Source organism: Exiguobacterium sp. s127, from assembly GCF_018618695.1.
GTDB classification, from domain to species: Bacteria; Bacillota; Bacilli; order Exiguobacteriales; family Exiguobacteriaceae; genus Exiguobacterium_A; species Exiguobacterium_A oxidotolerans.
The window spans coordinates 115,344-226,514 of sequence record NZ_JACSMO010000005.1; the positions used below are offsets into that span (position 1 = coordinate 115,344).

Annotated in this window: 133 protein-coding genes, 1 other RNA gene, 1 pseudogene and 2 riboswitches (2 of these 137 running past the window's edge); of the genes and pseudogenes, 101 read left to right on the forward strand and 34 right to left on the reverse strand. The window is 47.0% G+C overall.

Features of this window, described 5'->3' with window-relative positions; translation table 11 throughout:
- The 6 genes from KNP98_RS08510 to KNP98_RS08535 form a co-directional block, all read left to right on the forward strand.
- Positions 1 to 1,481: the 3' portion of an IucA/IucC family protein gene (locus KNP98_RS08510; RefSeq protein WP_214811117.1), read on the forward strand. 169 nt of this gene lie to the left of the window's left edge; only the last 1,481 of its 1,650 coding nucleotides appear in the window; its start codon lies beyond the left edge, outside the window; the stop codon is at positions 1,479 to 1,481.
- Positions 1,468 to 2,676 carry an AMP-binding protein gene (locus tag KNP98_RS08515; protein WP_214769665.1) on the forward strand — a complete coding sequence of 403 codons (1,209 nt, stop codon included), beginning with the start codon at positions 1,468 to 1,470 and terminating at the stop codon, positions 2,674 to 2,676. The genes KNP98_RS08510 and KNP98_RS08515 overlap by 14 nt, the downstream gene beginning before the upstream one ends.
- Entirely contained in the window at positions 2,673 to 2,927 is a 255-nt protein-coding gene (locus tag KNP98_RS08520; RefSeq protein ID WP_214767498.1) for a phosphopantetheine-binding protein, read from the forward strand. The genes KNP98_RS08515 and KNP98_RS08520 overlap by 4 nt, the downstream gene beginning before the upstream one ends.
- Positions 2,927 to 3,925: a DUF6005 family protein gene (locus KNP98_RS08525; protein WP_214811119.1), complete on the forward strand. Its 999-nt coding sequence runs from the start codon at positions 2,927 to 2,929 to the stop codon at positions 3,923 to 3,925. The genes KNP98_RS08520 and KNP98_RS08525 overlap by 1 nt, the downstream gene beginning before the upstream one ends.
- Complete coding sequence (locus tag KNP98_RS08530) at positions 3,873 to 4,700, forward strand: sugar phosphate isomerase/epimerase family protein (protein WP_214767503.1); 828 nt, start codon at positions 3,873 to 3,875, stop codon at positions 4,698 to 4,700. Before KNP98_RS08525 ends, KNP98_RS08530 begins: the two co-directional genes overlap by 53 nt.
- Positions 4,701 to 4,794: 94 nt before the next feature.
- Entirely contained in the window at positions 4,795 to 5,901 is a 1,107-nt protein-coding gene (locus tag KNP98_RS08535) for a glycerol dehydrogenase (RefSeq protein ID WP_088836825.1), read from the forward strand.
- A gap of 46 nt (positions 5,902 to 5,947) precedes the next feature.
- Here the strand turns inward: KNP98_RS08535 and KNP98_RS08540 are convergent, their stop codons facing one another.
- Together KNP98_RS08540 and KNP98_RS08545 are read right to left on the reverse strand one after the other, a co-directional pair.
- Positions 5,948 to 6,877 carry a peptidoglycan DD-metalloendopeptidase family protein gene (locus tag KNP98_RS08540; protein WP_214811121.1) on the reverse strand — a complete coding sequence of 310 codons (930 nt, stop codon included), beginning with the start codon at positions 6,875 to 6,877 and terminating at the stop codon, positions 5,948 to 5,950.
- Positions 6,878 to 7,287: 410 nt separating this feature from the next.
- On the reverse strand, positions 7,288 to 8,022 hold the full coding sequence (locus tag KNP98_RS08545; RefSeq protein WP_088836827.1) for a peptidoglycan DD-metalloendopeptidase family protein: 735 nt from the start codon (positions 8,020 to 8,022) through the stop codon (positions 7,288 to 7,290).
- 333 nt (positions 8,023 to 8,355) lie between these two features.
- Between KNP98_RS08545 and KNP98_RS08550 the strand changes: the two genes are divergently transcribed.
- The 9 genes from KNP98_RS08550 (at position 8,356) to KNP98_RS08590 (ending at position 16,170) form a co-directional block, all read left to right on the forward strand.
- On the forward strand, positions 8,356 to 8,820 hold the full coding sequence (locus KNP98_RS08550; RefSeq protein WP_214804895.1) for an NUDIX hydrolase: 465 nt from the start codon (positions 8,356 to 8,358) through the stop codon (positions 8,818 to 8,820).
- A 512-nt stretch (positions 8,821 to 9,332) separates the two neighbouring features.
- Complete coding sequence (locus tag KNP98_RS08555; protein ID WP_214767516.1) at positions 9,333 to 10,208, forward strand: SDR family oxidoreductase; 876 nt, start codon at positions 9,333 to 9,335, stop codon at positions 10,206 to 10,208.
- 13 nt (positions 10,209 to 10,221) lie between these two features.
- Complete coding sequence (locus tag KNP98_RS08560; RefSeq protein WP_029333410.1) at positions 10,222 to 10,410, forward strand: hypothetical protein; 189 nt, start codon at positions 10,222 to 10,224, stop codon at positions 10,408 to 10,410.
- Between the two features lie 63 nt (positions 10,411 to 10,473).
- Complete coding sequence (locus tag KNP98_RS08565; protein WP_214811123.1) at positions 10,474 to 12,483, forward strand: catalase; 2,010 nt, start codon at positions 10,474 to 10,476, stop codon at positions 12,481 to 12,483.
- Positions 12,484 to 12,707: 224 nt separating this feature from the next.
- Positions 12,708 to 12,998 carry a hypothetical protein gene (locus KNP98_RS08570; protein ID WP_214811125.1) on the forward strand — a complete coding sequence of 97 codons (291 nt, stop codon included), beginning with the start codon at positions 12,708 to 12,710 and terminating at the stop codon, positions 12,996 to 12,998.
- Positions 12,999 to 13,211: 213 nt separating this feature from the next.
- Positions 13,212 to 13,592: a GntR family transcriptional regulator gene (locus KNP98_RS08575; RefSeq protein ID WP_029333419.1), complete on the forward strand. Its 381-nt coding sequence runs from the start codon at positions 13,212 to 13,214 to the stop codon at positions 13,590 to 13,592.
- Complete coding sequence (locus KNP98_RS08580; RefSeq protein ID WP_159172669.1) at positions 13,585 to 14,265, forward strand: ATP-binding cassette domain-containing protein; 681 nt, start codon at positions 13,585 to 13,587, stop codon at positions 14,263 to 14,265. Before KNP98_RS08575 ends, KNP98_RS08580 begins: the two co-directional genes overlap by 8 nt.
- Positions 14,262 to 15,074, forward strand: a complete 813-nt coding sequence (locus KNP98_RS08585; RefSeq protein ID WP_214804893.1) for a hypothetical protein — start codon at positions 14,262 to 14,264, stop codon at positions 15,072 to 15,074. The genes KNP98_RS08580 and KNP98_RS08585 overlap by 4 nt, the downstream gene beginning before the upstream one ends.
- A 10-nt stretch (positions 15,075 to 15,084) precedes the next feature.
- Entirely contained in the window at positions 15,085 to 16,170 is a 1,086-nt protein-coding gene (locus tag KNP98_RS08590; protein WP_214811128.1) for a hypothetical protein, read from the forward strand.
- A 93-nt stretch (positions 16,171 to 16,263) separates the two neighbouring features.
- Here the strand turns inward: KNP98_RS08590 and KNP98_RS08595 are convergent, their stop codons facing one another.
- Together KNP98_RS08595 and KNP98_RS08600 are read right to left on the reverse strand one after the other, a co-directional pair.
- Positions 16,264 to 16,761, reverse strand: coding sequence for a C40 family peptidase (locus KNP98_RS08595; protein ID WP_214804889.1), 498 nt, complete (start codon positions 16,759 to 16,761; stop codon positions 16,264 to 16,266).
- A gap of 217 nt (positions 16,762 to 16,978) precedes the next feature.
- Complete coding sequence (locus KNP98_RS08600; RefSeq protein ID WP_214811130.1) at positions 16,979 to 18,166, reverse strand: MFS transporter; 1,188 nt, start codon at positions 18,164 to 18,166, stop codon at positions 16,979 to 16,981.
- Positions 18,167 to 18,371: 205 nt separating this feature from the next.
- Here KNP98_RS08600 and KNP98_RS08605 point away from each other — a divergent pair, with 205 nt between their 5' ends.
- From KNP98_RS08605 to KNP98_RS08665, 13 genes are all read left to right on the forward strand, one after another.
- Complete coding sequence (locus KNP98_RS08605; RefSeq protein WP_214811132.1) at positions 18,372 to 18,797, forward strand: OsmC family protein; 426 nt, start codon at positions 18,372 to 18,374, stop codon at positions 18,795 to 18,797.
- Entirely contained in the window at positions 18,794 to 20,026 is a 1,233-nt protein-coding gene (nagZ, locus tag KNP98_RS08610) for a beta-N-acetylhexosaminidase (RefSeq protein WP_214811133.1), read from the forward strand. Before KNP98_RS08605 ends, nagZ begins: the two co-directional genes overlap by 4 nt.
- 66 nt (positions 20,027 to 20,092) lie before the next feature.
- Positions 20,093 to 20,195, forward strand: a riboswitch (TPP riboswitch).
- A gap of 89 nt (positions 20,196 to 20,284) precedes the next feature.
- The gene (locus KNP98_RS08615) at positions 20,285 to 20,875 is read left to right on the forward strand and encodes a thiamine phosphate synthase (protein WP_214811134.1); all 591 of its coding nucleotides are present in this window, start codon (positions 20,285 to 20,287) and stop codon (positions 20,873 to 20,875) included.
- The gene (locus tag KNP98_RS08620) at positions 20,872 to 21,876 is read left to right on the forward strand and encodes an NAD(P)/FAD-dependent oxidoreductase (protein WP_214811135.1); all 1,005 of its coding nucleotides are present in this window, start codon (positions 20,872 to 20,874) and stop codon (positions 21,874 to 21,876) included. Before KNP98_RS08615 ends, KNP98_RS08620 begins: the two co-directional genes overlap by 4 nt.
- A complete protein-coding gene (gene thiS, locus KNP98_RS08625) occupies positions 21,860 to 22,063 on the forward strand; it encodes a sulfur carrier protein ThiS (protein ID WP_159172662.1) in 204 nt (67 codons plus the stop codon). The genes KNP98_RS08620 and thiS overlap by 17 nt, the downstream gene beginning before the upstream one ends.
- Positions 22,064 to 22,065: 2 nt before the next feature.
- A complete protein-coding gene (locus tag KNP98_RS08630; protein WP_214811136.1) occupies positions 22,066 to 22,830 on the forward strand; it encodes a thiazole synthase in 765 nt (254 codons plus the stop codon).
- Entirely contained in the window at positions 22,827 to 23,837 is a 1,011-nt protein-coding gene (locus KNP98_RS08635; protein ID WP_214811138.1) for a ThiF family adenylyltransferase, read from the forward strand. Before KNP98_RS08630 ends, KNP98_RS08635 begins: the two co-directional genes overlap by 4 nt.
- Before the next feature lie 126 nt (positions 23,838 to 23,963).
- Positions 23,964 to 24,326: a hypothetical protein gene (locus KNP98_RS08640; protein WP_214811140.1), complete on the forward strand. Its 363-nt coding sequence runs from the start codon at positions 23,964 to 23,966 to the stop codon at positions 24,324 to 24,326.
- A 179-nt stretch (positions 24,327 to 24,505) separates the two neighbouring features.
- On the forward strand, positions 24,506 to 25,627 hold the full coding sequence (locus tag KNP98_RS08645; protein WP_214811142.1) for an exonuclease SbcCD subunit D: 1,122 nt from the start codon (positions 24,506 to 24,508) through the stop codon (positions 25,625 to 25,627).
- Positions 25,609 to 28,620 carry an AAA family ATPase gene (locus tag KNP98_RS08650; protein ID WP_214811143.1) on the forward strand — a complete coding sequence of 1,004 codons (3,012 nt, stop codon included), beginning with the start codon at positions 25,609 to 25,611 and terminating at the stop codon, positions 28,618 to 28,620. The genes KNP98_RS08645 and KNP98_RS08650 overlap by 19 nt, the downstream gene beginning before the upstream one ends.
- Positions 28,621 to 28,632: 12 nt before the next feature.
- Positions 28,633 to 29,424 (forward strand): AAC(3) family N-acetyltransferase, encoded by a 792-nt coding sequence (locus tag KNP98_RS08655; RefSeq protein WP_214811144.1) that lies wholly within the window; start codon positions 28,633 to 28,635, stop codon positions 29,422 to 29,424.
- A 59-nt stretch (positions 29,425 to 29,483) separates the two neighbouring features.
- Positions 29,484 to 30,221, forward strand: a complete 738-nt coding sequence (locus KNP98_RS08660; protein WP_088836843.1) for a Bax inhibitor-1/YccA family protein — start codon at positions 29,484 to 29,486, stop codon at positions 30,219 to 30,221.
- A 600-nt stretch (positions 30,222 to 30,821) separates the two neighbouring features.
- Positions 30,822 to 31,037 carry a hypothetical protein gene (locus KNP98_RS08665; RefSeq protein ID WP_214767553.1) on the forward strand — a complete coding sequence of 72 codons (216 nt, stop codon included), beginning with the start codon at positions 30,822 to 30,824 and terminating at the stop codon, positions 31,035 to 31,037.
- Positions 31,038 to 31,140: 103 nt separating this feature from the next.
- Here the strand turns inward: KNP98_RS08665 and KNP98_RS08670 are convergent, their stop codons facing one another.
- Entirely contained in the window at positions 31,141 to 31,446 is a 306-nt protein-coding gene (locus KNP98_RS08670; RefSeq protein ID WP_088836850.1) for a hypothetical protein, read from the reverse strand.
- A gap of 132 nt (positions 31,447 to 31,578) precedes the next feature.
- On the opposite strand from KNP98_RS08670, the gene KNP98_RS08675 reads away from it, so the two are divergent.
- The 6 genes from KNP98_RS08675 to KNP98_RS08700 all read left to right on the forward strand — a co-directional run bounded on the left by KNP98_RS08675 (position 31,579) and on the right by KNP98_RS08700 (position 37,032).
- Entirely contained in the window at positions 31,579 to 32,313 is a 735-nt protein-coding gene (locus tag KNP98_RS08675; protein WP_214811145.1) for a nuclease-related domain-containing protein, read from the forward strand.
- A gap of 42 nt (positions 32,314 to 32,355) precedes the next feature.
- Entirely contained in the window at positions 32,356 to 34,011 is a 1,656-nt protein-coding gene (locus KNP98_RS08680) for a M3 family oligoendopeptidase (protein ID WP_214811146.1), read from the forward strand.
- A 28-nt stretch (positions 34,012 to 34,039) separates the two neighbouring features.
- Complete coding sequence (locus KNP98_RS08685; protein WP_214811147.1) at positions 34,040 to 34,792, forward strand: hypothetical protein; 753 nt, start codon at positions 34,040 to 34,042, stop codon at positions 34,790 to 34,792.
- 84 nt (positions 34,793 to 34,876) lie between these two features.
- The gene (locus KNP98_RS08690; RefSeq protein ID WP_214811150.1) at positions 34,877 to 35,449 is read left to right on the forward strand and encodes a VanZ family protein; all 573 of its coding nucleotides are present in this window, start codon (positions 34,877 to 34,879) and stop codon (positions 35,447 to 35,449) included.
- Between the two features lie 65 nt (positions 35,450 to 35,514).
- Positions 35,515 to 35,937: a MarR family winged helix-turn-helix transcriptional regulator gene (locus tag KNP98_RS08695; protein ID WP_088836853.1), complete on the forward strand. Its 423-nt coding sequence runs from the start codon at positions 35,515 to 35,517 to the stop codon at positions 35,935 to 35,937.
- A gap of 72 nt (positions 35,938 to 36,009) precedes the next feature.
- Positions 36,010 to 37,032 (forward strand): ABC transporter permease, encoded by a 1,023-nt coding sequence (locus KNP98_RS08700; protein ID WP_214811152.1) that lies wholly within the window; start codon positions 36,010 to 36,012, stop codon positions 37,030 to 37,032.
- Between the two features lie 57 nt (positions 37,033 to 37,089).
- Here the strand turns inward: KNP98_RS08700 and KNP98_RS08705 are convergent, their stop codons facing one another.
- A complete protein-coding gene (locus KNP98_RS08705) occupies positions 37,090 to 37,533 on the reverse strand; it encodes a hypothetical protein (protein ID WP_214811154.1) in 444 nt (147 codons plus the stop codon).
- 57 nt (positions 37,534 to 37,590) lie between these two features.
- Complete coding sequence (locus KNP98_RS08710) at positions 37,591 to 38,232, reverse strand: SDR family oxidoreductase (RefSeq protein ID WP_088836855.1); 642 nt, start codon at positions 38,230 to 38,232, stop codon at positions 37,591 to 37,593.
- Between the two features lie 207 nt (positions 38,233 to 38,439).
- Between KNP98_RS08710 and KNP98_RS08715 the strand changes: the two genes are divergently transcribed.
- The 3 genes from KNP98_RS08715 to KNP98_RS08725 all read left to right on the forward strand — a co-directional run bounded on the left by KNP98_RS08715 (position 38,440) and on the right by KNP98_RS08725 (position 41,068).
- Positions 38,440 to 39,261 carry a transporter substrate-binding domain-containing protein gene (locus tag KNP98_RS08715; protein WP_214811156.1) on the forward strand — a complete coding sequence of 274 codons (822 nt, stop codon included), beginning with the start codon at positions 38,440 to 38,442 and terminating at the stop codon, positions 39,259 to 39,261.
- Positions 39,262 to 39,375: 114 nt separating this feature from the next.
- Positions 39,376 to 40,299: an ATP-binding cassette domain-containing protein gene (locus tag KNP98_RS08720; RefSeq protein WP_251133043.1), complete on the forward strand. Its 924-nt coding sequence runs from the start codon at positions 39,376 to 39,378 to the stop codon at positions 40,297 to 40,299.
- 1 nt (position 40,300) lies between these two features.
- Entirely contained in the window at positions 40,301 to 41,068 is a 768-nt protein-coding gene (locus tag KNP98_RS08725; protein WP_214811157.1) for an ABC transporter permease, read from the forward strand.
- Positions 41,069 to 41,118: 50 nt separating this feature from the next.
- Here KNP98_RS08725 and KNP98_RS08730 read toward each other — a convergent pair whose 3' ends face one another.
- From KNP98_RS08730 to KNP98_RS08745, 4 genes are all read right to left on the reverse strand, one after another.
- Positions 41,119 to 41,994, reverse strand: coding sequence for a hypothetical protein (locus KNP98_RS08730; RefSeq protein WP_214811158.1), 876 nt, complete (start codon positions 41,992 to 41,994; stop codon positions 41,119 to 41,121).
- 55 nt (positions 41,995 to 42,049) lie between these two features.
- Positions 42,050 to 42,643, reverse strand: coding sequence for an undecaprenyl phosphate transporter UptA (gene uptA / locus KNP98_RS08735; RefSeq protein ID WP_214765590.1), 594 nt, complete (start codon positions 42,641 to 42,643; stop codon positions 42,050 to 42,052).
- Between the two features lie 104 nt (positions 42,644 to 42,747).
- Positions 42,748 to 44,070: a Na+/H+ antiporter family protein gene (locus tag KNP98_RS08740; RefSeq protein WP_214811159.1), complete on the reverse strand. Its 1,323-nt coding sequence runs from the start codon at positions 44,068 to 44,070 to the stop codon at positions 42,748 to 42,750.
- A 142-nt stretch (positions 44,071 to 44,212) separates the two neighbouring features.
- The gene (locus tag KNP98_RS08745) at positions 44,213 to 44,764 is read right to left on the reverse strand and encodes a beta-class carbonic anhydrase (RefSeq protein WP_088836864.1); all 552 of its coding nucleotides are present in this window, start codon (positions 44,762 to 44,764) and stop codon (positions 44,213 to 44,215) included.
- A gap of 332 nt (positions 44,765 to 45,096) precedes the next feature.
- On the opposite strand from KNP98_RS08745, the gene adhE reads away from it, so the two are divergent.
- From adhE to KNP98_RS08810, 13 genes are all read left to right on the forward strand, one after another.
- Positions 45,097 to 47,691, forward strand: a complete 2,595-nt coding sequence (gene adhE, locus KNP98_RS08750; RefSeq protein WP_214811161.1) for a bifunctional acetaldehyde-CoA/alcohol dehydrogenase — start codon at positions 45,097 to 45,099, stop codon at positions 47,689 to 47,691.
- 148 nt (positions 47,692 to 47,839) lie between these two features.
- Positions 47,840 to 47,940: riboswitch (TPP riboswitch) on the forward strand.
- Between the two features lie 119 nt (positions 47,941 to 48,059).
- Positions 48,060 to 48,830: a 3-oxoacyl-ACP reductase gene (locus tag KNP98_RS08755; RefSeq protein ID WP_251131945.1), complete on the forward strand. Its 771-nt coding sequence runs from the start codon at positions 48,060 to 48,062 to the stop codon at positions 48,828 to 48,830.
- Positions 48,831 to 48,867: 37 nt separating this feature from the next.
- Positions 48,868 to 50,205, forward strand: a complete 1,338-nt coding sequence (locus KNP98_RS08760) for an LLM class flavin-dependent oxidoreductase (RefSeq protein ID WP_214811162.1) — start codon at positions 48,868 to 48,870, stop codon at positions 50,203 to 50,205.
- A 149-nt stretch (positions 50,206 to 50,354) separates the two neighbouring features.
- The gene (locus KNP98_RS08765; protein ID WP_214811163.1) at positions 50,355 to 51,770 is read left to right on the forward strand and encodes a hypothetical protein; all 1,416 of its coding nucleotides are present in this window, start codon (positions 50,355 to 50,357) and stop codon (positions 51,768 to 51,770) included.
- A 211-nt stretch (positions 51,771 to 51,981) separates the two neighbouring features.
- Entirely contained in the window at positions 51,982 to 54,699 is a 2,718-nt protein-coding gene (locus KNP98_RS08770) for a bifunctional 2',3'-cyclic-nucleotide 2'-phosphodiesterase/3'-nucleotidase (RefSeq protein WP_214769592.1), read from the forward strand.
- Positions 54,700 to 54,784: 85 nt separating this feature from the next.
- On the forward strand, positions 54,785 to 55,300 hold the full coding sequence (locus tag KNP98_RS08775; RefSeq protein WP_088836870.1) for a GrpB family protein: 516 nt from the start codon (positions 54,785 to 54,787) through the stop codon (positions 55,298 to 55,300).
- Entirely contained in the window at positions 55,293 to 55,739 is a 447-nt protein-coding gene (locus tag KNP98_RS08780; protein WP_214769587.1) for a DinB family protein, read from the forward strand. The genes KNP98_RS08775 and KNP98_RS08780 overlap by 8 nt, the downstream gene beginning before the upstream one ends.
- A gap of 13 nt (positions 55,740 to 55,752) precedes the next feature.
- Positions 55,753 to 56,622, forward strand: a complete 870-nt coding sequence (locus tag KNP98_RS08785; RefSeq protein WP_214807921.1) for an alpha/beta fold hydrolase — start codon at positions 55,753 to 55,755, stop codon at positions 56,620 to 56,622.
- A 110-nt stretch (positions 56,623 to 56,732) separates the two neighbouring features.
- Positions 56,733 to 57,851, forward strand: a complete 1,119-nt coding sequence (locus tag KNP98_RS08790) for a GTP-binding protein (protein ID WP_214811164.1) — start codon at positions 56,733 to 56,735, stop codon at positions 57,849 to 57,851.
- Positions 57,852 to 57,963: 112 nt separating this feature from the next.
- On the forward strand, positions 57,964 to 59,487 hold the full coding sequence (locus KNP98_RS08795; RefSeq protein ID WP_088836874.1) for a cardiolipin synthase: 1,524 nt from the start codon (positions 57,964 to 57,966) through the stop codon (positions 59,485 to 59,487).
- Positions 59,488 to 59,700: 213 nt separating this feature from the next.
- Entirely contained in the window at positions 59,701 to 62,037 is a 2,337-nt protein-coding gene (locus KNP98_RS08800; RefSeq protein WP_251135155.1) for a glycoside hydrolase family 31 protein, read from the forward strand.
- A 277-nt stretch (positions 62,038 to 62,314) separates the two neighbouring features.
- Positions 62,315 to 63,217 (forward strand): acyl-ACP desaturase, encoded by a 903-nt coding sequence (locus KNP98_RS08805; protein WP_088836876.1) that lies wholly within the window; start codon positions 62,315 to 62,317, stop codon positions 63,215 to 63,217.
- 13 nt (positions 63,218 to 63,230) lie between these two features.
- On the forward strand, positions 63,231 to 63,491 hold the full coding sequence (locus tag KNP98_RS08810; protein ID WP_029333470.1) for a hypothetical protein: 261 nt from the start codon (positions 63,231 to 63,233) through the stop codon (positions 63,489 to 63,491).
- A gap of 117 nt (positions 63,492 to 63,608) precedes the next feature.
- Here the strand turns inward: KNP98_RS08810 and KNP98_RS08815 are convergent, their stop codons facing one another.
- A complete protein-coding gene (locus tag KNP98_RS08815; RefSeq protein WP_029333471.1) occupies positions 63,609 to 64,190 on the reverse strand; it encodes a DUF1643 domain-containing protein in 582 nt (193 codons plus the stop codon).
- A gap of 13 nt (positions 64,191 to 64,203) precedes the next feature.
- Complete coding sequence (locus tag KNP98_RS08820; RefSeq protein WP_029333472.1) at positions 64,204 to 64,887, reverse strand: lytic transglycosylase domain-containing protein; 684 nt, start codon at positions 64,885 to 64,887, stop codon at positions 64,204 to 64,206.
- A gap of 315 nt (positions 64,888 to 65,202) precedes the next feature.
- Here KNP98_RS08820 and KNP98_RS08825 point away from each other — a divergent pair, with 315 nt between their 5' ends.
- The gene (locus KNP98_RS08825) at positions 65,203 to 65,625 is read left to right on the forward strand and encodes a hypothetical protein (protein WP_088836877.1); all 423 of its coding nucleotides are present in this window, start codon (positions 65,203 to 65,205) and stop codon (positions 65,623 to 65,625) included.
- A 109-nt stretch (positions 65,626 to 65,734) separates the two neighbouring features.
- Here the strand turns inward: KNP98_RS08825 and KNP98_RS08830 are convergent, their stop codons facing one another.
- The 3 genes from KNP98_RS08830 to KNP98_RS08840 form a co-directional block, all read right to left on the reverse strand.
- Positions 65,735 to 66,634: a hypothetical protein gene (locus KNP98_RS08830; RefSeq protein ID WP_159172632.1), complete on the reverse strand. Its 900-nt coding sequence runs from the start codon at positions 66,632 to 66,634 to the stop codon at positions 65,735 to 65,737.
- Positions 66,635 to 66,726: 92 nt separating this feature from the next.
- Positions 66,727 to 66,933: a DUF2922 domain-containing protein gene (locus KNP98_RS08835; RefSeq protein WP_029333475.1), complete on the reverse strand. Its 207-nt coding sequence runs from the start codon at positions 66,931 to 66,933 to the stop codon at positions 66,727 to 66,729.
- An 18-nt stretch (positions 66,934 to 66,951) separates the two neighbouring features.
- Entirely contained in the window at positions 66,952 to 67,179 is a 228-nt protein-coding gene (locus KNP98_RS08840) for a DUF1659 domain-containing protein (RefSeq protein ID WP_029333476.1), read from the reverse strand.
- Positions 67,180 to 67,249: 70 nt separating this feature from the next.
- Between KNP98_RS08840 and KNP98_RS08845 the strand changes: the two genes are divergently transcribed.
- From KNP98_RS08845 to KNP98_RS08860, 4 genes are all read left to right on the forward strand, one after another.
- On the forward strand, positions 67,250 to 68,245 hold the full coding sequence (locus KNP98_RS08845; RefSeq protein ID WP_214765629.1) for a potassium channel family protein: 996 nt from the start codon (positions 67,250 to 67,252) through the stop codon (positions 68,243 to 68,245).
- 68 nt (positions 68,246 to 68,313) lie between these two features.
- Positions 68,314 to 69,006 (forward strand): hypothetical protein, encoded by a 693-nt coding sequence (locus KNP98_RS08850; RefSeq protein ID WP_159172631.1) that lies wholly within the window; start codon positions 68,314 to 68,316, stop codon positions 69,004 to 69,006.
- A 59-nt stretch (positions 69,007 to 69,065) separates the two neighbouring features.
- Entirely contained in the window at positions 69,066 to 69,479 is a 414-nt protein-coding gene (locus KNP98_RS08855; RefSeq protein WP_088836881.1) for a hypothetical protein, read from the forward strand.
- A 59-nt stretch (positions 69,480 to 69,538) separates the two neighbouring features.
- Positions 69,539 to 70,882, forward strand: coding sequence for a S8 family peptidase (locus KNP98_RS08860; RefSeq protein WP_214811168.1), 1,344 nt, complete (start codon positions 69,539 to 69,541; stop codon positions 70,880 to 70,882).
- A 52-nt stretch (positions 70,883 to 70,934) separates the two neighbouring features.
- Here KNP98_RS08860 and KNP98_RS08865 read toward each other — a convergent pair whose 3' ends face one another.
- Positions 70,935 to 71,387 carry a hypothetical protein gene (locus KNP98_RS08865; RefSeq protein WP_235195231.1) on the reverse strand — a complete coding sequence of 151 codons (453 nt, stop codon included), beginning with the start codon at positions 71,385 to 71,387 and terminating at the stop codon, positions 70,935 to 70,937.
- 135 nt (positions 71,388 to 71,522) lie between these two features.
- Between KNP98_RS08865 and rnpB the strand changes: the two genes are divergently transcribed.
- Positions 71,523 to 71,896: RNase P RNA component class B (gene rnpB / locus KNP98_RS08870), an RNA gene on the forward strand.
- A 109-nt stretch (positions 71,897 to 72,005) separates the two neighbouring features.
- A complete protein-coding gene (locus KNP98_RS08875) occupies positions 72,006 to 73,151 on the forward strand; it encodes a THUMP domain-containing class I SAM-dependent RNA methyltransferase (protein ID WP_088836883.1) in 1,146 nt (381 codons plus the stop codon).
- Positions 73,152 to 73,504: 353 nt separating this feature from the next.
- On the opposite strand, the gene KNP98_RS08880 is transcribed toward KNP98_RS08875, so the two are convergent.
- A complete protein-coding gene (locus KNP98_RS08880) occupies positions 73,505 to 73,750 on the reverse strand; it encodes a hypothetical protein (RefSeq protein WP_214801295.1) in 246 nt (81 codons plus the stop codon).
- 320 nt (positions 73,751 to 74,070) lie between these two features.
- Here KNP98_RS08880 and KNP98_RS08885 point away from each other — a divergent pair, with 320 nt between their 5' ends.
- Positions 74,071 to 74,355, forward strand: coding sequence for a hypothetical protein (locus tag KNP98_RS08885; RefSeq protein ID WP_214801298.1), 285 nt, complete (start codon positions 74,071 to 74,073; stop codon positions 74,353 to 74,355).
- Between the two features lie 52 nt (positions 74,356 to 74,407).
- Here the strand turns inward: KNP98_RS08885 and KNP98_RS08890 are convergent, their stop codons facing one another.
- The gene (locus KNP98_RS08890; protein WP_214769574.1) at positions 74,408 to 74,737 is read right to left on the reverse strand and encodes an ABC transporter permease; all 330 of its coding nucleotides are present in this window, start codon (positions 74,735 to 74,737) and stop codon (positions 74,408 to 74,410) included.
- 167 nt (positions 74,738 to 74,904) lie between these two features.
- Here KNP98_RS08890 and KNP98_RS08895 point away from each other — a divergent pair, with 167 nt between their 5' ends.
- From KNP98_RS08895 to KNP98_RS08910, 4 genes are all read left to right on the forward strand, one after another.
- Positions 74,905 to 75,519, forward strand: coding sequence for an SMI1/KNR4 family protein (locus tag KNP98_RS08895; protein ID WP_214769571.1), 615 nt, complete (start codon positions 74,905 to 74,907; stop codon positions 75,517 to 75,519).
- Between the two features lie 66 nt (positions 75,520 to 75,585).
- Positions 75,586 to 75,873 (forward strand): hypothetical protein, encoded by a 288-nt coding sequence (locus tag KNP98_RS08900; protein ID WP_214769569.1) that lies wholly within the window; start codon positions 75,586 to 75,588, stop codon positions 75,871 to 75,873.
- Positions 75,874 to 75,911: 38 nt separating this feature from the next.
- The gene (locus tag KNP98_RS08905) at positions 75,912 to 76,385 is read left to right on the forward strand and encodes a GNAT family N-acetyltransferase (RefSeq protein ID WP_214811171.1); all 474 of its coding nucleotides are present in this window, start codon (positions 75,912 to 75,914) and stop codon (positions 76,383 to 76,385) included.
- Positions 76,382 to 76,783: a cytidine deaminase gene (locus KNP98_RS08910; RefSeq protein WP_214801305.1), complete on the forward strand. Its 402-nt coding sequence runs from the start codon at positions 76,382 to 76,384 to the stop codon at positions 76,781 to 76,783. The genes KNP98_RS08905 and KNP98_RS08910 overlap by 4 nt, the downstream gene beginning before the upstream one ends.
- A 338-nt stretch (positions 76,784 to 77,121) precedes the next feature.
- Here KNP98_RS08910 and KNP98_RS08915 read toward each other — a convergent pair whose 3' ends face one another.
- From KNP98_RS08915 to KNP98_RS08930, 4 genes are all read right to left on the reverse strand, one after another.
- Entirely contained in the window at positions 77,122 to 77,361 is a 240-nt protein-coding gene (locus KNP98_RS08915) for a hypothetical protein (RefSeq protein WP_214801308.1), read from the reverse strand.
- Between the two features lie 270 nt (positions 77,362 to 77,631).
- A complete protein-coding gene (locus KNP98_RS08920) occupies positions 77,632 to 77,901 on the reverse strand; it encodes a type II toxin-antitoxin system RelE family toxin (RefSeq protein ID WP_214801311.1) in 270 nt (89 codons plus the stop codon).
- Positions 77,898 to 78,122 (reverse strand): type II toxin-antitoxin system RelB family antitoxin, encoded by a 225-nt coding sequence (gene relB / locus KNP98_RS08925; RefSeq protein ID WP_029333494.1) that lies wholly within the window; start codon positions 78,120 to 78,122, stop codon positions 77,898 to 77,900. The genes KNP98_RS08920 and relB overlap by 4 nt, the downstream gene beginning before the upstream one ends.
- Positions 78,123 to 78,586: 464 nt before the next feature.
- On the reverse strand, positions 78,587 to 78,916 hold the full coding sequence (locus KNP98_RS08930; protein ID WP_088836891.1) for a hypothetical protein: 330 nt from the start codon (positions 78,914 to 78,916) through the stop codon (positions 78,587 to 78,589).
- 173 nt (positions 78,917 to 79,089) lie between these two features.
- On the opposite strand from KNP98_RS08930, the gene KNP98_RS08935 reads away from it, so the two are divergent.
- Complete coding sequence (locus KNP98_RS08935) at positions 79,090 to 79,707, forward strand: hypothetical protein (protein WP_088836892.1); 618 nt, start codon at positions 79,090 to 79,092, stop codon at positions 79,705 to 79,707.
- A 108-nt stretch (positions 79,708 to 79,815) separates the two neighbouring features.
- On the opposite strand, the gene KNP98_RS16040 is transcribed toward KNP98_RS08935, so the two are convergent.
- Positions 79,816 to 80,304: a DUF2268 domain-containing putative Zn-dependent protease gene (locus KNP98_RS16040; protein WP_251135157.1), complete on the reverse strand. Its 489-nt coding sequence runs from the start codon at positions 80,302 to 80,304 to the stop codon at positions 79,816 to 79,818.
- The gene (locus KNP98_RS16045) at positions 80,301 to 80,786 is read right to left on the reverse strand and encodes a hypothetical protein (protein ID WP_251135159.1); all 486 of its coding nucleotides are present in this window, start codon (positions 80,784 to 80,786) and stop codon (positions 80,301 to 80,303) included. The genes KNP98_RS16040 and KNP98_RS16045 overlap by 4 nt, the downstream gene beginning before the upstream one ends.
- A 243-nt stretch (positions 80,787 to 81,029) precedes the next feature.
- On the opposite strand from KNP98_RS16045, the gene KNP98_RS08945 reads away from it, so the two are divergent.
- The 3 genes from KNP98_RS08945 to KNP98_RS08955 all read left to right on the forward strand — a co-directional run bounded on the left by KNP98_RS08945 (position 81,030) and on the right by KNP98_RS08955 (position 82,191).
- The gene (locus KNP98_RS08945) at positions 81,030 to 81,329 is read left to right on the forward strand and encodes a hypothetical protein (RefSeq protein WP_214801320.1); all 300 of its coding nucleotides are present in this window, start codon (positions 81,030 to 81,032) and stop codon (positions 81,327 to 81,329) included.
- Between the two features lie 92 nt (positions 81,330 to 81,421).
- Complete coding sequence (locus KNP98_RS08950) at positions 81,422 to 81,640, forward strand: hypothetical protein (protein ID WP_088836894.1); 219 nt, start codon at positions 81,422 to 81,424, stop codon at positions 81,638 to 81,640.
- 74 nt (positions 81,641 to 81,714) lie between these two features.
- Complete coding sequence (locus tag KNP98_RS08955; protein ID WP_214801322.1) at positions 81,715 to 82,191, forward strand: glutathione peroxidase; 477 nt, start codon at positions 81,715 to 81,717, stop codon at positions 82,189 to 82,191.
- An 82-nt stretch (positions 82,192 to 82,273) separates the two neighbouring features.
- Here KNP98_RS08955 and KNP98_RS08960 read toward each other — a convergent pair whose 3' ends face one another.
- Positions 82,274 to 82,738, reverse strand: coding sequence for a hypothetical protein (locus KNP98_RS08960; protein WP_214801326.1), 465 nt, complete (start codon positions 82,736 to 82,738; stop codon positions 82,274 to 82,276).
- A 12-nt stretch (positions 82,739 to 82,750) separates the two neighbouring features.
- Positions 82,751 to 83,656: a DMT family transporter gene (locus KNP98_RS08965; RefSeq protein WP_214811174.1), complete on the reverse strand. Its 906-nt coding sequence runs from the start codon at positions 83,654 to 83,656 to the stop codon at positions 82,751 to 82,753.
- 170 nt (positions 83,657 to 83,826) lie between these two features.
- Here KNP98_RS08965 and KNP98_RS08970 point away from each other — a divergent pair, with 170 nt between their 5' ends.
- The 3 genes from KNP98_RS08970 (at position 83,827) to KNP98_RS08980 (ending at position 85,642) form a co-directional block, all read left to right on the forward strand.
- Positions 83,827 to 84,270, forward strand: a complete 444-nt coding sequence (locus KNP98_RS08970) for an SMI1/KNR4 family protein (protein ID WP_214811176.1) — start codon at positions 83,827 to 83,829, stop codon at positions 84,268 to 84,270.
- A 219-nt stretch (positions 84,271 to 84,489) separates the two neighbouring features.
- Positions 84,490 to 85,347 (forward strand): SDR family oxidoreductase, encoded by an 858-nt coding sequence (locus KNP98_RS08975; protein ID WP_214765671.1) that lies wholly within the window; start codon positions 84,490 to 84,492, stop codon positions 85,345 to 85,347.
- Positions 85,348 to 85,414: 67 nt separating this feature from the next.
- Positions 85,415 to 85,642, forward strand: a complete 228-nt coding sequence (locus KNP98_RS08980) for a DUF2188 domain-containing protein (protein ID WP_214811179.1) — start codon at positions 85,415 to 85,417, stop codon at positions 85,640 to 85,642.
- Positions 85,643 to 85,794: 152 nt separating this feature from the next.
- Here the strand turns inward: KNP98_RS08980 and KNP98_RS08985 are convergent, their stop codons facing one another.
- Complete coding sequence (locus KNP98_RS08985) at positions 85,795 to 85,950, reverse strand: hypothetical protein (protein WP_214811181.1); 156 nt, start codon at positions 85,948 to 85,950, stop codon at positions 85,795 to 85,797.
- Between the two features lie 250 nt (positions 85,951 to 86,200).
- Here KNP98_RS08985 and KNP98_RS08990 point away from each other — a divergent pair.
- From KNP98_RS08990 to KNP98_RS09000, 3 genes and pseudogenes are all read left to right on the forward strand, one after another.
- Positions 86,201 to 86,766, forward strand: a pseudogene (locus tag KNP98_RS08990) (helix-turn-helix domain-containing protein); the annotation flags it as partial.
- A 127-nt stretch (positions 86,767 to 86,893) separates the two neighbouring features.
- Positions 86,894 to 87,418 carry a DUF421 domain-containing protein gene (locus KNP98_RS08995; protein ID WP_214801331.1) on the forward strand — a complete coding sequence of 175 codons (525 nt, stop codon included), beginning with the start codon at positions 86,894 to 86,896 and terminating at the stop codon, positions 87,416 to 87,418.
- 72 nt (positions 87,419 to 87,490) lie between these two features.
- Positions 87,491 to 87,844, forward strand: coding sequence for a helix-turn-helix domain-containing protein (locus tag KNP98_RS09000; RefSeq protein WP_483298138.1), 354 nt, complete (start codon positions 87,491 to 87,493; stop codon positions 87,842 to 87,844).
- Positions 87,845 to 87,983: 139 nt separating this feature from the next.
- Here the strand turns inward: KNP98_RS09000 and KNP98_RS09005 are convergent, their stop codons facing one another.
- Entirely contained in the window at positions 87,984 to 88,631 is a 648-nt protein-coding gene (locus tag KNP98_RS09005) for a DUF3885 domain-containing protein (protein ID WP_214765680.1), read from the reverse strand.
- Positions 88,632 to 88,768: 137 nt separating this feature from the next.
- On the opposite strand from KNP98_RS09005, the gene KNP98_RS09010 reads away from it, so the two are divergent.
- Positions 88,769 to 88,990 (forward strand): DUF2188 domain-containing protein, encoded by a 222-nt coding sequence (locus KNP98_RS09010; protein WP_214765683.1) that lies wholly within the window; start codon positions 88,769 to 88,771, stop codon positions 88,988 to 88,990.
- 16 nt (positions 88,991 to 89,006) lie between these two features.
- On the opposite strand, the gene KNP98_RS09015 is transcribed toward KNP98_RS09010, so the two are convergent.
- Both KNP98_RS09015 and KNP98_RS09020 read right to left on the reverse strand, forming a co-directional pair.
- Positions 89,007 to 89,591, reverse strand: coding sequence for a GNAT family N-acetyltransferase (locus KNP98_RS09015; protein WP_214765686.1), 585 nt, complete (start codon positions 89,589 to 89,591; stop codon positions 89,007 to 89,009).
- A 23-nt stretch (positions 89,592 to 89,614) separates the two neighbouring features.
- Positions 89,615 to 89,968: a hypothetical protein gene (locus KNP98_RS09020; protein ID WP_214765689.1), complete on the reverse strand. Its 354-nt coding sequence runs from the start codon at positions 89,966 to 89,968 to the stop codon at positions 89,615 to 89,617.
- Between the two features lie 170 nt (positions 89,969 to 90,138).
- Here KNP98_RS09020 and KNP98_RS09025 point away from each other — a divergent pair, with 170 nt between their 5' ends.
- From KNP98_RS09025 to KNP98_RS09035, 3 genes are read left to right on the forward strand one after another with little or no spacing between them, the layout of a single operon-like run.
- On the forward strand, positions 90,139 to 92,130 hold the full coding sequence (locus KNP98_RS09025; protein ID WP_214811183.1) for a hypothetical protein: 1,992 nt from the start codon (positions 90,139 to 90,141) through the stop codon (positions 92,128 to 92,130).
- A complete protein-coding gene (locus KNP98_RS09030; protein ID WP_214765695.1) occupies positions 92,123 to 92,983 on the forward strand; it encodes an ATP-binding cassette domain-containing protein in 861 nt (286 codons plus the stop codon). Before KNP98_RS09025 ends, KNP98_RS09030 begins: the two co-directional genes overlap by 8 nt.
- The gene (locus KNP98_RS09035) at positions 92,980 to 93,606 is read left to right on the forward strand and encodes a hypothetical protein (RefSeq protein ID WP_214801344.1); all 627 of its coding nucleotides are present in this window, start codon (positions 92,980 to 92,982) and stop codon (positions 93,604 to 93,606) included. The genes KNP98_RS09030 and KNP98_RS09035 overlap by 4 nt, the downstream gene beginning before the upstream one ends.
- Before the next feature lie 110 nt (positions 93,607 to 93,716).
- Here KNP98_RS09035 and KNP98_RS09040 read toward each other — a convergent pair whose 3' ends face one another.
- Positions 93,717 to 94,295 (reverse strand): histidine phosphatase family protein, encoded by a 579-nt coding sequence (locus KNP98_RS09040; RefSeq protein WP_214765701.1) that lies wholly within the window; start codon positions 94,293 to 94,295, stop codon positions 93,717 to 93,719.
- 231 nt (positions 94,296 to 94,526) lie between these two features.
- On the opposite strand from KNP98_RS09040, the gene KNP98_RS09045 reads away from it, so the two are divergent.
- From KNP98_RS09045 to KNP98_RS09055, 3 genes are all read left to right on the forward strand, one after another.
- A complete protein-coding gene (locus KNP98_RS09045) occupies positions 94,527 to 95,420 on the forward strand; it encodes a Cof-type HAD-IIB family hydrolase (RefSeq protein ID WP_214811185.1) in 894 nt (297 codons plus the stop codon).
- The gene (locus tag KNP98_RS09050; protein WP_214811188.1) at positions 95,404 to 96,375 is read left to right on the forward strand and encodes a LacI family DNA-binding transcriptional regulator; all 972 of its coding nucleotides are present in this window, start codon (positions 95,404 to 95,406) and stop codon (positions 96,373 to 96,375) included. The genes KNP98_RS09045 and KNP98_RS09050 overlap by 17 nt, the downstream gene beginning before the upstream one ends.
- A gap of 86 nt (positions 96,376 to 96,461) precedes the next feature.
- Positions 96,462 to 96,821 carry a cupin gene (locus KNP98_RS09055; RefSeq protein WP_214801353.1) on the forward strand — a complete coding sequence of 120 codons (360 nt, stop codon included), beginning with the start codon at positions 96,462 to 96,464 and terminating at the stop codon, positions 96,819 to 96,821.
- A gap of 188 nt (positions 96,822 to 97,009) precedes the next feature.
- Here the strand turns inward: KNP98_RS09055 and KNP98_RS09060 are convergent, their stop codons facing one another.
- Positions 97,010 to 97,231, reverse strand: coding sequence for a hypothetical protein (locus KNP98_RS09060; RefSeq protein WP_214765713.1), 222 nt, complete (start codon positions 97,229 to 97,231; stop codon positions 97,010 to 97,012).
- A gap of 138 nt (positions 97,232 to 97,369) precedes the next feature.
- Between KNP98_RS09060 and KNP98_RS09065 the strand changes: the two genes are divergently transcribed.
- The 9 genes from KNP98_RS09065 to KNP98_RS09100 all read left to right on the forward strand — a co-directional run bounded on the left by KNP98_RS09065 (position 97,370) and on the right by KNP98_RS09100 (position 103,784).
- Entirely contained in the window at positions 97,370 to 98,059 is a 690-nt protein-coding gene (locus tag KNP98_RS09065; RefSeq protein ID WP_214811190.1) for a hypothetical protein, read from the forward strand.
- A 66-nt stretch (positions 98,060 to 98,125) separates the two neighbouring features.
- Entirely contained in the window at positions 98,126 to 98,809 is a 684-nt protein-coding gene (locus KNP98_RS09070) for a hypothetical protein (protein WP_214811193.1), read from the forward strand.
- A 48-nt stretch (positions 98,810 to 98,857) separates the two neighbouring features.
- The gene (locus KNP98_RS09075; protein ID WP_214765721.1) at positions 98,858 to 99,178 is read left to right on the forward strand and encodes a hypothetical protein; all 321 of its coding nucleotides are present in this window, start codon (positions 98,858 to 98,860) and stop codon (positions 99,176 to 99,178) included.
- Positions 99,179 to 99,224: 46 nt separating this feature from the next.
- Positions 99,225 to 99,500 carry a hypothetical protein gene (locus KNP98_RS09080; protein ID WP_214801362.1) on the forward strand — a complete coding sequence of 92 codons (276 nt, stop codon included), beginning with the start codon at positions 99,225 to 99,227 and terminating at the stop codon, positions 99,498 to 99,500.
- A 26-nt stretch (positions 99,501 to 99,526) separates the two neighbouring features.
- Complete coding sequence (locus KNP98_RS09085) at positions 99,527 to 100,123, forward strand: SMI1/KNR4 family protein (protein WP_353048587.1); 597 nt, start codon at positions 99,527 to 99,529, stop codon at positions 100,121 to 100,123.
- Positions 100,124 to 100,175: 52 nt separating this feature from the next.
- Positions 100,176 to 100,379: a hypothetical protein gene (locus KNP98_RS16050; RefSeq protein WP_251135161.1), complete on the forward strand. Its 204-nt coding sequence runs from the start codon at positions 100,176 to 100,178 to the stop codon at positions 100,377 to 100,379.
- 326 nt (positions 100,380 to 100,705) lie between these two features.
- A complete protein-coding gene (sstT, locus tag KNP98_RS09090) occupies positions 100,706 to 101,977 on the forward strand; it encodes a serine/threonine transporter SstT (protein ID WP_088836909.1) in 1,272 nt (423 codons plus the stop codon).
- Between the two features lie 345 nt (positions 101,978 to 102,322).
- On the forward strand, positions 102,323 to 103,624 hold the full coding sequence (locus KNP98_RS09095) for a suppressor of fused domain protein (RefSeq protein WP_214811196.1): 1,302 nt from the start codon (positions 102,323 to 102,325) through the stop codon (positions 103,622 to 103,624).
- A 16-nt stretch (positions 103,625 to 103,640) separates the two neighbouring features.
- Positions 103,641 to 103,784: a hypothetical protein gene (locus KNP98_RS09100; RefSeq protein ID WP_214811198.1), complete on the forward strand. Its 144-nt coding sequence runs from the start codon at positions 103,641 to 103,643 to the stop codon at positions 103,782 to 103,784.
- Position 103,785: 1 nt separating this feature from the next.
- Here KNP98_RS09100 and KNP98_RS09105 read toward each other — a convergent pair whose 3' ends face one another.
- Entirely contained in the window at positions 103,786 to 104,043 is a 258-nt protein-coding gene (locus KNP98_RS09105) for a hypothetical protein (RefSeq protein WP_214811200.1), read from the reverse strand.
- 167 nt (positions 104,044 to 104,210) lie between these two features.
- On the opposite strand from KNP98_RS09105, the gene KNP98_RS09110 reads away from it, so the two are divergent.
- The 13 genes from KNP98_RS09110 to KNP98_RS09170 all read left to right on the forward strand — a co-directional run.
- On the forward strand, positions 104,211 to 104,933 hold the full coding sequence (locus KNP98_RS09110; RefSeq protein WP_214811203.1) for a DUF2750 domain-containing protein: 723 nt from the start codon (positions 104,211 to 104,213) through the stop codon (positions 104,931 to 104,933).
- Position 104,934: 1 nt separating this feature from the next.
- On the forward strand, positions 104,935 to 105,516 hold the full coding sequence (locus KNP98_RS09115; RefSeq protein WP_214811206.1) for a hypothetical protein: 582 nt from the start codon (positions 104,935 to 104,937) through the stop codon (positions 105,514 to 105,516).
- Positions 105,517 to 105,632: 116 nt separating this feature from the next.
- Entirely contained in the window at positions 105,633 to 106,112 is a 480-nt protein-coding gene (locus KNP98_RS09120; RefSeq protein ID WP_214811209.1) for a hypothetical protein, read from the forward strand.
- 15 nt (positions 106,113 to 106,127) lie between these two features.
- Positions 106,128 to 106,412 carry a hypothetical protein gene (locus KNP98_RS09125; RefSeq protein ID WP_214811210.1) on the forward strand — a complete coding sequence of 95 codons (285 nt, stop codon included), beginning with the start codon at positions 106,128 to 106,130 and terminating at the stop codon, positions 106,410 to 106,412.
- A gap of 188 nt (positions 106,413 to 106,600) precedes the next feature.
- Complete coding sequence (locus KNP98_RS09130; RefSeq protein ID WP_214769490.1) at positions 106,601 to 107,101, forward strand: DUF2691 family protein; 501 nt, start codon at positions 106,601 to 106,603, stop codon at positions 107,099 to 107,101.
- Between the two features lie 138 nt (positions 107,102 to 107,239).
- Complete coding sequence (locus tag KNP98_RS09135; RefSeq protein WP_214811211.1) at positions 107,240 to 107,518, forward strand: hypothetical protein; 279 nt, start codon at positions 107,240 to 107,242, stop codon at positions 107,516 to 107,518.
- Between the two features lie 55 nt (positions 107,519 to 107,573).
- Complete coding sequence (locus tag KNP98_RS09140) at positions 107,574 to 108,008, forward strand: hypothetical protein (protein WP_214811212.1); 435 nt, start codon at positions 107,574 to 107,576, stop codon at positions 108,006 to 108,008.
- Positions 108,009 to 108,058: 50 nt separating this feature from the next.
- Positions 108,059 to 108,316: a hypothetical protein gene (locus KNP98_RS09145; protein WP_214769483.1), complete on the forward strand. Its 258-nt coding sequence runs from the start codon at positions 108,059 to 108,061 to the stop codon at positions 108,314 to 108,316.
- A gap of 66 nt (positions 108,317 to 108,382) precedes the next feature.
- Positions 108,383 to 108,997 carry a hypothetical protein gene (locus KNP98_RS09150; protein ID WP_214811213.1) on the forward strand — a complete coding sequence of 205 codons (615 nt, stop codon included), beginning with the start codon at positions 108,383 to 108,385 and terminating at the stop codon, positions 108,995 to 108,997.
- A gap of 17 nt (positions 108,998 to 109,014) precedes the next feature.
- Positions 109,015 to 109,671: a UbiA prenyltransferase family protein gene (locus KNP98_RS09155; protein ID WP_214811214.1), complete on the forward strand. Its 657-nt coding sequence runs from the start codon at positions 109,015 to 109,017 to the stop codon at positions 109,669 to 109,671.
- A 41-nt stretch (positions 109,672 to 109,712) separates the two neighbouring features.
- On the forward strand, positions 109,713 to 110,477 hold the full coding sequence (locus tag KNP98_RS09160; RefSeq protein ID WP_214811215.1) for an ankyrin repeat domain-containing protein: 765 nt from the start codon (positions 109,713 to 109,715) through the stop codon (positions 110,475 to 110,477).
- 32 nt (positions 110,478 to 110,509) lie between these two features.
- Positions 110,510 to 110,740 (forward strand): hypothetical protein, encoded by a 231-nt coding sequence (locus tag KNP98_RS09165; RefSeq protein ID WP_251135162.1) that lies wholly within the window; start codon positions 110,510 to 110,512, stop codon positions 110,738 to 110,740.
- A gap of 105 nt (positions 110,741 to 110,845) precedes the next feature.
- Positions 110,846 to 111,171 carry the 5' portion of a hypothetical protein gene (locus KNP98_RS09170; protein ID WP_214811218.1) on the forward strand. Its footprint extends 529 nt past the window's final position, so the window shows 326 of its 855 coding nt (coding positions 1–326); it begins with the start codon at positions 110,846 to 110,848; its stop codon lies beyond the right edge, outside the window.

Sequence of the window (111,171 nt, forward strand, 5' to 3'; positions counted from 1 at the left end):
GGATTTGGCTCGAACTTTCTACAGGTGTGCTGACCAAAAACAATCAAGTTCAACCGATGACACTGGCGCAAATCATCGCGTGTTTTCAAATTAAGAATTCGCTCCGGCAAGAGCTCGAGCAAACGGTCGCGCTTGATGAGAGCTGTCCCGTCCCCATCGTTGCACGAACGCAAATGACATACAGTGCTTTAGAGCAGGCGTTAATCGAAGGACATCCGTATCATCCATGCTTCAAGTCCCGCATCGGATTTTCGCGCGCCGATCATTGGCGATATGGACCGGAGTCGGGACAGCGGTTTCGTTTACGGTTCGTCGCACTTCCGGCTACTACTGTCCACATGACACAAATGAATGGCGTGATGGAACAGGCATTCGGTCAAGCGACCCTTGAGTGCTTAAATGCACTTCTAATCCGCGCAACAAATGATTCCGCCGATTATCAAATTGTTCCGGTCCACCCGTGGCAATGGAGATGCGTCGGGATGGATGTCCTCGAGTCGGGCGGCATTGACCTTGGAGAAAGCGGTCCCCTGTTTCAAGCGACTCAATCAATCCGGACTGTTTTCCAACCAGGCGTACCGGATGCTCCGCATATTAAGCTCCCGCTTGATCTCATCCAGACGTCGGCGAGACGGACGTTTGACGTCCCGAGCATTGTTGCGGCACCGGTGTTATCCGATTGGCTGATCAGAAGAGCGGAAAAGCTTCCCGTAACGTTGCTCCGCGAATTCGCCAGTCAGGTCGTCGAGACGAAGGACGGAAAATTATCAGGCCGCATCGGCTGTCTCTATCGCGACAATGTCCTGACGAATGTCACAGCTGAGGAAACAGTCATCCCTTTTACGGCGCTTGCCCTCAACGAAGCGAACGGGGGACTGTTTCTTGACCCGTGGTTCAAGAAATACGGGATGGAACAGTGGGTAAAACAGTTTCTGACCGTTTATTTACAACCGGTCTTCCGTCTCGTCGCCGAAGAAGGGCTTGCTCTCGAAGCACATGCCCAAAATAGTTTACTCGTGTTAAAAGACGGCTGGCCAACGCGACTAATTTTGCGGGATTTTCATGATAGCGTCGAATATGTCGGGAAATTTGTCCGGCATCCGGAGGAGATACCTGATTTTAAGACCATCCATCCCGCTTTTAATTCGCCGGTCGGAACATATTACGAAATGAAAGACGTCGAGGCATTACGCGAGCTCGTCAGCGATACGGTATTTGTATTTCATTTGACGGAATTATCGCATCAGTTGGAGGACAAGTACGGCTTGAAAGAAACAACATTTTTCAAATGGGCTGCCGCGGTACTCGACCGACTCGAGCTGTCGCCGGATCGCTTTGCCGCCTTAGGATTCGGCGAAGCGACCATGTACACGGAGTCCCTCTTCGCGCGTAAATTCGAGACAGGGCAGTGCCGGCATCTTGTTTGCAATACATTATATACAAGGACGCAGAAGGGAAGCGAAACGCATGTTATACATTGAAGAGACGCTTTATACTGAACAAATGCTGACAGATCATCCCGTTTGCCAGTTAAGTTGGCTCGCTGACCCCGGGACTACAGTTGTTGCAGTTTGTACTAAAGACACGGCAGCCTGGATTGCCTTTTGTTTACTTATGAAAAGAACACAAGGAACGGTCGTACCACTTCATCCGGACTTACCGGAAGCCGGTGCACGCGATATGGCGGAACGAGCAGGGTGTGACTTTTTAATTTATGGTGATTTTCAACAACCGGTTCGATTGACGCAGGCAAAACCTCGTCCGGGAGGTCTGATTCAATTCAGCTCCGGTACGACCGGAGAGGCGAAAGTGATTCACCGGACATGGTTGTCGATTGAACAAGAAGTGACAGCATACAATCAATGTTTTCCGTTACCGCATGGAACAGGAACGATTGTCGCCTGTCCGACATCACATTCATTCGGCTTGATTTGCGGTGTCATGGCGACGCTATATCGGGGGGCAGTACCCGTCATTCTCGAACATACGGCACCGCGACATGTATTGCGTGTCTGTCGGGCACATCCGGATGCGATTTTGTATGCGGGACCGGGGCTTGTCTATCTGCTCAGTCAATTTAAGCAGCGGCTATTTGCAGTGATGATTTCCGGTATGACGTTGCCGAATAGTTGGTTTGAAGCGATTCAGGACGTGACCGATCATCTTTTACAGCAATACGGATGCTCAGAAACCGGTTGCATCGCATTACACCCTGATCCGAAAACAGCGCAGGCGATTGGCTATCCGTTACCACATCTTCAAACGGAGGCTGGAACTATAAATCAACCGGCTGAATTGCTAGTCGAATCAGATGGAACCTGGACGGGTACGAAGGATTTGGTCGGAGCGTCGGAAAACGGCGAATTGTTCTTCTTCAGCCGGTTGGACGAAATGATAAATGTATCTGGTCTATCCGTTTATCCAGCAGATGTTGAAGATGTATTACTACGTCGCGCCGACGTCAACGAAGCCGTCGTCTTCAAGAAAAGTGATCGTCTGCAAGGCGAACGAGTCTGTGTCCAGATCGTCAGTTCGGCGACCGAGGAGACATTACGCTCGTTTTGCCATGCGCATCTTGCTCCACATCAATGTCCGACTGACTGGACGTTTGTTACGGAAATAAAAAAACTGCCGAACGGAAAAATCAGTCGAATCCGACTGGGGGTGACGTCATGAGTTCCTTCCTCGACCAGCAGACATTTCATCAAATCGTCGAGGCGCAACTCGATGTCATCTTACCGATGGAAGTGACGGGACAGGAGCGGCTTCGCGATGAACTGCAACTGGATTCGATGCGATTGTTGCAGTTGCTCGTTCATCTGGAGCTTGAATACGGTCTCGTTCTAGCCGACGAGCAACTCGGACAGCTTCCACAGATGACGGTTGAAATGTTCTTAGCTGCGCTAACAAAAAAGGAGGTGCTTTGATGATAAAAGTTCACTGTCTCGTCAGTTGTGTCTGTGAAACAATCAAGCGGTCGCAAGCAGATCATCGTCCGTATTATTTCGGGATTTGGGACGCCGACTTTGGCTTGACGTCCGATTTTGTTTTATCGCATCATGCCCCGGAGATTAATCATGAAGCGATGCTCGAGTGGTACCGGTTACTGTACGGGATCACAGTCCATCAGTGGTATGACCGGACCCTGTCACGGGCTACGAATATCATGAACCTCGAACGACTCATGAAAACGAAACGACCGGAACAATCGATTATCGTCATGCTGGATCTCGCGCAGTTACCGGAGCGGGAAAACAAGTTTCACCATGACGTATTTCCACATTATGTGATGCTTGAACCAACGGATGACGAAGAGACATGGCGGATGATGGACCCGGATTTTAGATATGAAGGTGAAATGGATCGCGTACGGATCATCCAGGCAATCGATCAGCCGACTGTCGCCGGAGGGTTCTGGTTTGACGGGAGTCACGTCAAACTTCCGGATCGGGAAACGGTCGCAGCTTACTTCATGAGTGGTCTCAAGCGGCACCACCCGTTGACGGAAGCAGTCGGAAAAATTGTCTCGCATCATAAGAAAACACCAAATCGCTTACCTTCTGCGCTAAAACAACTTCCGGTCATCGCGATCCGTAAATATGCCTATGAACATGCTTTTGCTTATTTTTATGAACAGTTAGGTCTCGATTTAGGCTCTTCCGATTTCGACGGGTGGTGTGATCGAATCGAACGACTCGTCAATCAATATACTGTCATCCAGCACCGAACAATTAAATACAGTATGACGTGCGATCCAGCTGTTTTGACTGAGATTCAAGCGTTGCTCGCAGATCAGGCGATCTTAGAAGATACGATCAAACAACAGCTCATCGGATTATTTAACGAATACTGCCGGAAAGAAGGGGAAACAGATGAAAATTGCACTGTGTACCATCAGCTATCGCCATCATCTCCGCTCGTTTGACGACTTATTATCCTACGCATTGGCGGAGCAGTTTGATGCGTTAGATGTTTGGGGGGTTCATGCGAAGCATTTACAGGACGATGAAATATTGCGTTTACGCGAGCATGCTATAGAGGTCAGTATGCTGAGTCATTATCTATCGTTTGACGCACCATTATCGGTGTTGCTTGAACAGACGAAAGCGTTATCCCGTTTAGGACAACGAATCGGAACAAGGCGTATTCGGATTTTTGCGGGCAACAAGTCAAGTCAGCAGTTGACCGAACCGGAACGGGTCCGGCTCGTCTATCAGTTGCAGGGCGTTTGTAAGGTTCTAGATCAAAGCAAGCAACTGCTGTTAATTGAAATTCATCCAAATACGGCAGCGGACACGATTGAATCGACGGAACGGTTAGTACGCGAAGTGAACCATCCGGCTTGCCGGCTGAACTTTGATGTGTTGCATGTCGTCGAATCAGGTGCTGATCCGGTCACTGCTTACCGTCGTCTTGAACCAGTCATCGAACATCTTCACTTGAAGTCGATTGCCCGGACGGATCAATTCGAAGTCTTTAATCCGGCAAACGTATATGCGGCAGGTGGAACACGTGACGGTATGGTACCGCTGTTTGATGGAATCATTGATTACGAAAGATTTTTCGAAGAACTGAAGCAAGCGTTAACATTGAAAACGGCCAGTCTTGAATGGTTCGGTGATAGTCCGGATGAACAATTAAAAACAGATTGTCGTAAAGTACGCGATGTATTAGAAAAATCACAACTGCAGTTCATGTAATGGTCATACAGATCAGCGTTTAAGAAGCGGCGCGAACAGGGAAACACTATTGTGTACGTCATTGTTTCGTGTTTTCTCGGAAAGGATGTTGATTATGTCAGAACGTGTCTTCATCAGCCCAAGCAAGTACGTCCAAGGAAAAAACGTCATCGACCGGCTCGGTACATACGTGAGCCCGTTCGGAGATAAAGCTCTGTTGATCGCAGACGATGTCGTCTTTAAAATCGTCGGGCAACGGATTCATGACTCCTTTGAAACAGAAAAAATTGGTATCGAACAAGTCGACTTTAGTGGGGAAGCATCGCGCCATGAAGTCGAACGGATCACGAAGCAGGCGAAAGAAGCGGACGTCCGCTTTGTCGTCGGGGTCGGCGGCGGGAAGACGCTGGATACGGCGAAAGCCGTCTCGGACGAACTGACGGTGCCTGTCGTCATCGTGCCGACGATTGCTTCGACCGATGCACCGACGAGCGCGTTATCAGTCATTTATTCAGACGCCGGGATTTTTGAGAGCTATCGCTTCTATAAAAAGAATCCCGATCTTGTCCTCGTCGATACGAAGCTGATCTCGGAAGCACCGGCGCGATTCTTCGCGTCCGGGATTGCCGACGCGCTCGCGACCTGGGTCGAGGTCAGAAGTGTCATCGCATTCGGCGGGAAGACAATGGCCGGTGGTCGGCCGACGATTGCGGCGGAAGCGATCGCGAAACGCTGTGAGGAAGTGTTGTTCGAACATGGTCGACTCGCGTATGAGTCGGTTCAAGCAAAAGTCGTTACGCCGGCTCTTGAAGCAGTCGTCGAAGCGAATACGTTACTGAGTGGACTTGGTTTCGAAAGTGGGGGACTAGCCGCGGCACACGCGATTCATAACGGCTTCACGGCGCTTGACGGTGACATCCACCACTTGACGCACGGGGAAAAAGTTGCATTCGGGACGCTCGTCCAGCTGGCGCTTGAGCAACACAGTCAAGAAGAAATCGAGCGGTATATCGCATTTTATATGGATCTCGGGTTACCGGTCACGCTCGAAGACGTCAAACTCAAAGATGCCTCGCGCGACGACATCTTGAAAGTCGGGGAAGCGGCGACGGCAGATGGTGAGACAATCCATGATGGATTCGATGTGACGGCGGAAGAAGTGGCTGATGCGATCATCGCCGCGGACCGTTACTCGAAAGCCTATCAAGCAAAATTAAAATGAGTCAGAAAACAAACACCCCCGACCGGATGTGGTCGGGGGTGTTGTCTTATAAGTAATCGAGCGGATTGACACTGCTTGCAGCGGAGGTTGCGCTGTAGACATATGTACCACGATGAAGCTCGAAATGAAGGTGTGCTCCGAAAGCATTCCCTGTTTCGCCGACCGTTCCGATCAGTTGTCCTTGCGAGACCGTTTGACCGACGGAGACGCTCCGGCTATTTAAGTGAGCATAGAGGCTTGTGAAGGAAGATCCGTCAATTGTATGAGTCATCATGATGTAGTTCCCGTACGCGCCGTAGTTTTTAGACGTCGTGACTTTACCGGCAGCTGTCGCATAGACGGGCGTTCCTTTTGCTGCACCATAATCAATGCCGTTATGGAACGTATAACCGTAAACGCCGCTCGCTGCCCCGTAACCTTGTGTAATCGGTCCGCTTGTCGGTGTGACGAAATCTTTTGAGGCTTTACTAGCACCTGAATTCGTTAATTTTAAGACCGCGTATTTTTTTACATAGTCGGCGTGAACATAACGCTTTTCGCCATTATAAAGGAACTTAATCCAGTCGCCTTTTTTGCCGAGGTAGCGGTACGTTTCTCCACTATCGACCGAACCGACCTGCTGGCTGCTTGTCGAAGAACTCGTCCGGACACGAAGGTTATCCGCCATTACCTTGATTTTATAATAACGTGTGACTGAATATTTTTTGACATAAGACGAAGAAACATAAACTTTACTTGATCCGTATAAAATTTTTGTCCAGTTGCCGGTACGCCCGAGATACTTGTAGGTTTCTCCCTTAGCAACACCCGTAATGACGCTTGATGAAGTAGAGGGGCCGGTCCGGACGCGTAAACCGTCATCCATGACTTTAACTTTATAGTAAGTTGTCGCAGCATCGACTTTCGGGACTGCAAATGTTGTCAGTCCAGCTACTGCAATGGCAGATACTGTTAAAGTCGTTAATAATTTGTTCATCTATGTATGTCCTCCTTGAAACTCAACACGATAGGTCAGTTGTTTGTTGAAAATATGTTCTACTAAATTTCATAAATGAGTATAACATTACTTAAAATGTTTAAATATTACATTAACATTTCGGAAATGTTTCAATAGAATATATTTAAGCTATCCAAAAATAACATATTACATTTATTGGTTTTTCTATATATATCAACATGTTTTAGATGTTTAAAAAATGTTTGTATACTGGGGAATTAATAAAAAAGTGTGACAAGTTGAGGTCGTTTAAGATAAAGTTGAAATGGAAATAATAGTATTTTTTAAAATTTGAATTTTTGTAATTTTGATGTTTAAAAAATTTTTTAAGTTTTCAAAATAGGAATCCAAACAAAAAAGACACCTGATTAGAGGTGCCTTTCTTTGGTTTAAAGTAAGTTGAGTGGGTTGACACTACTTGCGGCTGAAGAGCTGCTGTAGACGTAGCTGCCACGATGAAGTTCGAAGTGAAGGTGAGCACCGAACGCATTACCTGTGCTACCGACTGTTCCGATCTTCGTTCCTTTTGCAATCGTTTGACCCGCATAAACTTTACGTGAATTGAGGTGGGCATAAACACTTGTGTAGGTTAAACCGTTCACCTTATGTGACATCATGATGTAGTTTCCGTACGCGCCTTGATATTTTGAGGAGATGACTTTCCCAGTGGCTGTCGCATAGACAGGAGTTCCTGTCTTCGCTCCGAAGTCGACACCGTTATGGAACGTATATCCGTAGCGGCCGCTTGCATTGCCATAGCGTTGCGTCAGAGTCCCGCTTGTCGGGCGAATAAAGCTAGACGAGACGGATGCTTTTTTTGCAGTGCTAGTTTTAGACTTGAGGCTGTACTTTTTAACGTATCCTGAGTATACGTAGCGTTTTTCTCCACCGTAGATGATTTTCGTCCAGTTTCCTTTACGTCCAAGGTACTTAAACGTTTGGCCCGAGTTGACGCCTCCGATGATCCGGTATTTTGTTGAAGGGCCGGTCCGAACGCGAAGTCCGTCTGCCATGACTTTTACTTTATAAGAAGTACCAGCCGCTTCAACCTTACCTGTACCCGTAGCTGCAAATCCTGAAACGACAAGCGCGCTCATCGTCATAGTTGTCAAAATACGTTTCATGTTGTAAATCCTCCTGATGTGAAAACAAAGTGACGGGTTAATGAAAAATGAAATGACTGAGTCATTAAATAGGATGTGTTGTATATAGAGTAGATTGAGTTAGTAGAGTGAGTGGTGCTTTCGAACAAACTGAGTATAGCATTCGGAATTTACAAATCGATATTTCAATTTTATTTCTAAAATATCTTTAGATAATATATATTGTAATCTTCGTTTTGAGATAATTACGCAATCCCTTGAGACGAGGGTTTATCCATGTCATCTGTTTGACTTTTTTATTACAAAGTCAATTATGGGAAATTGTGATATCGTATCGAAACATAACAAAGGAGTGTGGAACAGTTGGATATTAACTTTAAGTTTGAGAAGCAACGATTCAATCACCGGGCGGCTGCCGTGATCGTCAAGGAAGGGTGTCTCTTAATTCATCGGAATATTCGAGATGCTTTTTGGGCATTACCAGGGGGACGGATTCAACTGATGGAGAGTGGGGAGACAGCGGTTGTCCGTGAAATCAAAGAAGAATTAGGATTAGAAGCACAAGTTAAACGTTTTTTGTGCGTTCACGAAAATTTCTTTACATATGAAGACGTCGCTTTTCATGAAGTCGGTTTTTATTACGAAGTCGAGTTGTTAGATGAGATCAATGTGACGACGGAAGATTTTTACGGTGTCGAGGGCGAGGAACTGATTTACCGGTTCGTCCCGATCGACGAATTGCCATCCATCGAATTCTATCCCCTACAGCTAAAAACGATGCTGAAGACAGGTGAGTGGGACCGTCTAATAAAAGAATGAATTCCTGGAGTAAGACTTGTATGCACCTTTTTTTGAAGGAGATTCTGGCTGTAGACAACGTGCGATTGGGAGATCAAGCGTCTTTTTTCGTTGCTTTCCCCGGGCGAGGCGCAAGTCGTTGCTCCTTGATCTTCACGGACAACGAGCAGGGTCTTGCCTGCCTTTGGCAAGTCGCGTTAAATTCCCATAGGAGTCAACGAAACATGGCGCTTTTTAGGTAATACCGTGACAGAACTCTAGGCATGCAGACGGTTTAGCGCGCAATTCGTCTCGAATCGCTTAGAACCGCGAAAAGCAATCGGTCGCGACCTTGCAGCTTTGGAGACGAGGCGAGATAAGGCAGCGCAAACGGATTGCCTCTTTTTATAGCCTGTTCATGTTTCATAAGAGTTTGTCTGTAGTCTGTATCCCCTTTTTGAAGGGGATTTTTTTTATGGAATGACGTTTATTCATACATGGCAAGGGAATGTTAACTAAGGAAGTCAATTATCACAGTAGAGGGGATGAGTGAGATGCGCGAAAAGCAACTGAGGGATATGCATGAAGAAGCAAAAGGGCAAACACAAGATCATCAACCAGGAATTGAGTCCGAAATGAATCCTGAACCGATTTATGACGATCCCGAGTATGTCGGCTCCGGGAAGCTGAAAGGGAAAGTCGCGCTTATCACTGGCGGTGACAGCGGGATTGGTCGCGCCGTCGCGGTCGCTTACGCAAAAGAAGGCGCAAATGTCGCGATCGTTTACTTAAATGAAGGACAGGACGCGGAAAAAACGAAGCAGTTAATTGAAGGGTACGGAGTTAAGGCCCTTGCATTTGCGAAAGACGTCAGCCGGCCGGAAAACGCAAAACCAGTCATTGATCAGGTGCTTCAGGAATTCGGTCAACTGAATATTCTCGTCAACAACGCAGGAAAACAATTTCCGCAAGATGATTTTTTAGACATCACACCGGAACAGTTGCAGGAGACGTTCGAAACGAACATCTTCTCGATGTTTTATTTGACGCAGGCTGCCGTGCCGCATCTGAAAGAAGAAGATACAATCATCAATACGTCGTCCGTGACGGCTTATCGCGGGGCACCGACGTTGATCGATTATTCGGCGACAAAAGGGGCGATTACGACGTTAACACGTTCGCTTGCATCGAGCCTCGTCGAAAAAGGCATTCGTGTCAATGCCGTCGCACCGGGTCCGATTTGGACACCGTTAATTCCGGCGACGTTCTCGAAAGAGAAGGTCGAAGCACATGGGGAAGACACGTTACTGAAGCGTCGGGGACAACCTTCAGAAAATGCTCCAGCTTATGTTTACCTCGCGTCACGCGACTCGAGTTACGTCACGGGACAAACCATCCATATCAATGGCGGCGATTATATTACATCATAAGGAGGTCTTTTTTATGAAGAAGAATCCGAACGAAGTACCGGAGCACGAACCGAATCACGAACCGAATGAAGTGCCGGGAACACCACCGTCGGAAATTCCGGACACGCCGCAAGAAGATCCAATCCGTCAGCCGGAGCCGGATACTTTTCCGGAACCGACAGAAATACCGGATGCACCACAAGAAGATCCGACACCGTATTGATGGTAGCGATGACCTAACTAGCTGATTGACACCGATTGCTTTTACTTATGGGGAGGTAACAGTATGACGAATAAAAAAGAAGAACAAATGAAGGCGCACCAAATCGATAACACGAAAAAAGCGGGACTGACGACGAATCAAGGGTTGAAAATGGCGGAAGATGAATTTTCGCTAAAGGCAGGACTACGGGGACCGACATTGATTGAAGACTTCCACTTTAGAGAGAAAATGACACACTTTGACCATGAACGGATTCCGGAACGAATCGTCCATGCTAGAGGTGTCGGGGCACATGGTGAATTTCAGGTATACGAACCGCTAGCTGAGATTACGAAAGCGGGCTTTTTGAACGATCCCTCGAAAACGACACCGGTCTTCGTCCGTTTTTCGACGGTCCAAGGGTCACGCGGTTCAGGAGATACGGTCCGTGATGTCCGTGGTTTCTCGACGAAGTTTTATACGGATGAAGGCAACTACGATTTAGTCGGGAATAACATTCCGGTATTCTTCATTCAAGATGCCATCAAGTTTCCTGATTTCGTCCATGCTGTCAAACCGGAGCCACATACGGAAGTTCCGCAAGGCGCAAGCGCGCATGATACGTTTTGGGATTTCATCGGTCAAAATCATGAGACTGCACATACGGTCATGTGGGCGATGAGTGACCGTGGAATTCCACGGAGCCTTCGGATGATGGAAGGGTTCGGCGTCCATACATTCCGACTCGTCAACGCACAAGGGAAGGCACACTTTGTTAAGTTCCACTGGAAACCAAAACTTGGTGTTCATTCGCAAGTCTGGGATGAAGCACAAAAAGCACTTGGTAAAAATCCTGATTTCCACCGCGTTGATTTATATGAAGCAATCGATAAAGGGGATTTCCCGGAGTGGGAGCTCGGACTGCAATTGATTGCGGAAGAGGATGAGTTCAAGTTTGATTTTGACATTCTCGATCCGACGAAACTATGGCCGGAGGAAGAAGTACCGGTCCGACTCGTCGGTAAAATGACATTGAACCGCAATGTCGACAATTTCTTTGCGGAAACAGAACAAGTAGCGTTCCACCCAGGACACATCGTTCCGGGAATTGATTTTTCAAATGATCCGTTGTTGCAAGGGCGGTTATTCTCATATACGGACACACAGTTGTCCCGACTCGGAGGACCGAACTTCCATCAAATCCCGATCAATCAGCCGGTTTGTCCGTACCATAACAATCAGCGGGACGGCATGCATCAGATGGCGGTCCATAAAGGACAGACGAGCTATCACAAAAACGGTTTGAATGAAAATCAGCCTGAGCCTGTCCCGGTCGAAGAAGGCGGTTTTGAACATTACCAGGAAAAAGTCGACGGCCATAAAGTGCGTGGCCGGAGTGAAAGTTTCCTCGACTTTTATTCACAGGCGAAGCTCTTTTACAACAGCATGACTGCTGTTGAACAACAACACATTCGTGATGCCTACAGCTTCGAGCTCGGAAAGTGTGAATCTGATGTCGTCAAAGCGAACGCCGTCGATTTGCTGAATCATATCGACCATGCCCTCGCGAAAGAGGTTGCGGAGAACATTGACGTTGCGGTACCGACGACGGATGAAGGGGTTCAATCAGAGAAACGCTCAGATGCCCTCAGTATGGAACATACGATTCGAAAAACGGATACGCGCAGTGTCGCCTTGTTGCTTGCAGGGGACGTGGATGCAAATCAGGTGAAGGCGTGGGTCGAAAAACTGGCGGAGCATAACATCAATTACAGCCTCATTGGTAAAAAAGCCTATACACTAGGTGAAATGAAAGTAAAAGAAACGTATGATACGGTCGATTCAAGTTTGATTGACGCCGCATTCTTAATCAGCGCATCTTCAAAAGTAGCGGACGACGTGCTCGAATTTATCGAGAACACGTATAAACATGCTAAACCGCTGGCGTTACATCTCCATGATGACTCAGTACTCGATAAGTGCCGTGTTGAAACGGATCAGCCGGGTGTCTTCTTATTCAAAGAACATAACTTGGATCATTTTGATTCGTTCATCGAAGGCATCGCCCAAGCACGTTTTTGGGACCGGAAATAAGAATAGTCAAGGACCTCCAGCGTTGACGGGAGGTCCTTTTGACGTCGTCAAAAAAACGTATGCCTTCAATCATTATGTAGATAAGGCTATTTTTTTTGATGCAGACGCTTCAACCCTTCATAAAAGAATCGTGTAAGTCTTTAGTAAATGACAAAATAATCAAAAAAACAGGAACTTTTTAGGTAGGTATCCGTAGAATAGGTTAAACAAAGGGGGAAGTTCAGATGGAAATCATTTTGGGGATCATTGCAGTCGGGGCAGCATTTTGGTTTTTCTTCAGTTATTTACTTGGCTTCAAAAAGAAAAACATCACGATGACGTTTGACGATCGTTTTTATACGCTCGATGAGCATGTCAAAGCAATCGAGCAGAAATTAAAGCAGGACGGAAAATTAGTGGAGTACTTAGGAAATCGTCGCTTTTTAGTGAACGGGAAACGATATCTGTTCGTTGAACGGACGGTTCCGATGTCGGGCGTTCCGATGCAACAAACGATTTTAGAGTTCGAAAAATAAGTAAAAAAGGTGATTCCGACTCAGAAATGAGATCGGCATCACCTTTTTTATGTCGATAGATAATTGAGACTACCGATTCTACGAGACTGGTCAAAAAGAAATAAAATCAATAGATGGGAAATGATTGACAGTCAACTGTACTATCGATATGATACAGAAAGAAAGTGTATTACTGTTTTAATACAACGAACGGTGAAAAGTGGTCGAGGGCACGTGCAATTTGACCAAAGAAGCCCGGTTTATCTTCAAGTCGTCCGCTGGTTCAAGGAACGAATCGCGACAGAAGACTTAAAATGCGGGCAAGAAATTCCATCGCGGCGGGAAACCGCTGCGCAACTCGGAATTAATCCGAATACGGCTCAAAAAGCATACAAAGAAATGGAGGACCAGCAATTGATTACGACAGAACGAAACGTCCCGAGTAAAATCACGATGGATCAAAACATTGTAAAAAAAGTCCGGACGGAGATGTTGGACGAAGCAGTTGCGCAATTCATCGAGGCGGTCCAAGCGATTCAGATACCGCTCGGCGAAGTCGTTACGAAAGTCGAAACCGTTTATCAATCAACGGAACGGAGGAAAATTGATGCTTGAAGTCCATGGATTAAAGAAACGATATGGTCGTAAGAAACCGATTTTAGAAGGGGTTTCCTTTTCAGTTCGCCCAGACAGTATCACCTGCCTGATCGGTTTAAACGGGGAAGGGAAATCGACGATTTTAAAAGCGATTATGGGTCTTGTGCCGATCGACGCCGGAACAGTGCTGGTTGACGGTGAAGTATCGCGTGAAAAAATTGCTTTTGTTCCCGATCTTCAAACGATGCCTTCTTACATGACGATTGGAGATGCTTTGCGTTACATGAGTGATTATTATCCGGACTGGAATCCGAAGGTCGCTGAAGAATTAATGGGGCTGTTGAAGCTGTTATCGACCGACCGGATTTTAGAACTGTCAAAAGGAAATCAGGCGAAGTTCAGTTTGGTGCTCGGTTTTGCACTTGATCGTCCCTATTTGTTGCTTGACGAACCATTCGCAGGAATTGATTTATTTACGAAAGAACAAATTGCCTGGCTATTTTCGAGTCATTTCATGGAAGGACGTGCAATTTTGATGACGACGCATGAAATCGTCGAAGTCGAACATTTGATTGATCGGGTCGTCTTTTTACAGGATGGTCGGATTATCGATGAACACGATACGGAAGAAATGCGGGAAATGTACGGGAAATCAGTCCAAGACCGCATGCGGGAGGTCTATCAACGATGAAACAATATCTGATGCTGACGAATGAAGAGTTAAAACGAAGCTGGAAAATCATCGTATCGTTCATTCTTGCGATTGCGAGTATCGAAATCTTAATTGTTGTCGGACGAATCATTTACCATGAACGCCAAGTCCAAAGTTACATGAAGAGTGCAAAACTGTCTGAAGTCGAAGCGATTCAAGAAATCGGGAAATTATCGTTTGAACAAGCCAGTTCTTATTTCAGTTATATCATTATGATCGGGGTTGCGTTTGTTTTGCTATATGCGATTCAAATCTGGTATCGGGATTGGCTAGGCGAATCCAAGTACATATATCGGTTATTACTACTACCAGGTAGTCGCGCAAAAATCTTTTTCGCAAAATTTACTTCTCTCGTACTCGTGATTGTCAGTTTCCTTGGTTTACAGTGGACGGTGATTCAACTCAGTCATGGGATCTTCAACTGGTTAATTAAAGATGGGTACAGGGAGTCAGGTTCGCTCGGTCTCTCAAGGAGCCTCAATAAATTATACATGATGAACTTAATCGATTTATTTGTGCTGGTTATCTTATCGCTGTTCATCGTCAGTTTCTTGTTCCTGTTCGTTCTGCTTGAACGGTCATACGGGAAGTCAAAAGGAATGCTGTTCATCATCATTGAACTAGTTGCTTTAATAGTTATTTTAGTTAGTATGCAGTATAGCTTAGAAATGATTGACGGGTTGCTTCAAGAAGAATTCGGAGCAATCGTTCTGTCAGTATTTACGTTGTATTTTATTTATACAATTTGGAGAAGTTTGCGTTTGTTAAAATGGAAAATCACAGTTTAAGGAGGAAACCATGCGAAATTTTAAATTTGTACTCATTCTGACTGTCGTCAGTTTCTTGACGATTGGCATTTACGGATGGTTCATTCATTCGATGGATGAATCAGAATTTGTAATCGAGACGGTCAAAGGTGATCCGAAACAACAAGCTGTCCAGTCCATCCACGCTGAAATCTTAGATCGTGGTCTAAAGCCAATGGATTATGAGATCACGCTGAATGGTCGTGTGCAAAAAACAACACATGATTTTGTGGATCAACTCTTCAAAAATCCTTTTGACATCATCGACGCTCCCCGTGCGTTCCGCCGCTTCATTGCCCCTAATTCGGTTAATACGTTAGAGCAAGATGGTATTGTCTATGCGATGCGTCTGCAGAAAGAGGGACGATGGGAACTACAATATTTTAATCAAAAAAAACAACGCCTCTTTAAAAAAATAGTATCAGCACCAGCTGGAATCAAGTACAAAGGGGAAGTGCAATTCAATCCGTTCCAACGTTCTGGTGACAGCCTGTATGTTTATGTCGTAGATGAAGATCCAACGAATGTAGGAAATCATTTCTTTAAGTTCGACTTAAAAGCAGATACGATTCAAACAGTCGATTTACCGAAGACATCAAATGAGTACTTCAATGTTCTTGGGATTAACGGTGAGAAAATCGTTTATCAAACAGAAGGAGATATCAATGGATTGGACGCGACTAAACGAAACACGTACATCAGTGATAGAAAAACGGTTCAATCTCTGACTGCGCTAGATTCAATCGATCTGTATCAATCTGAACTCATCGAGGATGGAACAAAACTTGTTGCGCTTATAGATGCTGATCAGGAACGCTTCAAATGGATTGTATATGATATCGATAGTAAGAAGCTGACTCGTCATTCAAATGATTTTAACAAATGGCAGGGGGCTGACGGCTCAAGTACATATTTCCGACTAGAAAACGGAGTAATCTACACGGGGTTGAATACAGGGACCGGCATCTTCAACGTCCAAGTGATTGATCCATTGTCGGGAAACGTAATTTATGAAGGCAATATCAAAGATCGATTAAAGCGACAAGACATAATATTAAATGAACTCGTTGTAAAATAATTGTGATTAAGGCTGAAAACTTGTTGCATAGAGTTCGAAAAATAAGTAAAAACGCGCGGCTGACTCTGCATTGAAGTCAGCCGCGCGTTTTTGTCATTGGTACGATTTAATGAGGATGTCCTGTTTCGTATAATAACTCCATGTCAGGTCCTGGGCTTCGACCTTCTTCGTCGTCACGGCGACAAACGTGTTTTTGCCCGTATAGATCCCGACGAAGTTCGGTGTCTTTGCTTTTTTCGCCTGGACGAACAACAAGTCACCCGGCATCGCTTTTTTAAGTGTGACGGTTTTCAACGGCATGGCAGCCTGTTTTGCAACCGTCCGCTCCAGCGTCAAGCCGCTTTTTTGATAGACGTATTGCGTGAAGCCTGAAGCATCAAATCCTTTTGTCGTCGTGCCGCCTTCTTTATACGGCGTACCGATCAGTGACGTGGCGAGTTTTGCGATCGCAAGTTTCTTATTCGCGAGTGCTTTTTCGGACAACGGTTTTTTCGTCTCGACTTTTGTTGGTGTTGCGGCAGACGCAACGACTGGACTGACGGAAGCCGTTACAAGTAAGGCCGTTAATGTGATGGCATAATACGGTTTCATGAAAAAAACTCCTTTAATTAAGTTAGGGTGAAAAGCTAGTTTCAGCGTACCATGTAGATTTACAAATAAAGCAACAAGTTGGCAACGAGTCCCTAACAATCTTGTAAGGTTCGGGCTGAGAAACTACTTTTTTGAGGATACAAGGCACAAAAAAAGATTCCCTTCACGTTGCATCCTAGGAAACAAGTGAAGTGAGAATCCTTTAGTTTCAGTTCGTTTATGATGCGCGTCGGTCGAGTCGGAAGCTGACCGCAGTCAACAGTGCAGCGACCAAGGCGACGAGTCCGCCGACGAGCGCCGTGTTCATCATCGGTCCGCTCGCGTAAACAAGTCCACCGAGCGCGGAGCCGAAGGCGATCCCGACGTTACTTGCGACCGGCATCAAGGACGCAGCGAGTCCTTTTGCTTCCGGGTTGAACTTTTCCGCCAAGTCAATCAGATAGATTTGTGTCGATGTCGTCAATAAAATCGACATCAGTGACATCAAAGCGATATTGATCAGTCCGAGCGTGACGGATGACGTCGTGACATATAAGGCCGCCAAGACGAACGCTTGCACGACGAACACAAACCGTAACCGACCGATCGGATTATGACTGGCGATTTTCCCGGCCAGAATGTTACTGAAAATCGAGACGACGCCGTACGCGAGGAGGATTGGACTGATCCAGGCCCGCGGCAGCTCGAGTTCGAGTTCGAGGATCGGTACGAGGTACGTGTAGACGACATAGGTCGCACCAAATCCAAACGACGGGATGAAGAAGGCAATCATGATACGTGGGTTCGCGAGCAGGCGCAGTTGATCCTTAACGGAACTTGACGCCGTCGCCTGTTGCCGCGGGACGACTTTGAAAACGGCGAAAAAAGCAATCAGTCCGAGGGCTGTCGTCAGCCAAAACGTCGCTTCAAAACCGGCGTGTTGCCCGATAAACGTGCCGATCGGGACACCGAAGACGTTCGCGAGCGTAAAGCCGCCGAAGATGAACGACACGGCGACACCGCGTTTCGCGACCGGGACACTGTCACTCGCGACGACCATTGCAAGCGAAATCAGGACACCGGTCAGGACGGCGGTGACGATCCGTGTTGCGAGCAGAAGCGAGTAGGTGTCGGCGATGCTGCTGCAAAAGTTCAAGACGACCCAGACAAAGATCAGGCTGAGCATTAATTTGCGACGCTCGAAGCGTCCCGTGATCGACATCGTGACCGGTGTCCCGATCGCGAAGGCAATCGCAAAGGCGGAAACGAGTGTCCCGGCTTTCGCAATCGTGATTCCGAGGGCCGAAGCGATTTCTGATAAAATCCCGACGATGACGAATTCGCTTGTGCCTAAGACGAACGTCAGTAAGGAGAGGGTGGCGATTAAAAGCCAGTCCGTTTTACGTAAACGGGTAGTAGATGACATATCAATTCCTCAATTCTAGCGCTAAGCAGCGCGAAACTATCGTTTTTCAGAATAGCATGATTCGTGTGTCAGGTGAACGGGAATCGGTTGTCGAAGGAAAAGAAGCATTATTTTGAATAGCATGTCAATTTTCTTCAGGTGAGACTACGCTATAATGAAGGAGAGCGAATCGCACCGAACTAAAAATCGAAAGGTAGTGAGAAAAATGCAAGCGACGATTACATGGAATCACAAGATGGGCTTTAGTGGCATGACGGAGTCCGGACACCAACTGGCAATGGATGCAGCACCTGAAAATAACGGTCAGAACGGAGCACCGCGGCCAACTGAATTGTTGTTGCACGCCGTCGCCGGCTGTACGGGGATGGACATCGTCTCCATTTTAGAAAAAATGCGTTTACCGTTAACCTCGTTTGAGATGGACATTGAGGGAGAACGGGCGACGGAACACCCGCGCCGCTTTACGACGATTTCGATTCATTATCGTCTCGAAGGCGACTTACCGGACGATAAAGTCCGCCGGGCCGTGTCGTTATCAAAAGATAAATACTGTTCTGTCTCGAAATCACTGAATGCTGAAATTGAAGTCTATTATTCAATCAATGGCGTCCGAAACGAGGAACCGCTTTGAAACCGATTTACGTGCTTTTAACGGCTTGCTTTTTGACGGCATGCGCGAGTGAACCAGCAACAGAACCGAAGACGAAACCGGAACCGAAGACGAGTCAGCAACAGCCGGTCGCTGACGAACCGACGGCTGCCGAACAGGCGGAGCAAGACATCAAACGTCAGCTCGCCAAACTCTCGACTGCTGAAAAGGTCGATCAATTGCTGTATATCGGGATCAGCGGGACAACGTTATCGGACGCAGACCGAAGTCTGTTAAGCGATCACGCGCTGGGCGGTGTCCTGTTACTCGGAGGCAATATCACGTCAGACGCCCAGCTAAAAACCTTGACGGCAGCGATTGAGGACGCACAAGCCGCCGAACCGCTCGCGTTCCTCGGTTTCGATGAAGAAGGAGGACGTGTCAGCCGTGTCCCGGATCAAGCGTTTCATTTACCTCCGAGTTTGACGCTCGGTCAGAAAAACAATCCGGCATTGATGCAAAAGACCGGACAGGCATTTGGTGCGATGTCACGGTTTTATGGATTCAATATGGATTTTGCCCCGGTTCTTGATGTCAACAGCAATCCGGCGAACCCGATCATCGGGGACCGGGCACTGAGCGCTGAGCCGGATGATGTCGCCCGGCTCGGTGTCCCGTTAATGCAGGGAATTAAGTCGGAAGACGTCGTGCCGGTCATCAAACATTTTCCTGGACACGGGGATACGACCGTCGATTCGCATGTCGGCTTACCGACCGTGACGAAGACGAAAGCGCAACTCGAGCAACTGGAACTCGTCCCGTTCAAAGCGGCAATCGATGCCGGAGCGGAGATGGTGATGGTCGCACACATTTTATTCCCGGCGCTCGACCCAGACAATCCGTCGTCGTTATCAGAGCCGGTCATGCAACAGCTGTTGCGTGAAGCGTTGAAGTTCGATGGCGTCATCGTGACGGACGACCTCGTAATGGGCGCGATCACGAAACAATATGGTCTCGCCCAAGCTGCGCGCCTCGCCCTCGAACGTGGTGCCGACATGGCGATGTTCTCGCAAGCCGGTGCTTACACGGATGTTCATGCGGCGATCATGCAGGGAATCAAGGACAAGTCGTTATCACGGGCTGACCTCGACGCGAAGGTGACACGTGTCTTACGTCTAAAACAAACGTATGATTTAGCAGACACGAAGCTGATTCCAACGCGTGAACAATTGACGGAACAGGTCAAAACGGTCACGGATCGGCTGAACTGACAAGTCAGACTAGAAATCAAGCGAGCGGTCATGGTAGACTACGAATGAACCAACCAACACTAAATAGTTCTACACTAGGGGAGTCTCGCAGCAGACTGAGACGGAAATATCCGGACCCTTTGAACCTGATCTAGTTCGTACTAGCGGAGGGAAGTGGCTTCTGATTATCATCCTGTCTCAGGTCTTACCTGGACATTCTTCGGACCACTCCATCATGTTCATGGGGTGGTCCTTTTTGTGTAGCAAGGAGGAGAAGGTATGCGTCCGAAGTTACATATTGTGACGACCGGGACAAAAGAGCTGACACATCTTCTAGAAGTCTTGCCGGCTGTTGTGCCTTATGTCGACATGATTCATATCCGGGAACCGGGTTGGTCGGCGGACCGACTCGTCCAATTGATCGAGGCGCTAGTATGCGCCGGTGTTCCACGTGAAAAACTAATCGTCCATGACCGGCTTGATGTCGCCCTCGTGACGAAGGCAAGTGTCCAGTTGACATCACGCAGTATTCCCGTCGCTGTCGTGCGGCGTCAATTCAGCGAGCTACAGATCGGCCGATCAATCCACTCCTTGACGGAAGCGCTTGAGACGGGCAGCGACTTCGTCATGTATGGTCATGTCTTTGCGACGGCGTCAAAACAGGACGTCGCCCCGCGCGGACTAGCGGCACTCGCGCAAATCGTCACGTTTTCAAAAGTCCCCGTCATCGCGATTGGCGGGATTCAGCCGGAGAATGTCGCGGGTGTCCTCGCGACCGGCGTTGCTGGCATCGCTGTGATGTCAGGGATTCTCGGTCAGGCAAATCCGGTCGAAGCAGTCCGGTCGTATCGCGAGGTGCTTGATCAATGAAAGCAAAAGGGACGTTAATCGTCGGCGCAGGCGTAATCGGTTTGACACTCGCCTACGAATTGCTCAAACGAGGACAAGCGGTACGCGTGCTTGAGCAAAGCCGGTGTGGCGAAGGAACGACGCGAGCGGCAGCCGGCATGCTTGCGACGGATCATGAACTGATCCCTGCCTTACATCAACTGGCGGCAGCGAGTCGACAGCTTTATCCCGACCTCGTCCGTGAGCTGTTTAATGAGACCGGCATTGATAGTGGCTATAAAGAAAATCCCTTTCGGTTGATTCGGGGCCATGAGGAAATTCAATTTGCATCCGTCGGTCAAATCGATCCCGTCCAGTTGACGCGTTCGCTCCGTCACGCGATTAAAGTCCGCGGAGGTGTGATTGAAGAACAGACAACGGTCACAGGACTGCTCCGGGCAGGGGCGACCGTCGTCGGCGTTGCGACGAGTAACGGTAAGCGTGAAGCCAGTAACGTCGTGGTCGCAAGCGGTTGGGGATCAGAAGCATTACTCGCGACGAGTGGTGTCGAGATCGCGACGGTACCGGTCAAAGGCGAATGCCTCGCCGTCCGGCTTCCGGGGCATGTCTTGACCGAGACGTTGTTTAGCGACGACGTGTACCTCGTCCCGAAGTTTGACGGACGGATCATCATCGGGGCGACGGAACGGATCGGTGACGAGACGACAGGGGTCAGCGTCAGCGGGATTGAACATCTCCTGCAGGCGGCGGCGCGACTGTTCCCGGCAATCAGAGAAGCGGAAATCGTGGACATCTGGTCCGGGATTCGTCCACAAACAGCGGACGGATTGCCTTATCTCGGGCAGGTCCCGGGAGTCGGGCACCTATTCGTCGCGACCGGGCATCATCGGCACGGGATATTACTCGCCCCGATCACGGCGTCCGTCCTGGCAGACGAGGTAACGGGAATCACGCCGAAATATGAGCTTTGTCCGTTTTCATTACATGAATCGAGGAGGAACACGAATGCAACTCACCATTAATGGTCAACCGTATACGCTTGACGGAACGATTTCGACAATCGACGGATTGATTCATCATCTCAATTTGACGGAAAAAATGGTCATCATCGAACAAAATCGACAGATTGTCGAGCGGACAGCATACCAAAACACACCCATTCAAACAGGCGATTCATTTGAAATCGTCCACTTCGTAGGAGGCGGTTAATCATGTTAACGATTGGTCAAACGACATTTCAGTCGCGGTTATTACTCGGAACGGGCAAATACCCCGACGTGACGACACAGCAGCAAGCAGTCGAGGCATCGGGAGCAGACATTCTGACCTTTTCCGTGCGCCGGATGGATATCTTCGAAGCGAGTCAACCGAACTTTTTAGAGGCGCTTGATTTGAGTCAGTATCATTTATTACCGAACACGGCGGGGGCGAAGACAGCGGAAGAAGCGGTTCGGCTGGCAAAACTCGCCCGCGCGTCCGGACTGTGCGACATGGTCAAAGTCGAAGTCATCGGCTGTGATAAAACGCTGTTACCGGACCCGATTGAAACGTTGCGGGCATCGGAAGAATTATTAAAAGAAGGATTCACCGTCTTACCGTATACGTCAGACGATCTGTTGTTGGCACGAAGACTGGAAGAACTCGGGTGTCACGCCATCATGCCTGCCGCGTCCCCAATCGGATCCGGACAAGGGATTCTTAATCCACTGGCCTTAAGCTTCATCATCGAACAGATGACGGTCCCGGTCATCGTCGACGCAGGAATCGGTTCACCGACCGATGTCGCCTATGCAATGGAACTCGGCGCAGACGCCGTCTTACTTAATTCGGCTGTCGCCCATGCGAAAGACCCGGTCAAGATGGCGCAGGCGATGAAGCTTGCCGTCGAAGCGGGACGACTTGGCTTTGAAGCGGGACGAATCGAAAAGAAACGGTACGCGACGGCGAGCAGTCCCGAGACAGGGATGAGTCGATGACGGATCGTTATTCACGGCAAACCCGGTTTCGTCCGTTCGGTCAGGCGGGACAGGATGAGCTGACAAAAAAACATGTCCTCCTCATCGGTATGGGTGCACTCGGAACGGCAAGTGCCGAACAACTCGTCCGGGCCGGAATCGGCAAGCTGACGATCGTCGACCGCGATTACGTCGAGTGGAGTAATCTCCAGCGGCAGCACCTTTACACGGAGGACGATGCCGCGCAGCATGTCCCGAAAGCAATCGCCGCGGAGCGCCGCTTAAATGCCATCAATCAGGAAGTCGAGATTATAGCCCATGTCACCGATGTCACGCGTTACGAATTACCTCAATTGATTCCTGGTGTCGATTTGATTCTTGACGCTACCGATCACTTCGATATCCGGATGCTGATCAATGATGTGGCAGCGCAACACAAGATTCCGTGGATTTACGGCGGGTGCGTCGGAAGTTACGGCATGACCTATACGGTCCTCCCGGACGAGACCCCGTGCCTGCATTGTTTGCTCGAACATTTACCACGCGGGCAAGCGACGTGCGAAACGGCGGGTGTGATTGGTCCGGCGATTCAACTCGTCGCCGCGTATCAAGTCGCGGAAGCCTTGAAGCTCCTCGTCGGTGCGACGGACGCGTTACGGCAGGAATTGCTCGCGTTCGACGTCTGGACGAATGAACAGAGCCGGATCAATGTCGCGTCTTTGAAGAAGGCATCATGCCCGTCCTGCGGCGAGAACCGGACCTATCCGTATTTGACGCACATGCCGGTGCAGTTTACAACATTGTGTGGACGTGACGCCGTCCAGGTCCGTGGAGATGAGGCGCGTGACTTAGAACGTCTTGAACAGAATCTGAGCCCGGTCGTCAGTATCGTCGCGAAAAATCCGTACTTGCTCAGTTTTAAGACGGAGACGCATCGATTCGTCGCCTTTCGTGACGGACGCGTCCTGATTCATGGGGAACAGGAACTCGTCCGTGCAAAACAGCTCTATCACGCCTTTTTCGGTTAAAAAGTCACAAAAAAATCAAACTAACATTCAAAATATATGTTTTAGATGTTTTGAAAAGAGGTAAATAAGACTTCAAGACACAAAATGGCGTTTTAGGTAGACTGAAAGCGAAGAGGAGTGATTAGGATGAAACAAGAATTCGATAAAACGGTCCAATCATCGGACCAGACGAAGCGGACAGAACAGACAGCTGAACCGGTTCAGCAGGCGAATTGGAATCCAGATCGGTACCGGACGAACTTAAATCCGTTCTATCTGTCACCTTGTAGCGTCGAACGACGGGAAGATGTTGAAGCACATGCCAATCATCTGATCGAAGTTGAACCAGACGCGTCCCCTCTTGCACAAATTTTCGAACAACAACAAACAGCCCATATACCGAACAAACATCAGAGCTCAAAATTCACGACAGGAATTGTAGTCGGTGCTATCATCGGAGGATCCGTCTCCATCATCACTTCTGTCAAGCGGTTGCGGCACAAACATTAAGGAAATGAATGCATGGAATGTAAAGGATAGTAAGGTCCGGTAGCGTCCGGTCTTTACTGTCTTTTTTTTGATTATAGACGCATGCCGGATCGAAGCATATGCGCGGACGAGAGTCGTCATTGCCGTTTCAGACGTGCTAAACTAAACTTAATATATTAGTAAAGTGAGGGTGAGGAAACATGAAGTGGATTCATACAGCGGATTGGCATTTAGGGAAAATCGTCCACGGCGAATCGATGATTGAAAATCAACGCGCCGCGCTCGAAGCATTTTTAGCGTTACTCGACCGGGAACGCCCGGACGCGGTGGTCATTGCGGGCGACTTATATGACCGCGCCGTCCCGCCGACCGAGGCGGTCGAATTGCTCGACGCGACACTCGCCGACATCGTCCTTGACCGCGGGATTCCGGTCATCGCGATCAGTGGCAACCACGATTCGGCGGAGCGGCTCAGCTTCGCAACGACCCTGCTCGAACGGTCGGGTCTTCACCTCGCCGGTAAACTGACGCCGGTGATTGAACCGATTGAGATTAAAGGCGTCCAGTTTTACCCGGTCCCGTTCGCGGACCCGGCGATCGTCCGTTACGTCTATCAGGATGACACGATCCGTAACCATGACGAGGCGATGCGAAAAATCATCAGCGGCTTGACGATCACAGAACCAAGCGTCCTCGTCGGTCATGCCTTCGTCATCGGTGGGCTTGAGACCGACTCGGAGCGTCAACTGTCCGTCGGGACGGCGGGACAGGTCAGTGCCAGTACGTTCGCACCGTTCACCTACACGGCACTCGGTCACCTACATAATCCGCTCGCGATCCGTTCCGAGACGATCCGTTACAGTGGATCGCTGCTGAAATATTCGTTTTCAGAAGCAAATCACGTCAAAGGGGTCGATATCCTGACCCTCAATGCGGCAGGGACGTTTGACCGCCGCTTTGAGCCGATTGTCCCGAGGCGTGATTTACGGGAGCTGACGGGAACGCTTGCCGAACTGATGGATCCGACGTTCGTCGCGACACAGACGACGGACGACTACATCAAAATCAACCTGACGGATGCGGAAGCCTTGATTGATCCGATGGGCAAGCTGAAGAAAATCTATCCGAACATCCTGCATCTCGAGCGGACCGGTTTCACCCGTGAAAGCACACGCTCCGTTCAAGCATCGCGCGACCAGGTCAAGACGGCGACGCTGACCGATTTATTCAGTGAGTTTTATGAAGCAGTCCGGGAAAAACGACCGACGGATGCGATGCAGACCGTCTTAGAGGAGGAAGCGACATGCGGCCAGAACGATTGACCTTACGGGCATTCGGCCCGTTCGCGGAAGAACAGACGATTGACTTCACGGCACTTGCCGGACGGACGATGTTCGTCATCTCCGGTAATACGGGGGCCGGCAAAACGACGATTTTTGATGCCTTGACGTTTGCCCTTTACGGGGAGACGTCAGGCGGCGAACGGGAGATGACGGATTTACGGAGTCATTTTGCGCGAGCTGATGTCAAAACGGAAGTCGAACTGGAATTTTTACTGAAAGGCGAACGCTATCGTGTGATTCGTCAACCGAGCCAACCGCACCCCGTCAACAAGACGGATTATGCGCACGAAGCAGAACTGGCACGGTTCGACGGGACGGCGTGGCAACCGCTCGCCATTAAAATTCCTGAGGTCAAGCAACGGGTTCAAAGTCTGTTGCAACTCGACCACAAACAATTTTCGCAAATCTTGTTGTTACCACAAAATAAATTCCGGGAACTGTTGATGGCGGAGTCAAAAGACAAACTGCAAATCCTGAAGCAACTGTTCAAGACGGAGCAGTACGGTGAGTTCCAGCAACGTTTGCACCGGAAAGCACTCGATCTTGCTGCCGCCATTAAAGAAACAAAAACGAAACAGCTCGCAAAACTGGAGGAGTTGCCGCTGGAAGTCGACTGGGCCAATCAAAACGAGACGACGATCCGGAGCGTGACGGCTGAATTGTTAGCGTCGCTCGATGAAACGATCACTGCCGCCAAAACAGTCGAACAGCAGGCACGTCAAGACGTCAATCAGGTCAGCGAACGCTTCCGCCAGGCGGAACAACTCGAAAAAGCCTTCGTCGAACATGAACGGCTGACGCGACTCGAGCAAGAACTCGCCGTGACGTTACCCGACATCACACGACAAGCGGATCGGTATGCGGCAGCGACACGGGCAGCGGCCATCACGGGACGATACGATGCCTTCCTGTCAGAGCAACAGGCGGTCGTCCGCCTCGAGACGGCGCACGGGCAATTGACGACAGAACTGACGACGTTGCGAGGGCAGCTAGATCAAATCACCGGTCAAGCGGAACAGTTGGCACGTCGCGAACAGGAAATCCGCGACGGGGCACGACGGATCGACCAAATCGAGATTGAACTGAAGCAACTGCGCGAGCAGGAACAACTGCAACAAAAACAAAAAAGTCTCGTGCAGGACGTCGCACGCCTGAACCCGCAAGCGTTGCTGACGGAGCGGGAGGCGAAACGTGGCGAACGGACCCGCGTCCAAGCGGCACTCGCGGCGCTTGCTGATGTCTCGGACACACAACTGACGTTGCAGGAACGGCGCTTCAGCCTCCAGGCGGTCGAACAAAAGCGGCTCGAATGGCAACGGAACGAAACGGAACGGCAACACTTGATTGAACGCGGGACCCGTGTCCGGAAAGAAAAGGATGAAGCGGAAGCGGCCTATGCGGAAGGGCGGCGAAAAGAACGGATGCAACTCGCGTCCGAGCTTGCTGAACATCTGCACGACGGGGAAGCGTGTCCCGTTTGCGGGAGCCGTGAGCACCCGGAACCAGCGGTGAAGACACAGCTGGATGACGTCGAAGCGTTGCATCAGCTGTATTTAAAAGCGCAGACGGCCCACCAGGAATTACAGGCGACGTACCGGACAATCGTCGAACGGAAACGACAACTCGAGCACGATATCGCAATACTCGGGCAAGAACAGACGCTGCCGACGGAACTCGATCTGATTCGGACGGAAATCAGCCGCCTTGTCGAAGCAGAAGCAGAACAAAAACAGCAACAAGATAAAAAACGTCAGCTCGAACAACGCTTGCGGACGCTCGAAACAGAACTTGAGACACTGACGAGTCAAATCGATCAGCAGCTCGCGGCACAAGGGAAACTCGAACTTGAGCTTGCCCGACTTGATGCATTGCTGACGAAAGCAGGCGAGCCGTCAGCGTCGAAAGGGGTTCTCGAACAGGAACAACAGACATTGCAGGCGAAACAGACACAATATGAAACCGACCGGGCGACGGTCGATCAACAAAAAAATCAACTCAATCGGGAAGTCGCAGAACGACAGGGACGCCTTCAACACATTACCGAAGAGGCGACGACACATGTTGCAGCGCGGACGCAAGCGAAGGCTGACTTGGAACAGGCCCTGTCGGAAGAGCATTTTGAGACGTTAGAACAATTCGAACAGGCGCGATTGTCCCGGCAGGAGATGCAACAACTCGCAGCGATGCTTGAAGCGGATCGTGTCAAGCGCCAGGAAGTCGCGACAGGACTCGAACGCTTGAAACAACAAATCAATGCCGCGGCACGTCCGGATCTCGCGCATTTACGGACGCTTGTCGAAACAGCGGAAGGACGCTTGGCGGAAGCGACAGACCAACGTGTCGGTGCCGAGAAGGAACACATCCATGTCAAACAGCTGATTGATGCCTGGGCGACGCTCCAACAAACGATTGAAGTCGAGGACGCCCGGTACGGGATCATCGGGGAGCTGGCACGGGTCGGAGTTGGTGAAAATGCGCAACGGATGACGTTCGAAACCTACGTCCAGACGGCGTACTTCGATGAGATTCTCCAGGCGGCGAACCGCCACTTGACGGAGATGACGTCAGGTCGCTTCCAGCTCGAGCGGAAGACGGAAGCCGGTAAAGGCTTGAAGAAGTATGGCCTTGACCTGAATGTTTTTGATGCTTATACGTCACAGACACGGCATGTCAAAACATTGTCCGGTGGCGAAAGCTTTAAAGCGTCGCTTGCGCTCGCGCTTGGTCTCTCGGAAGTCGTCCAAGAAGCGAGTGGCGGCGTTTCCCTTGAGACGATGTTCATCGATGAAGGATTCGGGACACTCGACCCTGAGTCGCTCGAACAAGCGATCGAGACGTTACTGTCGATTCAAGCGAGCGGACGGATGGTCGGGATCATCAGCCACGTCCAGGAGCTGAAGTCACGGGTTGATGCTAAAATTGAAGTCACGCAAGGAAAAACAGGCTCGACGATACAGCTTGTCGTTGAATAAGGAGTGAGACGGATGGAAGTCAATCAAATGGTAACGAAGTCGGATTTAATCCGCGACCTGAAACAGCTCGGGGTCGAGCCAGGGATGAAAGTGTTCGTGCACAGTGCGATGAAACAGATCGGCTGGGTTCCGGGCGGGGCGCAAGCGGTCATCGAAGCCGTCCAGGAAGTCGTCACCGAGACGGGCTTGATTATGATGGCGACACAAAGTACCGATAACTCGGACCCGAAAAACTGGAGCCGTCCTGCGGTACCGGAGGAGTGGTGGGAGACGGTCCGTCAAGAAATGCCGGCGTACGATAAACGGAAGACGCCGACCCGCAGCGTCGGGAAGGTGCCGGAGTTGTTCCGGACATTTCCGGATGTCGAGCGCAGCGACCACCCGATGTGGTCGGTCGCAGCCTGGGGTAAAGATGCGGCCGGGTTCGTCGCGGGCCACACGATTGAAAACGGGTTCGGTCCCGGATCACCGATTGAACGATTCATCGAGGCGGACGGTCAGATTCTGCATATCGGTTCACCGTGGGATGCGACGACGGTTTGGCATTATGCCGAGTACGGGATTGATCGTCCGGACATTGAGAGCGGGTGTAAAATCAAGCAAGGTGATGACGAAGTATTCGTTCACTATTGGCACCGCTTGATTGATAGCGACCCATTCGGTCCGATTGGCGAAGGCTTCACGGACGAACCGTTCGTGACGAGCGGAAAAATCGGTCGTGCGACGTCACACCTCGTCTCCGCCAAGGAATCGATTCCAGTCGTCATGTTCCAGTTGAGTGCTTTAAATAACTGGTTAAGCTGAAACTTTTTCGGGAACGATTCGTAATAAGACACAGAGAAATTAAAAGGAGTGAACGCAAGATGGCATCACGATTTAAAGTTAACCCAGCGCTGCGCCGAGGTTTTGAGACGGCACGGGCTGGCGAACGGTCGATGACGAAAAGTGGGACGATGAGTAAGATTTTCTTAATGCTCGCCCTCGTCACGGCAGCAGCCGGAGGAACATGGTTCTTTTTAGCCGCGAATCCGCAATTTTTATTCCCGGCTTTGATTGGCGGGATTGTTCTTGGACTGATCCTTGCTCTCGTCATCACCTTTAAACCGGCTACGGCACCTGTTCTTTCACCGGTCTATGCGCTTGTCGAAGGGGTCGCAGTCGGTGCGATTTCCTTGATGTTCGAAAGCATGTACCCAGGCATCGTCGGAAAAGCCGTCGTCGCGACGTTCGTCGTATCGTTCGCGATGTGGTTCGTCTATACGACCGGCATGATTAAAGTAACACAACGGTTCCGTTCCGCTGTCACGGCAGCAATCCTCTCGATTCTCGTCTTGTACGGTGTCAATTTCCTGCTCGCCTTGTTCGGTGTCGACCTCCCGTTCATGACAGGCAGCTCGCCGCTCGCGATCGGGATTCAGTTTGTCATCGTCATTGTCGCCTCGCTGTCACTCGTGATGGACTTCGATTTCATCTCGCGTCAAGTCGAGGCACGGGCACCGAAGTCGATGGAATGGGTCGCTGCGTTCGGTTTAATCGTGACGATCATCTGGCTGTATATCGAGTTACTCGATTTATTGTATCGTTTAGCCGCGCGTGACTAAAACCTGTTTAACGCATCGTTTCCGTTTTGACGGGGACGGTGTTTTTTTATGAAAAGTTGCTGGGTAAATGTTTTTTCTTCCCATGCTTTCCTCCGGCAAGGCGCAAGGTGGCAGGGTTGATCCATAAATTATCCCCAGACAAATCCTTGAAACGGATGTTTCCGCCATCCTCGCTTTCCATGGGCGGAAGGTAAGCCGCGGCATCCCGCATTTCATGCTCGCATGCCGGGTCTTACCTATTCCTGACAGAAGCGCGAACCGCGCTTCTTTTTCCCATAGGAGTCGAGAATGGACGTTTCCATCCCGCTTCAATCGAATAGCCGATGAGCTCACTTTTCACAAGAAGCAAAACGAGCTGCTTTGAATCTTGTTAGGGAATAAGACACGCGCAATTACAAGTTTAAAAAGACTCGTCCTGATTTAACGCAAACATTTATAAGCTTATAAGAATGGTCGGGTTTTGACATATAAGGAAGTCTATCATTTGCTTGGAAAGAATCAATCGCGTTGTCATTTTTGGATATTTTTGTAACAATGGATAGGTTGAAGAAAGTAATCGCTAACGCGTTTGACTGACAAATCGAAGAAGGGAAGAATGACATGGATTTAATCTTCATGATGAAGGAACGGCTCGGTCTATTTGCATTTTTATTCGGATTCCTACTCCTGAACGCCCTGCTCCTCGTGGCAATTTGGAAAGTAAAAGTTCAGCTGCCAAAACCGTTGTTGGTTCTGTTGACAATGTGTTGTACGTTTTTCATCTTTGCGACGATTGGTTTCATCGTCAGCACGTTATCATTTGGTTATAATTCATAATGATGTTTTAAATTATGACAATAATTGAAGTAAAGCAAATAATTTATCCACCGAATTAAACAGGCAAACTTTCCACTCACTTAGGGAAGGTTTGCCTGTCTTTTTAGTTTGATGAATCAAAATGAAGAGAATCGACATACTGCTTAGCTTCGAGTAATGAATAACCAAGTTGATTTCGGACTAGTTTAACAGCCTCCACCATCTGATCCTCTTGAAGAAGGTGTTTAACTTGATGTTGGAGTTTAACCTCATCCGCATCTACTCCCGGCATTCCAAGGTGAATTTGAATACGTTTAATTTCCTTCGTTAATTGCTGTTGCTGGATCCGTTGCTTGGCTAGTTGTTGTGAAATCGATTGCCAGATGATGGCAAGAAACAAGACGGGCAACCATGTGAATAAAGCATCCATCAATGCATCCACCTCCTTTTGTTCACCGTAGCATAGACTGTACCATGTAACAAATAGTGGAAAAGTCATGAGAATACGTTTATTCTTAATAAGTGGTAAATAAAGGTTTTTTAGGTGAAAGGAATGAAAAAAGTGGAAAAAATCATTGTATCGTTAATTCCGTTGTTAGTCCTCATAGGTGGTGTCATGTTCGGTGGTTTCGTCGTGACGCTCTCAAGTCTGTATTACTTACGGCGCCGCTCATTTGAACGAAGTACTTATAAGCAAGTAACACAAGAACGATTCCTCAAAGCGGTCCGTGACAAAGGGCTGTGGGGCGAGTATTTGACGACACGCCAACTAGAAAAGATCGACGGATACGGAAAGTTTGTCATCAATACATATGTACCAAAAGCACGGGGGAAAGGCCTGACGGAAATCGACGTCACGTTCATTCATGAGAGCGGGATTTACGTCCTCGAATCGAAAAACTACAGCGGCTGGATTTTCGGGAAAGAAGCGGACCGCCAGTGGACACAGATGTTCAAGAATCGGTTCAAGCAAAAATTCTACAACCCGATCAAACAAAATGAACAGCACTTGAAGAGTCTTCAAAAGTTTTTGTCTGAAACGGTTGAGGCAGATGTTTTTAAATCACTGATCGTCTTCAGTGAACGGTGCGAACTGAAGAAAATCACGGTCGATTCGAGCCATGTCCATGTCATCAAGCGGAATGAGTTACGCCGGACCATCAATAAACTGGCGACGGTTAGTCGTTTGACACCAGCACAAGTCGATAACGTTTACGAGGAGCTCAAGCAACGGTCACAAGTCGATCAAATGATTAAAGACGCGCATATCGAATCGATAAAATCGTTTACGTCGTAAGTAACTGTATACATTTTAAATGCGTGAGGGGGATTGCTTTTAATGAAAGATGCTTTGAGCACACTTGAAGCTAGTTATACAACATTGATGAGGGAAGACGAGTCGGATTGTTTAGATATTGAAGCCTTTCTTGAACGTCATTCAAAAATCATTGATACATACGAAGAGCTGATTACCCAAAAGTACATTGCTTTTCAACGAGATACTGCAAACCAACTGTATGAAGAAGAACTGGATTTTGTGCAAACTAACATAAAACCGTTGTTATCGAAGTTTAAGCACGAAATGGATCAGAAGACTTTACAGTATATTGGAGATAAACCGGACTACATCAGACTGCGAGAGAAACTGAATAGTAAGCAGAAAAGTTATTCGGAATCTAATACAGCAGTACGTCTAAAAGAAGATCAACTCGTAAATCGATACTTAAAAATTACAGGTGGATTAACTTCACCGTCCAATCAAAACCAGGATCTAAACGACTTATACAGTCTTTTATATGACAAAAATGAAGGCGTTCGAGAGCGTGCATTTTGTAATATAGCACTTGCTTATGGGGGAATTGAACAAGACGTTAACCTGATTTTTGATCAACTCATTAATTTGCGGATAAAAAAAGCTGACAATGTAGGTTTAAATGCTTTTTCTGAATATGCATTTACAGAGCTCGGGCGAACTGATTATACACCAAAAAATTGTAGAGAAATTGCCGGAGCGATTAAACAGTATTTCCTGCCAATCAAAGAGAAGCTACAAAGAGAACAGGAAAATTACTTAGGAAAGAAATATCTTTCACCTTGGGATAGCAAAGTGTCACCTTACTCTGACATAACGAATGTTTACGGTGATTCAGAAGACGTATTGCTAGAAACGGTGGGCAATATCTTAAGAAAAATTGATCCGTATTTTTACACCGTCTTCAACGAGTTACATAGCAAAAGAAACTTTGATTTAAAACCTAGAGCGAATAAAGCACCAGGTGGGTTTTCAGAATTTCTCCCGGCTTCTCATGAATCGTTTATATTTATGAACTTGACGGGGACGTTTGATGATCTTGTTATTTTAATGCATGAAATCGGTCACGCCATCCACCATGACTTAATCAAGGACATTCCGTTCAGTGAAGACAAGCGAATTACGATGGAAGTGGCAGAGTTTGCTGCGATGTCGTTAGAGCTGCTCTCAATGGAACACTGGAATCTCGCAGTCACTGATCAGTTCTCGCTCTACCAAGCTAAAATGGAACACTTCAGATTAATCGTCGAATTTCTTCCTCAAACCATCATCGTTGATCAGTTTCAAGACTGGGTCTATCATCATCCTACTCACAGCCATGAAGAGCGAAGAAAAAAATTCGAGTCGCTCACCGACATGTATGATACGGGTGTCGTCGATTGGGGGACTGTATCAGCATGGAAGGGGCAAGAGTGGATGAGCGTCATCCATATTTTCGAAACGCCGTTTTATTATATAGAGTATGCGATTGCTCAAATTGCTGCGCTCCAGCTGTTTATGAACTACAAAAAAAATCCGATGGAGACGCTTGAACGGTTCAAACGAGCGCTTGCTATGGGCAACAGTCGTTCAGTTACAGAAATTTATGAGCTTGCCGGAGTCAAATTTGATTTTTCTGAAGCGACGTTACATCCTTTGACACAGTTCATTACGAGTGAATTAGAAGCAATTCATCCTGAATGAAAAAAAACGATTCAAAGGGGAATTTAACATGAAACAAGTCTTTGCTTTTAACAACAAAGAAGATTTTGATCGATATCAAGACAAGACTGTCATACTTTATCAGAAACTAGACGTTTATCGATTAGAGTTAGAGAAAAATTTTGGTTTGACAGAATTGCCGAGAGGGATTGTTTGGACGACACACGAATTAGCGACAATGACATTTTCAACTATTCCAATCCCCGCGTTTACAAGTAGAGAACTTATTTTCATGTCACCTGATGTAGTAAGTTGGAGAAAACTATTTTTGGAACAGCTAGAAGGACAAAAAAATGAAAAAATAGAAGCATATTATAAAAATCTGAAAATGGATCACATAGCTACAATTCTTGGACATGAATTAACCCACCACTCTGATTTATTCGTAGATGAATTTGGTGATGAAAGAGAAGATGGGATATGGTTCGAAGAAGGAATGTGTGAATACATACCAAGAAAATTGATGTTAAGTCCACTGGAGTTTAGTGAAATTGTTGAAATTGAATTAGAGCTGATGAAGATGTTTAGAAAGAAATATGGTTCACACTCAATAAATGATTTTGGACAGGGGAGTTATGAAGGGAGTCTGACAAGTATTATGTTTGACTATTGGCGCAGTTTTCTAGCAATAAGATATCTGGTTGAAGAGCAGGCTGGAGGGGATATTATGAGCGTGTTTGGCAAATATCAACAATGGAATCAAGAAGGAAGAAAAGTACCGTTAAGTGAACATTTTAATGTAGAATCGATGTTTTTACTGTAACAGCTAAGTATTTTTTAACGAGCATTCTTATTTAAGAAAGGACTACCTTTTGCATGCTGACCTTCGAACTTCCTTGTTTTTTTGATGATTACGATCTGTTTACTTATTCTTTCTTACCGCGTCACACAAGGTAAAATTTCAGGACGACGCTTTAGTTACTGGATGATACTTTCCGTTTATCTTGCCGGCGTCGTGTCACTTACGTTATTCCCATTACCCGTTCAACGAAGTTTGATTGACGATGTAATTCGTGAACAGCATGGGGAACAGCGTAACTTCCTTCCGTTCAAACTGCTGCTTGATACGGTAAATTCAGGACAAGGCGAAGCTTTTTTGATCCAGGTCATGGGAAATGTCCTTTTGTTTGTACCGTTAGGAATCTTTTTGTTAGTTCTCTATCCGATGATGAAGCGACGGAACGTCATCATGCTGGGCTTTATGATGAGTATAGGCATTGAATCGACTCAAGCGATAATAGGTCTGTTCATCGGCTACAACTACCGTAGTTTTGACGTCGATGATGTGTGGTTGAACACATTAGGAACGGCGTTCGGTGTGCTGATCATATCTGGAATATTGAAAAGGATCCGTGCCGCTAACCAGAAAAATAGAAACACCGACGATTCAAGAAAGGTCATTGACAACTCTTCTTCCTGACCGGTATAGTGAGTAAGTCAAAATAATAAGTAGTGCAACTATTTATCGGAAAGAAGGGGAAGCATGTGAAGGAAGTCGATTGGTCGCTTGGCATGCAGCTGTCGCGTAGCTATCATTCATTCAAACGGGCGGCGACGAAGCGGATGGACGTGCACGGTCTGACACCGGAACAACTCTCTGTCTTAAGTGAATTGCATAAGCAAGAGGGTGTTTCCCAAAAACAGTTAGCGCTCGTGACGGAACGGGATCAAACGACAGTTGGGAAGATTCTTGATAAGCTTGTCAAAAAAGGGTTCGTCATGCGAACGTCTGATCCGAGAGATCGCCGTGCGTTCATTCTTTTGACAACAAAAGAGGGTGTCCACGTGCTTGAATTGCTTGAACCGACGCTTGATGCGTTGCAAGAGCAAGCGTTTCAAGGGCTGACGAAAGCGGAGATTGAACAGTTCATTCGGACGCTTGAAACCATTCACAAAAATGTGACGTGAGTGGTTTTCTTTTTTGATTAAATAGTTGCACATGCTATTATAAGCAATGCATATAAAAAGGGGATACAAAAAATGAAGACAATGAAAGACGTATTTGCAATCACACAAACAAAAGTCGGGCTGATGTTCGCCCTCGTCGTACCGGTTCTCTTCCTCGTCGTCTGGATGACCGGGTACCAGGGTGCGACGGAACGACTGGATCAATTACGCGTCGCGGTCGTAGCGGATCAAGGCTCGGCAGATTTCTATCAACAGTTCAAAGCTGAAAGTCCATTTACCGTCTCGCAAGTCAATTCAACAGAAACCGGACTGAAGCAACTTGACCAGGGCGATGTCGAAATGGTCCTCGTCGCGGATTTGACGAATGAACAGCGTTTGACGTTCCATGTCAACCAAGCCAATGCAGAGTTCGCTAATGGAATCTTGAAACAGGGAGCGGGACAAATCGTCAATCAACTGAATGGAGACGTCCCGTTCACATCCGATATCATCATCGAACATCACGTGTCAGAATTCTCGACGTCGATGTTACCAATCATCCTTGGCTTCGTCATTTACATCGCTGTCATGACGATGGGGATTCAGTTTAATCTCGTGACGCAAATTCTTCAGAAGCAACATCAAAAGTGGTCGCTCTTTTGGAGTAAACAATTGTTGCATGGCATCGTCCTCGTCGTCGTGCCACTTGTCATGGTGACGATTGCCTTCTTGTTCTCAGATAGTGCAGCATCCTTTTTAAAAGTCTGGGTATTCCAAGTCTTATTAACAGCAGCCTGTATCAGTGTTACGCAAATGAACTTTGCGATATTTGGACCAATCGCACCGCTCGTCAACGTCGCGTTGATTCCGTTCCAATTGATGACGGCAGGAAATATCGTGCCACCATCGATGCTCACACCGTTCTATCAGTCGCTCGGTCAGTTTCTTCCCGTCCCGAATGCAGTCGCAGGACTGACACGATTAATTTACTTTGATGGAGATATCTCGCAGTGTGTGTTGCGTTTGTCCATCATCTTACTCGTGACGTTAGTCGTCACGTTGATTGTGACAGCGGCGCGCCGGGAGCAGTTACAACATTTTCTTAGAACTGAATAGTTTATAAAAAAGATCTTCCTTAAAGAATGAAAAGTCTTTAAAGAAGATCCTTTTTACTTATGAAGTTGTTTTCAATGCTTGAAGAATCGTATTTTTTAAAAGAGGTGTTATTTCTTTTAATTGCTCGACTTCATAATTCCCTGTGTAATACTGGACGATTAACCCGTCGACGATGGCGACTAATATAAAGGCGCCATGTTCATTATGAAGTAAAGGATATTGTTTACTTTCATCTAAAAGGATGAGTTTTTTTTGTAGATGATAGACCATCTTATTGAAAGACTTTACAAAAACAGGTTGTTGTAAATCACCTTTACTATAATCTTGCATCGTTTGCTTAATATATTCTATATTCTGATGATTGTAAGTCCAAGACTCATACAAGAATTTCTCAATAAAAGATTCTACGGTTGTCATCTCATTATCATCAATCGATTTAATGTAATCGTCTTCTAAAATCTGTAAAATTTCTTCGGGTTTCGAATTTTGTTGCGTTTTCACGAGAATGCACTCCTTAATAGTTTTATAGATTTATAAAAGTTGATGAAAGTTGATGAATCATGCAAATACGTCAGCGATGGGTGTATCGCCTTCGAGGAGTGTAATTGTTTGACGGGATGCCGTTTCTTGTCCGATTGAAGCAACGATGACGGCTGCGACATCTTCACGGGCAATCGATTTTGTATCCGCATCAGACGGGTCGGTCGTGACGGCACCTGTTCCGGCATCGTCTGATAAACCGCCGGGACGCAAAATCGTATAGTTGAGTTTGCTGTCACGTAACAACCGGTCGGCATAGTGTTTTGCGACATAATACGGTTTCATGCTGTCAGACCAAGTTTCCGGCGAGTCGGCGTTCAAGGCACTGACCATGATGAATTGTTTCGCTTCTTGTTGCTCTGCTGCCGCGATTGATTTAGCGGCACCGTCTAAGTCAATCAACATCGTCTTATCGGCACCGGTGTGTCCGCCGGATCCCGCTGTGAAGATGACGACGTCGCTATCTCCGAGTGCGTCCTGGATCGATGCCATGTTCTGCTCGAGATCAAGCAGGACAGGAGTCAGTCCGAGTGCTTCAAAGTCAGAAAACTGGTCAGGTGACCGCAGACCGACGCGGACTTCATGAGTTGAGTCACTCAATTGTTTGGCGACGTGCCGTCCTACTTTCCCGTTCGCTCCGATAATGAATACTTTACTCATCTTACATTCCTCCATTTCGCTAATTGATTCTTTTTTATTATGAAAGAACGGTAAGCCGGAATGCAATCGAGAGGGCTTGGCACAACGCATCGAATGGAACCGATTTGACGAAATAATCAAAAAAATCTTGGATAACATAACGCAATATGATACTGTTTTGAGTATTACACAGAAAAAAGCGTCAGACAGAGAGAGGAAGCGAGCAGAGTGAATAAAAGAGGATTAGCACTTGGAGGAAGTCTGTTGCTTTCTGGTCTATTGGCAGCAACACGATTAAAAGATGTCACCGGTCCGTTCAGTGTCGGGAAACAAAACGTCTTCACGACGAAAAAGATCGTCGTCGGGACGACCGGGGATTATAAACCGTTTACGTACTTGAACCGTCAGACGAATCAATATGAAGGGTTTGATATCGACGTCATCCGCTCGTTTGCCGAGAAAGCCGGATTGGAAGTCGAATTCGTCCCGACGACATGGGGAACGCTGACACGTGACTTACGTGCCGGGAAATTCCATATGGTCGTTGGCGGCGTCACGAAGAACATCGAACGGGAGATCGTCGGCGACTTCACGAAAAGCTATCTATCGTTTCAAAAGACACCTCTTGTCCGCGCTACCGATCTCGATGTGTTGACATCAATCGAAACAATCAATCGTCCCGATGTGACAATCGGCTTGAATCCGGGCGGCACAAATGAACAGTTTGTCCGGCAGACGTTCGATCAGGCGCATATCGTCATGTATGCGGATAATTTGGCAATTCCAGCGGCAGTCGCAACGGGAGAAGTGGATGTCATGATCACGGATACCGTCGAAGCGATTTATTACGCATCGCTTGATGTCCGGTTAGGTGCCCCGAAAATTAAGGAAAAATGGATTCCGGCCGAAAAAAGTTATCTCATTCAAGATCGGCAAACGGAAGTCCTGGATGTCATGAATCTTTGGATGAACTCCTATGAAGGAAAACAACGGATTGCGCAATTAAAAGACAAGTGGTGTGTCGCTTCGGTCGCACACGACGTGGTATAACGAATCAAAGCAACGGGCAAATCCATTTGGGGTTTGCCCGTTGTTGTGCAAACAAGGAAAAGGGGGTAAAGGTAATGAAGCAACGTAAAGATGGTCTTAGTGCAGAAAGGACGGATGACCGTGATTGAAGTAGAGCAGTTGACGAAGGAGTACAACGGGAAAAAAGTAGTCGACCAGATATCGTTTCACGTAAAAAAAGGAGAGATTTTTGCTTTTCTTGGACCGAACGGTGCCGGCAAGTCGACGACGGTTCAGATGCTGACGACGTTGATTGCCGTCTCGTCCGGTCACGCGACGATTAATCAATACGATATCGAACGCGATCAAAAAAACGTCCGGCTCCAGATCGGCGTCGCTCTGCAGGAAACAGGTATCGATAATGATTTGACGGGGCAGGAGTTGCTCGTACTGCAAGGTAAATTGTTTGGTTTTTCCGAAGAGAAAGCAGTCGAACGAGCCCATGAATTATTGGAGCTTGTTGGTTTAGCAGCAGATGGCAAACGCCGGTCCGGTACGTATTCCGGCGGGATGAAGCGGCGGCTCGACTTGGCACTGACGCTCGTTCACCAACCGACCGTCCTGTTTCTCGATGAACCGACGACGGGTCTTGATCCGGCAAGCCGGTTACAGATTTGGACGGAAGTCCGGCGCTTGAATGAAGAATACGGGACGACGATTTTCTTGACGACACAATACTTGGAAGAAGCGGATCAGCTGGCGGACCGGATCGCGATCATCAATGACGGTAAGTTGATCGCCGAAGGAACAGCGGCAGAACTGAAAGCGATGAACGGAGCTGAACGAATTGAAGTTGTCCTTGAAGACGAATCCGCCAGTGAAGCGTTTCGAGCGGCATTTTCGGGACGGATTGAAAAAGAGACCGTTCTCCTGCCGTCGGATGGAACAGAGACGCTCAAACAAGTCGTCCGCTATTTGGATGACCATCAGCTGACAGCACGATCGCTTGCCGTCAAACAGCCGTCACTCGATGATGTTTTCATTCAGTTGACCGGTCAAGCGTATAAGGAGGACAAGTGACATGTGGCGGGAAACCTTGATTTTGACAAAACGCAGTTTACTCGTGACGTTACGGAATCCGTTCTCATTCATCCCGAATTTAATCATCAGCGTCTTTTTCCTGCTCGTCTATACGAGCGGATTATCCGGCATCTCGAGTCTGCCCCAGTTCGGCGGCGTTGATTACTTGAACTTCATCTTGCCGGTCTCAATCGTCTCCGGTGCAGTCGGTGGGGCAGGGGGTGCCGGGCAGGCGCTCGTCAAAGATATCGAGAGCGGTTACTTCGCACGTTTGCTGTTGACGCCGGTTTCGCGGACAGCCATCGTCCTCGGGCCGATGCTTGCCGGGATGTTACAGTTGTTCGTCCAGACGTTGTTAATCTTCAGCATGGGCTTTTTACTCGGATTATCGATTCCAGCCGGAGCCGCCGGATTTTTCTTGACGATCATCCTTGCGCTCGGCTTCGGACTCGCCTTTGCCGGCTATTCGGTCGGAGTCGCCTTGAAAACACGCAATGCACAGGCGGCGCAAGCCGGAACATTGTTGTTCTTCCCGTTGATTTTCCTATCGACGACATTCGTCCCGAAAGAATTGATTGAGGCGGAATGGTTAAAGATTGCTGCGACGATCAACCCGACGACCTACATCATGGAAGGGATGCGGGCCGTTTTGCTACGTGAGACGATTGACTGGAGTGTCTATACGCAAGGGGTGCTTGTCGCGGCTGTTCTCAGTCTTGCGATGGTTGTGTTTGCGGCACTCAACGCGCGGGGAGCACTCAAAAAATAATGAAAAACACCTCGAATTCGAACAAAAAAACTGTTCGAATTCGAGGTGTTTTATACTGTTCTGAAACTTAAATCATTTAATTTTCCTGTATAAAGACGTGTATCTGTCGTCAACACAATTTGATTCTTTCGCATCTTGATGGTTCCGGACAAGCATTCATCCTGCTCCGACATGAAGGACATCCGTCCTTGCTCGACATACCGTTTTCCTTGTTGCTGTAAGACGTGGGTCTGCGTATTATCCGTCGAGACGAGATAGTCCTTATAAATAGCAAAATCTGTGAACGGCCGTTTCGGTGCGTGGAACGCCTGACTCGTTCCTCCTTGCAGTTGAACGATCCGGTAGTCGGAGTAATAAAAGAACCAGACATCATTCGCAGACGAGACGTTCATTGCATAACAGTCATCGATGGGATAGTCGCGATTTTTAAAGACGACTTTCCCCTGGTCGTTAAAAGCGACGAGGCCGAACGACCCAACTGAATTGGTCGCGGCGTCAGCAAAGACGCCTTCATCGAAATAACTGACCCAAATGTGGTCACGCTCATCGACTTGGACATTTTGAATTCCGTCGTCTAGACAATAACTGTTAATCAGATGACCGACTTGATCGTAAATAAAAGCATTTGGTAACCATGATCCGTCGACATCGTCATCACAACGCGAGGCGACGAGCAGGATCCGTCCGTCGGAAAACGATTCGACATAACTGAATTCAACGTCTTCCTGGGCGATGATGATCGTATTGCGCCACTGGTCATGAATCCGATGGACATGCAAGAAAGGACGGTGTCGTTTTTCATCGTAGATTTGTTCGACGAGTAGAATATGACCGGCAATCGTCAGTCCCGTCGCGATATGCGTTCCACGGATATGTGAGGCAGTGACACGATCCAGATGCATGGTTACGGTTTTTGATGTCTCCAATAGAAATCACTCCTTTTAAAAAAAGCCTGTCGCAGTAGGACAGGCTGTAAACGGATTACGTCGTACGTTGGCGTTTCTTGAGGGCGACGTACAAGACGATCATGACGACCGCTGCGATTAAGATGCCGTTCGTATAGGGAGCGGCGACGCCTTTAATCGAGCGCCAGTTCGTTCCGAGTGTCTCACCGAGATAGAGAAATAAAATCGACCACGGGATGATTGCGAGAATCGTGTAGATTGAGAACTTTGTTTGATCCATTTTGGCGAGACCTGCCGGAATGGAGATCGCATGGCGGACGACGGGGATGAATCGTGCCCCGAAAATGACACCTTGTCCGTATTTGACGAACCAACGTTCTGCGAGATCAAGATGGTGTTCAGTGATCAATACATATTTTCCGTACTTCAAGATGAGGGGACGACCGCCGTAGCGGGCGAACCAGTACAAAAACAATTGCGAGAACAATCCACCGATGACGGCGGCGACGATAGCGAGTGGCCAGCCGATCGTCCCTTGAGAAATCATGAACCCACCATAGGATAAGACGATCTCACTCGGGATGATTTCAATCATCAAGCCAAGCGCGATTCCGACATAACCTAAGTCGGCTAAATATAGTAAGACGGTATTGACGACGCTAGATAACACGTTCCACACTCCTTTAATTGCACTTCATCCCTTCATTTTAGAGAAGTCCACGCAAAATGGAAAGAAAAAAATCACCCCGTCGTTAAAACGAGATGATTTCTTCATTAAAGAATGACAGCAGCAATCGTACCGAAAATCAGCAATGGTAAGTTGTAGTGTAAAAATGTCGGAATGACCGTTTCACGCATGTGATCGTGTTGTCCGTCAGCATTCAATCCGCTCGTCGGTCCGAGTGTCGAATCACTTGCCGGACTACCGGCGTCACCGAGTGCACCGGCTGTACCGATGATGGCAATCGTCGCCTCGAGACTGAATCCGTACTGGATGCAAAGCGGCACGAAGATGGCGGCGATGACCGGAATCGTCGAGAAACTTGAACCGATTCCGACAGTGACAAGTAATCCAATCAATAGCATGACGAAGGCAGCGACGAGCTGCGAATCGCCCATTAACGATTTTGAGTTTTCAACGAGTGGTTCGATATCACCTGTCTCACGTAAAACGTTTGAGAAGCCATTCGCTGAAATCATGACGAATCCGATGAACGACATCATCCGCATACCGCGTGTGATGACATCGTCTGCTTCGCTGAAGCGGACGAGTCGTAACACGAGGAAGAGCAGGAGGCCGGTCGTCGCGGCGATGATCATCGATTCCGTCGTCAATTGGACGACGAGCGTCGCGATGACGACAATTGAACTCAGTAATAATTTGGATTTCGTGACGATAGGAATCTCGTAATCGTCCGGTGCGATGTTCCGCATCTCATATTCACGCGGTTTCCGGTAATTGTATAAACCGAGTAACAATCCGAACAACATCCCGAGCGCCGGAATCGCCATCGCTTTGATGACTGATGCGCCAGCGGTGTCCATCCCGTTTTCTTGTAAGTTCGGTAACAGAATCTGATTGAGATAGATATCACCGAAACCGATTGGTAAAAACATATACGGTGTGACGAGACCAAACGTCATGATGATGGCCATCCGGCGCCGGTCAATTTTCAAATCATTAAACAGACCGAGTAACGGCGGGATGATGATCGGAATGAAGGCGATGTGAATCGGCAAGACGTTTTGTGAACTGATTGCGAGTAATAAAATCGCGAACATGATGAACCCTTTTAACTTCTTGACCGACGTCGCATCGGCACTTCCTTTTGAGCGAGCAATCAAGCTATGTGCGAGGGCGTCCGGCAAACCTGTTTTCGACAGGGCGACGGCGAACGCACCAAGCAAGGCATAACTGAGGGCAATTTCTGCGCCGGCTCCAAGACCGCCTGAGAAACTTTCGATCGTTTTCGTTAAACCAAGACCGCCGAGTAAACCACCGGCGAGAGCGCTGATGACCATCGCGAGGACGATGTGGACACGGAAGATGGCTAAGACAAATAAAAGGATAACGGCTAAAACAACAGCATTGAACATAACTATAAAACCACGCTTTCTTTTGGTATCACTGTACTATACTAAAGTATCATACAGACCGTTCTTTTTGCTGTCAAGAAAAAAACATAAAAAGGCACGACCGGTGTCGGTCGTACCTTCTTTCTACTATATAAGGACAAGTTTAGCAATCGACGCGGTCGAGTTTCCCTGTGCCGGGGTCGATGACGAGCCCGTGGACGTTCGTGCCCGGTGGTAATAATGGATGGTTTTTAATCAGACCGACGGAATGACTGACGTTTTCTTCGACTGACGTGAACCCGCGTAACCATTGTTTCAAGTCGACGCCGGATGCTTCGAGTGTCTTTAGGACTTGTTGATTGATGCCGCGTCCTTCCATCTCGGCAATCATGTTTGCCGGGTCGATCGTACTCATGCCGCAGTCATGGTGACCGATGACGATGACTTCTTCCGCCCCGAGTGCGTATAAGGCGACGAGGATCGAGCGCATGACGGAACCGAATGGGTGTGACAGAACGGCCCCGGCATTTTTAATGATTTTTGCATCGCCGTTTTTTAGACCGAGCGCGTGCGGGAGGAGTTCCGTCAAGCGGGCATCCATACACGTTAAGATCACGACCTTTTTATCGGGGAATTTATCCGAGATGAATTGTTCGTATTGTTTTTCTTCGACGAATTGTTCGTTGAACGCAAGCATTTGGTTGACGATTGTCATGAAACTTCCTCCTTCAAAACAAATAAATATGTATCTTTTAATAGATTACACGATGTTTCGTCCGTCAGACAAGCAAAGAAAACAGGTCCTGTGAGAAAAGTCACAGGCGAGGGATTCAAAAAGGATGCCTTGTCCGACAACACCTTTTGAGAATGAGAACGTTTTCAATGATGTGAAATAGTTCACAGGATGGTCATGCACAAATCATCAAAAAGGCGGTATGATTGATTTGTGAAGGAAAGCACAAACTATTGAATATCAGCTTGGCATTCCTAACATCTAGTAAGGAAATGCAGACTCAGATTCGTTCCAAAATAGGGAGGAAACCAAACATGGCTGTCAAAGAAAAAATCAAACTAGACGTATCATCTGTCGAACAAACGATCAATAAAATCGTCGCAAAAGGTCAAACCGCATTACAAGAATTATTAACATTTGATCAAGAGAAAATCGATACGATCGTCCGTGACATGGCGCTTGCCGGTCTCGAACGTCACGTTGAACTGGCACGACTCGCCGTAGAAGAAACAGGACGTGGTGTCTTTGAAGATAAAATGATTAAAAATATGTTTGCGACAGAATATATCTATAACAGTCTCCGTGAAGAAAAAACGGTCGGCGTCTTAGAAGAAGATGTTCAAAACGGACTAACATATATCGCAGAACCGGTCGGTGTCGTCTGTGGCGTCACACCTGTGACGAATCCGACATCAACGACGATGTTCAAAGCGTTGATCGCGATTAAAACACGAAACCCGATCATCTTCGCCTTCCACCCGTCAGCGCAAAACTGCTCACTCGAAGCAGCGAAAACGTTACGTGACGCGGCTGTCAAAGCGGGCGCACCGCGTGACTGTATCCAGTGGGTCGAACAACCGTCACTCGAAGCAACAAAAGTCTTGATGAACCACACGGATATCGCGATGGTCCTTGCGACCGGCGGAGCCGGCATGGTCAAATCAGCCTATTCAACAGGTAAGCCGGCACTCGGTGTCGGACCAGGGAACGTCCCATGTTACATCGAAAAAACAGCAAAAATCAAACGTGCCGTCAGTGACCTTGTCCTCTCCAAAACGTTTGATAACGGAATGATTTGTGCATCGGAGCAAGCAGTCATCATCGATCAGGAAATCTACGCGGAAGTTCGGGCGGAGATGGAAGCACTCGGTTGCTACTTCTGTACAGCAGATGAGAAAAAACGTCTCGAAGCGCTCGTCATCAAAACCGATACATGTGCCGTCAATGCTGACATCGTCGGGAAACCGGCAACATGGATCGCAGCAAAAGCCGGCATCGACGTCCCGAGCAATACCGTCATGCTCGTCGCAGAACTTGAAAAAGTCGGCTCAGAAGAACCACTCTCACACGAAAAACTAAGCCCTGTCCTTGGTGCGTATAGCGTCCAGTCAACGGAAGATGCGTTCCATGTCGCCGAACGGATGCTTGAAATCGGTGGCCTCGGTCATACGGCAGTCATCCACACGACGAATGACGACTTGATGACGACATTCGGAATGCGGATGAAAGCCTGCCGGATTCTCGTCAACAGCCCGTCAGCACACGGTGGGATTGGTGATCTGTATAACGAATTGACACCATCACTGACACTCGGTTGCGGCTCTTACGGGAAAAACTCCGTCTCTGAAAACGTAACGGCGAAACATCTACTCAATGTCAAGAAGGTGGCGAGACGACGCGTGAACATGCAGTGGTTCAAAGTACCGGAAAAGATTTTCTTTGAAAAAAATTCAGTCCAATACTTGAAATCGATTCAAGATGTCTCACGTGCGTTGATCGTCACCGATCAAGCGATGGTCGAGTTCGGCTACGCGGATAAAGTCATCCGCAACTTACCGGCAGGCGTCAGCTACCGGATCTTCGACCAAGTCGAACCGGATCCATCGGTTGCAACGGTTCAGACAGGAGCGCAAGCGATGCGCGACTTCAAACCGGACTTGATCATCGCCCTCGGTGGCGGATCAGCGATGGATGCAGCGAAAGGCATGTGGCTCTTCTACGAGCAACCGAACGAAACGTTCTCGAACTTACGTCAAAAGTTCCTCGATATCCGGAAACGGGCCTATAAATTCCCGGCGCTCGGTAACAAAGCGAAGTTCGTCGCCATTCCGACGACGTCTGGAACAGGATCTGAAGTCACACCGTTTACCGTCATCACGGACAAAGAGAAAAACGTCAAGTATCCGATTGCTGACTATGCATTAACACCAGACGTCGCAATCATCGATCCGGAATTCGTCATGACGGTCCCGGCATCAATCACGGCTGACACCGGAATGGACGTCTTGACACATGCGACAGAAGCCTTCGTCTCCGTCCTCGCGAACGACTATACGGACGGACTGGCGCTAAAAGCGATCAAGATGATCTTCGACTACTTGCCACGCGCTTATGCGAATGGTGACGATGCCGAAGCACGCGAAAAAGTTCACAATGCGTCAACGATGGCCGGAATGGCGTTTGCCAATGCCTTCCTCGGGATTAACCATTCGATCGCACACAAAATCGGTGGGGAGTTCCACACGCCACACGGTCGGACGAATGCAATTCTGATGCCACACGTCATCCGCTACAATGCAGCGAAACCGACGAAACTTGCTTCGTTCCCGAAATATGAATCATTCATCGCTGATGAACGGTACGCAGAAATCGCCCGTTATCTCGGACTACCGGCAGCGACGACGGAACAAGGTGTCGAATCATTAATCCAAGCGATCACAGAACTCGGACAACAGTTGAACATCAAAATGTCGTTCAAAGCCCAAGGCATCAAAAAAGCCGACTTTGAAGCAAAACTCGATAAGATGGCCGTCGATGCATTCGAGGATCAATGTACGACAGCGAATCCGAAAATGCCGCTCGTGACGGAACTTCGGAACATCATGGAACTTGCCTACGAAGGCGTATAACAGAGAAATAAATCATGGCAATCAAAAGAGCCTTGCTTCCGGTCGACGGAGGCAAGGCTTTCGTTCGTAATCAAAAGAGACACCGACAAAACTGTCCTGTCATTATTGACAGATATTTCTAAGACCGCTAAAGTGAAAGTAACTTGAATAGAATCACTAGGGGTGTTACTAAACTGAGATGAGTAGATACTCAAACCCTTTGAACCTGAACTAGTTCGTACTAGCGTAGGGAAGTGTAGACTCTAATAAACAAGCGAAGACCAGTCTGTCGGTTTTTTGCTATGTGATTATTTAGACGTGCGCAACTTTCCTTTTGGAGAGTTGCGCTTTTTTTGTTTACGACTTCGCTATTTAAGTTGCAAAAGACGATGAAGGAGTGGAAGACAGTGAACAGAACGGTAGTAGTGACGGGAAGCAGTCGGGGACTTGGCGCGACGATTGCAAGAGTATTGGTGAACAATGGGTTTAAAGTTGTGATTAATTATTATAAGAGCAAGGATGCGGCAGAGGAACTCGTAAATGAGCTCGGTGCAGAACATGCCATTGCCCTGTATGCGGATGTCACGAAGCGAGAAGACGTCGAGACATTGATGCAGTCAGCGACAGCTCATTACGGACAAATCGATGTCGTAATCAATAATGCATTAGTCGATTTTAAGTTCGATCCGCGCGCTCAAAAATCATTCATCGATTTGGAATGGGAAGATTATCAAAAACAGTTGGATGGCACGTTGAAAGCAGCGTTCCACGTCGTGCAAAGTGTTCTGCCGCAATTCATTGAACGAAATAACGGCACCATCATCAGCATCGGCACGAATCTGTATCAAAACCCGGTAGTTCCCTATCACGAATATACGACGGCAAAAGCAGGGTTGATCGGCTTTACGCGTAATCTTGCATCAGAGCTAGGACAGTACGGCATAAACGTGAATGTCGTCTCCGGCGGCTTGTTAAAAGTGACGGATGCCAGTGCTGTGACGACCGCTGAAGTATTCGAATTGATTGCCCAATCAACTCCGTTAAAAAGAGTGACGACGCCGGAAGAGGTTGCGCAATTGGTCGCCTTTTTAGCGTCAGAAGCAGCCTCTGGCATTACCGGTCAAAATCTAACCGTAGATGGCGGATTGACGATGAACTGATGTCAGCGCTCAGGAGAAAGGAGTCAGGGACCTAAAGATGACGAAAACGAAGCAGTTAAACATCGGTGTTTTATTGTACGGCTGTGGCCATCATCAAGCGGCATGGTTAATGCCGGATTCTGCGATTGAAGAAATCGGGGAGAGCGGTTATTATCAGCGATTGGCTCAACTAGCGGAAGCGGGCTGCCTGGATGCTGTATTTTTTGCTGACAATCAATCTTTTCCTGCTGCAAACGCAACTGAACTACCGGCCTTTTGGCTCGATCCTGTAATCAATTTAACCGCTATTTCTCAAGTAACCCGCCATATCGGGTTAGTTTCAACGATATCGAGTACGTTTTCAAATCCGTATACAGCGGCGAGACAACTGTTAAGCCTTGATCACGTGACGAACGGGCGTGTCGGCTGGAACCTGGTGACGTCGATGACGGACTGGGAAGCGTTAAACCATAGTATGGATAGGCTCCCTGCAAGGTACGAACGGTATCAAAAGGCGGATGAATTTGCGTCTGTAATGGAAAAATTATTTTTATCCTGGGATCGAGCTGATTTCCTTTCGAGCCGGACGGACAACCGGTTAATTGATCCTGAAAAGATTCAACCATTCCATCATAGCGGGACCTACTTCAACGTAAAAGGTCCTTCGTCTACACCGCGTAGTCCTCAAGGGAAGCCGGTGGCAATGCAGGCGGGTGCATCTGCCCAAGGGATTGCACTTGCATCAAAGCACGCGGATGCCGTCTATTCGGTGTCGTGGAATGTAAAGCAAGCGAAAGCATTCCGGGAAAGTCTACAGACACAAATCAAAGAAAGTGAGTCACCGGAGCGGCAGATTAAAATCTTTCCAGGATTGGTTACATACGTCGGTCGAACCCGGGAAGAGGCGCTGGCGAAGAAAGCCGAACTGGATGAGAAATTACCGGTCGCGAATGCCTTGAAGCAACTGAGTTTCTTTTTGCAACAGGACTGTTCTGATTGGGATCTTGACAAAGCGGTGCCGTCCTTACCGCCTGTCGATGCGTTTTCAGGACCGGTCGGACGCTATAAAACGATTCTTGAAATCATCGATGATACAAAGCCTACATTAAGAGAACTGTTAGGTTATCTGGCAGCTGGTGGGGGACACCTGACACTGATAGGTACACCGGAAGAAATCGTCGATCAGATGGAGCTGTGGTTTGAAATGGGTATCGCAGACGGATTTAATCTGATGCCGCCGTCACTCCCGTCAAGCTTAGAGGATTTTGTAGACCTGATCGTTCCTGAACTGCAAAAAAGAGGATTGTTTAGAAAAGCCTATCAAGGGACTACGCTTCGGGAACATTTTGGTTTAGCTCAGGTGGGGCAGTCGGACGTGAAAAAAATCGTAAACTAAGCGTTCCTGCCAATCGGAGTTTGGCGTCTGGGAAGTAACCCGTTCGTCATGAACGGGCTACTTTTTGTATTTAATGCAGAAGATTCGTTTTCAAATCACCCGGAACAGGAATAACTATACAAACAATCTAATCAAGGGGAGGCGCTTTTATGGAGCGGAGGCAACAGCGAAAGGAACGCTCGCATATGTTACGCAATATCTTGTTTGGTATAGGACTCGCTTGTATTGGTTTTCTCGTCCTGTTCGGTGTCATGACCGTTCTCGTCCAACAAATCGAGAAATCTGCCGATTACCAGGCGTTCGTCGAACTGATGCAGGACGCGGACGTCTCGTGGACGACACTGGAATTGACCCTCGTGTTCCTCCTGTTTTTCATCAGCGGAATGGCTGTCACGTTGCCGGAAGCCGTCAAAGAGGGATTGACGAATCAACTGATTGGCGCAAATGATACGGGGAACATCTTATCGGTTTTCGGAATCGATCTCAATCAAGTCTTGGAACCCCTGTCCTTCCGCGCCGAATATGGGAGTCCCTTCTTATCGATTTTCGGAATCGGTCTATTCCTAATCTTATTCTTAGTTTTACGGATCGGCGCAACGCGTGTGACCTGGACGATTCGAACAGTCAGCTTTTTAGCGGCGAGTTTCGTCTTGTTTGCATTTACGTTCAACACAGCACTCGGGATTGATGTGCTGACAATTGATCAAGCGACCGTCTGGAACGGAATCTTCATTTTACTCTTTTTGACAGGTCTATTTTATCTCGCGTTTTATCCACGACAACTGTCCGGTATGTCAGCCGCCTCCCGTGCTGCGATCATTATCCTGATGGTCGCAAGTAGTGCACAACTGTTCTTTACGGTGACGGATGAAGCGAAATATGAGGGGGACGCCTCGACCCGGACGTGGTTGACTGTTTCGAGTTTAAACGCAGGCAGTGACGGCTGGTATGATTTGATGCACGGCAGTCAAGTGACCTACAAGGCAAATGTCCTTGGTGCAAGATTAAATGTCCCGGTGACGTTTTTGAACGGGGAAACCGACGTGACGCGGTTGAAACGATCGATGGAGGACGTCGTCAACCGAATCGACGCCGAGCGCGTCACGAATCAATTGTTGACTGTCATCGGGGGCGAACGTCCCGATTTATCGAATACGCGTTTGACGCTTGACGCAGTCGATTACGGAACGGCACGAAATGTCGTCCTTGCGGTGGACGCTCGGTCGGCCGGGCAAACGGCGGCCGCTGATCAAGTCGAACAGGATAAGCCGTTCCCGTTTTGGCTGTTCCTGGTTGTCCCGTTCGTCGTCTATCTCCTTGTCAGCATCCGGGCCTTTAAGAAAATATACGATCCCGTCGTTTTCGCTGTTGCGACCAGTTTGATTAGCTGGTTCATCTGTTCGCTGACGGGGACATCGTTTGCACTCTTATGGCAAGACGAGGCTCTCGTCCGGTTCAGTCAAGAGACGGCGACGGTGACGACGATTCTCTATGCGACGGTACTGGCACTGATTGCCGGTTTCATCGGTTACGCAATCAAACGACAGCATCATGGTGATAGATGAAGGGTGAAAACCGTTTCCCGTAAGTTCGGGGAGCGGTTTTCTTTTTTACAAGTAAATTTGTAAAGGTTCAAGGTTAATGTAAAGCCAATTTGTGGAATTAGTTAAGAAGGTTAAATAAGACGGATGTCCGACCTATTCAAAGAGGTTATAAGCTACAATCAAAGCGTGTTAAATTAATTGAGCAGTCATTTATATCTTAGGGGGAAACCAGATGAAACAGGCTACAAAAATTATTATCGCTACCACGTTGATCGCACCGATGTTAGCACCCGTCATCCAAGTCAAAACACTCGCAGCAGATGACAGTGTCGTCAAACTACGTTTTCTAGAAACAACAGATTTACATACAAACTCGATGAATTATGATTACTTCAAAGACGCGCAAGATGAGTCGATCGGTCTCGTCAAAGCAGCGACAGTCATCAAACAGCAACAAAACGTCGTCGGCGAAACGAACAGCTTCCTGTTCGATAACGGGGACACACTCCAAGGCACGCCGTTCGGGGATTATGTCAAAAATCAGTACGATCAAGGCAACAAAGGCAAACACCCGATGTATGAATTAATGGAATACCTCGGTTACGACGCCGTCACGCTCGGTAACCATGAGTTCAACTTCGGACTCGACTTCCTGAAGTCAGCGATGAGTGCTTCAAGCGGTTCAATCAAGTTCGTCAACTCAAACGTCCTCGACGCCGTGACGAAACAACCAATCGTCGCGGAATACAATGAAGACGGAAAAGACTATCAAATCATTGAACGGCAAGTGATGGATCAAAACAATCAACCGAAAACAATCAAAGTCGGCGTCTTCGGTGTCGTCACACCACAAATCATGGCGTGGGACGCGGGGAACTTGACCGGTAAAGTGACGGCGGAAGCCATCATCCCGGTCGCTAAAGCGACGGCGAAAAAACTAAAAGACGCTGGTGCAGACGTCGTCGTTGCGTTGGCCCACTCCGGAATCGGGGATACGATCGACCAAAAAGACGGCGATGAGAACGTCGGGTATGCGTTATCGAAGCTGGCTGACATCGATGTCTTGATGACCGGTCACCAGCACGGAAAATTCCCGGCAGCTGACTCGGCATTCAATAAGTTACCGAACGTCGATGCCGAAAAAGGGCTGATTAACGGAAAACCGGTCGTCATGGCGAACACGCAAGGGAAAAATGTCGGTGTCATCGATCTGCAATTAAAACAAGTCGACGGCAAGTGGACGATCGATACGTCATCTGCGAAACTCGCTGACGTCACGAAAGAGACGGTCGCTGATGCCGGTGCGGTCAAGCTGATCGAGAAGTCGCATCAAGGAACACTCGACTATATCCGTCAGGAAGTCGGAACGATCAACGACGATATCCAAAGTTTCTTTGCACTCGTCCAGGATGATGATTCCGTCCAGTTCGTCACGAACGCTCAAAAATGGTACGTCGAAAAACAGTTAAAAGACAATGCGGAACTCGCGAAATATAAAGATTTGCCACTCTTATCTGCCGGTGCACCATTCAAAACAGGCGGACGGAATCAAGTCAATGCGGCAGACTACACGTTGATTAAAAAAGGCCCGATCGCACTGAAAAACGTCGCTGATCTATATGTCTATCCGAACACGCTTGAAGTCGTCAAGGTGACGGGCAAAGACGTCAAGAACTGGCTCGAGATGTCGGCCGGTCAATTCAATGAAGTATCAGGTGAACAAACCGATTTATTGAACAAGGATTTCCGCAGCTACAACTTCGATATCCTCGACGGATTGACGTATGAAATCGACATTACGAAACCCGCGAAGTATGACTACAACGGCGTCGTCGTCAACGCGGATGCCAGTCGTGTCCAAGACATCAAGTACGAAGGCAAGGAAATCACGGATGAGCAGGAATTCCTCGTCGCGACAAACAACTACCGTGCAGGCAGTGCGTCGTTCCCGGGTCTTGGTGGCGGAAAAAACATCGTCTACAAGTCAGCGTACGAAACACGGAACGTCATCTCAGACTTCATCCAAGCCAAGCAGCCGGTCGACTATAAGGCCGATGCGAACTGGTCGCTTGTTGCCAGTAAACCGATGACGGTCAACTTCGATTCAGCGGAAGCGGCAGCAGCATATACGAAACGTTACGAAGGGATCACGAATACAGGCGTGACACGTGCCGGTGAAACGGGAACGTTCCTGAAGTTCGAAATGAACGTGCCGATGAAAAACTTTAATGTTAACGTTGCAACCGTCAAACCGGGAGCGAAAGTCGTCACAGGAACAGCTGTTGCCGGAGCGAAGATTACCGTCAAACTCGGATCAACAGTTCTCGGAACGGCGACTGCTGACGAAACAGGAAAGTATGCGGTAACGGTTCGTCCGGTCAAGCTCCGTGACAAACTGACGGTCGTCTCGGAACTCGGATTCATGAAAAAATCAGCAACCGTCACGGTCGGAACAGGCTTCGTCGCGACACCGGCGATCGATAAAAAATCAGCCGTCTACGGTTCGACGGTCTTGACGGGTAAAGCGACAGCAGGACTTGATGTCACGCTGTACAAAGGGTCGACAAAAATTGCCAAAGCAAAAACGACAGCGAGCGGCTTTAAGATTCCAGTCAAAAACGGTTTGACGACAGGGACATACACGGTCAAATCGACGGATATCTCGCACAAAGTCACGAAAAAAGCATCATTCACGATTAAAAACACCTACCCGGTCAAAAAATGGACAGGTAAAAAGACGTTGACGGGCAAAGTCGAAAAACGTCAAATCGTCCGTCTGTTCGAAAAAACGAGCAGCGGCTATCGATTGATTGCTCAAGACGTCGCCGACAACCACGGCAACTACGTCCTGAAAATGCGGACGGGTCTTGCGACAGGTTCGTACAAGATGAATGTCTACACGGCATCGGATCGTCTCGATCAATCCCGTTACTTCATCACGAAAAAATAACCGAACGAAAACGACCTCGCACGCTTGAGGTCGTTTTGTTTTGCTTAAAGAACTGGCATACTAAATAACAAAGGAGAGGATTGGTATGAGACAAGTCATCGTTACACCGTATCAAGAGGTATGGGCAGAAATGTTCGAAACGGAAGCGGCACAACTGCGGGCGATTTTCGGGCAACGGTTGCGTGGCATCCATCATATCGGCAGTACATCGGTCGCGGGACTGTCGGCAAAACCGATCATCGACATCTTACCGGTCGTCGATACGCTGGGTGAGATTGAGTCGTTCGACACGGCGATGGAAGCACTCGGTTACGAAGTCATGGGCGAGTTCGGCATGCCGGGACGGCGTTACTACCGCAAGGGCGGCGATGCGCGGACGCATCACATCCATCTCTATGCGGACGGCAGTCCGGAAATCAGGCGTCATGTCGTCTTTCGCGATTACTTACGGCAGCATCCGCAAGAAGCGACAGCTTACAGCGACATCAAGGAACAACTGGCGAAGCAGCATCCGGTCGACATCAGTGCCTACATCGCCGGTAAGGATGCGTTCGTCAAGGAAATGGAACACCGTGCGCTCGCGTGGTGGTCCCGTGGATGAGTGGCAACAGGCGTTACAACGGCACGTCGCCGTTGGTGTCCGGACGACAAGCCGATTGATGGAACGGATTCGACAGGACGATTGGCAGAAGCGACCGATTGCGGGGAAGCGGTCCGTATATGAAGTCGCCGCCCATCTTGCCGTGTTGCTCGAAGCGGATTTGCGGATTGCGACCGGCGCGACGGCAGAGGAGATGGCGCAGTTTTATGCGATCCCGGTGCTGACCGGTCAGCTTGTCGACCGCTTGGACCAGTCATGGCAGTATTATCAAGACCGGCTGGCGGGTGATTTTGCGACGGAACCGACCTACTGGGGCGTCAGAGACAGTTCGTCCGGTTGGTTGGTGGAAGCAGCCGTCCACTTGTATCATCACCGGTCACAATTGTTTGATTACTTAAATCTGCTCGGGTACGATATCGAGCTGGCGTTATTTGAATAAGGGGGGGCTTAAAGTGGAACGGATTGTTGAGACGGTTGACGGACGGTTTGACACCCGGTTGACGGGAACAGGAAATGTGACGTTCATCCTCGATCACGGGATGATGTCGAACCACCACCAGTGGGGCTGGTTGCGCGGCGAGTTATTGCAGCTCGGACGCGTCTTTGAATATTCACGGCTCGGGTACGGCAAGTCCTCGCGCGGCAAAACGAAACGATTTTTTAGTCAACAGGCGGCTGAACTCGGACGCGTCCTGGATGTACTCACAATCGACGGACCGTTTCTGTTCATCGGTCATTCGCTCGGTGCCTATATCTCGCTCGAACTCGGGCGCCGTCGTCCGGACGAGACGGTTGGCATCGTCTTGCTCGATCCGTCACATCCGGAAGTTGATGTTGAACTGCCGGACTGGTATGAGCGGATGCAGGAAAAGTGGAACCGTTTTTTGTATGTCCTCAGTCATATCCGTCCTCTCGCCTGGTTGATTCCGGACAATCTTGGGGCGCGGATGTTCAAAAGCCTTCCGAAAGCGGACCGTGTCCCGCTGTGGCGACAGTTGAGCCGGACGCATCACTGGCGGGGCACGCTTGACGAGTGGGACACCGTCGCACACAACAATCAGCAGATTTTGCAGCTCGTCCCGCACGTGACGCCACCGGTTCTTGTATTGTCAGCTTCTGATTGGGCGGGCGGGATGCCTGAAAAATGGCTGAACAAAGATTTGACGAAACGGATCAATGCAGCTCATGAACGGTTTGCCGATAGTTTGCCGGATGCGAGATTCCATCTGATTGCGAATACGAACCATTACACGATTGCCGGTTTTTCAAAAGAGGCTGCCGAAAGAATCGTCCAGTTGATCCGGACGACGTTTTTTGAATGAACGGACGGTCGTTGTCCTGACTTTTTTAATTTTTCGGGACTTGACAGTCTAAATCGGAATCGTTACTATTTAAAACGTAATCATTACGATTTATAAAGGGGACGATTTACATGTCACGCATTCCGATCACGGTCCTGTCCGGTTATCTTGGTGCAGGAAAAACAACAGTCTTGAATCACTTATTACATAATCGGGCAGGGCGGAAGCTCGCCATCATCGTCAACGATATGAGTGAAGTCAATATCGATGCGGCATTGATTGAAAAGGCCGGCTTTTCAAGGACGGAGGAGTCGTTCGTGACGTTATCGAACGGTTGCATCTGTTGTACGCTTCGTGATGATCTATTAGTTGAAGTCCGTCGCCTCGTCGACCAAGGCGATCTGGATGGCATCGTCATCGAATCAAGCGGGATCTCGGAACCGATTCCGGTTGCCCAAACGTTTACGTACGTCGATGAAGACAGCCGAATCGATTTGACGGACGCGACGAAAATCAATGCGATGGTGACGGTCATCGACGGGTACAGTTTCCTGAAAGATTTTGAGTCCGGCGAATCACTAATTGAACGGCAACAGGCAGTTGATGAACAGGACGTCCGGGAAGTCGTTGACTTGCTCGTCGACCAGGTCGAGTTTGCGGATATCCTTCTCTTGAACAAAGTGGACCGACTGACGGCGGAAGAACGTATCGAAGTCATTCGTTATTTGAAAGCACTGAACCCGGTGGCGAAACTGATCGAGACGACCTACGGACAAGTCGACTCGGCAGCAATTCTTGACGTCGATTTATTTGATTTTGAGCAGGCGGCAGGAAGTGCCGGTTGGATCCGTGAGCTTAATGCCGAGGAACATGTCCCGGAGACGGAAGAATACGGGATTCAATCCTTTGTTTATCGGCGGGAGGTCCCGTTTCATCCGGAGCGCCTGCTTGCGTTGATTGAGACGTGGCCGGAAACAATCGTCCGCGCGAAAGGATTTTTGTTCCTCGCGACACGACCGGAAGTGGCACTCTTGTTTCATCAGGCAGGATATGCGTCGAATATGGAATACGCCGGACGGTTCGAGACGCAAGCGGATCGCCGGACGGAACTCGTCCTGATCGGGATTGGTTTGGATCAAAAACGGCTTGAAGCACAATTCGATGCCTGCCTCGTTCAGCGGGATGAAACTGATTGGGCCTCGCTCGCCGATCCGCTTCCGGGTCGCGCGATGTACGATGACGTTTTTTAAATTCAGGTCAACTTTTGAAGAAATCACATCTGTGGTTTCTTTTTTTGCTATATTTTTAAAGGAGACAGGGAAATGACGATAAGAGAGTATGTTTCATAGAGGGGGAAGTAAAGTGCGCAATCGGGTTTTACAGTTCGCGCTCGTGTTTTTAGTCGCTGGAGGTATCATTTGGACATTGTATCAATTGGATTACCTCTATTTTGTATTAACGATTTCCGCGGTCGTCGTGCCGCTCGCCGTCATCATGATTATCTTCATTGAAAATCGGACGGCAGAATCGACGATTGCCTGGTTTCTAGTCTTAATCTTTTTACCGATTCTCGGGGTCATCATCTGGATGATGTTCGGTCGGAACCCGCGTCGCCGTCGCCGGAACCGCCGGTCGCATGATGAGCGGATGTTACTCAAACAAGCGACCCGGCCGGTCCGTTCGCTCGCCGTCAGTGAATTGCCGGCAAATCACCTGAAGCTCGCCAACACGATTCGAAACTTCGGTGGCGGTGGGGTCGATGTCCATACGGCAAGTAAAATTTTGACGAACGGAACGGAGACGTTCCCGGCGATTCTTGAGGCGATCCGGAGTGCGAAGCATCACGTCCACATCCAGTATTACATCTACCGCAACGATGAGACGGGGAAGGCGATCCGTGAAGCATTGATTGAACGGCTAGAAGCCGGGGTCGAAGTCCGCTTCATGTACGACGGGCTCGGCAGTTATATGCTCGGGGAAGGCTTTTTACGTCCGCTCCGTGACGCCGGAGCAAAAATCGCCGCGTATGATCCGATTTCGAGTCCCTTGTTCATCTTCACGGCAAACTTCCGGAATCACCGGAAAATCGTCGTCATCGACGGCAAAGTCGGCTTTACCGGTGGATTGAACGTCGGCGATGAATACGATGGTAAAAACAAGAAATTTGGATTTTGGCGCGATACGCACCTTCGACTCGAAGGGCGTGCCGTCAAGGAGTTGCAGGCGACGTTTTTGGATGATTGGATTTATGCGCATCTTGAAGGGACGGATACATGGGAGACGTTCGGTGGCGAGGACGGATTAGCACGCTACTTCCCGAAACATGACGCTGAGACGGACGGGGCGGTACAAGTCGTCACGAGTGGACCGACGTCAAAAGATCCGGCGATCCGTAATGCCTTGATTGCAGCAATCATCTCTGCCCAGCGCTCGATTTGGATTGCGACGCCCTATTTGATTCCGGACAATGAAACGATGACATTGCTGCGGCTTGCGGCACGGGCCGGGCTCGACGTCCGGATTTTGACGCCGGGACGAGGGGACAGCTTCACGTCGTATTACGGGACACGCTCTTATTTCGGACCATTGCTCAAAGACGGAGTGAAAATTTATACGTATAACCGTCACTTCATCCATGCGAAAATCGTGTTGATTGATGGCAAGATCGGCGTCGTCGGGACGGCGAACATGGATATTCGCAGTTTCGTCCTCAACTACGAAATCATGGCGTTTCTCTATGATACGGAAAGTGCATCGAAGCTTGAGCGGGACTTCATCGATGACTTCGAAGTTTCGATTCAGTTGTCGTCCAATGATTATGTCAAGCGATCGCTTCGTTTCCGTCTGTTCGAATCATTCTCGCGGCTGATTTCGCCCTTATTATAAAAAGCAGAGTTCGTAGTCCCGTCGATAATGCATTGGCGGGACTACTTTTTTTGAATAATGGATTAGTTGGAACTTGAAACGGGAACAAACAGTTTTATACACTTAGGGTGTACATCGGTTGCACTACTTACTTTTTGGAAGGAAGTGAAAAGGACGATTTCGTCCTGATCCCGTATGCGAACAATTGACGAATCCCATTTCTATACGCGAGACATGAAACCACTGGCACGACCGGAAGCGATCATTCAAGGTGATCATTACCGCTTCACGATTTTGACGAGTCGGATGATTCGGATGGAATACGCGGAGGATGGTCGCTTTGAGGACCGGCCGACGCAAACGGTCTGGAACCGCGATTTTCCCGTCCCGTCATTCCGAATCGTTGAAGACGATACGGAATTGCAAATTATCACGGAACATGTGCACCTCCACTATACGAAAGGTCCGTTCGCTGAGAACACGTTATATGTCGACGTGCTCGGGAACTTCAGTACGTACTACAGCCGCTATACATTCGGCGGACCGCTCCGGACGCTCAAAGGGACGGCGCGGACACTCGACCATGCGGACGGGGAGATTCCGCTCGAAGAAGGAATCATCTCCCGCCAAGGGTACGCGGCGATTGACGACTCGGCTTCGTTCGTCCTGACGGAAGATCATTTCGTCGAGCCGCGCCAAGACGGGGCAAAAGATATTTATTACTTCGGTTATGGTCATGACTACAAACAAGCGCTGAAGGACTTCTATCATTTAACAGGACCGACGCCGATGTTGCCGCGTCAAGTTCTCGGGAACTGGTGGAGCCGTTACTGGCGCTATAACGAAAAAGAATACAAAGACTTGATGACACGTTTCAAAAAAGAAGACGTCCCGTTTTCCGTCAGCGTCATCGACATGGATTGGCACGTGACCGACATTCCGGAAAAATACGGGAGCGGTTGGACCGGCTATACGTGGAACCGCGACTTGTTCCCCGATCCGCGAGGCTTCCTGAAATGGTTGAAGGATGATGACCGGATGGTGACGCTCAACCTGCACCCGGCGGACGGTGTTCGCGGGTTTGAAGAGGCTTATGAAGCGATGGCTGTCGCGATGGGACTTGATCCGGATACGGAAGACCGGATTCCGTTTGATTTTTCGGACAAGACGTTCATCGAAAACTACTTCACGAAACTGCATCACCCGCATGAGGCGGACGGCGTCGACTTTTGGTGGATCGACTGGCAACAGGGAGCGAACTCGAAGATTAAAGGGCTCGACCCGCTCTGGATGCTCAATCATTACCATGCGCTCGATATCGCCCGTGACGGCAATCGTCCGTTAATCTTCTCACGCTACGCAGGACCCGGCAGTCATCGTTATCCGGTCGGTTTCTCCGGTGACACGATCATCTCCTGGGCATCACTCAAGTTCCAGCCGTACTTCACGGCGACGGCGTCGAACATCGGCTACGGCTGGTGGAGTCACGATATCGGCGGACACCAGCGCGGTGAAAAAGATGATGAATTATCGACGCGCTGGCTCCAATATGGTGTCTTCAGCCCGGTCATGCGTTTGCACAGTACGATGAGCATCTTTAACGGGAAGGAACCGTGGCGGTATTCGGTCGAGGCGGAACAAGTCATGAAACGGTATTTACGGTTGCGTCATCAACTCGTCCCGTATATCTACACGATGAATGCCCGCAATCATTTTGACGGATTGCCGCTCGTCTCACCGATGTATTATGAGCATCCGGAAGACGAACTTGCTTATGCCGTCCCGAACCAGTATTATTTCGGAACGGAAATGATGGTCGCACCGATCGTCGAACCGATGAATCAGAAATTACACGTCGCGGCGACGACGGCGTGGTTGCCGGACGGGGAATGGTTCGATTTCTTCTCCGGTCACCGTTATACAGGCGGGAAACAAATGCGTCTGTTCCGAAAGCTTGACGAACAGGCGGTTCTCGCGAAAGCAGGCGCGATCATTCCGCTCGGTCGACACGTCGAGCACTCGAACGCCTTGCATAATCCGGAACACCTCGATGTTCACGTATTCCCTGGCGCCTCGAACCAATTCACGCTGTTTGAGGATGACAGTGTCGGTGTCGCCCACCGGGACGGGGAAAACGTCGAGACATCGTTCGAACTCGACTGGGTCGCCCGGACGATGACGATCGCAGCACCAATCGGAAAACAGGAACTGTTGCCTGAAAAACGGGTCATCACCGTGATTTTACGTGGTGTCAACGAAGGGTATATCGTCCGTGACGGAGAAACGTTACCGGGCGAATATGACCCGAAAAAACAATCGTTGACGGTTTCGCTCGGTGAAGTGACGGAAACGGTCACGTTATCGCTCCAAGTCGAAATGTCAACGAACGATAATCGGATGGAACGCTTATATGAGTTCCTCGATCAGGCGGAAATCGGCTACGACTTGAAGGACCGTCTCTATCGTCTATTGACGCAACGTCTTGAGCCGATCAATTTGATGCATCAGCTCCAGGCACTGGATCTTGAGAAGGATCTCGTCGACTGTTTACTTGAATTGATGCTGTACTGACGCGAAAATGAACGACAGGATGAATAGTATTCAAATCATTTTAGCGATTTTTCTCAAGTGAGTCATAAGCCTGTATGCATGGATTTTTAAAAAATCTGTGAATGCAGGTTTTTTTTCTTGGATAGGACGGCGTCTCACTTTATAATGTCTACAGTAGCTAATACGACCTGCTCCTTAAAATGTTATAGCCATAAACAAGTTTGATTTAAATCATTATAATGGTTAAATACATTTAAATGGGTTAAGGTTAAAAAAACATCTTAAAGGAGACATGATCATGTTAAATTCAGATTTAGATATTCGTTTAGAACCGCGCATTCAAGAATTATATCGATTACATAAGGAACGCTCTGCACATATCGACTGGAGCTATCACGAATTCATTCCTTGGGACAAGGCGATGTCATTTAAACGGGTTCCTTGGGAGGAAAGTCAAGTCACGCTTCCGGAAGGTGTCATCGTTGCGGTGGAAACGGCCTTGCTGACAGAAGTGAATTTACCTTGGTACACGTCGCATTTGGATTACACCTTTAAAAATTCGATGGAGGTCATCAATGATTTCGTCCGTACGTGGACGGCGGAGGAAGATCAGCATTCGAGCTTACTCGAAACGTATTTACTCGTGACACGAAACGTCAATCCGACCCGGTTGCATCAATTAAGAAGACGCGTCGTTGAAAGTGGTTGGTTCCCGGACTTTACGAATCCTTTAGCAACAATGGCCTATACGTCGTTGCAGGAGCTTGCGACACTCGTTTTCTATAACAACGTCGCGAGAGTGGCAGGGGCGCATGACAAAGACTTGGCGACGCTGCTTCGCCGTTTGGCGAAAGACGAAGCCCTTCACTATGCGTTCTATCGCGATACGGTAAAGGCACACCTTGAGCTCGATCCGAACTTCATCGTGTTCTTTGAAGATGTCATCATTAACTTCTCGATGCCGGGTGCCGTCATGCCGGACTTTACCGAGCGCATGAAAACCATCGCCGTCGATACGAATTACGGACCACTCCAATACTTCGACCAAGTATTAGATGTCGTCGTGAAATACTGGGATATCGAGAACTTGGAACCGACGAGTGAAGAAGCCAAACAATCACAAGCGAACATCATGAAATATCATGGACGTCTAAAACGAATCAAAGAACGCCAATTAGGAAAAAGTAAGCAAGATGTCTGAAAAGGGGAGCGGAATGAACATGACGTGCGAAATATGTGGAAAAGAAACGAATAACCAAGTCAGTTATCTGGAACTGGAGACGTGGGAATTTAAATCTTTGAAGACAGATGAAAAAGACTTTCATGCGGTTTGTTACAGCTGTTTTGATAAGCATACGAACCAGTTCATCGATCAAGAAATGGATCTTGAATTGAGAAAAAAACGTTCGCAGATGGTGAATAAAGAAGTCGAAGCAGAAATCGAAGCTATTCTGGAAGTCGAAGTCGAAAAGTGATTCGAACCGCTTTACCGATGAGACAAGACAGCATCCAGACGTAAATGCTTTAATCGTCCTAAAAAAAGGTGTTCTCCCGTGTGTAAGAACCGGGAAGAACACCTTTTTGTTGACGCATTATTTACGCCGCAGTTTTTTCGCTTTTTGTTGCATCTCACGATACGTAATCATCGGACTGTCGTCGACGGTCAGACGCAAGTGGTTCGGTTCGCCTTTAGACGTGATGCCGGAGCAGTATAATATGTCGGCATATTCGTTGAATAAATCTTCGAATGCAGGCAAGTGGTGCATCAAGCGACCCGGGGAGCCCCATCCGCATAAGACAACACCATTTTTGGCCCGGACTTGCTGTAACGTCTGTTCGACGAATTGGTAGTTGATTTCGTCATAGCTCGCCTGAGCGAACGGTAAATCTTCACTGACGAGTAAATCAGGCATCAAGCTGATGATATCGTATTGTTTGACGGGAGCACTGACGTGTTTCTTCATCAAGTTATACGCCCGTTGTGTCGTCGTCCCGGACAAGAAGGCGTCCGTCGTCCGCGGTGTATAAATCATCGCGGCGACGTGCGTTCCTTCCTCGATGTCGTCAAAGATGTAGCTTCGCAAATAACGTTTCGTCTTGTCTGCATCAAATGTCGTCTTGACGCGGATTGACGATTCCTCGATCTGAAGTGATGAAAGATCGGGTTGTGTCATGGTGGTGCCTCCTTTAATTGAGTAAACGTGAGCTGACGCGAAGAAGTAGGGCGAGTGTCTTTTGTTTGAAGTCGAGGTCGTTCGCATCAATCGTCTCGACTTGCTGTTGATAATTATCGTATTGTGCGAGGACGTCGACGACATATTGTTCACTGCGATTGTATTCAAACAGTGCGGACTCGAGCGTCTGGCGTTCAGATGTTTTCGTGACGTCATGCTGGTTGAGGTACTTCGCTGCCGTATGGGCGCTATCCGTCAGGTTCGTCGGATCGGCTTTGCCGTCCTGGTCAGCATCGACCCCAAGACCGCCATACTTTTCAATTGCTTCCGGATCCGTCAAATCAATCCCGTCGTGCTCGATGTCACCGAGCGACGTACCACCTTCATATCCCCAACCGACCCATGTTTTCGGCATGAATTGGAATGGACCGATGGCGCCGACGGACGACTGCATCGCGGAAGAGTTCGAAAAAATCGTCTCGACCCGATGGATTGCTGCTAACAGCTTCCAATCGATTTCATACCGGTCACCGGCTTGTTCGTAGATGTCGATGTTCTCGGCAGGGACGCCGTATTGCCCGTAATAGGTACGATACAATTCATTTTGGACACGTTCCCGATTCTGCCAGTAGACGAAGCTGCCGGCGATGAGGACGAACAGTACGAACAAGATGCTAACTCGTAAAAACTTTCGCATAATGTTCTCTCCTCTTTCGATGATTCCACTGAATGGTATCACATTTTTAGTGGAGCTAGTAGCTATTTCTTTACGGGACGGATGGTGTCGAATGATTCGATCATTTTTTGCCGATTTGCGTCCAGGCGGTTAAAAAAAGCAAGACGCGGGGAATGTTGTTAATTACTGCCATCGTCAACAGCGGAAAAGTTTGTTAGACTGAACGTCAGACGAAGGCATCGTTCAGTTTCATTAGTTTGTCACTTGCACGAAAGGTCAATCGGCTTGTAGAATAAGAGAGTAAACGCTTACACATCAAAGGAGATGGACGAAACCATGCGAACGATCACTTCCACTGGCGAACGAAAGAAAACGAGTTGGATTTTGAACATCGGTAGTCAGCCAAAGTTAAAGACGGACGGAGTGATTGAAACGTCGATGGATCATGAGCGACGCATCCTCTTTCAGCAATGGTCGATTCCGACGACGGAGACGTTAATTTTTAGGTTTAAGCAACAATTCCCGAACCATCTCTGCGAGAACGGGTATGATGTGTATGGAGCGGCTGCTTTTGATGAGCAGGTCGTAGAACTGATTTCAAATTGGTTCGTCGAACTCGTCACGGTCCTGACGGCGATTCAACGGACAAAAGGGATTCATCATGTTCATATTAAAGGCGGCGTCGCGAAACGAACGGACTTTTTACCGACGATCCGCAGAACGTGTCGGGCCCTCGAGTCGACGCTCGACATCACTTAATTTCAAAATGCCGCTACCTCGAAGTAAGTGTTCGACGGTAGCGGCATTTTTTTGTTTCGGAAAATCGGTTTCATTTAATAGGTATTTCATGCGTGAGAGTCGAAAGAGGTTACGTACGCGAATCGAGATTCTTCTCGACGGAGCGGCAGGCACGGAGTAACGCGTCCTTGAAGAAGCGATCTTCCTGTGAAGCCAGTTGGCGTGTCGCATCTTCGTCGCCACGCAGTGACTTGCCGAGCATTTGGATGACCTTGACCCAGCGGCGGACATGGTCGAGTTGGGGACGGCCCATTGCGACATAGACCGTGAACCAGTCATTTTGATCGCGGCGGATCATCCGTTGGAACAAGGATTTCGCTAAATCGACTTCTTCTGTCGAAGGCAGCTCGTTCGTTTCGAAAAACTGACGTAAGCCCCGGATGGCCGTCACGTATGCCGCGAGGACTTCAGCCGACGGTTGGTGTTTTCCGTAGTCGGAAGTCGACAAGTGGATCAAGGCCGGTTTTTTCTCGATGCCCGTCACCCAAGCTGCTATCGTTTTGCTGCCTTTGAGCGCTTGGCGGTTCGCGACGGGAAGTTTTGCCGTGACTTGTCCGACTTTCCCGATGACGGTCACTTTACTGTTGCGTTCCTGAATCTCCGTGACCTTCATCTCGACGGTGTCACCCATCTCGAACGGGATTGCTTTCGGTTGGAGCTTCTCTCCGGCAGAGAGGGGAGAGCGTTTACGGATCATCCGTAATGCTTCCTGCTCCATCCGGTCGTCGAGCGACCATAAGTGTTCCGGAGGGACGTTACGGAAACGGCGGCGCCGCACCTTGATGTATTGATCAAGCGACTCCGCTGCTTGTTGACGGGTCGCGTCACCGGTCGCGACCGGTCCGATGATGTCTCGGAGCGTGATCGACTCGAGTCGTTCCATAATTCCTTCGAATGGAATCAGTTCCATTACATAGAGACTACAGACGACGAGTTCGCATTCGCGAGGGGTAAGAGGGCGTTTGGCCATAAATTGACTTCCTTTCCAGCTGGTTGATAACACTAGTATACCAAAAAAAAGTCATCATCACCTCAATCGGTGATGATGACAACTGGTGCGTGTTAGAGGACGTAGGCGGATTCCGAGCTGTTTTGCAGTTCGGCTTCACGCAGTTTGATGATGCCGTTATAAAACGGATCGTGTGCGACCATCAAGTTGCCGAGGGCTTTGACCTCAGCGACCGTCGTGTCTGCTTTCGCACCGGATAACCGAAGGCGAAACGGTTTGTTCGTCGATGTGTCGAACGTCAATAAAATGGTATGTTCCATGAGAATCCTCCTTTAAGATTAGGCGTTGAGTAGGGCGTAGTCACGACTGATTTCACTGTGTGTGTATGTTCCTGTAATCATTGCGCCGATGGCTTGACCGATTGCAGCGACAGCTTCAGGAGCTAAGTCTGGACGGAGTCCGTTGAAGCGACGACGGGCGATGAGGGCATCTCCGTTCGGTGAAACTTTATCCGCTCGTTCGAAGACGACGACGAGACTCGTTTTGATTTCTTCCGCTTGTGTCATGTGTATCACCTCCTTCGCCCCTATTAACAGGGTGCGAAGAGATATTGTTCGAAAGGAAGTGAAAAAAAGAATGATTTGGTTTCGATTTTTACGAAAGATGTCCTTTTTAAAGATGCGGACGTTAGGCTATGCGTCGTTTTTCTTTGTGTTCGGCGTCGCCTTGCTGATGTATCTCGTCGAACCGGAGACGTTCGGCTCGTATTTCCGTGCCGTCTACTGGACGATGACGACCGTCGTCACGGTCGGATACGGTGATTTCTTCCCGAATACGGATTTCGGGCGGATGATGACGATTTTTGTATTCATTTTCGGGATCGGGATCGTCGGGAGTTTAATTTCGAAGCTCGTCGACGGAGTCCAAGTGATCCGCGATCAAAAAGAGAGAGGGTTGTTGCAAGTGAAAGAGTCAGGCCATACGATCGTCTTCGGCTACAGCCGCCGGTCGAAACATGTCATCGAGGAACTGCTCGAGACGACGGATGTCATCCTCGTCGATGATTTGGAGCGGGAACCATTCAGTCACGAACGGTTCCACTATGTCAACGGGGACCCGGCACTCGCCTCGACGTTACAACGGGCGAACGTCAAACAGGCGGCGCGTGCAATCGTCCTCGCCGATCATTCAATGCCACCGGCGCTGGCGGACGGCCGGACGCTGCTGATTGCTTCGAGTATCGAACGCGCGAATCCGGACATCTATACAATCGTCGAGATGATGCTTGAAGAACATCTCGACAGCTTTGAACAAATCAAGGTCGACGAAGTCATTCTCGGGGACGAAACGATTTCCCGGATGGCGATTCTCGCCTCCCATCACCCGGGCGTGACGAAAGTCGTGACGAACTTATTGACGAAACACGGGGACGGAATGTTCTCGATTCCGGTACGGCCGGAGTGGACGACGTACCGTGAAGCGTTCCATGCGATGCTCGAAGAAGGCGTGACGATTTTGTCTGACGGAAAGCGACTCGACCTGAACCGAAGGCTCGACGAAACGATTCCGTCCGGCTCATTGTTGATCGTGTTATGTGGAGAAGAAACAGCTAAACGGATTGGTGCTTTTTAAAGAAGAGGATTACATTTATTTCTTTTCGGGTATAGTAAATAAATTTACTATGTAGAGGAGAATTTATTATGACGAACGAACAACCAGAGTGGATTCAAGAATTATTTGAGACTGTCGATCAAGGAGATTTGAAAGATGTCCCGAAATTACTTTATATGGCGCTAACATTAGAACCAAGTTATTTCACGAAAGCAGTCAGTCGACTCAACCAGCGGCTGGAAGTCGAAACGCTCCGTGACGTATCGGAGCTGTTGACGGTGTATCGTCAATTCTTCATCTCGGCGAACCCGTCGGAAGAATATTGGACGGTCGCCTGGAATGAATTGATTCAAACGATGCACCACTTCATCGACCGGACGGAAGCACAACAACTCTTTAAAGAGCACGTCGATTTAATCGACTGGTGGTCAAGTGAATCGTTGTTATCGTTACCGAGCTGGTTGACGGTCCTCGATTTAGCGGAACGCATTGATGCGCTCGATCAATTCAGCAGCTACTTGCCGGACATTTTTGAAAGTTACGCTCTTGAGACGGCGAAAGACGAGCCGTTTGCGCGGCTTGCCTGGTACGCTCTCGCAAGTCAGCAACAAGCGTTGCTTGAGCCACACCGGGCGCGCATCGCCGAGTCGGAAGCGACTGAAATCCGCTCGCTCCAAAAGTCTGATTTACTCGATCAAATTGATACGACGCGCGTCCATGTGTTAAAGTCTAAGAACAACGAACCGATTGAATTGATGTTTGATCGAAAATGGACATTATAAGGCAGTGAACAGCAAGTCACATCAAGAAACTACACGAATTTAATCCAAGGGGTGTAGTGATGATACACGTCAATGTACCGAGCGGTGACTACATCGTTCTAGTTGAAATCAATCGCGAAGTATTACTTTGTCAGACGTTAGAAGACGCGGATCAAGCTCAGCGCGACCGCTATGAACTGGTCGGGAGAATGAGTGAACGCCTCCCGGCAGAAGTAATCGGTCCCTCGATTGCGGATTTCGTCAGATTTTCAACGGGTTTCATTGGCGAATCTGTAATATGGAACGAGGACGAAGAAGCGTTTTTTTGTCAGCAGTTTGAGACATTTGACGGTTCTCCGCTCGGAGAAGACTTGACGGGGATTGACGCCGCGCGTTGGCGCGCCGTCCTGGCACGGTACTATGCGTATGTCACGATTGGGAAAATCACTTCATTTGAAGTCAGCGAAGAATCAGGTGGCACTGTTCCTTTTTAAGTCCGTTGAATCAGCAAATCAATCGAATCGGCGTGTGTTAACAGAAGGGCAGGGTCCATATGAAAAAGCAACTTGTATCACTCACTGTCGCGCTTGCGGTCGGTCTACCGACGACGGCATTCGCTAGTTCCCAATATGTCCAGTACGATCCGACGTTCACTGACCAACAAAAACAAACCTGGTTAAAAGACCAAGGCCTAAAAGAAGTACGTCCGCTGAAACAGGACGGATTTTCGCTCGTCGAGCCACTCGCACACCTCGATGCGGATGAAGTCAAAGCTGACTTGATTCCCGTCACGGAAGTCGAGAAGGCGACCGATTCGGCACAATTGCAACAAACATATCTTGATCAATCACGCATCCCTACTTACTGGAAGTACAGTCATGGGAAATCAGATATCCGCGTCGCAATCATCGATGACGCGATCGATACGAAACACTCGGAATTCAAGAACGTCATCTATAAGACGACGACGATTTCAGGAATCCGTAAACCGGATGATCACGGGACGCATGTCGCCGGAATCGTCGCAGCTGCAGAAGACGGAAAAGGCATCGTCGGTGTCGCTTCCGGTGTCAAGCTGATCGGCGCGGACGTCTTTGACGGCGATTACGCCAGTTCGATTGATATCGGTGACGGGATTTTGTATGCGATCGCGCAAGGCGCGGACGTCATCAATCTGTCGCTCGGTCAATATGAATTTGATCCGTACATGGAAAAAGCAATCAAGAAGGCGGAAGCGAATAACATCATCGTCGTCGGTGCTGCCGGCAACGACGGTCGCAATAAATTGCTCTTCCCGGCGTCGATGTCGTCAGTCGTCGCCGTCGGTTCGGTCGGAACGCTCGGTCGGGCATCGACATTCTCGAACTACGGACGTGGACTGAACATCATGGCACCAGGGGAGGGCGTCTACTCGACGATCGTCGGGAACAAATACGGCTACCTCGACGGAACGTCGATGGCGACACCGATCGTCAGTGGCGTCATGGCGCTTGCGAAGTCAAAGAACCCGTTCATTTCGAACCATACGCTCCGCAGTAAGCTTTATGCGGCCGCATCGAAAAAATCAGGCGATACGTCGCTTCATTACGGGAAAGGCCGTCTGAATGCCGGGATGCTGGCGAAAGTACCGGCTCCGATTTCGAAAATCTCGTTGCCGTCCGTCATTAAACCGAACCAGACGTTTTCGTTCTATTTTAATGAGTATTCGAGTGCGTCGACCCGGACCCGTCTGTATAAGGACGGTGCCGTCGTCAAAACGTTTTCCGACTCGAACTTACGCAACGGGCTTCACAAATTTTCCTACAAGCTAAAGGACAAAGGGACGTACAAACTCGTCTTCACGACGTCTGCCGGCCGCCATACACGAACGGTCGAACGTGTCCTGACGGTCAAATAATCAAATAAAAAAAGCCAATTCCTCATGTGAGGAACTGGCTCGAAGAAAGGACTCAAAGATCTTGCTTTGGGTCTTTTCCTTTTTTATAAACGGGAGTCGGCACGGTGAGCGTCTCACCTGTCCACTCGATTTTAGCTTCCATTTTATACCCGGTATCATCCTCATGGACAAACGAGAGGCGTCCCGAATCAATTAGTTGATACAAACCGAATTCAACCTGTTCCGCCCATGAGCGTAATGTCATCGCTTCATCATAGAGTGGAATTTGTTGCGGGAATCGTTCGTTCATCAAAAGAATATCGTGTTGGTCGAAATGATAGCTTCGTTTTGATAACGCATCCGGTTGTTTGACGTTAAATGGCTCGAACGCATGGATGAGTTCTCCTTTACGATAAAAGGCAAAGATGCCGTTGCGGAGATGCAGCGCCTTGATTTCATCGATTTCGATCAAGAACGTCAGCTTCCGGACGGTACGCTGGTTCGTACCAGAGCGTCGTTTTTTCATAGTACATGCCCCCTTCTGAACCATTGTACTATACCGCGAAATCACGTGAACACGCAACTTTTTCGATTGTCCTTTTTGAAAATAAACCTTGCGGGAAACAGGGGAGTACGCTACACTGTTAAGCAGTGACTATGTTGGTTCGGACAATTGCGGGGCACTTCGGTGCTTTGAGGAAAGTCCATGCTCGCACAACCTGCGATGGTTGTAGTGATCGTGCTACACGAAAAGATAAGTGTAGGCAGCGTCGTGCTGACGGCAGAAGGAACGCCTAAGTCTTCGGATAGGGCCGAAACTTCTTGAAAGTGCCACAGTGACGGAGCCTTACTGGAAACAGTAAGGGTGGAACGAGGTAAACCCCACGAGCGAGAAACCCAAATTTGGTAGGGGAATTTCCGGAGCGGAACTGAACGCGAAGGAGAGCGTATGTAAATACGGAGATAGATGATTGTCGCCCACGTGTGAGGGTCAAACCGTTTGCAACACTAGGGAACAGAACATGGCTTACAGGACCACATAGGCTGTTATTTTTACTTTGAACGAGAGTCCAGGTCCAACTGGGCTCTTTTTTTATTGAAATGATTTTGGAAATCTTAAAAACAGGTAGGAGCGTGAACAATCATGGCAAAACGTTTAGTCATCGCGACGGCAGCGATGGGCATCGAGGCATTGGTCGCGAAAGAAGTCCGCGATTTAGGATATGAGTGTACGGTCGAAGACGGAAAAGTTTACATCGACTGTGAGATGGAAGACATTCCACGTTTGAACTTGTGGCTCCGGACGGCAGACCGAGTCAAACTGGTCGTCGCGGAATTTAAGGCGACGTCGTTCGAAAAATTATTTGATCAAGTCAAAGACCTTCCGTGGAGCGAACTGCTCCCGTGGGAAGCGAACTACGTCGTCAACGGGCGGTCCGTCAAATCGAAACTGTTCTCAATCCGGGACTGCCAGAAGATCACGGAAAAAGCGATCGTCTCGCACATGCAGGAAGCGTATAACAAAGGGGACGAGTGGCTGCCGAAAACCGGTGCCAGCTTCCCGATTGAAGTCGCGCTCTTAAAAGACATCGCGACGCTGACAATCGATACGTCAGGCGACGCCCTCCATAAACGCGGCTACCGCGAGTTCCACTCAGCGGCACCGCTGAAAGAGACGATGGCAGCGGCAATGCTGATGCTGACGAACTGGAAGCCGGACATGCCGCTCTACGACGTCTTTACGGGTTCCGGAACACTGGCAATCGAAGCGGCGATGATCGGACGCAATATCGCACCCGGGATCAACCGTGAGTTCGTCTCGCAGGAATGGGCAGCGATTCCGAAAAAAGCTTGGTTCGACGCAATCAAGGAAGCAAACGAAAAAGCTGAGTGGGACAAGCCGCTCAAAATCTATGCCAACGATACGGATCCCGAGATGGTCAAGCTCGCGAAACAAAACGCTGAGCTCGCGGACGTCCGGGACGCGATCAACGTCATGCAACGCGACGCAGCCGACTTCAAGCCGAAGGAAGACTTTGGTGTCATCATCGGCAACCCGCCGTACGGGGAACGTCTCGAAGACGCACGTGAAGTCCATCAGTTGTACCGGAAAGTCGGTAACGCCTTTAAGGAATTCCCGTATTACAGTGTCTATATGATCACGTCATACGTCGAGTTCGAGAAAGCGTTCGGCCGCCCGGCGACGAAACGCCGTAAGCTGTATAACGGGAACATCGAAGTTCAGTTTTATCAGTACTACGGATTGCGCCGGAAACGTCCGCAAGCGTAAGTCGCTCCTGTTGTTTTATTGAAATTTGACTGATATAAGTCAGTCTAAAAACTATGTTTGTGACGGACGTTTCCGTCCTCCATCAATCAAATGGCCGATAATCCCACTTTTCACGGGAATATCGGCCATTTTGGTACAAATTCGTAGTGTTCATAACGCTTTAGTCTGTGACTGAATCACGCATGAAAAAAACACTGATTCGTTTTAATCGATAGATATCCCACATATGAGTCAGCCTCAAGAATTTCCCCGCGAACTGCTCAACAGAGCGTTTTTTGTGTATTCAGTTAGGTATTGTGTTTAATCATACAATTCGTCATACAAAAAAAGCCGTCAAATCGACGGCTAAGCTGTTACCATTCATATCCTTCTTCACTGTAAGATCCATCCGAATTGAAGAAGCGTTCTTCTGTTTTTCCGCTTGATGTATTTGTATAAATGACATATACATCGAGATCATCGTGCTGATCCGCCATTTTTTTAGCAGCTTTACGAGCATCGGCCTCATTCGTAAACGATTCAGTCAAACTTGCTTCTCCATGTTTCTCGACACCGTGCTCTTCATAACCTTCGACTGTCCAGACTTTTTTTGATGACATAACCAACATCCTTTCGTTGCATAGCGAGTTGTGTAACACTTTGCTGTTTATCATTATGCTTGGTTTCATTAAAGTTAGTCAAATCATCATCCTTATATGGATAGAGAACAGCATCCAAAAGGACTTGAGAGTGAAGACGAAAAGCGATTTTTCTCGTTTAAGAGAAGAATTGTTTTTTAGTTTTTCTCCATTTAGGTATTCACTTACATTATTGTAATCATCATAAATATCGAATGAACATCCGTTTCAATATGGTAAATTATTGATATTGATAAATGGTTGGTGGTTTTAAAATATGCTCGACTAGGAGGAAAAATGGAATGGATATTCTGCTAAAAGGTTTACTTTATGCAGCTGTGCTCGGAGCGCAGTATGTATTATCGAGTCAAAAGAATGTGTACTTAGGGGCAGTTGTTCCATTGTTGTTTTCTGCAGGAATGACTTGGCGATATGTTAACGTCGAGTCGGTTAGTACAATACAATACTTGCTAATCACAGGGTTTGGTTTGCTTTGTTTGGTAGCGGAGTGGGGGAAAGGCCGAGAGGTGTTTAGAAAAAAACAGGAAAAAGAGTTGGAGCGCATGAGCATACAGGATTTGAAGTGAACAGACCGTGCATTATGATTCGAAGTTAGGGTTCCTTTTCTATTCTGTATTTTCATCTTGACTGATTTACTTGCCGTCGTTTAATGAAGTTCTTAATCCCTAATACGAGACCGATGATGAGATACAGGATCCCGTTACCAACGATCACGAACCCAATAAAAGCTGCTGCATAAGCTGCTCCAAAACCGTATCCGCCCGTACTATGGTCGATTTTTAAAAAAACAGAACCGGTTATCAAAGCGATGATTGGTCCGAGTATGACAATTAGTAAGCCGGATCCCCATAAAGGCATTTTCCCTTTTTTGTATAAAAGGATAGCTGATACATTTAATGCGATTAAGCTTGGTAATAATACACTCCAAAGTAGTCCATCACCACTCATCTAAAGCCCTCCTTCTAATGATAAAATAGGTAATAAATGTAATAAAAGCACTGAGTTGATCATATCATAAAGTCTGTAATCTAGTATCTTTATTTCCAACTAAAGGTATAAACTGAAGAGGATATTTTGGCGTGATGATAGTTCGAAAAAAATGAGGAGGAGATAAAATGAAACTGATTGAAAGAACGTTGATTTTGCTCAAACAAATGTTCAAAAACGAACCGAGATTTATTATGGGGAGATACGGGAGAAATGGATGGGCAACTTGCACCTTCAATACACCGTTAACTTCTAAAGAGATTGATTCACACTTCCTGAAAGATACGTTTTCTTTACCAAGGGACTACAAACATTTTTTAACGTTACATAATGGATGCGGTTTATTTGAAACAGAATCTGATTTAATCCTAGAATTGTTTCCTCTTGAGGAAATGCTCGAAATGTCGGAAGAGCACCATTCAGAAGACGGTATCCTCTCAGAAGGAAACTACTGGATCATAGGTCAAATAGATGAGAAATGGATTTTAATTGATAAAAATCAATGTACAGATGCAGAAGACTCCTTTAAAAAACCATATATCACGGTCGTGCATCCATCAGATGGTCTGGACACTGCAGTTGCGTTAAATTTAAATTTCGAATGTTTTTTAGAACGTGCTATCATCGCGCAAGGCGACTACTTTTGGGAGTGGTCAGAAGACACTGAACTAACTGTAACGTATGGTGATGTTTCGACGTATGAAGAAATCGACGAAACACTTTATCTCGAAGATAAGAAATAAAATATTTGATTGATTGTCGAAAGGAATAACAATAGGAAACACAACAAGGAGAGGAGGAATTGTGTCATGTGGCTACTGTTTGGGATACTTGCCATCTTCGCGACGGCGGTGAATCTGATTTTGTACTTCATCGGCAAGGACTATAAGCTGGCGATGGCTGCCGGGTTATCGCTTACGGCGCTCACACTGTGTACGGAATACAGTCAACTGGCGAGCTGGGTCGAAGCGGAGGACTGGGCGGCCTTGGCAGACGTTGTTCCCGGAATGGAACGCGCCTGGTGGTTCTTAACGATTGTGTCGATTGGACTGAATCTGACACCACTGTTACTCGAATACAGAAAAAACCGATCCTGATTGATGCATAAATTCCTTTTGAAGGGAGGTCGCTTGCAATGACCTATACCTATTTACCACTGACACAACATCAGGCGGAACAGATTGCGTATGACTGGCAATATGAGGGTGACTTTGCGTTCTGCGATATGCCGAATGATCAGGAGGACCTGGCGGAATTTTTGGATCCGGACAAACGGAAAGAACATTACTATGCGGTGATGGACGGTACGCAACTGATCGGATTTTTTGTGTTCGAACCCGGACAGGGCAGCCTTGAATTGGCGTTAGGGATGCGACCTGATTTGACGGGACGGGGAAACGGAACGGCTTTTTTGGAATCCGGTCTTGCCTTTGCGATCAAGCAGTATCAACCGCGCCACATTGAATTAGCCGTCGCAACGTTTAACGAACGGGCAATCCGGTTGTACACTAAAAGCGGTTTTGAGCCGATTGAACGGTTTCAGCAAGAAACGAACGGTGGAAGCTTTGAATTCGTCAAAATGCGTCTGCATACAGGAGTGATGAAATGAATATTGAACAGCAGTTATTTGAGGCAGCAAAAGAATTAATCGAAACGAGGTATTCGAACGGATGGGGTGGAGCGGCAGCGATGGCGACCGATGACGGGCGGATCTTGACGAGTGTCGCACCGGAAGTCGTCAATGCGTCGACGGAATTGTGCATCGAGACTGGTGCCATCCTCGAAGCACACAAGTTGAATTGTCGGATCACACATACGATTTGTGTCGTGCGGGACGATGAACAGGCACCGTTCAAGATTTTGAGTCCATGCGGTGTCTGCCAGGAGCGTCTGTTTTACTTTGGTGCGGACGTCAAAGCTGCCGTCACGAATCCCGAGCAAGCACTAGTCTTTAAAGCACTCCATGAGTTGCAACCATACCATTGGTTAAAAGCGTATCAAAGCTGAGTAACAAGTGAAAGAAGAAGAACTAATGTTAGTATGAAATTGGCACTGATTATAGGTTATCAGGTAAAGAAGGTGAGGTTGAATTTGCTACATTTATCAAGTTTTATAGCCTTAGTGCTAGGTATCGGATGTGGTCTGATTGCTCTTGCTGTCTACGTCCTAAAGAAGAATTTGAAGAACTGAACTTTCGAGTAGTCCTACTTTAATAATGAAAATCAGCTTGATTGATAAAAAGAAGAGTGTACACATAAACAGGTTCCCACTCCTCTTTCGTTACGTTATGTGCCGTTAAATAAGATTCGGCTATGTAGAAAAATCGTCATCGGTATTTTCCTTTCTTAAATAAAGACAATCAGCGAAAATCCAATCAGGATGTTGATGAAACTGAGGACATCCGTTGTTTTGGTAAAGGACGATCGTCCCGTTTTCTTTGCTCTGTCATTGAAAAACATCAAAACGACAGCAAACAGTGTTGTTAAGCCGAGCGGGGCGTTAAGGAGACTGTCGGAATACGTAAATAAATTAATTACGAGGTAAAGACTGTTCAGTATCGAAAGGTAGAGTAATGTTTTTTGCATCCAATCACATCCTGTTTGATTTGTTATATGATTATACATTTTTTACATAAAATTTCCAACTCGGGAAGGGGAGTCTTAAATGTTTTTACCTGTAACTATTTAAAACCACGAACTTAAAGTCATCAAAAGAGCCAAATCCCTTCTTTGTTAGAGGTGAAGGCACTTTGTTCCTTTTCATCATACGTATGAATAATGGTTAAGCGACGTTTGCAAAAACAGTCGTTAAAAAGAGAAACGAAGATGTTTACTTATCCGTGGGTCTTAGCTTCCTTATTTATAGATATCCCGACGATGGCCAATCTCAAGAATCAAGATCACGACTTTGTCCTCTTGGATGTCAGCAATCAGACGATAATCACCGATGCGATACCGCCATTCACCCGAACGATTCGAGACCAGACCCTTTCCATGACGACGCGGATCATCCGTCCCGACCAGGTTCTTCTTGATCCAGGACATGATGATCCGCGATTGTTGAGGATCCATCTTTTTAAGGGACTTTTGAGCTCCGAGCTCAAACTCGACTATATATGCTGTCATTCTAAATCAAGTGCCTTTATCATATCATCAAACGAGATTGCTTCTGATTTTTTGCGGTGTGCTGCCATGGAATCATGATAGAGTTGTAAATCAATCTCATCTTCAATACGATCGAGAACGGCATCGCGAACAAGTGTAGAAATCGTGATGTTTTTTGCTTTCGCATATTCTTTGATCAGTCGCGTATCTTCATCATCGAGTCGAACAGAAATCGTACTCATACTTATCATCTCCTTTGTAATACATTGTAATACATATTTAGATGTTAGTATAGATGCGAGTTCGTTCTCACTTCAATCTATTTTGATTAAGAGAGCATACTGACCATCACCATTCTCCGACCATCCTGCTTAAAGTTCATATGCGTACGTTCCACTCTTTTTTGGTATTACGAGTTGCTTATTTTTTAACGTAACCGGGTTACTTTTTTCAGTCATGTGCAGACCGTCTGCGTAGATTTTGTCGACGCATTGACCTCTAAACATGCAACTCCAGCAAAATGTACCTTGGACCGTTAAAATACTTTGTCCCTTTATCTCGACACGGGGATCTGGCGGCTCATTACATAAGGGTTCGAATTGAACAAAAAACGCAAAGATGATCATTACAGAACCAATCAATAAGTATTTACGCATTTTAAACTGTTCTCCTACGCAAGTAGTATCTTAAAAAATCAATCATATTTTTAATCAGATAATCTAATATGAGTTAAACTGAAATGTGGCTTAAACTGTATATCAACTTCCGTTTTTCCTGAATCGCCTTTGATTTTTAAACACTCACTTTCATTTCTGATTGATTCTATAAAATATAGTTCAAAATCGAAGATCGTCCACCTGTATTCATCATTACTTAAGCTGACGTCACATTTATGTTCATATTGTGAGATATACAGTAATAGCTGAAATCCGAGTTTGTCGACCTTTTTATACATATAAAAACCGGCACCTTCTTGATAAAGTTCTTCCGGTTCGGATTCGAATAACTCAAGCAGTTCGTATTCATCATAAAACATATTTTTCTACTCCTTCCTTTTGTATGTGTTGTTTATAGGTAGGTATCGCGGTAATGACTTTCATGAGGATTTCGTCCTTAATGTTTAGAAGTAGGCAGATTTGTGGCTAGTTTTGATAAAAAACTAATGAATCAAGCAAGGTTTCTTTGCTTGACTCATTCTGGAGGTTCCAAATGACAATCGAAGTAATTAAAAATATAAGGGTGTTGTTTCGCGAAGAAGCGAAACGACCAGTTCCATTGTTGGACTATCTTGAACTAAACGATTTACGAATCGATGAACTTCTGAAAGAGGAAGATCGGAATGGTGAATTTATTATTGAATTCGAGCTGGAACAAGACACCATCACGTTGTCTTACGAAATGCATGAGCGGGAAGAAACATCACAAGTCGAATACATCGTGTATTTCATCTGTAAGTGGAAATGGATTTGGCAATGGTATTCGAAACGATTTTTAGAACACGACATACCATTTGACGTTTATCCGACAATCATCGATTACGCGAAAGCCCGCATACGTCCACTCGAATTAATGGAAGAAACGGTTCAAGAATTAGAGGGATATACAAAAGAAGGCTTACTCTTTTATTATGGGTCGGGACCGTTCGATGACTTTGAGGAGTCCGATGAAAATCTGGATCAAATTTTAGAATATGATGAAATGAACAGCAAAGAAACCATGCGAGAACAGGGACTTTATTTTGACCCGGAGATGGAAAGATGGATTCAGATTCCGGCTTCTCTCGACATCATCGAAAAGACAATTCGGCCATTATCAAACGTAATGTAAGGACGGACTTGACGATTAAGAAAGCATCCTGCAACGATATTTTTTTTGTATTCACCGAACCTGACTCAATTGAATCTTTGCTCTTTTCACTACTATTTTGCTTATTCATCATTTGAGAAGATCCTGATACTTGTAGCCTTTTAAGATGTCATCATTCTCTTCATACGTCCATGCTTTGACGGCGAGATCAGGGTTTGCTTTCAGGTGATGCGTCAAGATATCGCGGCCTAAAGAATAGCGGCTCCATAAAGGGATGTCTTTTTCAGTGTTTCCCATTGTAATCTCCTGATAATCGGCTTCGCCGTTCCCAATCAGACGCGCTACATGTTTCTTCGCTGCCTCATCGATTGGTTTATCCCAGGGCGGCTTGACATCTTTAATGATGCGATCGGCAAAGGCATCGGCTTTCCCTTCGAAGATGACAGAGTCGAGGGACGTATCGATTGAACTTAACTCGGGTGTGTCATTCAGGACCAGGTGATGGTATTCGTGTGCGACCGTATAGGCAAGCACGTCCTGATTGAAGTCGGGATTTAGATTAAAGAGGATGGAATCTTTAAAAGCGGCTCCACCGACTCCTCCTAACGGATCAATCATCGACCAAAATTCCGGATTGGACGGTGCGATGAAAATCGTGCTGTTTTTTTAGGGAGAACCTTATGGGAAGCGAGGTAGCTGTTCGTAATGATTTCTTTGATTTCGTCATTCCGTTTCGCCAATTCATTCGTACGATCGAGCAGATCCTGCTCATTGATTGTTGATTGCAACAAGAAAAAGCTCTTTAGGCTGTTTGTATTGAAGTTCTCCTGTTCCCCGATCTTGTCAATGTAGCCGAGGACATATTCTGCATAATTTTTTACGTCCATCGCTGAGTCGTCTTTCTTAAGCGATGCCTTCAAATATGTTTGATACGGCGCGTACAGCGGTACGATCGTCAGTTCGCTGTCCTTGCCGATTTTTATAGTTTCTGGTTTGAAAGCTGCAGACTCTTCATGAGTCACTGCTTTTTCTTTTTCATCTGAACATGCCGATAACAGAAGGAACGGGACACAAAGCAAAGGAACGATTACTTTTTTCAAGGGGATGACCTCCATTTTTTAATTTTATGTAAAAATACACCATCTTTTTAATTTGTATGACCATCGTAAACATAGGGTTAAACGCTTCTGCGGTAATCCTTTTGTTATAGTGATACATTGTTATATTTTTTTACGTTGACTACCGTATAAGGTTTCGCATATTCCGTTTTTTTACAAAAAAGAAGCGAAGAATAACAAATGCACGATACAATCAAGAAAGAATACCCAATAGGAGTTGGTGTAATGGAGAATGTTCAAATCAGTGAAACCATCACAAAGTTGGAAATGGTTTTAGAAAACCAGCTGACACGGGAAGAAGTGTCGGATTGGGCGTATGAAGTGATGACGGCGATGGAATGGATGGAAGAAAAAGAAAATCGTGTGTTGACAAAGGAGGAGTTGGCTGTTTTTCATTGTCTGACGACGGTCTATGGGATGGATTTGCAAAATAGCCCGACTGAGTATTTTCATGTGGACGATGATTTTCGGGATTGGATAAAAGACTTTCAGGAAGTGGAGAAAAGCCTAAAGACTAAGAAATGAGCGTCTTTCGTTGGTATACTCAACAAAAATCGTCCGAATCGTGAAACCTTTACTGGAACAAACAGGTAAAAGAATTCAAAGGGGATGATGAGATGGTACGCTGTACAAATTGTGATTACAAGTGGAAGACGAAAGACGTACTGGCTGTCGGCTTTGCGAAGCATGGCAAGGCATGCCCGAACTGTGGCGAAAAGCAGTATCTTTCAAAAGATACGCAGCATTATCTGTCGCTCGGATACGTCAGCCTGTTTTTTTTACTGATCATGCCGTTCGTCATTAAGCTGAGTGACCGGGAAGAATCTGTCTGGTAAGCAGGTCGCCGCGTGTTCAAAAAAGACGGAGTTTTTCTAACGGCGTATACTGACGGAAAAGGGGGCGCGACGGGATGCCATCACTCTATGAGATTGAAGTACAGGATGCAACCGGACAGACCGTTTCATTACAAGATTATGCGGGAGAGGTACTTCTTATCGTCAACACAGCCAGCAAATGCGGGCTCGCCGGTCAGCTCGGAGACTTGCAACGGTTGTACGACACGTATGCCGAGCAAGGCGTTCAGGTGCTTGGTTTCCCGTGTGATCAGTTCAACCGTCAGGAATTTGCTGATCCGCAAGAAACGATGCGGTTTTGTCAGCGGAATTACGGTGTGACGTTTCCGATGTTTCAGAAGATTGACGTCAACGGGCCAGCAGAACACCGGTTGTATACGTACTTGAAACAGCAACAGGGAGGACTGCTTTCGTCAACCATCAAATGGAACTTCACGAAGTTTCTCGTCGACCGTCAAGGGCGGGTCGTCAAGCGGTTTGCCCCGGTCGATTCAATCCAGACGATTGAAAAAACACTGGCGCGCTATGTATAATGAAACTATGTCCCGTCCGGCGCAAGCCGTCGGACAGGCGTATCGCATCACCCTACCTTTGGCGAGGTAGGGCTTTTTTGTATCAACGATCCGCCTGTGGATTTAACGACTGTTTCACGATATAGTCGCTCATCTTGTGACCGAGGTCCGTAAAAGCGGGTGGACGCGGGGATAGGATATGAATGTCATCCTCAAATGCCCGGATGGCGTAGTGGGTCCAGTCTCGCGACGGGTCCCGCTTCAATCCCATCCAGGCCGTCGCAAAGGTCAGAAGTGCCGATTCCTTAAACAGGACAAGTGGAATCGAGCTGTACTCGAGCCCTTCATCCAGTTCATATAAATCCGGTGCACGAAGCAGGATACTGTCCGCTTCAAACGATAGTTTGAAATAATTGCAGGAATAATCACCGATGATCACCATAGTTTGATCTGTATGGCCGCGAAAATAGAGGGCGATTTGATGGCCGTTATTCTCGTCCGTGACCAATTGATCGAGTGCGATCTGATAGTCTTCCCGGTACAACAGTTTCTCAAATGTGATGTGCATGACTATTCCTCCTTAAGAGTGCTTCTCCTTGGCGAGTTCGAGGATATCCGGCTGTCGCACCCGTCGTGACGACCAGATGAGTAATCCGATGCCGCAAAATAAAAGTAAAATGCCGATCCACGACAACAGACTGAGTGTTTCCCCGAGGACAAAAACTCCAAGCAGGGCAGCGGTCAACGGTTCACCAAGCGACAGCGTGACGGCAGTCGAAGACGAGACATGCGCGAGCCCTTTTGCGAACAAGAGATAGGCAAGACCGGTCGCAAAAACTCCGAGATGCAGACTGATACCGGCACCGCGCAGACTGAAGACCCATGACAGGTCGAACAGGAACAGGAGCGGCGACAACAGGACGGCGCTGAGCGTAAAGACGACGGCGACGACCGACAGCGGCGGATGGGTTTTCACCAGATCCCGGCTGACGAACGTGTAGGCGGCGAAGGAGAGTCCGGCACCGAGAGCGAGCAAAATGCCGAGCGGGTTGACCGATACTGCCGCTTGATTTATGACGAGCAGCAAACAACCGGCAATCGACAGTAATGTCGACAGCCACCAAATCGTACCGGGACGGTCTTTTAAAACCAACCATTCAATGACTCCGGAAAAAATCGGCGCACTGCCGATTGCGACGACCGTTCCGACGGCGACACCGGTCATGAGAACAGCGGAAAAGAACAACGGCTGATAGGCGGCCATGCTGAGGGCGGCTAGAAAAACCGTGAGCAGGGGCCAATCTTTTAAGGTCAACTTTCCCGTCAGTAAGACGAGGCACAGTAAAAAGAATCCGCCGACTGCTAAACGGACTGCACCGATCGCAATCGGATGAGTCGCTTCCGGCGCAAAGGCTTGTGACGTGCCGGTCGTGCCCCAAAACATCGCTGCGAGTAAAATCAGTAGCATCGAAGACTGTTTCTGCATGGTTCACCTCCAAATGAATCGGTGACTGATGTGACATAGGCACCGTTATGATTAGAAAAAGAATACCATAGAAACAGGAAAGACGAATCACCCAAATTATTGGTAAAATGGTAGAATCGAGGAAGACGTATCAGCAAACCTCAGATAGAGATACAAAAAGGATGGAGATCATGAAGCAAATCGCAGTTGTCCTAGATGGACTCAAACAGAAAATCAGCCATGGATCGACGTTCATCCAGCGCAGTTACAATTCAATCGGTCAAGCCACGTTCCATCTGCCAAAACCGATCAGACCGGAAACACTTCAAGCGTTCCAAGCCGAGTTCGAGCAACCGTTACCAAGTGAATATCAGACTTTTTTCGAACTGCATGACGGAGCAAAACTGTTCATGTTAGGCGACGAGGGGCTGGTCTTGTATCCGCTCGAGGAAGTGATCGAAAAGACAATTGAGGCCAAGGGAGATGGTCTGATTGATGAAGACTATGGTCATTACTGGATCATCGGTGAACAGATCGCGAAACGAGTCGAACATCCGCAAACCCAAATCATGCGGTATGACGGCTACCGGGCCTTTGCAGAACAATTGCCACGCCCTTTACCGGGCTGGGAGTAGGAAATGATTTGCGAAAAAGTAGTGATTTTTTAAAATAGTCATTTAACAAGTAAACAGATTGAAGCACGGCGTATAAGGGAAATACTCACTATCATCCGGATAGGTTTAGTAGTGAAAAGATATTCTGTTTCTTATTTGAGACTCGATTCATTTTGGGATTTTTACTACGTTTAGTCTGTATTTTAAGAAACAGTTAAAAAACGCGAAGGAGGAGAAAAAATGAAAATAGCAATATCGGCTGCGAATGGTAAGTTGGGAAAAGCAATAATTAAAGAAGCGGTCTCGCTATTACCTAAAAGCGATGTGATCGGACTAGCGCGAACGCCTGAAAAAGCAATGGATATTGGGATTGAAGTACGTCCTGGCGATTACGACGATCTGGAAGCATTAGAGAAGTCACTTCAAGGGATTGATGTGTTGTTACTTGTATCCGGTATGGATGCACCTGATAAGAGGGTAATTCAACACCGCAATGTCATTCGAGCTGCTAAAAATAGCGGTGTCAAGAAAATTGTCTACACTAGTATACAAGGAGCAGAGGAGGGGACTGCATTTTCACCAATTGTTAAGAGTAATCGACAGACTGAACAAGATGTAATCGATAGCGGGTTAGAGTGGGTTATTGGGCGCAATGGAATATATATTGAACCCGATGTTGAATACATCGACTCCTATATTAAAGAAGGTGGCATTCGAAATTGTGCAGGCGACAACAGATGCGGCTATACGACAAGAACTGAACTGGCTTATGCGTATGCAAAAATGATGATAGAAGATAAGCATGATTCTAAAATATACAATCTTCATGGCGAAGCCATTACTCAATACGAACTTGCAAATTATTTGAGCAATGCTTTTGATGTCGATTTAACTTACACGTCAATCAGTGTGGAAAAATTTAAAGAAGAACGAATTGCCGAGTTAGGTGAATTTATTGGAACAGTTGTGGCTGGAATTTATCAAGGAATCAGAGAAGGTAAGTCAAACAACACGAGTCACTACTTTGAAGCGGCAGGTAGATCTCATCAATATTGGAACGATTATTTTAAAAGTTTCAGACAAGAAAATAAAAATTAAACTTAAAGGGTACTTTCTATAAAAGCATTTTTTTGCAAGAGAATTTTTAACGATAGGAAGTGAACTCATGACGAAACAAAATCAGCATGTCACACCACATCCGGATGGTGGATATCAAGTCAAAGCGGCAGGGGCTTCCAAAGCCACAAAACGTTTTTCGACGCAAAAAGAAGCTATTGCCGCAGGTCGTGAAATTGCGAAGAAGCAACAGGTAGAGTTAATAATTCATAACAAAGAAGGTCAAATCCGCGAGCGGGATTCTTACGGAAACGATCCTTTTCCGCCACGTGGATGACCGAAGTTTAGTAGAACTGCACAATAAAGCACGTCCATACAAACTGGACGTGCTTTATTGTGCAGTATTTTTCGTGTGTGATCTCCTTTGAGTGCGCCACTTAAAGTTAAGAAATACTTCAAAGATGAGAGCTCATGGTGCATGAAAGGAAATTACTTTGTTAACACGGGTGAAATGACTGTCGACACTGTATCTAGTCCTTCAGCCGTCACCCGAAGTCCTTTGACGTTGATTTCAAAATCGACAGGGTCTGCACCAAATATGATCGTATATCGATCAAGTTCTTTACCATTATTATCAGAGAACACAATTGTCGTCTTGTCGTCAGGCTTAGCATAAGCAATGTAATTAGAATTATCAGATAACGCCTCTTCCGTTAAGAGAGAGCTGACCGGAAAATTTTTATTCGAAGAGCACGGTGACGTCTATCTGACAGTTTTTCAAAATTAGGCGAGAATACGCCCACTTCTAAACGATTCGCGTGAAGCCTGAGTGAAAAGTGGGAGATGAATCGCTAACCACTCTTTCGGGTATATACGTTGCAAGGAGAGGAACATCATGTTGACACACAAGGCCTACAACTTCAGAATATACCCGACAAAAGAACAGGAAATCCTGATAGCGAAGACCATTGGTTGTTCGCGCTTCATCTTCAATTACTTCTTATTGAAGTGGGATGAGACATACAAAATGACAGGAAAAGGACTGTCTTACGGTTCTTGTTCGGAAGAAATTCCGATGTTGAAGCAGGCGTTCGACTGGTTGAAAGAAGTTGATAGCACGTCTATTCAAACGAACGTCAAACATCTTGACGGTGCTTTTGACCGCTTCTTCAAGAAGCTGAACGAACGGCCACGCTTCAAGTCAAAGTGCAACCCTGTTCAATCGTATAGGACGAACATTCAGGGCAAGTCTCAACTTCCCGAAGACGGGCTCATCCGTCGGCGTCGATGTCGGACTCAAGACCTTCGCCATCCTGTCGAACGGCACGGTGTACAAGAATGACCGTTTTTTTTCGTTAGCTTGAGAAAAAGCTGGCGCGTGAGCAACGCAAGCTTTCTCGTCGTCAATGGTTGGCCTTGGACAAGAAAGGAAAACTTTCCGCATGCTCGAATACAAAGCGGAATGGTACGGCAAGACCTTAACCTCTAAGCGAAGCGTAGGTAGAGGTAGTTCAATTTGAGCCTTTCCACGACAGACTGAACTAACGGTTCAGTAGCATGAAATTTTGAAAAGACAGGGGATGACTAAATGTTTTCAATAACAATAGAGAGTTTTATACGCATTACCACTGTAGGATTTTTAGCTTATATCAGTCTAATAATTTTTTTACGAATTTCTGGGAAGCGGACATTAACTAAGTTGAACGCTTTCGATTTAGTGATTACAGTCGCACTTGGTTCTACTTTATCTACTATTTTACTTAGTAAGGATGTCAGTTTATTAGAAGGATTGACTGCACTTACTCTATTAATTTTAATGCAATTCATGATGACATTCATAGCTGTTCGTTTTGAAAAATTCAATAAACTCATTAAGTCAGAACCACGATTGCTATATTTAAGAGGCGAATTTCTTGAAAGGGCTATGAAAAAAGAAAGAATCAGCAAGAACGAAATCTTACAAGCCGTGCGTAATAAAGGAATCGGGGGATTAGAGGAGGTGAAAGCTGTTGTTCTTGAAACAGACGGTAGCTTATCAATTATTAAAGGAGAACTAGAGGATACTTTACCAGAATTAGGCGGAAAAACGCCCACTTCTAAACGATCCGGATGAAGCCCGAATGAAAGTGGGAGATGAATCGCGACCCTCTCTTTTAGGTATATTTTTTGTAAGGTGGTGAACATCATGTTGACACAGAAGGCCTACAAATTCAGAATCTATCCGACAAAAGAGCATGAAATCCTGATTGCGAAAACCATTGGTTGTTCGCGCTTCGTCTTCAATCACTTTTTAGCGAAGTGGGATGAGAGGTATAACACGACAGGTAAGGGACTGTCTTACGGTTCTTGCTCAAAAGAACTCCCGTTGTTGAAGCAGGAGATCAACGAAATGCCGAAGACGGGCTTGTCCGTCGGCGTCGATGTCGGACTCAAGACCTTCGCCTCTAGTCAACTGTGCTCCAGTTGCGGACATCAACACAAAGATGTGAAACATCTTGGCTTGCGTGAATGGACGTGCCCGAGTTGTGGCATCCACTAGGACCGTGATGTGAACGCAGGACTGAACCTCAAACAAGAAGCTGAACGCATCTTAGCTTCTTCAACCGTCGGGACGACGGGGGTAGCCTAATCAATTTTCGACCATTAGGTCGGATTCCTGAGTTGTGCAATACATGAACTTACTGCGTGTCAAAGCAATTAAGAAAGCCTTCTGATTGGTCAGATTTATATTTTTCGTGCAGACGATAAAAGGTCTCTTTCTCATTGAGCAGAATGAAACAACCCCGGTCGTCAAAAATATACAGGATGATGTCTTTGGCAGGGTTGACGAAAAAAATTTCAGGATAGTACGTCTGTCTCGACTTAAAGCGGGGATACAATTCAGGAAAGTCCTGATTGCAGATTGCTTGAAGCAACTTTTTATAACGAATGGACTGTCTGCTCGGTAATAAGCGGGCGTATTGGTAAATGACTTCTTCCTCATCGCGGACAGCCTTTTTTTCGAACTCAAGCGCGTATCGATTCTTGTTATTTTTAAGATAACGCTCAAAGATCTCCGTACTTTTCGCCGGAGGAGACTGGACTTCTTTTCTGACACGTACAATGAGGTACAGACGGTCGTCTTCCTGAAACAGATCTTCAAACAAGGCGAGGGATTTTTGATAGACCTTCTCAAAGTAGGCCATATTCAGTTCATCGGAATCCTCCTGTATTTGGTAAAGTCCTTTTTGCAAGTCGAGACTGAGTGTCAGTGGACGCTCCGCAAAAGATTCTTCCAAAACATCTGGATTGTCGAAGTGAATGTGGAAATAATCGTTTAGTTTCATAAAGTGTTCCTTCCTTGGCAGTTGTTGTGTACTTTCCTATTATATTTAAGAACGTCTCCGGATGAATGAAGATTTCCAGTTAAGGGTATCAAAGATAGAATCAAACTAAAACAATCCACTCAAAAGGAAGTGAACGCATGGCGAATCAGCATGTTACACCACATCCGGATGGCGGTTATCAGGTCATTGCGGAAGGGGCATCGAGAGCAACGAAGCGATTTCCGACACAAATAGAAGCGATCGCAGCCGGACGGGAAATTGCGAAAAAACAACAGGTCGAGCTGATCATTCATAACAAGGAAGGTCAGATCCGCGATAAAGATTCATACGGCAATGATCCGTTCCCGCCGCGTGGGTAAACGCAAAAACACGTCGCTAGTATAAGGACGTGTTTTTATTGTGGATTGAGCCGTCCTGCCATTCTGTCTTCAACAAGGAATACATATACAAATCATCGAACTGTCCGCGTGTCTTCTCGTATTGACGCAACAGTCCTTCCCGCTTGAAACCAAGCCGTTCGAGCAACCGTTGAGTGGCCGTATTGTCCGGCAGAACAAGCGCTTCGATCCGGTTTAAGTTCCATTCATTAAAACCGTGTGCGAGTACGGCTCGAACGGCTTCTTGTGCCAGTCCTTTACCCCAGTGAGCAGGACTCAGTTCAAAGCCGAGTTCCGCCCGCTGATGCCGGGAAGAACGGTTCAAGAAACCGCAACTGCCGATGATGTCAGGAGTCGCATGTTCAGTGATGCCCCAGCGGAGACCGGTCTGTTCTGTTCGGATGGCGTGATACCAGTTGATTTCGTCCAACGCATCGGCTTCCGTTTGGAAGGGAGCGAGCCCTATCGGTTTAACGACACGTTCATCAGCGAGATACGTCAGTAGACTCGGAGCGTCGAGCGGTGTCACCTCGCGGAGCGTCAGTCTTGTGGTTTGCAGGATGGGGAATGGAGAAGTAGTCAAAGTAATCCCTTCCTTCCATGGATTTAATATAATCCGGTCATGGTCAGCTTCAGAAGCATCGATACAATGTATTCTTTGGCGATTGTTTCGTCGCTGAACTTCTTTTGGTCAAACGTCATGCCACGTTCCCGAAAAAACGTGTACCACGTACCGTATTCTTCATAATAATGAAATCCGTCCAGCAAACGATTGGATTCGGTCGAAGATGGTTCAGGTATACCGTGTACCGCCGTATAAGCCAAGACTTCCGCTCGACTGACAGTAAAAACGTCTGCGTAGGAATGATTTCGCATATTCGGGACACCAAGTGTTTCACAGGCGAACTGTAATGGATTTCCGTACAGCAGGACTTCAATTTGTTTTTTATGATCAATCACTTGTCTCGACTCCTGTTCTGAAAACATGTATTGATTTTGCGACCAAAATACATTTCCATCATTTTAACATTTGATTAAGATTAAAACCATATAGTGGTAAAATAGATAAGAGACAAAAAGAAAAATCCTACTCTTTACCATGGTTTTTATGTAATAAGAGGGGGGCAATCATGAAAAAAATTATCTTAGGCGAACTGCTAAAATTTTATGGAAAACAGATGGGGACGAGCCTGTTTTACATAGGGGCATTACTGGTGTTTCCTTTTAGTGTTCTCATGAAAGTTGTTGCCGATATTCGTGAAACCTATACCTATATGGACTTTGCTAGTTTACTGGATGGGCTCGTCATCCCGATGCAGGGAATCATGTTATTGGTTGCCGTCTATATGTACCGACTTGTCGCGGATGAAATCCAGTACCGACAAAGCATTCTTTTTCCAGACATCGTCCGGATTCAGTATCAACGCGTGATAGCAATACTCATGAATCATGCTCTGTTTACCGGTATGACTCTTTTGTTTGGTGCCACAGGAATGTTTGTCTATTTTCATCAGGAACAAGTTCCGTGGTCTAGCTTCCAACTGGACATATTACGGCACATCTTGATTTTTTATTTTCTTCCACTTGTCCTCGCAGCCTTATGGGGAATAAATTGTGCGATGATTTTCGGGAAACAAAAAATTGGAATGCTTGTATTGGTTCTCATCTGGGTGTTCCTCGGACCTCTGAATACCGAGTTCTTTTCTGCTTATTTTTATGAAGGTGGATTGGAAGGAGACCGCAGTTTTCTGTTTATCGGTCCTTTGCAACCTGGTAGTGTATATGTGCCGCTCGTTGGATATCTTGGAAACCAAGCATTACTGTTGAAAATCTTCATTCACATCGTGCTTCAAAGTATCATTCTGTTTCTGTTAATTGGTCAGTGGCACCTCAGATTTTCACGACAATGGATGACAGTAGTCATTTCATTACTCGTGCTTTGCCTGCTGATCATAATCTCACCTTATGCGCTGGCGAACAACCAACAGACCTTTGACCGGAGTCACGATGCTGAGCTAGCCCAACATTATAAAACACCTTATCGGTTTCAGCCGAATCATAAAAATTTGGACTATACGATTCAAAAGATGAATTTAACTTTAAATCCTGTCGAAAATCAGATAGAGACGGAGGCGGAACTGAAAATCCAGTCAGATCAGGCGCATATTGTCTTGTCTTTATGGCACGAGTACCACATCACATCCGTATCAGCCGGACAAAAAAAGTTGCAGTATAAACAGTACGGCGACTTTATTAGCATGTCGCTTCCTCCGCAGGCACGAACGCACACCGTGACGATCCGTTATCAACTCCACAACAGTCCTCATTTTCCGGTGACAGAGGAAGAATGGTATCTGCCGGCGACGACAAATTGGTACCCGGCCCGCCAAGTTGAGCCCATCAATCGTTTAGGCGTGGAGACGCTTGATCTGATTGTTGACCGATCTAATCTGATGAATGTGCGAATCACAGGTGAGTTGCCGAATGATCTCGTATCGAATTTAACAAGACAGGATGAAAATACGTACATAGGACGAGTATCAGGTGTGACGTTGCTTCGTGGGAACCTGTCGACCTATGAAGCTAGAGGGATCCAGATCGTAACGGATTCTTCCTGGTCCAATCCTTCGACTTATTGGTTGCCGGTCGAACAGGTACTGAAACATACAAATACAGTTATTCGGCGCACGTTTGGGAAAAAAGTGATTTTTCCGGATAAGGTGGTGCTTATTTCGCCGAACCTTGAGCGAAACAGTTTCTGTGATAGTCATCATTTGTTGTTGCAAGTGGGGACTAACCTCAGACTGGATCAAAGTTTAAATGAAGTGATTGCGGCCTATGTACCGGGCTTGATGTGGTCTGAGACATCAAGCCACGTCAAAATAGATCCAAAGTGGAAGCTGTTTAATGCCGCACTTGCCTACTGGTTGCAAATCGAACTGAAACTCGAACCGATTGAGATTGATTCATTTTATCTTCAACAAACCGGACGGGATATGAAGCAACTTAACGGTTGGATCAAAATGTTTTCTGATCGCAGTCATGACCAGCAGTTGGTGCTGTTACAGAAATGGTACCGTGAGTTGAATGCCAAGCAGAAGGGAGGGAACAGGGATGATTGAAGTGCAACATCTGTCCAAGTCTTACCGCAAAAAACACATTCTGCATCAAGTCTCGCTAGAAATCGAAGGTATCTATGGATTGCTTGGTCCAAACGGAGCCGGGAAAACAACATTAATGAAAATGCTCTGTGGATTGACGTCGATTACCGGCGGACAGATTGTGATTGACGGTCAATCCGTTGTCCGGAGAAAGTATGCCGATGTTTCCGATCGAGTCGGTTTCCTACCGCAAGATTTTAATGTCTATCCGACTTTAAAAGTGGAAGAAGTACTTCTTCATTTTGCTTTATTGCAAGGAATCATGGAGATGAACCAGCGGCAGGAACGGGTGGAGGAAGCATTGAGACGCGTCAATCTGCAAGACAAAGCACAAACACGGATGAATGAGTTGTCCGGAGGGATGCGGCGTCGGGTCGGTATTGCGCAACTGTTGTTACGGAAACCGGAGATTTTAATTTTTGATGAGCCGACAGCTGGTTTAGATATCGAAGAACGGATTCGTTTTCGTAATCTGTTACATGAGTTGGGGGTAGACCACACGATTGTCATCTCCTCGCATCTCGTCGAGGACATCGAGTTCCTCTGTACAAAGATTGGGATTATCAAAGGTGGCTCCGTCCAGTTTGAAGGTACTCCGACCGAGTTAAAAGCACAAGCGGTTGGCTACCTCGGACAAGTTGACGTCATGGCAGAGGATCTTGGAAGGTGGATGCAGGATGAGCGTGTCGTACATTTAAATGAAAAAGGGGACGTCGTGGAAGTACGTTTTTTAGAAGACGAGGCGACTGGCATTTCTACAATCGAACCGAAGTTAATGGATGGCTACTTGATAGTCATGCGACGTGCTATATGAAGAAAAGGCAGATTCTCCATCACTTATTTATGTTCGATTGGAAACTGCACGGCGTCGCTGCATTACTTCCGGTGCTGGTCTTCCTTGTGTTGGAGGTGTCTGCGTTATCGGATTGCCTGACGTCCGGAATTCAAATCGTTCATACCGTGTTTATTCCGTGTGTGGCGTGGACCATTATGTTACACCTCCAACCTCTATTTGAAGAAGGAGCGTATCACACGTTAGTTTTGCAGTATCGAAAGTGGATTTGGATAGACGCAGGCAGGTTTTTCCTCGTTTATTTTGGTGGATACATCGTGTTGATGGCGACAATTCTCGAATTAGATTTTAGCGCCTTGCCATTTCTTGTATATGTTCATCATATCTTGTTGCTGTTGTTATTTTTATTTGTCGGGATGAGTCTGATGTTGTGGACTCAGAAGTTTGAATACGCGCTCGCCTTAATCTTGATGTACACCTTATTAGAAATCGTCACAAAAGGACAGTTCATGCCATGGCCACACGTTTTTCAGCTCGATGTTAATCTGACCGATCCTCTTTACCAATCCAAAGTTCAACGGGTTGGTGTTCTGACAATCCTTTTTGCCGGATTGTCGGGTATTCGATTATGGCAACGATCTTAAACGAAAACCGACTACCAATTCTTGCTCTTAAAGTTCTTCCGTCTCGACAATTTACCAGACAGAATCAATCCGCCGGAACAACCGATTTTGCTCGAGTTCATCACGTCTCATCAATCGTAAAGAGATAACGTGATGCGTGACATGTTTACGAGCTCTGTTCCTTTAAAGGTAAGTTGATAGATATCCGGCTTTGTCGTTTGGCGAAGAAAATTAAAATCGTACATAGCATCAAAGTGGTGAAAAATCGCAGTCATGATGAAACCGTGCGTGCCGATGACGAGCCGTTTTCCAGCGTTCTTTTGCAAAATCAACATCAATGCCTGAATTCCACGGTGCTGACAGGATTGAAATGTTTCCGAGCCGTCGCGAGAAAAATCGTGATCAGTAAACATCTGTTGGACGAGCGGATAGACGTCAGCTTGCGGCATCGTCTGGTGTTGTCCGGAAAAGGCACATTCCCGTAAGTTTTCTTCAATCAAGATGTCTTTCCCGAAATAATGCGCTGCCGCTTCAATCGTCAACAACGAACGCTGATAGGGACTGGAGAAAAACAGATCAATCTTTTTATCCTTTAAGTAGGTTGTGACGTGTTGTGCAGCCATTTGTCCGCCATCAGTTAAACCTCGTGTTCGTTCATCCAAATCGGTTTTCGGAGATTCAGCGTGCCTTACAAAGTAAACAGTTGTCATAGAAGCGGAACCCGCCTTTCTGTGATGGAGTAAAGTGATTGGTGAGGTAAAAATTAAAGGATACAGCTGACAAAGCAGATTAAAGCCCTACTTGATTAATTATGAGCCATTTCACAAAAAAGAGACATTCATTTTAACCTATGTGGAATGGGAACAAAGAGGTTGCTCTGGGATGCGTTTCAGAATCTATACTGAAGACGAACAGTACATTATCCCGCAAGGAGGAACACCATGCGCTTATTTGCCATTGATTTAGACGGCACGTTGTTACACTCAACTCATATAATTTCAGAACGAAATGTCTCAGCGGTCAAGCAATGCCAGAAGAATGGAGACATCGTCGTGATTGCGACAGGACGTGCCGCGTTTGACGCAGCGCACCTGTTACGGTTCCATGAACTCAATTGTCCAATCATCGGTTCAAACGGAGCAGAACTCCGGGCAGAATACGAAGGAACAACGATACGGAAATGTGCTTATGTTCCCTCTGATGAGAGTGAAGCCATCTTGAACTGCTTGCTGAAGCAGAACGTATATCTTCAAATTTACTTGGAAGATGAAATTCTGATGACGTATGACGCGACGGATCAGTTGATGAAAAAAATCAAAGAAGAACAAGGAACCAATCCGTCGTTTCAAGCTGACAAATTTCTTAAATCCGTGCACCCTCAATTGACGCAATACGGCGTTCGGGAAGTAACGGATTTCTCTGATGTCAATTTCACGCAAGTCATGAAATTCATGATTGTCAGTCCGAAAGCAGTCGTACTTAAACAGATTCAAAATGACTTGTCGTCACGAAACTGCACCGTTACAAGCTCTGGCCCATTTAACCTTGAGGTGACGGCGAGCGGAAGTGATAAAGGAATGGCGTTGCAACAATTTGCTGAACGGATGGGAATTCTACTGACAGCAACCGTAGCGATCGGCGATCATCACAATGACTTGCCGATGTTTCGGGTGGCCGGGACAAGTATTGCGATGGGGAATGCGGAAGACACCGTTAAACGACTGGCGACTTACAAGACAGGACATCATGATGACGATGGAGTTGCCATGGCGTTAGAAACGTTCCGTTCGATTCAAGTCGGACATAAAGGAGTACAGGATGGCAAATATTACTGAAATCGCAAAGGAAGCCGGCGTTTCCCGCTCGACGGTCTCCCGTGTGTTGAACAATCAGCCGTATGTCATTGCTGAGAAACGGGAGGCCGTCTTACGGGCAATGAAGCAACTGGATTATCGGCCGAATCAAAATGCGGTTCATTTGTCGCGTGGCAAAACAAATGTCATCGGTGTGATGGTTCCGCAAATCAACCATCCGTTTTTCAGTCAACTGATCGAGGGCATCGGTATTGCCTGTGCCGAACAGAACATTTCGATGCTGATTCATCAAACGTTTAGTGACAGGGAACAGGAACAGCTGTCGTTTACACAACTGCGGCATAAACAAATCGACGGGCTGATCATCGGATCGTCAGTCAGTCCGCCGGAAGCACTTGAGCGTGTTCGACGCGATGGTCCGGTCGTAATCTGCGAACAGCGGGAAGAAAGTCTCGCGCAGGTCGCTGTTGATCATCAAAGCGGAGTCTTAGCAGTGTTATCTCATCTAGTGGAACGGGGGCATTCTTCTCTCGGACTGTGTCTCGGAAATCCGGCGAGCGGAGTTGGTTTGATTCGCCGTCATGCTTTCGAAGCGTTCGTTCAGGAACACGGACTACTCGTTTCGCCGGATTGGTATTTTGAGGAGAACTATTCCTTTGCCGATGGACAAAAGGTCATGAATCAGTTGTTGACGCTCACAGACCGACCAACGGCGATGATTGTCGGCAACGATCATGTCGCTGCCGGCATCATTCATCAGGCGAAACAAGAAGGTATTAAAATTCCGGATATGCTTGCTGTGACCGGTTTTGACAATCAGGCGATTGCGGAGGCAATGGGGATGACCACCGTTGCCCAACCGATTGAACGACTCGGAAAAGAAGCAGTCCAATTGCTCGATCAGTTGGCTCGGGGAAAAGAACTTCCCGTCAGTCAGCCGATGCCACTCGAACTGATTGTGCGTGAAACGACATGATACTTGAAAGTTGTAAAGCTCATAAACGTAGCGTTTGATCTTCGCAAAGCCGTCGTACTCAAAAGTGGTTGGTCAGGGAGGATTATATGGAAATCTATCAATTTAATAAAGAAGTGGGTAAGAAAATTACAAAGTTCGACTCTGATTTTGTGATGTCACGTATTACACAGACAGACAAAGTAGCACATATCGGATGTGTGCATTTAGATGAGGATGGATTAATCGGTTATCATCAGGCTGTTGTTTCTCAGCTTCTTGTAGTTGTAAACGGAGAAGGCTGGGTCAAAGGTGAGACGGATGAATATATCAAAGTTCATAGTGGGGAAGCCGTATTCTGGGATAAAGATGAATGGCATGAAACCAAAACAGATACGGGGTTGACTGCAATCGTTATAGAAAGCGAAGAGCTGACCACTTCATCATTAATATCTTTGGAAAAATTTTAAGTGCTAAATACATGTGAGAAACTAAAAAAATATCCTGAATAAGCTGCCGTTACAGCTTATTCATTCGGTGCAATGATTGTGAAGAGGATTTCTTTGTCTTGCCAGATTTGATATAGATAGCCCGCTTTCAGGTGTGAATGAAAAAACGCAGATGCTCTGTTCTTCCGTAAACAGGAGGTCTGCGTTTTTCACATGAAAGTCCTTCGTTTGTACATTTTCTCTTCGATTCGATTCCAAATACGTGTTGCGATATAAATATTACATACTGAAACGATAGCTGCGATGACAATCATACTGATACCGGTATCATCTGCTAAAACAAGCGGTTTAAAGATCGTGAACACGATAGACAGAAGAATCGGAATGGTAATGCCGATCCATACAGAAAAGAATAATAGTGCTTTCCACATCAAGCTCATCCTTTCAGGGTGAATCTATAATGTAGTATATCAAAGAATAGACTTTATATTAGAAAAAATGGAAATCTTAGACATGTTCCGTTATTCTTTATAGGTAGCACAACATTATTTTCCGGTAAGGAGCATAAAATGACAGAAGTCCTGATTATAGAAGAACCTGTTACCACAAATTTCATAGAAGATTTAGTGCATCCCCATCGGTTTGATGGAGGTTTACCTTTTGTGCATCGTTTAAGCGGAGAAGGACACGTCGAAGAAGGTGGAGATTTTTTAATGGCATTCTTAACGCATCAAGCGGTCTTTCCGTTGTATGTGCATTTTGTCGACGAGTATGAACTGTCTGAAGACTTTACGACTTTTTTTCAACAACATCAGATTGACTATACGGTTGACGACTGTGGCGGCAACTTGAAATCTTACGGGTATAAACGGTACAACTATTATTCTTGTATTACGGCAAAAATCCAAAATATTGCTGACTTGCGGCTTGTATTAAACAAAACGTACTGGCTCGCATCTGAAAATGTATTCTACTGCATCAGTCATTCAGATTCTTTAATGTTTGAATGGGGAGATTTCTTAGAATGGGGAGTCAAAAGAAGACGATCCATCGCTGTATTTGATTTTAATGCTTCAAAGACCTACATCACCACTGATTATGACGGGGTAGGATTTTGTATACTCAGCCGGGAGACGCAGTATGCTTCTCTTGCTGGCATGATCGCCAGTTTGCCGGACCAGATGGTCGTTACGCAAGTCAACGATGAAATAATAGAAGATGAGATATTACATACGGAGGATCAAGAAAAAGACATTTAAATTTCGTCTTCTGCATCATTTGCACTTTAGAGAATAAAAAAGCTGTGTCTCAGTAAGGAGAACAAAATGGCAGAAATCATGATTACGGAAGAAAAGATTATCGAAAAGGATGCGATGAACTTAGGATACCCGTTTGAAATGAGTGGAGAGTTGAAGACAGCTTATTTCATTGATGTAAGCCGAATTGAAAAAGACGAAGCAGATGAAAACAAAGAGTTTTTAATCGAATTCTTAATCCCTCAACAGGTGTTTCCACTCTATATCAGTTTCGTGGATGAGTATGGACTACATGAAGAACATGACGCGTTTTTCAAGCAAAATAAGCTTTCATATGTCGTATTGGATTTAGATACACAGTTTCGAAGTGGAGAGGTGAAAGTCCGTTATAAGGAATACCATCCGTGTTATACGATTACTGTTCAAAATGCAGAAGAACTGCGTCTTGTCCTGAACAAAACCTACTGGCTGGCATCGGAAAATCTGTTTTATACGATCTCGTACTCGGATAACTTGTCATTTAAATTAGGGGAGACAAAATGGTGGCGATTAAAACTGATCCGTCCGATTGGTGTGCTGACCATGCATGAAAACATGACCCGTTTTAAGATTGCCCACGATGGCAACGGTTTTTACCTGCTGTCAAACGATGAAAGCTATATACCAATCGAACACCTGATGCCCCGGTTTCCGAAAGGGACCGTCATTTCGCAAATTAATGATGACTGGTTACTAGATGACGAAACCGATTAATCCTGGTACACGTAAAAGAAGGTTGAAACTGAACATGGAGGAATGAGAGTGGAGCACGTTTTGTATTATCTGTGTATAGCTACCTGTATCGGGACGGTCGTGGCTTTTCTGTTTAATCGGTTGCAACCTGGCAGTCGTGTCCGGGCGATCAGTATCAGTCTGACCGGCTTGTTGTTTGTCCTGGTGAGTGTGACTGCGTTGCTTGGGTGGGATGCTGCAGAGGAAAATTTGTACCGGTCCTTTGGCTTGTTAGTCATGAATATCTTTCCGCTCTGGTATGTACGAATTGAAGGAAGCAATAGGAAAACAATCGTCTGGTCGCTGACGATGGTCTTAGTCGTTTTGGTGTTTGGAATGATTTTAGGATGACATATGATAGAAGTCATACATAGACATTAAATAGGAGCTGTTCATATTGAAGAAAAAAATGTTGACTCTTTCCATCCTGTTGATTGCAGGTGGGGTACTTGGAAATATTTTATTCGATCGACTCGGTTATTTTCCTAATGCAGATTTTCAGATTTTGAGTATTCCGATTGCAGCGGGAGCGCATTACTTTAATCTAGGACTGGTGTTACTCGCGATGACGATAGTCGGACTGGTGTTACTGCCATGGTTTCTGGAGAAAAAACAATTTTCGAAAACAGTGCTGTCACTTGTATTAATTATTTGGTTGCCTGAAGTCGTCTAAACAACATGGACAGGAGCGATGATATCGTGAGCAAACTCATTAAACGCCTCCATCCCGATGCAAGGGTGTTCGGGGTATCAGCCGTTGACCTGAAAAAAGCGGAGCGTGCCTTAGGTGTTATATTTCCAAATAAATACAAAGACCTGTTCTTACAGACGAACGGTGCACAGTTTGGCGAGTGGACCTTGTATCCTCTACCAACCAAACGAACAGTTTCGATCGATCGCGTTCGTCACAATGAGAAGCGTCCGGCTGGTTTACCCGATGACTTGATCTGTATCGGTGAAAATCTGACCGGCGACAAGTTGTGTTACCGGATTCGGAAACGTTTTCTGCAGGAACCCGTCTTTAGATGGAACGAAAAAACGGGAATCGCAAAATATCCGTCGTCTTCTTTGAAAGAGTTCATCGATTGGCATGTCCCGAAACGAAAAACGAATCAGGCCTATCGACTTGGCCGTTTCACGGTCGAGAGCAACGAACTGATTGTGACGGATCCTTATTACGGACTAGAGGAAGACACGGATTCACAGCTGATTTTGTCGAATGTAAAGTCAGGCAGCTGGACCGCAGCCACCATTTACACGGAAGACGAGTGGGTTAAGCAGCTGCTTGTTTTTTGAAGGGGATAAAAAGCGGAGCGGCAAATGGAGGCGGAAGGAAGAACTGGTCGTCGTGGACTCGGCACTGGCCGGTATCTTCGATCGAACAGCTTATCGTCAGAATCAAGCGATGGAATTTGAGACAATTGTTTCGTCCGACGACCAGGCCGGTGTCGTCTCGTTTGGAGCTGGCTCGACGTCAGGTTTTGGAGACGGACTGTATGATGTCTCGCGGCAAATCGTCGGAGTACGGGTCAACTTCGCAGAGGACGAATGAACGTCTGGTGGATTGGAAAATGAATGCATTACCTAACAGAAAAGAAGAAAAGTCAAGGGAAGACGTCTCGCCATGAGGTGTCCTCCTTTTTTATTGATGCAACCGATTGCATCCGTATTCGATTAAAGCAGCAGATTAAATGAATCGTTTCTCTTGCAAAAAACTAGTTTTTATTTCTTAGGTTTTGTGTAAAAATAGAGGACAACAAACTGAGAGAATTTTTAGAAAAATGAACGAATATATTATCTAATTTTTTGGATAAAAGAGAAAATCGTCGTTTTTCAAATTCTAAATAATTTATTTGCTTTAAGCCTGGAGGGGAAAGTATGAAAGTGTTGAAGATGTGGAACCAAATCAGTTTAGTGAAACAAATTGCAATCGGCTTGATTCTTGGTATTATTTTAGCTGTATCGATTCCTGAAGCCGCAAAATCCTTAACGATTTTTGGGACACTGTTTGTTTCCGCGTTGAAGGGAGTTGCACCGGTCCTGGTCTTCTTCCTCGTCATGGCGTCGATTGCCCAGCATAAAAAAGGACAGCAGACGAACATGAAGTCAATCGTCTTCTTGTATCTTCTCGGTACGTTCTTAGCAGCAATCGTGGCAGTCGTGTTTAGCTTCCTGTTCCCGGTAGATATTACTCTGACTCAAAATACAGAAGAACTGACTGCTCCGGGGAATGCCGTCGAAGTTCTCCGGACGCTCGTCTTGAATGTGGTCGACAATCCAGTCAACGCGTTAATCAATGCGAACTACATCGGTATTCTAGCATGGGCCATCGTCTTAGGGTTAGCGCTTAAAAATGCTTCGGATACGACGAAGACGTTCATCTCGAATTTCTCGGACGCGATCGCTAAAGTGGTCGGATGGATCATCAAGCTCGCTCCGCTCGGTATCATGGGGCTTGTCATCGGAGCGATCACGGAAAATGGTCTCAGCTCTTTGCTTAGTTATCTCAATTTATTACTCGTCTTGATTGGTTCGATGCTCGCTGTTGCACTGATCATCAATCCGCTGATTGTATTCATCAATGTTCGTCAAAATCCTTATCCGCTTGTCTTCAAATGTCTTCGTGAGAGCGGCATTACGGCTTTCTTCACACGGAGCTCGGCAGCAAACATTCCGGTCAACATGGAACTCTGTAAGAAGCTTGGCCTTGATAAAGAAACATACGGGATTTCCATCCCGCTCGGTGCGACAATTAACATGGGTGGCGCGGCAATTACGATTTCCGTCTTAACGCTCGCAGCGGTAAATACGTTAGGCATCCAAGTCGATCTTCCGACAGCGATCATCTTAAGCGTCCTGGCTGCGGTCTGTGCGTGCGGGGCTTCCGGTGTCGCAGGCGGATCACTCCTCCTGATTCCGCTCGCATGTAGTCTATTCGGTATTTCAAATGATATAGCGATGCAGGTTGTAGCCGTCGGTTTCATTATCGGAGTCTTGCAAGATTCGTTTGAGACAGGTCTTAACTCTTCGACAGACGTTCTGTTTACGGCGACAGCTGAATTCAAAAAACGTTTAAGAGAAGGGGAACAACTGTCAATCAACCGATCGGTCATGGCTGCAGAAACAGCTGAAAAAGTCGTCAATAGCTGACTCGATTGTAAATAGTATCAGTGATGCTACAAAAAAAGGTTAAAACCACCCGAATGGGATGTGTTTTAACCTTTTTTGTCTTGATGGATTTCCAAGCCTTGAGCGACATCGATATCGTCTCCCGGCAATGGGTGCTGACAGGGCCGTTCAACCGTTAGCGTGTGATGTACTAATGGAATCAGTATTTTCACTGAGTGAAAGAAACTATCTTTGTTTGTGTATCAATCGACTCCACTAAATAAAAATTTCCAAAAATGTTTTCTGACTATATAATAAATATGAGAAATGGAAATTGATTACGTTAGAATAGCAAATTTAATTGAAGGCAACATAGTGGAGGTACATATGAATTATATCGAGCATTTGGAAAAACATTGTGGCAAGATGACGGGTCATCTCGAGATTGAAGAATTACAAAAAGAGGCGATTCAATTGGTGGAGTTTCAAAATGCACCGTTTGCGAATGCGAGTACAGTGACATCACTCGGACTGTTGCGCAACCCGTTGCGATTCGATAATAGCGCTATTGTCCATCAAGAAGTGATGCTGTCCGTCATGCAACAAGATGCCGAATCGGACCTGGTTGAATTGGTCTATCGCTTGACGCTAGAAGCATTGAAAACTGGACACGCTTATGATTTAGGCGAGTACTTACCGATGCCGGATGGATTGTTATCGAAGTACGGCTTCGCTGCTCTGTATGTGACGACACCGTTCTACTTCGAGGAATCGTTTCAAGTCCATCACGGAGATGCGGCGTCCGGAGAACCGGAGACGGTTTTACCGGTCTGGTTCGTGCCGATTTTTGCTTCGGAAGTCGCATACATCGAGCAGTACGGCATTGATGAATTTAATGACATGCTGTATGAAACAGAGATGCAATTGCTCAATTTAAAGCGGCATCCGCTCATCGGGGACGATGAAATGATTGATGAATCAAGGCCTGACAGACAGGTCTTCGTTCTCGAATGTGAGATCACGGATGACCTTTTTGAAGACGACATCCAACGGCCGTTAGTACTGGACGGACCCTTAGGGAAGGCGTATGACATCAGCGTAGAATCGGAAGAACAAGGTAATTCTGTCCAAAACCAAGCCTTCCTGTATGATTTTTTGATTCATCAAAATCGTTTTCCGGTATACGCGACCTTTTTTGCGTTTCAAGAGGAAGCCCAAAAAAACAGGTCGTTCTTCGCGCAACATCATATGTCGTTCACCTCACATGTCTTGTCTAGACAAAAACAAACGAACGGATGGTTACTCGGAAAACGATCGTCGACGACTGAGACGCATTACTTCACGGTCAAGATTGAAGATGCTAAGAGACTCGAACTCATCCTTGAACACGCGTACGGAGTCGCATTGATGAACGAACTGCTCATGTTTTCGTATTCTGACCATCTGGCGATTCAAACAGAGATCGAAACCATCTACCGGAAAACACGTGTGTTAGAAGATCGATTCGTTTATCCGGAGGATTCGACGGTCGTGATCGTCGGTCATGATGGTGCAATGCTTTATCTGCTCTCGAACGAAGAACACTTCGCTTATGATTTTCGGACGGACTGGGTGAAACGATTGCGACAACAGTTACCAAGCGATACGGTGATTCGGCAGCTGAATGGAGAATGGTTCGCGGATTTATAAGAACGGGAGGAAAGGCATGCAAGTCATCAAACAGATTAACGGTCAGAATCATTTTTGGCTGTTTGAAAAGGATGGTCGGACGCTCTACACGTTTCACGGCATCGTGGGAGAGCGGTTAGAGGAACCAATGAGCGAGCAAAAATTCTCACGTTTTTTTTAATCTAGATGCCTACATCCGGGAACTTGTAGTAGAGAAAGAAAAAGACGGGTATTTTGTCGTTCAAGAAGCGGATTACCACGAAGTTGTCATCGAAATCTTTTGTCAGGAGAAAGAATATGACGTCATCTCGGAGCATCGTGCGAACATCGAAGAGGACCTCAATGAATTTCTTTTTGAAATCGGCAACGGGCATTTCTTTGAAGATGATTATGGTCCGGAAGCCATCGAATTCGTCCTCCATGTCCTCGAACCATCTCACAGTGTCGAACCCGTCGTTGAATATTTTAAGGCGCAGTATGGCGTGACGAAGATCCGGGTGGGGCAGGCAAAGGTTCATTACGGCAGACGCTTGACCGGACTTTATCCTGCAGGAAAGAACTTTAACCGGAAAAATTAATTCGAGGTTTCGTAAAAGGAGTATGGAACATGAAACAGCAAATCGGCTTACCAGGTATCACGGAAGAGAGACTACAAGAGATAGAAGCAGAGCTCGGCTTCAAGCTTCCGAAAGAATTACGAAACATATACAAGCGCGAAAACAAGTTCAGCATCGGCGAATGGGAGTTTCATCCGATCAAGGACGAGCAATATATCAAGCGGACATGGGACGATCTCGTTCGTGTTAACACGACGGATGCGGAGGACTATCCATCCGGGTTCTTGCGGATCGCAAGTGACGGCACAGGTGACGAACTCGGGTATCAGCTTCCGGACACGGAGACGATCGTCTTATGGGATCATGTAGAACAAGAGTTGTTTCCAGTAGCGCCGACGTTGAAGGCGTTTATTGAAAAGGAACAACAAATGGAACGGAGTGCGGAACAAGCAGAACTCTTCTTACAGACAGTTCTTGAGACAGGCATTGTTTATGGGCTATCGAAGTTTGAACAGTCGGGCTGGGCGTATTGTCCGTCGAATCAAGACGAGACGGACGTGCTGTTATTTTTTTCGACGGAAGCAGCGGCGAAGGCTTTACAGACAAAGGAATGGGCGAACTATCATCTGATTCGCTTAGATTTAGATTTGTTCATGAATGGCTGGTTACCGAACATGATCGACGACGGACTCTATTGTGGCTTGAACTGGGGACCGGAGCTCGTCGGACTTGAGCTTGATTCGGAAGATGTTCTGACAGATCTGGAGGGTTAACATGATTCAGACACTCAGTAAACAAGTGGGTGGCATCACCTATGTCTGGTTCTTGTACCGCGATGGTCGAACGATTCAGATGTATCACGGAGTCACGGAGCAATGGAAGCTCGATCAGGATGTCAGTGATTCAATCGAAGAACGGTATACATTTCGGCGCCAAGCAAAACGACGGATGGAGGAATTGATTACAGAGAAGCAAGCGGAAGGATACAAGCAGGATGATATTTACGGGATGCAACCCGGACGGAAAGAACGCGAGACGTTTCGACGCCGAACGTCGTGGTTCGCCTATCTCCTTGTTGGACTCGGTCTGTTTCAGTTCGTGACACCGTTCTCTCTATTACCGATTGTTGTATTAGGTATCGGTATCGTTCTGATGTTCTTAGCATTCATCAGTAAAGATCAGTTACCAATAGGGTTACGGATCATCTGTTTCGTCGATTATTTCTTGATGCATGTCAGTTTTCGGCAAGTGCAGTATATTCCGCATCTATTTCCGATTCTGTCGATTGGAACAGGAACGGCACTCTTATTATATCTTCGAAGCAAGCACAAACGTAAAATCGAAAAAATCTCCTGAATGTGGAGATCGCTACATATGAATGAAACAAAGAGATTACGAATCCGTTTAAAGAATCAATTTCTGATATGACTAAAACTTCAAAGCACTGCACAAAGGTAGGGGAAAATGACAGTATGAAAGTAACCTATTCTCACGAAGAATTGTTAGCACTCGAAGATCCATTTGAATATGAAGTGGGGCTACCGATCCGAATCGCAGAACTACCGTCTTGCGTCATCGAAGAAGAGATTCCGGATAGCCGAGAACAATTGGATCGTCTTCTGAAAGATGGCTATACCTTGGTCATTCAGAAACCGCGAATTCCGAACCCTCCCGTATTTGCGGCGTTACCCGTGATAGCAGAGAATAAGGTCATGAAATTGTATATCTGCGAGGCAAATCATTGTGAGGATGCGTTATGGGAAGTCCTGTCCGAGAGTGAATACGATCAGCACTGGGTATACTTTTTACTGAAGAAGGTGGATAAAGTCAGATTCGAGTTGTCCTATACCCATGAAGCGCAACGCTCGCTCCGACTGTCTGGTCTCAAAACAAATGAACTTGTTTGTCTTCGTCTTGAGGTCAATCAAAGCGTGACGTGTCAGTGGGATTAAAAAAGGAGATTCTTCATGAAAACGTATGTCGAAGAGAATAGCGATGCGACACGCATCTTTCCATGGCTTGCGGATGCGAGTTCATCGATTCGTTGTTTATGTGTAGTCGGTGAGATGCTTTTGTTTCCAGAAGATATCATCCAATTCAAACAAATCAGTAGTGAGATGTTCCATGACGAGCTAACGCAAAAGCATGCGCTGGGCACCTATCGCTTTTATGTAGTAATACTTGTCGGAAATGAGTTCCAGTCTAAAAGAATTTACGTCGGTATCGCTGAATTTGGTCTCGATAGCCATTGAGATGATTAGTGATTCTCCATCTATGTATACCATTATTTGTACGAATCATGATCGACCATCATATTGTCAGGAGCTACTTGCGCAGGTACATGACATCGGCTTAACAGAAAGCGGAAGTTTACCAGTCACCGAGATAGTTAGGACATTCACCGCACGAGGTTACGCTGTTTGTACGTGGGGGAGTTCGAGTGAAGAACAGGAACTTCAGTGTTTTCTTACTGCAGCCTTCTTATGACAAGGTAGAAAGAGGGGATTCAATGAGTCTGCGTGGTGTATCGTTTGAAATCCCGAATGAACCGGGGCGTGTCTTGATCGACATATTAAGTGCGATCGAGATGAAAGCGTATGATTGGTTTCTTCGCAATTTTGATTTTCCGATTCAAACCATGGACGGGGAATGGTATGACAGTTTAGAAGAGTTTTCAACCAATCAGAAAGCGACAGGACATGAATTAGCGAAATGGCTAAGGGGACCTAGTAATTACCTGATTTTTGCTGAATTGTTTGCATTTCAAAGTGGTCAGACTGAAGAAGTGGGAATGACTTATGAATGGTTTCAAGAAAGCACTTGCCAAATCGCGATTTTGATTTATGATTGCACGTACGTCGAGATCTATTGTAAGGAGCAGCGCGTATCCGAAGCGTTTTATGAGAACGCTGTGAGACGTGGATATACCGGAATCGAGTAGGTGACCGATGACAATGATCCTCGCACCCGTTTGTCGGTCTGGTCAGAATAAGAAGTAGTCCTGACTAACAGATGTAAACGCTAAGCGTTCAAGATGAGAGATATGAACTACTGAGTGTTAATGGAGTAGAGAAAATTCATGAATCAAGAGGTGGAAGAATTCGTTCAAGCGGTTTATCGAACGGTTGTTAAAGAGGGGATGGCGGATTATAAGGACATCTACGAAGAAGAAGTCAATCCAAACGTCAATGACTATACGGCCTGCATCGCGTTTTACCAGCAGTCGAGCGAAGCGGATCAAAAACGGATGAGACAGATGATTGAACAGACGATCATCGATACCGTTTCCCATGTATTTGGCATGCTCGATCACTTTTTGTATGAATGGAAAAATTGCGCATTTTGGAAAAATAGATGAGGTAGAGACGTCTTTCAAGTAACGATGGCAACATCAAACATAAGGAGGAAGCACAATGAGCTTAGCATCATATATCTGTATGGAGAGACAAATTCCTGATCAGTATCTCAATTTGGATGAAGAAGATGAAACACTTCCCTTATATATAGGACCCAGTTTTGCGGATAAAGACTGTCTGTATGAAGTAAAAACGAGACATTTTCATAAATGGTATGTATATGAGATTTCAAGTGATTGGGGAATCGAGATCGTCGAACCTTTTGATTCCAGGGTTTCAAATGAGTCAAAGGAAAAGCTGCGCTATCTGTTTACGCTCATGAACGACTTCTTAGACGAGGGTGAATCGTTTGAACTGTATACATGTTGGATTGGGGAAGAGTCATATCCAAAAGAGAAAAGCATGACACTGTCTTTAGAACTTAATCAGTTGGAAGACATTGAGATTCCTGAAAGAACCCATATTTTGATCACGAAACAGAGTAAAAGCTAAAAAGCCGCTGATCCACAGCGGCTTCGTTACATATCTTGGAGGGAGCGCTTGTGATTTTACCATTCATCGGTCTTGTTGTCGGTCTCTTCTTATTGATAGTAGGAACGTACTTCATCCGGTCGAAGCATGCGAAGCAGACGCCGTTAGAGGGACATGGGAGTTACGTCGACAACATCGATTCATTCGTTCTTGGCATCCTACTCTCAATCGGAACGATCATTTTTTGTTCGTTGACCGTCAGACAGTATGGTTATATATGTATCGCAGGAGGACTGTTCGTACTGTACTATGTCAATTCTGTCTGGTAAACGATCGAGATGAGGAATTGACTCATCTTGGAAGTAGTACATAAAGCGGAGTAAAGGGAGAGCACGATGATTCAATTATTAAAACAAATCGACGATCAAGTGCACCACATCGTCTATCACCAGGAAGGACGAACGTTGTTTTACCGGGAAGGGATTGCCAGTAAGGAGAAGCAAGAGGGAAGTGACGAACTAGTCCAGGTCAATGTTGAAGCAGCGACCGTGGTAGTCAAATGTCGGCACGTAATAGCAGCATATCGGCAAAAGAAAGAATGGATTCGCTTAAAGAAAGCGGATGGCTACTTCAAGTCAGATTTCCCTTCGTCAAAAACGATGGACAAAAGGATTGAACGTCGCAGTAAAAAACGGAAAGTATTTGTCGCACTGTTCACGATGCTTTGTGGATTGTCATCACTGACGGGAGTGTTGCCCGTCCCAGGTTATATTCCGTTATTTTATCTCCCGTGGGTTTGGCCGATGGATGAAGGGAAATCGAGCCGTGCCCGTTTCTATCGCTGGTACGGAGCCATCATGCTGATTCCCTTGGGCGGCACGTCAAAAGACTACTTAAACCCGATTAATCTTTCGATCAGCGGTACGGTGTGCCTCATCTCCGGTTTTCTCTTACTGTTGCATGTGATTCAAACGCTAAAAGAAGAAGAGACGAAGAAAGTTACTCTATGAAGGACGAGGCGAAACAAATGATTTATTTGAAACGGGAAAACGGTCGGCAGGTTGACCACTGGGTCTGTTACCGAATTGGTCGGACGCTGCATCAGGGTTTTATCCAGGAGAACGAAAGCGGTCAATCGAATGACGGCGAAATGACGAAAGAACGGTATCCGCTGTACATCGGCATGCAAAAAAGAATGCGGCACTTGGCGGAAGAAAAGAAAGCACTTGGCTTTCGGTCGTTGACAGCGGAAGAGGAAGCAGCAATCGTCAACGGTGACGAAGGAATCGATGCAACCTTTCTTAAGCAGGCGATTCGTTATGCCTGGTTGATGCTTTTAATGGGTATTTTACTGTTCGTCAGTCCCTATACGATTCCGAACGTCGTGGCATTCAGCTTAAGTTTATATGTCTGGTGGGGGATTTATGGGAAAACCGGTATTCCGAAAATTGTGCGCAAGTATTTCCACCTGACGCTTTTTATCCTGACACTGTTACAAGTTCTGTCAGTCTTCGGACTGGAAAATGTCCTGCAACCGGTTTATGCGACTAGCTGCATTCTGTCGTCAATTGTTCTTCTTTTACTAGTTGTAAAGCATTACTTGTACCCTTCAAAGAAAGCAAATGAAGGTGCACCGACGATTGAAACCAGTCCGTTGCAAGAGTATTCAGAAGAAGATTGGTGATTGCATTCAATTTTTACAATATCTAAAAAGGGGAAATCAGCTTGCCTAAAAAATCACTGCAGGACCATGCTTTTTACGGAAACATCAAAAAGGTAAAAAAGTGTATCGACCGCGGGGACGATCTGGATGCACTGGATGAAGAAGGGAATTCGGCATTGCACTGGGCAATCGAGGAAGGGAATGACGACATCGTCACGCTGTTGCTTGACCACCGGGTAGACATCAACCGACGGAGCCGGGACGGGTTAATGCCGTTGCACCTTGCGTTGTATGAAAACCGGTCCGCTATCGCGATGCAACTAATTGACCGTGGTGCCGCTCTTGATTTTGACGGACACGGATTCACGGCGGTGCACTTCATCGCCGCGCGCTCTGGCAACAAACGAGTCTTGCGTCGTTTACTTGAAGATCAGGCACGTGTTGACTGGCAGACGGACGACGGAGCAGGATATACACCTCTGCATTATGCGGCGCAGGAAGGAAAAACAAAGAAGATTGTCATGTTGGCAGCGGCGGGAGCTGATGTCAATCGCATCGAAATGAACGGATTCACACCATTGCACCTCGCAGCGGGAGAAGGGCATGTCAAAGCGGTGGAAGCGTTACTGGCGGCAGGAGCAGACATCGAAATCGAAAATACGTTAGACGCTAACAATACAGCCCTGATGCTTGCCAGTCAGTATGGTCTGACGGACATCACGAAAGTGTTGCTGGCACACGGTGCAGAGCGGGATCATCAGTCAGGATGCAAAAGGGCGAACAGCGCTCGCCTTTGCATTGAAACACCGGTATCCGGAAATCATTAAGCTGTTACAAACCATACATAGGAGGAAATAAGATGAAAAAATGGATTGGTCTCATCATTCTTGTACAAACGATCTTGTTTGGCATGCTGATTATTCAACTCGACAAGATGACAGATACGATTGCGGAAGCAGGAGCATATATCGCTACGAATGACGGTAGTCTTGCTTGGGGAGGCGGCCTTCCGGTAATGGATTATGTCTTATTTGGCATCTTGATCATTGTCGGCATCTATCTCCTCATCCCGGAAGAAAAATTAAAGTGAGAACGGTTAAAAAGTTGTAGGTCGATTCAAATGTCTGGTGATAAAATAAAAGATGGGAGATTTCTCCTGATATTGACTTAATTTTATTTAAGAGGGTGGGTTCGTATGAAAAAAATAACATTTCGGAATGTGTTAGCAAGCGGTGTCGTGACAGCGCTTGTATTGACAGGGGCTTCCTTTCAGGGGGGAGTCGCCGATGCAGCGACAAAAACAAAGACGACCCAAGTCGCGAAGAAGAAGACGGACTATAAAAAGTATCGCGCGAAACAATTGAAAGTTGTTGCTTCATACGATAGCACCCTCTTTCACATGGATCGATTTGGTGGCATCAAGGTGCCGGACTATGTGACTGATCCTGTCTACCGTGCACAAGTCGAACGGTATAATAAAAAAGTCGAGGCGTTTAAAAAAGACCGTGCAGCTGCTGTCAA

Excerpts from the sequence above, each read along its gene's own strand:
- KNP98_RS09100 (WP_214811198.1), top strand. The coding sequence starts at position 103,641 with ATGCAAGTCATCAAACAGATTAACGGTCAGAATCATTTTTGGCTGTTT.
- KNP98_RS08520 (WP_214767498.1), top strand. The coding sequence starts at position 2,673 with ATGAGTTCCTTCCTCGACCAGCAGACATTTCATCAAATCGTCGAGGCG.
- KNP98_RS08855 (WP_088836881.1), top strand. The coding sequence starts at position 69,066 with ATGATACACGTCAATGTACCGAGCGGTGACTACATCGTTCTAGTTGAA.
- KNP98_RS08875 (WP_088836883.1), top strand. The coding sequence starts at position 72,006 with ATGGCAAAACGTTTAGTCATCGCGACGGCAGCGATGGGCATCGAGGCA.
- KNP98_RS08950 (WP_088836894.1), top strand. The coding sequence starts at position 81,422 with ATGGTACGCTGTACAAATTGTGATTACAAGTGGAAGACGAAAGACGTA.
- KNP98_RS09135 (WP_214811211.1), top strand. The coding sequence starts at position 107,240 with ATGAATCAAGAGGTGGAAGAATTCGTTCAAGCGGTTTATCGAACGGTT.
- KNP98_RS08620 (WP_214811135.1), top strand. The coding sequence starts at position 20,872 with ATGAAAGCAAAAGGGACGTTAATCGTCGGCGCAGGCGTAATCGGTTTG.
- KNP98_RS08595 (WP_214804889.1), bottom strand. The coding sequence starts at position 16,761 with ATGAAACCGTATTATGCCATCACATTAACGGCCTTACTTGTAACGGCT.
- KNP98_RS09035 (WP_214801344.1), top strand. The coding sequence starts at position 92,980 with ATGAAGAAAAGGCAGATTCTCCATCACTTATTTATGTTCGATTGGAAA.
- KNP98_RS08775 (WP_088836870.1), top strand. The coding sequence starts at position 54,785 with ATGAGACAAGTCATCGTTACACCGTATCAAGAGGTATGGGCAGAAATG.
- KNP98_RS09115 (WP_214811206.1), top strand. The coding sequence starts at position 104,935 with ATGATTCAGACACTCAGTAAACAAGTGGGTGGCATCACCTATGTCTGG.
- KNP98_RS08555 (WP_214767516.1), top strand. The coding sequence starts at position 9,333 with ATGCGCGAAAAGCAACTGAGGGATATGCATGAAGAAGCAAAAGGGCAA.
- KNP98_RS08685 (WP_214811147.1), top strand. The coding sequence starts at position 34,040 with ATGAAACAAGTCTTTGCTTTTAACAACAAAGAAGATTTTGATCGATAT.
- KNP98_RS09165 (WP_251135162.1), top strand. The coding sequence starts at position 110,510 with ATGAAAAAATGGATTGGTCTCATCATTCTTGTACAAACGATCTTGTTT.
- KNP98_RS08930 (WP_088836891.1), bottom strand. The coding sequence starts at position 78,916 with ATGTTTTATGATGAATACGAACTGCTTGAGTTATTCGAATCCGAACCG.
- KNP98_RS08680 (WP_214811146.1), top strand. The coding sequence starts at position 32,356 with ATGAAAGATGCTTTGAGCACACTTGAAGCTAGTTATACAACATTGATG.
- KNP98_RS08920 (WP_214801311.1), bottom strand. The coding sequence starts at position 77,901 with ATGACAGCATATATAGTCGAGTTTGAGCTCGGAGCTCAAAAGTCCCTT.
- KNP98_RS08630 (WP_214811136.1), top strand. The coding sequence starts at position 22,066 with ATGTTAACGATTGGTCAAACGACATTTCAGTCGCGGTTATTACTCGGA.
- thiS (WP_159172662.1), top strand. The coding sequence starts at position 21,860 with ATGCAACTCACCATTAATGGTCAACCGTATACGCTTGACGGAACGATT.
- KNP98_RS09125 (WP_214811210.1), top strand. The coding sequence starts at position 106,128 with ATGAAAACGTATGTCGAAGAGAATAGCGATGCGACACGCATCTTTCCA.
- KNP98_RS08840 (WP_029333476.1), bottom strand. The coding sequence starts at position 67,179 with ATGACACAAGCGGAAGAAATCAAAACGAGTCTCGTCGTCGTCTTCGAA.
- KNP98_RS09140 (WP_214811212.1), top strand. The coding sequence starts at position 107,574 with ATGAGCTTAGCATCATATATCTGTATGGAGAGACAAATTCCTGATCAG.
- KNP98_RS08825 (WP_088836877.1), top strand. The coding sequence starts at position 65,203 with ATGCGAACGATCACTTCCACTGGCGAACGAAAGAAAACGAGTTGGATT.
- KNP98_RS08605 (WP_214811132.1), top strand. The coding sequence starts at position 18,372 with ATGCAAGCGACGATTACATGGAATCACAAGATGGGCTTTAGTGGCATG.
- KNP98_RS08745 (WP_088836864.1), bottom strand. The coding sequence starts at position 44,764 with ATGACAATCGTCAACCAAATGCTTGCGTTCAACGAACAATTCGTCGAA.
- KNP98_RS08970 (WP_214811176.1), top strand. The coding sequence starts at position 83,827 with ATGAAGCAAATCGCAGTTGTCCTAGATGGACTCAAACAGAAAATCAGC.
- KNP98_RS09155 (WP_214811214.1), top strand. The coding sequence starts at position 109,015 with ATGATTTATTTGAAACGGGAAAACGGTCGGCAGGTTGACCACTGGGTC.
- KNP98_RS08635 (WP_214811138.1), top strand. The coding sequence starts at position 22,827 with ATGACGGATCGTTATTCACGGCAAACCCGGTTTCGTCCGTTCGGTCAG.
- KNP98_RS08755 (WP_251131945.1), top strand. The coding sequence starts at position 48,060 with ATGAAGGAGTGGAAGACAGTGAACAGAACGGTAGTAGTGACGGGAAGC.
- relB (WP_029333494.1), bottom strand. The coding sequence starts at position 78,122 with ATGAGTACGATTTCTGTTCGACTCGATGATGAAGATACGCGACTGATC.
- KNP98_RS08580 (WP_159172669.1), top strand. The coding sequence starts at position 13,585 with ATGCTTGAAGTCCATGGATTAAAGAAACGATATGGTCGTAAGAAACCG.
- KNP98_RS08645 (WP_214811142.1), top strand. The coding sequence starts at position 24,506 with ATGAAGTGGATTCATACAGCGGATTGGCATTTAGGGAAAATCGTCCAC.
- KNP98_RS09040 (WP_214765701.1), bottom strand. The coding sequence starts at position 94,295 with ATGACAACTGTTTACTTTGTAAGGCACGCTGAATCTCCGAAAACCGAT.
- KNP98_RS08530 (WP_214767503.1), top strand. The coding sequence starts at position 3,873 with ATGAAAATTGCACTGTGTACCATCAGCTATCGCCATCATCTCCGCTCG.
- KNP98_RS08915 (WP_214801308.1), bottom strand. The coding sequence starts at position 77,361 with ATGCAAAAAACATTACTCTACCTTTCGATACTGAACAGTCTTTACCTC.
- KNP98_RS08975 (WP_214765671.1), top strand. The coding sequence starts at position 84,490 with ATGAAAATAGCAATATCGGCTGCGAATGGTAAGTTGGGAAAAGCAATA.
- KNP98_RS08815 (WP_029333471.1), bottom strand. The coding sequence starts at position 64,190 with ATGACACAACCCGATCTTTCATCACTTCAGATCGAGGAATCGTCAATC.
- KNP98_RS08960 (WP_214801326.1), bottom strand. The coding sequence starts at position 82,738 with ATGCACATCACATTTGAGAAACTGTTGTACCGGGAAGACTATCAGATC.
- KNP98_RS09120 (WP_214811209.1), top strand. The coding sequence starts at position 105,633 with ATGAAAGTAACCTATTCTCACGAAGAATTGTTAGCACTCGAAGATCCA.
- KNP98_RS08900 (WP_214769569.1), top strand. The coding sequence starts at position 75,586 with ATGTGGCTACTGTTTGGGATACTTGCCATCTTCGCGACGGCGGTGAAT.
- KNP98_RS08700 (WP_214811152.1), top strand. The coding sequence starts at position 36,010 with ATGAAGACAATGAAAGACGTATTTGCAATCACACAAACAAAAGTCGGG.
- KNP98_RS09055 (WP_214801353.1), top strand. The coding sequence starts at position 96,462 with ATGGAAATCTATCAATTTAATAAAGAAGTGGGTAAGAAAATTACAAAG.
- KNP98_RS08690 (WP_214811150.1), top strand. The coding sequence starts at position 34,877 with ATGATTACGATCTGTTTACTTATTCTTTCTTACCGCGTCACACAAGGT.
- KNP98_RS08830 (WP_159172632.1), bottom strand. The coding sequence starts at position 66,634 with ATGGCCAAACGCCCTCTTACCCCTCGCGAATGCGAACTCGTCGTCTGT.
- KNP98_RS08525 (WP_214811119.1), top strand. The coding sequence starts at position 2,927 with ATGATAAAAGTTCACTGTCTCGTCAGTTGTGTCTGTGAAACAATCAAG.
- KNP98_RS09025 (WP_214811183.1), top strand. The coding sequence starts at position 90,139 with ATGAAAAAAATTATCTTAGGCGAACTGCTAAAATTTTATGGAAAACAG.
- KNP98_RS09000 (WP_483298138.1), top strand. The coding sequence starts at position 87,491 with ATGTTGACACAGAAGGCCTACAAATTCAGAATCTATCCGACAAAAGAG.
- KNP98_RS08660 (WP_088836843.1), top strand. The coding sequence starts at position 29,484 with ATGGCATCACGATTTAAAGTTAACCCAGCGCTGCGCCGAGGTTTTGAG.
- KNP98_RS08835 (WP_029333475.1), bottom strand. The coding sequence starts at position 66,933 with ATGGAACATACCATTTTATTGACGTTCGACACATCGACGAACAAACCG.
- KNP98_RS09065 (WP_214811190.1), top strand. The coding sequence starts at position 97,370 with ATGACAGAAGTCCTGATTATAGAAGAACCTGTTACCACAAATTTCATA.
- KNP98_RS08740 (WP_214811159.1), bottom strand. The coding sequence starts at position 44,070 with ATGTTCAATGCTGTTGTTTTAGCCGTTATCCTTTTATTTGTCTTAGCC.
- KNP98_RS09110 (WP_214811203.1), top strand. The coding sequence starts at position 104,211 with ATGAAACAGCAAATCGGCTTACCAGGTATCACGGAAGAGAGACTACAA.
- KNP98_RS08640 (WP_214811140.1), top strand. The coding sequence starts at position 23,964 with ATGAAACAAGAATTCGATAAAACGGTCCAATCATCGGACCAGACGAAG.
- KNP98_RS08845 (WP_214765629.1), top strand. The coding sequence starts at position 67,250 with ATGATTTGGTTTCGATTTTTACGAAAGATGTCCTTTTTAAAGATGCGG.
- KNP98_RS08710 (WP_088836855.1), bottom strand. The coding sequence starts at position 38,232 with ATGAGTAAAGTATTCATTATCGGAGCGAACGGGAAAGTAGGACGGCAC.
- KNP98_RS08810 (WP_029333470.1), top strand. The coding sequence starts at position 63,231 with ATGAACATGACGTGCGAAATATGTGGAAAAGAAACGAATAACCAAGTC.
- KNP98_RS08650 (WP_214811143.1), top strand. The coding sequence starts at position 25,609 with ATGCGGCCAGAACGATTGACCTTACGGGCATTCGGCCCGTTCGCGGAA.
- KNP98_RS08945 (WP_214801320.1), top strand. The coding sequence starts at position 81,030 with ATGGAGAATGTTCAAATCAGTGAAACCATCACAAAGTTGGAAATGGTT.
- sstT (WP_088836909.1), top strand. The coding sequence starts at position 100,706 with ATGAAAGTGTTGAAGATGTGGAACCAAATCAGTTTAGTGAAACAAATT.
- KNP98_RS08560 (WP_029333410.1), top strand. The coding sequence starts at position 10,222 with ATGAAGAAGAATCCGAACGAAGTACCGGAGCACGAACCGAATCACGAA.
- KNP98_RS08910 (WP_214801305.1), top strand. The coding sequence starts at position 76,382 with ATGAATATTGAACAGCAGTTATTTGAGGCAGCAAAAGAATTAATCGAA.
- KNP98_RS08585 (WP_214804893.1), top strand. The coding sequence starts at position 14,262 with ATGAAACAATATCTGATGCTGACGAATGAAGAGTTAAAACGAAGCTGG.
- KNP98_RS08935 (WP_088836892.1), top strand. The coding sequence starts at position 79,090 with ATGACAATCGAAGTAATTAAAAATATAAGGGTGTTGTTTCGCGAAGAA.
- KNP98_RS08860 (WP_214811168.1), top strand. The coding sequence starts at position 69,539 with ATGAAAAAGCAACTTGTATCACTCACTGTCGCGCTTGCGGTCGGTCTA.
- KNP98_RS08955 (WP_214801322.1), top strand. The coding sequence starts at position 81,715 with ATGCCATCACTCTATGAGATTGAAGTACAGGATGCAACCGGACAGACC.
- KNP98_RS08665 (WP_214767553.1), top strand. The coding sequence starts at position 30,822 with ATGGATTTAATCTTCATGATGAAGGAACGGCTCGGTCTATTTGCATTT.
- KNP98_RS09060 (WP_214765713.1), bottom strand. The coding sequence starts at position 97,231 with ATGTGGAAAGCACTATTATTCTTTTCTGTATGGATCGGCATTACCATT.
- KNP98_RS08905 (WP_214811171.1), top strand. The coding sequence starts at position 75,912 with ATGACCTATACCTATTTACCACTGACACAACATCAGGCGGAACAGATT.
- KNP98_RS08600 (WP_214811130.1), bottom strand. The coding sequence starts at position 18,166 with ATGTCATCTACTACCCGTTTACGTAAAACGGACTGGCTTTTAATCGCC.
- KNP98_RS08850 (WP_159172631.1), top strand. The coding sequence starts at position 68,314 with ATGACGAACGAACAACCAGAGTGGATTCAAGAATTATTTGAGACTGTC.
- KNP98_RS08820 (WP_029333472.1), bottom strand. The coding sequence starts at position 64,887 with ATGCGAAAGTTTTTACGAGTTAGCATCTTGTTCGTACTGTTCGTCCTC.
- KNP98_RS08615 (WP_214811134.1), top strand. The coding sequence starts at position 20,285 with ATGCGTCCGAAGTTACATATTGTGACGACCGGGACAAAAGAGCTGACA.
- KNP98_RS08800 (WP_251135155.1), top strand. The coding sequence starts at position 59,701 with ATGAAACCACTGGCACGACCGGAAGCGATCATTCAAGGTGATCATTAC.
- KNP98_RS08770 (WP_214769592.1), top strand. The coding sequence starts at position 51,982 with ATGAAACAGGCTACAAAAATTATTATCGCTACCACGTTGATCGCACCG.
- KNP98_RS08720 (WP_251133043.1), top strand. The coding sequence starts at position 39,376 with ATGACCGTGATTGAAGTAGAGCAGTTGACGAAGGAGTACAACGGGAAA.
- KNP98_RS08765 (WP_214811163.1), top strand. The coding sequence starts at position 50,355 with ATGGAGCGGAGGCAACAGCGAAAGGAACGCTCGCATATGTTACGCAAT.
- KNP98_RS09005 (WP_214765680.1), bottom strand. The coding sequence starts at position 88,631 with ATGAAACTAAACGATTATTTCCACATTCACTTCGACAATCCAGATGTT.
- KNP98_RS08885 (WP_214801298.1), top strand. The coding sequence starts at position 74,071 with ATGGATATTCTGCTAAAAGGTTTACTTTATGCAGCTGTGCTCGGAGCG.
- KNP98_RS09030 (WP_214765695.1), top strand. The coding sequence starts at position 92,123 with ATGATTGAAGTGCAACATCTGTCCAAGTCTTACCGCAAAAAACACATT.
- KNP98_RS16040 (WP_251135157.1), bottom strand. The coding sequence starts at position 80,304 with ATGATTGATCCGTTAGGAGGAGTCGGTGGAGCCGCTTTTAAAGATTCC.
- KNP98_RS08790 (WP_214811164.1), top strand. The coding sequence starts at position 56,733 with ATGTCACGCATTCCGATCACGGTCCTGTCCGGTTATCTTGGTGCAGGA.
- KNP98_RS08865 (WP_235195231.1), bottom strand. The coding sequence starts at position 71,387 with ATGAAAAAACGACGCTCTGGTACGAACCAGCGTACCGTCCGGAAGCTG.
- KNP98_RS08535 (WP_088836825.1), top strand. The coding sequence starts at position 4,795 with ATGTCAGAACGTGTCTTCATCAGCCCAAGCAAGTACGTCCAAGGAAAA.
- KNP98_RS08980 (WP_214811179.1), top strand. The coding sequence starts at position 85,415 with ATGACGAAACAAAATCAGCATGTCACACCACATCCGGATGGTGGATAT.
- KNP98_RS08545 (WP_088836827.1), bottom strand. The coding sequence starts at position 8,022 with ATGAAACGTATTTTGACAACTATGACGATGAGCGCGCTTGTCGTTTCA.
- KNP98_RS09095 (WP_214811196.1), top strand. The coding sequence starts at position 102,323 with ATGAATTATATCGAGCATTTGGAAAAACATTGTGGCAAGATGACGGGT.
- KNP98_RS08670 (WP_088836850.1), bottom strand. The coding sequence starts at position 31,446 with ATGGATGCTTTATTCACATGGTTGCCCGTCTTGTTTCTTGCCATCATC.
- KNP98_RS09010 (WP_214765683.1), top strand. The coding sequence starts at position 88,769 with ATGGCGAATCAGCATGTTACACCACATCCGGATGGCGGTTATCAGGTC.
- KNP98_RS08895 (WP_214769571.1), top strand. The coding sequence starts at position 74,905 with ATGAAACTGATTGAAAGAACGTTGATTTTGCTCAAACAAATGTTCAAA.
- KNP98_RS08540 (WP_214811121.1), bottom strand. The coding sequence starts at position 6,877 with ATGAACAAATTATTAACGACTTTAACAGTATCTGCCATTGCAGTAGCT.
- KNP98_RS08655 (WP_214811144.1), top strand. The coding sequence starts at position 28,633 with ATGGAAGTCAATCAAATGGTAACGAAGTCGGATTTAATCCGCGACCTG.
- KNP98_RS08995 (WP_214801331.1), top strand. The coding sequence starts at position 86,894 with ATGTTTTCAATAACAATAGAGAGTTTTATACGCATTACCACTGTAGGA.
- KNP98_RS09045 (WP_214811185.1), top strand. The coding sequence starts at position 94,527 with ATGCGCTTATTTGCCATTGATTTAGACGGCACGTTGTTACACTCAACT.
- adhE (WP_214811161.1), top strand. The coding sequence starts at position 45,097 with ATGGCTGTCAAAGAAAAAATCAAACTAGACGTATCATCTGTCGAACAA.
- KNP98_RS08805 (WP_088836876.1), top strand. The coding sequence starts at position 62,315 with ATGTTAAATTCAGATTTAGATATTCGTTTAGAACCGCGCATTCAAGAA.
- KNP98_RS09070 (WP_214811193.1), top strand. The coding sequence starts at position 98,126 with ATGGCAGAAATCATGATTACGGAAGAAAAGATTATCGAAAAGGATGCG.
- KNP98_RS09050 (WP_214811188.1), top strand. The coding sequence starts at position 95,404 with ATGGCAAATATTACTGAAATCGCAAAGGAAGCCGGCGTTTCCCGCTCG.
- KNP98_RS08965 (WP_214811174.1), bottom strand. The coding sequence starts at position 83,656 with ATGCAGAAACAGTCTTCGATGCTACTGATTTTACTCGCAGCGATGTTT.
- KNP98_RS08725 (WP_214811157.1), top strand. The coding sequence starts at position 40,301 with ATGTGGCGGGAAACCTTGATTTTGACAAAACGCAGTTTACTCGTGACG.
- KNP98_RS08760 (WP_214811162.1), top strand. The coding sequence starts at position 48,868 with ATGACGAAAACGAAGCAGTTAAACATCGGTGTTTTATTGTACGGCTGT.
- KNP98_RS08880 (WP_214801295.1), bottom strand. The coding sequence starts at position 73,750 with ATGTCATCAAAAAAAGTCTGGACAGTCGAAGGTTATGAAGAGCACGGT.
- KNP98_RS09150 (WP_214811213.1), top strand. The coding sequence starts at position 108,383 with ATGATTCAATTATTAAAACAAATCGACGATCAAGTGCACCACATCGTC.
- KNP98_RS08515 (WP_214769665.1), top strand. The coding sequence starts at position 1,468 with ATGTTATACATTGAAGAGACGCTTTATACTGAACAAATGCTGACAGAT.
- KNP98_RS08570 (WP_214811125.1), top strand. The coding sequence starts at position 12,708 with ATGGAAATCATTTTGGGGATCATTGCAGTCGGGGCAGCATTTTGGTTT.
- KNP98_RS08590 (WP_214811128.1), top strand. The coding sequence starts at position 15,085 with ATGCGAAATTTTAAATTTGTACTCATTCTGACTGTCGTCAGTTTCTTG.
- KNP98_RS08890 (WP_214769574.1), bottom strand. The coding sequence starts at position 74,737 with ATGAGTGGTGATGGACTACTTTGGAGTGTATTATTACCAAGCTTAATC.
- KNP98_RS08565 (WP_214811123.1), top strand. The coding sequence starts at position 10,474 with ATGACGAATAAAAAAGAAGAACAAATGAAGGCGCACCAAATCGATAAC.